The organism is Anaerosalibacter massiliensis (assembly GCF_024623155.1).
In the GTDB taxonomy this organism is placed as follows: Bacteria; Bacillota; Clostridia; order Tissierellales; family Sporanaerobacteraceae; genus Anaerosalibacter; species Anaerosalibacter massiliensis.
The window spans coordinates 1-115,343 of record NZ_JANJZL010000007.1 but is presented as its reverse complement, the minus strand read 5'-3'; the positions used below and the strand labels follow the sequence as shown (position 1 = coordinate 115,343).

At 29.1% G+C, this 115,343-nt stretch carries 106 protein-coding genes, 6 tRNA genes, 1 pseudogene and 1 riboswitch (1 of these 114 running past the window's edge); of the genes and pseudogenes, 17 read left to right on the top strand and 96 right to left on the bottom strand.

All coding sequences use genetic code 11. From position 1 onward, the window contains the following. Together NSA23_RS11055 and NSA23_RS11050 are read right to left on the bottom strand one after the other, a co-directional pair. A protein-coding gene (locus NSA23_RS11055; protein ID WP_042680959.1) for an efflux RND transporter periplasmic adaptor subunit crosses the window boundary here: on the bottom strand, positions 1-197 show its beginning. Its footprint begins 904 nt before the window's first position; 197 of the gene's 1,101 nt are visible here — the first part of the coding sequence; its start codon is at positions 195-197; its stop codon lies beyond the left edge, outside the window. Positions 198-208: 11 nt separating this feature from the next. Continuing rightward, complete coding sequence (locus NSA23_RS11050) at positions 209-715, bottom strand: hypothetical protein (protein WP_042680961.1); 507 nt, start codon at positions 713-715, stop codon at positions 209-211. Positions 716-1,173: 458 nt separating this feature from the next. Between NSA23_RS11050 and NSA23_RS11045 the strand changes: the two genes are divergently transcribed. Beyond that, on the top strand, positions 1,174-1,320 hold the full coding sequence (locus NSA23_RS11045) for a hypothetical protein (RefSeq protein WP_187116652.1): 147 nt from the start codon (positions 1,174-1,176) through the stop codon (positions 1,318-1,320). 207 nt (positions 1,321-1,527) lie between these two features. Then, positions 1,528-1,758, top strand: a complete 231-nt coding sequence (locus tag NSA23_RS11040; protein ID WP_042680963.1) for a hypothetical protein — start codon at positions 1,528-1,530, stop codon at positions 1,756-1,758. A 42-nt stretch (positions 1,759-1,800) separates the two neighbouring features. On the opposite strand, the gene NSA23_RS11035 is transcribed toward NSA23_RS11040, so the two are convergent. Continuing rightward, entirely contained in the window at positions 1,801-1,977 is a 177-nt protein-coding gene (locus NSA23_RS11035) for a hypothetical protein (protein WP_187116653.1), read from the bottom strand. A 139-nt stretch (positions 1,978-2,116) separates the two neighbouring features. Here NSA23_RS11035 and NSA23_RS11030 point away from each other — a divergent pair, with 139 nt between their 5' ends. Then, positions 2,117-2,245, top strand: coding sequence for a hypothetical protein (locus NSA23_RS11030; protein WP_257490549.1), 129 nt, complete (start codon positions 2,117-2,119; stop codon positions 2,243-2,245). Positions 2,246-2,433: 188 nt separating this feature from the next. Continuing rightward, a complete protein-coding gene (locus tag NSA23_RS11025) occupies positions 2,434-2,631 on the top strand; it encodes a hypothetical protein (RefSeq protein WP_042680965.1) in 198 nt (65 codons plus the stop codon). A gap of 567 nt (positions 2,632-3,198) precedes the next feature. Here the strand turns inward: NSA23_RS11025 and NSA23_RS11020 are convergent. From NSA23_RS11020 to NSA23_RS10925, 20 genes are all read right to left on the bottom strand, one after another. Next, positions 3,199-3,561 (bottom strand): hypothetical protein, encoded by a 363-nt coding sequence (locus tag NSA23_RS11020; protein ID WP_042680859.1) that lies wholly within the window; start codon positions 3,559-3,561, stop codon positions 3,199-3,201. Positions 3,562-3,799: 238 nt separating this feature from the next. Beyond that, positions 3,800-4,024, bottom strand: coding sequence for a helix-turn-helix domain-containing protein (locus tag NSA23_RS11015; RefSeq protein ID WP_042680857.1), 225 nt, complete (start codon positions 4,022-4,024; stop codon positions 3,800-3,802). 1 nt (position 4,025) lies between these two features. After that, positions 4,026-4,184: a hypothetical protein gene (locus tag NSA23_RS11010; RefSeq protein WP_257490548.1), complete on the bottom strand. Its 159-nt coding sequence runs from the start codon at positions 4,182-4,184 to the stop codon at positions 4,026-4,028. Between the two features lie 922 nt (positions 4,185-5,106). Beyond that, complete coding sequence (locus NSA23_RS11005; RefSeq protein ID WP_042680855.1) at positions 5,107-5,967, bottom strand: SDR family oxidoreductase; 861 nt, start codon at positions 5,965-5,967, stop codon at positions 5,107-5,109. Positions 5,968-6,283: 316 nt separating this feature from the next. Further along, positions 6,284-6,360, bottom strand: a tRNA-Arg gene (locus tag NSA23_RS11000). A 197-nt stretch (positions 6,361-6,557) separates the two neighbouring features. Further along, positions 6,558-6,848 carry a S8 family peptidase gene (locus tag NSA23_RS10995; protein ID WP_042680853.1) on the bottom strand — a complete coding sequence of 97 codons (291 nt, stop codon included), beginning with the start codon at positions 6,846-6,848 and terminating at the stop codon, positions 6,558-6,560. A gap of 361 nt (positions 6,849-7,209) precedes the next feature. Continuing rightward, entirely contained in the window at positions 7,210-8,394 is a 1,185-nt protein-coding gene (locus tag NSA23_RS10990) for an RNA-guided endonuclease InsQ/TnpB family protein (RefSeq protein ID WP_042680850.1), read from the bottom strand. A gap of 156 nt (positions 8,395-8,550) precedes the next feature. Further along, positions 8,551-9,351: a metallophosphoesterase gene (locus tag NSA23_RS10985; protein WP_042680848.1), complete on the bottom strand. Its 801-nt coding sequence runs from the start codon at positions 9,349-9,351 to the stop codon at positions 8,551-8,553. Between the two features lie 58 nt (positions 9,352-9,409). Next, positions 9,410-9,493, bottom strand: a tRNA-Leu gene (locus tag NSA23_RS10980). Between the two features lie 3 nt (positions 9,494-9,496). Further along, positions 9,497-9,572: transfer RNA gene (locus NSA23_RS10975), tRNA-Lys, on the bottom strand. A 2-nt stretch (positions 9,573-9,574) separates the two neighbouring features. Then, positions 9,575-9,651 (bottom strand) — tRNA-His (locus NSA23_RS10970). Between the two features lie 20 nt (positions 9,652-9,671). Continuing rightward, positions 9,672-9,748, bottom strand: a tRNA-Arg gene (locus NSA23_RS10965). Positions 9,749-9,760: 12 nt separating this feature from the next. Next, a tRNA-Gly gene (locus NSA23_RS10960) sits at positions 9,761-9,834 on the bottom strand. Between the two features lie 306 nt (positions 9,835-10,140). Continuing rightward, positions 10,141-10,629: a metallophosphoesterase gene (locus tag NSA23_RS10955; RefSeq protein ID WP_257490547.1), complete on the bottom strand. Its 489-nt coding sequence runs from the start codon at positions 10,627-10,629 to the stop codon at positions 10,141-10,143. Beyond that, a complete protein-coding gene (locus NSA23_RS10950) occupies positions 10,622-11,227 on the bottom strand; it encodes an XTP/dITP diphosphatase (RefSeq protein ID WP_042680842.1) in 606 nt (201 codons plus the stop codon). Before NSA23_RS10950 ends, NSA23_RS10955 begins: the two co-directional genes overlap by 8 nt. Positions 11,228-11,242: 15 nt before the next feature. After that, positions 11,243-11,992, bottom strand: a complete 750-nt coding sequence (gene rph, locus NSA23_RS10945) for a ribonuclease PH (RefSeq protein WP_042680840.1) — start codon at positions 11,990-11,992, stop codon at positions 11,243-11,245. 139 nt (positions 11,993-12,131) lie between these two features. Continuing rightward, positions 12,132-13,151, bottom strand: a complete 1,020-nt coding sequence (locus NSA23_RS10940; protein ID WP_042680838.1) for a GerMN domain-containing protein — start codon at positions 13,149-13,151, stop codon at positions 12,132-12,134. A 209-nt stretch (positions 13,152-13,360) separates the two neighbouring features. Then, positions 13,361-14,809: an N-acetylmuramoyl-L-alanine amidase family protein gene (locus NSA23_RS10935; RefSeq protein ID WP_050069764.1), complete on the bottom strand. Its 1,449-nt coding sequence runs from the start codon at positions 14,807-14,809 to the stop codon at positions 13,361-13,363. Between the two features lie 124 nt (positions 14,810-14,933). Further along, positions 14,934-15,140: a hypothetical protein gene (locus NSA23_RS10930; protein ID WP_042680836.1), complete on the bottom strand. Its 207-nt coding sequence runs from the start codon at positions 15,138-15,140 to the stop codon at positions 14,934-14,936. Next, the gene (locus NSA23_RS10925; protein ID WP_042680834.1) at positions 15,141-15,731 is read right to left on the bottom strand and encodes a hypothetical protein; all 591 of its coding nucleotides are present in this window, start codon (positions 15,729-15,731) and stop codon (positions 15,141-15,143) included. It abuts the gene before it with no gap. Positions 15,732-15,860: 129 nt separating this feature from the next. Here NSA23_RS10925 and NSA23_RS10920 point away from each other — a divergent pair, with 129 nt between their 5' ends. Continuing rightward, positions 15,861-16,007: a hydroxymyristoyl-ACP dehydratase gene (locus NSA23_RS10920; protein ID WP_097668027.1), complete on the top strand. Its 147-nt coding sequence runs from the start codon at positions 15,861-15,863 to the stop codon at positions 16,005-16,007. 36 nt (positions 16,008-16,043) lie between these two features. On the opposite strand, the gene NSA23_RS10915 is transcribed toward NSA23_RS10920, so the two are convergent. The 22 genes from NSA23_RS10915 to NSA23_RS10810 form a co-directional block, all read right to left on the bottom strand. Then, complete coding sequence (locus NSA23_RS10915) at positions 16,044-17,747, bottom strand: peptide ABC transporter substrate-binding protein (protein ID WP_042680832.1); 1,704 nt, start codon at positions 17,745-17,747, stop codon at positions 16,044-16,046. A 291-nt stretch (positions 17,748-18,038) separates the two neighbouring features. Further along, positions 18,039-19,004 (bottom strand): ABC transporter ATP-binding protein, encoded by a 966-nt coding sequence (locus tag NSA23_RS10910; protein WP_042680830.1) that lies wholly within the window; start codon positions 19,002-19,004, stop codon positions 18,039-18,041. A gap of 2 nt (positions 19,005-19,006) precedes the next feature. Then, entirely contained in the window at positions 19,007-20,041 is a 1,035-nt protein-coding gene (locus NSA23_RS10905) for an ABC transporter ATP-binding protein (RefSeq protein WP_042680828.1), read from the bottom strand. A gap of 12 nt (positions 20,042-20,053) precedes the next feature. Then, on the bottom strand, positions 20,054-21,001 hold the full coding sequence (locus tag NSA23_RS10900) for an ABC transporter permease (protein ID WP_042680826.1): 948 nt from the start codon (positions 20,999-21,001) through the stop codon (positions 20,054-20,056). A gap of 13 nt (positions 21,002-21,014) precedes the next feature. Then, positions 21,015-21,932, bottom strand: a complete 918-nt coding sequence (locus NSA23_RS10895) for an ABC transporter permease (RefSeq protein ID WP_042680823.1) — start codon at positions 21,930-21,932, stop codon at positions 21,015-21,017. A gap of 288 nt (positions 21,933-22,220) precedes the next feature. Further along, a complete protein-coding gene (gene gatB, locus NSA23_RS10890; RefSeq protein WP_257490546.1) occupies positions 22,221-23,651 on the bottom strand; it encodes an Asp-tRNA(Asn)/Glu-tRNA(Gln) amidotransferase subunit GatB in 1,431 nt (476 codons plus the stop codon). Then, the gene (gene gatA, locus NSA23_RS10885) at positions 23,641-25,119 is read right to left on the bottom strand and encodes an Asp-tRNA(Asn)/Glu-tRNA(Gln) amidotransferase subunit GatA (RefSeq protein ID WP_042680819.1); all 1,479 of its coding nucleotides are present in this window, start codon (positions 25,117-25,119) and stop codon (positions 23,641-23,643) included. Before gatA ends, gatB begins: the two co-directional genes overlap by 11 nt. Before the next feature lie 15 nt (positions 25,120-25,134). Further along, positions 25,135-25,419 carry an Asp-tRNA(Asn)/Glu-tRNA(Gln) amidotransferase subunit GatC gene (gatC, locus tag NSA23_RS10880; RefSeq protein ID WP_042680817.1) on the bottom strand — a complete coding sequence of 95 codons (285 nt, stop codon included), beginning with the start codon at positions 25,417-25,419 and terminating at the stop codon, positions 25,135-25,137. An 83-nt stretch (positions 25,420-25,502) separates the two neighbouring features. Further along, positions 25,503-26,903 carry an APC family permease gene (locus NSA23_RS10875; RefSeq protein ID WP_257490545.1) on the bottom strand — a complete coding sequence of 467 codons (1,401 nt, stop codon included), beginning with the start codon at positions 26,901-26,903 and terminating at the stop codon, positions 25,503-25,505. Between the two features lie 3 nt (positions 26,904-26,906). Then, the gene (gene ligA / locus NSA23_RS10870) at positions 26,907-28,892 is read right to left on the bottom strand and encodes an NAD-dependent DNA ligase LigA (RefSeq protein ID WP_042680813.1); all 1,986 of its coding nucleotides are present in this window, start codon (positions 28,890-28,892) and stop codon (positions 26,907-26,909) included. A 14-nt stretch (positions 28,893-28,906) separates the two neighbouring features. Continuing rightward, positions 28,907-32,131, bottom strand: coding sequence for a UvrD-helicase domain-containing protein (locus NSA23_RS10865; RefSeq protein ID WP_257490544.1), 3,225 nt, complete (start codon positions 32,129-32,131; stop codon positions 28,907-28,909). 576 nt (positions 32,132-32,707) lie between these two features. Then, entirely contained in the window at positions 32,708-33,142 is a 435-nt protein-coding gene (locus NSA23_RS10860; RefSeq protein WP_257490543.1) for an NUDIX hydrolase, read from the bottom strand. A gap of 337 nt (positions 33,143-33,479) precedes the next feature. Further along, positions 33,480-34,409, bottom strand: a complete 930-nt coding sequence (locus NSA23_RS10855; protein ID WP_042678580.1) for an SPFH domain-containing protein — start codon at positions 34,407-34,409, stop codon at positions 33,480-33,482. 17 nt (positions 34,410-34,426) lie between these two features. Then, positions 34,427-34,843, bottom strand: coding sequence for an NfeD family protein (locus NSA23_RS10850; protein ID WP_042678581.1), 417 nt, complete (start codon positions 34,841-34,843; stop codon positions 34,427-34,429). Between the two features lie 879 nt (positions 34,844-35,722). Continuing rightward, positions 35,723-35,935 carry a hypothetical protein gene (locus NSA23_RS10845; RefSeq protein ID WP_257490542.1) on the bottom strand — a complete coding sequence of 71 codons (213 nt, stop codon included), beginning with the start codon at positions 35,933-35,935 and terminating at the stop codon, positions 35,723-35,725. Between the two features lie 238 nt (positions 35,936-36,173). Further along, positions 36,174-36,647 carry a hypothetical protein gene (locus NSA23_RS10840; RefSeq protein ID WP_257490541.1) on the bottom strand — a complete coding sequence of 158 codons (474 nt, stop codon included), beginning with the start codon at positions 36,645-36,647 and terminating at the stop codon, positions 36,174-36,176. Positions 36,648-36,679: 32 nt separating this feature from the next. Next, the gene (locus NSA23_RS10835; RefSeq protein ID WP_257490540.1) at positions 36,680-37,153 is read right to left on the bottom strand and encodes a hypothetical protein; all 474 of its coding nucleotides are present in this window, start codon (positions 37,151-37,153) and stop codon (positions 36,680-36,682) included. A gap of 6 nt (positions 37,154-37,159) precedes the next feature. Then, entirely contained in the window at positions 37,160-37,294 is a 135-nt protein-coding gene (locus NSA23_RS10830) for a hypothetical protein (protein WP_257490539.1), read from the bottom strand. Between the two features lie 679 nt (positions 37,295-37,973). Further along, entirely contained in the window at positions 37,974-38,165 is a 192-nt protein-coding gene (locus tag NSA23_RS10825; RefSeq protein WP_042678586.1) for a hypothetical protein, read from the bottom strand. Positions 38,166-38,268: 103 nt separating this feature from the next. Further along, the gene (locus NSA23_RS16655; RefSeq protein WP_257490538.1) at positions 38,269-41,598 is read right to left on the bottom strand and encodes a DEAD/DEAH box helicase family protein; all 3,330 of its coding nucleotides are present in this window, start codon (positions 41,596-41,598) and stop codon (positions 38,269-38,271) included. Between the two features lie 15 nt (positions 41,599-41,613). Beyond that, entirely contained in the window at positions 41,614-42,780 is a 1,167-nt protein-coding gene (locus NSA23_RS10815) for a restriction endonuclease subunit S (protein WP_257490537.1), read from the bottom strand. Position 42,781: 1 nt separating this feature from the next. After that, positions 42,782-44,233: a type I restriction-modification system subunit M gene (locus NSA23_RS10810; protein ID WP_257490536.1), complete on the bottom strand. Its 1,452-nt coding sequence runs from the start codon at positions 44,231-44,233 to the stop codon at positions 42,782-42,784. 603 nt (positions 44,234-44,836) lie between these two features. Between NSA23_RS10810 and NSA23_RS10805 the strand changes: the two genes are divergently transcribed. Beyond that, on the top strand, positions 44,837-45,991 hold the full coding sequence (locus NSA23_RS10805; protein WP_042678591.1) for a site-2 protease family protein: 1,155 nt from the start codon (positions 44,837-44,839) through the stop codon (positions 45,989-45,991). A gap of 196 nt (positions 45,992-46,187) precedes the next feature. Here NSA23_RS10805 and NSA23_RS10800 read toward each other — a convergent pair whose 3' ends face one another. The 12 genes from NSA23_RS10800 to NSA23_RS10745 all read right to left on the bottom strand — a co-directional run bounded on the left by NSA23_RS10800 (position 46,188) and on the right by NSA23_RS10745 (position 57,242). Further along, positions 46,188-47,516, bottom strand: a complete 1,329-nt coding sequence (locus tag NSA23_RS10800; protein ID WP_050069668.1) for a S8 family serine peptidase — start codon at positions 47,514-47,516, stop codon at positions 46,188-46,190. Positions 47,517-48,405: 889 nt separating this feature from the next. After that, positions 48,406-49,107, bottom strand: a complete 702-nt coding sequence (locus NSA23_RS10795) for a hypothetical protein (protein WP_042678592.1) — start codon at positions 49,105-49,107, stop codon at positions 48,406-48,408. A 36-nt stretch (positions 49,108-49,143) separates the two neighbouring features. Next, positions 49,144-49,830: a hypothetical protein gene (locus NSA23_RS10790; RefSeq protein WP_257490535.1), complete on the bottom strand. Its 687-nt coding sequence runs from the start codon at positions 49,828-49,830 to the stop codon at positions 49,144-49,146. Then, entirely contained in the window at positions 49,823-50,704 is an 882-nt protein-coding gene (locus NSA23_RS10785; protein ID WP_075052090.1) for an ABC transporter ATP-binding protein, read from the bottom strand. Before NSA23_RS10785 ends, NSA23_RS10790 begins: the two co-directional genes overlap by 8 nt. A gap of 250 nt (positions 50,705-50,954) precedes the next feature. Continuing rightward, complete coding sequence (locus NSA23_RS10780) at positions 50,955-52,265, bottom strand: B12-binding domain-containing radical SAM protein (RefSeq protein ID WP_042678595.1); 1,311 nt, start codon at positions 52,263-52,265, stop codon at positions 50,955-50,957. A 55-nt stretch (positions 52,266-52,320) separates the two neighbouring features. Continuing rightward, the gene (locus NSA23_RS10775) at positions 52,321-53,280 is read right to left on the bottom strand and encodes a S8 family peptidase (protein WP_042678596.1); all 960 of its coding nucleotides are present in this window, start codon (positions 53,278-53,280) and stop codon (positions 52,321-52,323) included. Next, entirely contained in the window at positions 53,280-54,674 is a 1,395-nt protein-coding gene (locus NSA23_RS10770) for a radical SAM/SPASM domain-containing protein (RefSeq protein WP_042678598.1), read from the bottom strand. The genes NSA23_RS10775 and NSA23_RS10770 overlap by 1 nt, the downstream gene beginning before the upstream one ends. 22 nt (positions 54,675-54,696) lie before the next feature. Further along, positions 54,697-56,073: a B12-binding domain-containing radical SAM protein gene (locus tag NSA23_RS10765; protein WP_147524960.1), complete on the bottom strand. Its 1,377-nt coding sequence runs from the start codon at positions 56,071-56,073 to the stop codon at positions 54,697-54,699. Positions 56,074-56,100: 27 nt separating this feature from the next. Next, complete coding sequence (locus NSA23_RS10760; RefSeq protein WP_042678601.1) at positions 56,101-56,388, bottom strand: hypothetical protein; 288 nt, start codon at positions 56,386-56,388, stop codon at positions 56,101-56,103. A 155-nt stretch (positions 56,389-56,543) separates the two neighbouring features. Next, positions 56,544-56,714 (bottom strand): hypothetical protein, encoded by a 171-nt coding sequence (locus NSA23_RS10755; RefSeq protein WP_187116611.1) that lies wholly within the window; start codon positions 56,712-56,714, stop codon positions 56,544-56,546. A 28-nt stretch (positions 56,715-56,742) separates the two neighbouring features. Beyond that, positions 56,743-56,910, bottom strand: coding sequence for a hypothetical protein (locus NSA23_RS10750; RefSeq protein WP_187116612.1), 168 nt, complete (start codon positions 56,908-56,910; stop codon positions 56,743-56,745). Positions 56,911-57,110: 200 nt separating this feature from the next. After that, positions 57,111-57,242, bottom strand: coding sequence for a transposase (locus tag NSA23_RS10745; protein ID WP_147524961.1), 132 nt, complete (start codon positions 57,240-57,242; stop codon positions 57,111-57,113). A 512-nt stretch (positions 57,243-57,754) separates the two neighbouring features. Between NSA23_RS10745 and NSA23_RS16780 the strand changes: the two genes are divergently transcribed. Both NSA23_RS16780 and NSA23_RS10740 read left to right on the top strand, forming a co-directional pair. Next, positions 57,755-58,345, top strand: coding sequence for an accessory gene regulator ArgB-like protein (locus NSA23_RS16780; RefSeq protein ID WP_042678602.1), 591 nt, complete (start codon positions 57,755-57,757; stop codon positions 58,343-58,345). Beyond that, a complete protein-coding gene (locus NSA23_RS10740; protein ID WP_081915130.1) occupies positions 58,308-58,466 on the top strand; it encodes an AgrD family cyclic lactone autoinducer peptide in 159 nt (52 codons plus the stop codon). Before NSA23_RS16780 ends, NSA23_RS10740 begins: the two co-directional genes overlap by 38 nt. On the opposite strand, the gene NSA23_RS10735 is transcribed toward NSA23_RS10740, so the two are convergent. The 3 genes from NSA23_RS10735 to NSA23_RS10725 all read right to left on the bottom strand — a co-directional run bounded on the left by NSA23_RS10735 (position 58,440) and on the right by NSA23_RS10725 (position 62,230). Further along, on the bottom strand, positions 58,440-59,720 hold the full coding sequence (locus NSA23_RS10735) for a sensor histidine kinase (protein ID WP_042678603.1): 1,281 nt from the start codon (positions 59,718-59,720) through the stop codon (positions 58,440-58,442). The two genes, NSA23_RS10740 and NSA23_RS10735, sit on opposite strands and share 27 nt — an antisense overlap. Further along, positions 59,707-60,417: a LytR/AlgR family response regulator transcription factor gene (locus NSA23_RS10730; protein ID WP_042678604.1), complete on the bottom strand. Its 711-nt coding sequence runs from the start codon at positions 60,415-60,417 to the stop codon at positions 59,707-59,709. The genes NSA23_RS10735 and NSA23_RS10730 overlap by 14 nt, the downstream gene beginning before the upstream one ends. Positions 60,418-61,387: 970 nt before the next feature. Continuing rightward, positions 61,388-62,230, bottom strand: coding sequence for a hypothetical protein (locus NSA23_RS10725; protein ID WP_042678606.1), 843 nt, complete (start codon positions 62,228-62,230; stop codon positions 61,388-61,390). Between the two features lie 402 nt (positions 62,231-62,632). On the opposite strand from NSA23_RS10725, the gene NSA23_RS10720 reads away from it, so the two are divergent. Next, positions 62,633-64,246, top strand: a complete 1,614-nt coding sequence (locus NSA23_RS10720; protein ID WP_042678607.1) for a sigma-54 interaction domain-containing protein — start codon at positions 62,633-62,635, stop codon at positions 64,244-64,246. A 67-nt stretch (positions 64,247-64,313) separates the two neighbouring features. On the opposite strand, the gene NSA23_RS10715 is transcribed toward NSA23_RS10720, so the two are convergent. The 19 genes from NSA23_RS10715 to NSA23_RS10625 all read right to left on the bottom strand — a co-directional run bounded on the left by NSA23_RS10715 (position 64,314) and on the right by NSA23_RS10625 (position 88,316). Further along, complete coding sequence (locus NSA23_RS10715) at positions 64,314-65,297, bottom strand: MBL fold metallo-hydrolase (protein ID WP_042678608.1); 984 nt, start codon at positions 65,295-65,297, stop codon at positions 64,314-64,316. Positions 65,298-65,431: 134 nt separating this feature from the next. Beyond that, on the bottom strand, positions 65,432-65,848 hold the full coding sequence (locus NSA23_RS10710; RefSeq protein WP_042678609.1) for a hotdog fold domain-containing protein: 417 nt from the start codon (positions 65,846-65,848) through the stop codon (positions 65,432-65,434). Between the two features lie 55 nt (positions 65,849-65,903). Then, positions 65,904-67,043 (bottom strand): acyl-CoA dehydrogenase family protein, encoded by a 1,140-nt coding sequence (locus NSA23_RS10705; protein WP_042678610.1) that lies wholly within the window; start codon positions 67,041-67,043, stop codon positions 65,904-65,906. A gap of 305 nt (positions 67,044-67,348) precedes the next feature. Then, positions 67,349-68,695 carry a branched-chain amino acid transport system II carrier protein gene (locus NSA23_RS10700; protein ID WP_042678611.1) on the bottom strand — a complete coding sequence of 449 codons (1,347 nt, stop codon included), beginning with the start codon at positions 68,693-68,695 and terminating at the stop codon, positions 67,349-67,351. A gap of 208 nt (positions 68,696-68,903) precedes the next feature. Then, the gene (locus NSA23_RS10695; protein ID WP_042678612.1) at positions 68,904-70,085 is read right to left on the bottom strand and encodes a CaiB/BaiF CoA transferase family protein; all 1,182 of its coding nucleotides are present in this window, start codon (positions 70,083-70,085) and stop codon (positions 68,904-68,906) included. 281 nt (positions 70,086-70,366) lie between these two features. Further along, positions 70,367-70,735, bottom strand: a complete 369-nt coding sequence (locus tag NSA23_RS10690; RefSeq protein ID WP_042678613.1) for a DUF1667 domain-containing protein — start codon at positions 70,733-70,735, stop codon at positions 70,367-70,369. Between the two features lies 1 nt (position 70,736). After that, the gene (locus tag NSA23_RS10685) at positions 70,737-71,999 is read right to left on the bottom strand and encodes an NAD(P)/FAD-dependent oxidoreductase (RefSeq protein ID WP_042678614.1); all 1,263 of its coding nucleotides are present in this window, start codon (positions 71,997-71,999) and stop codon (positions 70,737-70,739) included. A gap of 12 nt (positions 72,000-72,011) precedes the next feature. Next, the gene (locus NSA23_RS10680; protein WP_042678615.1) at positions 72,012-73,463 is read right to left on the bottom strand and encodes an NAD(P)/FAD-dependent oxidoreductase; all 1,452 of its coding nucleotides are present in this window, start codon (positions 73,461-73,463) and stop codon (positions 72,012-72,014) included. Positions 73,464-73,480: 17 nt separating this feature from the next. Then, on the bottom strand, positions 73,481-74,047 hold the full coding sequence (locus tag NSA23_RS10675) for a glycerol-3-phosphate responsive antiterminator (protein WP_050069669.1): 567 nt from the start codon (positions 74,045-74,047) through the stop codon (positions 73,481-73,483). Between the two features lie 200 nt (positions 74,048-74,247). Continuing rightward, entirely contained in the window at positions 74,248-74,565 is a 318-nt protein-coding gene (locus NSA23_RS10670; protein ID WP_042678617.1) for a YerC/YecD family TrpR-related protein, read from the bottom strand. Between the two features lie 207 nt (positions 74,566-74,772). Then, on the bottom strand, positions 74,773-76,443 hold the full coding sequence (locus NSA23_RS10665; RefSeq protein ID WP_042678618.1) for a formate--tetrahydrofolate ligase: 1,671 nt from the start codon (positions 76,441-76,443) through the stop codon (positions 74,773-74,775). A gap of 412 nt (positions 76,444-76,855) precedes the next feature. After that, positions 76,856-78,148 (bottom strand): NCS2 family permease, encoded by a 1,293-nt coding sequence (locus NSA23_RS10660; protein ID WP_042678619.1) that lies wholly within the window; start codon positions 78,146-78,148, stop codon positions 76,856-76,858. Between the two features lie 15 nt (positions 78,149-78,163). Beyond that, positions 78,164-79,429 (bottom strand): phosphoribosylamine--glycine ligase, encoded by a 1,266-nt coding sequence (purD, locus tag NSA23_RS10655; protein ID WP_042678620.1) that lies wholly within the window; start codon positions 79,427-79,429, stop codon positions 78,164-78,166. 28 nt (positions 79,430-79,457) lie between these two features. Continuing rightward, a complete protein-coding gene (purH, locus tag NSA23_RS10650) occupies positions 79,458-80,990 on the bottom strand; it encodes a bifunctional phosphoribosylaminoimidazolecarboxamide formyltransferase/IMP cyclohydrolase (RefSeq protein WP_042678622.1) in 1,533 nt (510 codons plus the stop codon). Positions 80,991-80,994: 4 nt separating this feature from the next. After that, complete coding sequence (gene purN, locus NSA23_RS10645) at positions 80,995-81,621, bottom strand: phosphoribosylglycinamide formyltransferase (RefSeq protein ID WP_042678623.1); 627 nt, start codon at positions 81,619-81,621, stop codon at positions 80,995-80,997. Then, complete coding sequence (gene purM, locus NSA23_RS10640) at positions 81,609-82,643, bottom strand: phosphoribosylformylglycinamidine cyclo-ligase (protein ID WP_042678624.1); 1,035 nt, start codon at positions 82,641-82,643, stop codon at positions 81,609-81,611. Before purM ends, purN begins: the two co-directional genes overlap by 13 nt. A gap of 20 nt (positions 82,644-82,663) precedes the next feature. After that, a complete protein-coding gene (gene purF, locus NSA23_RS10635) occupies positions 82,664-84,019 on the bottom strand; it encodes an amidophosphoribosyltransferase (RefSeq protein WP_042678625.1) in 1,356 nt (451 codons plus the stop codon). Positions 84,020-84,030: 11 nt separating this feature from the next. Beyond that, positions 84,031-84,519, bottom strand: coding sequence for a 5-(carboxyamino)imidazole ribonucleotide mutase (gene purE, locus NSA23_RS10630; protein ID WP_042678626.1), 489 nt, complete (start codon positions 84,517-84,519; stop codon positions 84,031-84,033). Positions 84,520-84,575: 56 nt separating this feature from the next. Continuing rightward, positions 84,576-88,316 (bottom strand): phosphoribosylformylglycinamidine synthase, encoded by a 3,741-nt coding sequence (locus NSA23_RS10625; RefSeq protein WP_257490534.1) that lies wholly within the window; start codon positions 88,314-88,316, stop codon positions 84,576-84,578. Positions 88,317-88,457: 141 nt separating this feature from the next. Beyond that, positions 88,458-88,558: riboswitch (purine riboswitch) on the bottom strand. Between the two features lie 214 nt (positions 88,559-88,772). Here NSA23_RS10625 and NSA23_RS10620 point away from each other — a divergent pair. The 3 genes from NSA23_RS10620 to NSA23_RS10610 all read left to right on the top strand — a co-directional run bounded on the left by NSA23_RS10620 (position 88,773) and on the right by NSA23_RS10610 (position 92,069). Continuing rightward, positions 88,773-89,672, top strand: coding sequence for a DUF4349 domain-containing protein (locus NSA23_RS10620; protein ID WP_257490533.1), 900 nt, complete (start codon positions 88,773-88,775; stop codon positions 89,670-89,672). 204 nt (positions 89,673-89,876) lie between these two features. Then, positions 89,877-90,389 (top strand): DUF8052 family protein, encoded by a 513-nt coding sequence (locus NSA23_RS10615; protein WP_257490532.1) that lies wholly within the window; start codon positions 89,877-89,879, stop codon positions 90,387-90,389. Positions 90,390-90,452: 63 nt separating this feature from the next. Then, positions 90,453-92,069 carry a carbon starvation CstA family protein gene (locus NSA23_RS10610; protein WP_257490531.1) on the top strand — a complete coding sequence of 539 codons (1,617 nt, stop codon included), beginning with the start codon at positions 90,453-90,455 and terminating at the stop codon, positions 92,067-92,069. Between the two features lie 100 nt (positions 92,070-92,169). Here NSA23_RS10610 and NSA23_RS10605 read toward each other — a convergent pair whose 3' ends face one another. Further along, a complete protein-coding gene (locus NSA23_RS10605) occupies positions 92,170-93,123 on the bottom strand; it encodes a 4Fe-4S binding protein (RefSeq protein ID WP_042678629.1) in 954 nt (317 codons plus the stop codon). Positions 93,124-93,162: 39 nt separating this feature from the next. Continuing rightward, a complete protein-coding gene (locus NSA23_RS10600; RefSeq protein ID WP_257490530.1) occupies positions 93,163-94,794 on the bottom strand; it encodes an FAD-dependent oxidoreductase in 1,632 nt (543 codons plus the stop codon). A 181-nt stretch (positions 94,795-94,975) separates the two neighbouring features. On the opposite strand from NSA23_RS10600, the gene NSA23_RS10595 reads away from it, so the two are divergent. Further along, positions 94,976-95,902, top strand: a complete 927-nt coding sequence (locus NSA23_RS10595) for a LysR family transcriptional regulator (RefSeq protein WP_257490529.1) — start codon at positions 94,976-94,978, stop codon at positions 95,900-95,902. 103 nt (positions 95,903-96,005) lie between these two features. On the opposite strand, the gene NSA23_RS10590 is transcribed toward NSA23_RS10595, so the two are convergent. After that, entirely contained in the window at positions 96,006-97,259 is a 1,254-nt protein-coding gene (locus NSA23_RS10590) for a cation:proton antiporter (RefSeq protein WP_257490528.1), read from the bottom strand. 167 nt (positions 97,260-97,426) lie between these two features. Between NSA23_RS10590 and NSA23_RS10585 the strand changes: the two genes are divergently transcribed. Together NSA23_RS10585 and NSA23_RS10580 are read left to right on the top strand one after the other, a co-directional pair. Beyond that, positions 97,427-98,326 (top strand): LysR family transcriptional regulator, encoded by a 900-nt coding sequence (locus NSA23_RS10585; protein WP_042678633.1) that lies wholly within the window; start codon positions 97,427-97,429, stop codon positions 98,324-98,326. Between the two features lie 196 nt (positions 98,327-98,522). Beyond that, positions 98,523-98,669: pseudogene (locus NSA23_RS10580) on the top strand (transposase); the annotation flags it as partial. Between the two features lie 198 nt (positions 98,670-98,867). On the opposite strand, the gene NSA23_RS10575 reads toward NSA23_RS10580, so the two are convergent. The 4 genes from NSA23_RS10575 to NSA23_RS10560 form a co-directional block, all read right to left on the bottom strand. Further along, positions 98,868-100,895: a DUF262 domain-containing protein gene (locus NSA23_RS10575; protein ID WP_257490527.1), complete on the bottom strand. Its 2,028-nt coding sequence runs from the start codon at positions 100,893-100,895 to the stop codon at positions 98,868-98,870. A 196-nt stretch (positions 100,896-101,091) separates the two neighbouring features. Beyond that, positions 101,092-101,277, bottom strand: a complete 186-nt coding sequence (locus NSA23_RS10570; protein ID WP_257490526.1) for a glycine zipper domain-containing protein — start codon at positions 101,275-101,277, stop codon at positions 101,092-101,094. A 115-nt stretch (positions 101,278-101,392) separates the two neighbouring features. Next, positions 101,393-102,766: an MATE family efflux transporter gene (locus NSA23_RS10565; protein ID WP_257490525.1), complete on the bottom strand. Its 1,374-nt coding sequence runs from the start codon at positions 102,764-102,766 to the stop codon at positions 101,393-101,395. A 15-nt stretch (positions 102,767-102,781) separates the two neighbouring features. Continuing rightward, positions 102,782-103,231 (bottom strand): MarR family winged helix-turn-helix transcriptional regulator, encoded by a 450-nt coding sequence (locus NSA23_RS10560; RefSeq protein ID WP_257490524.1) that lies wholly within the window; start codon positions 103,229-103,231, stop codon positions 102,782-102,784. A gap of 653 nt (positions 103,232-103,884) precedes the next feature. Here NSA23_RS10560 and NSA23_RS10555 point away from each other — a divergent pair. Then, the gene (locus NSA23_RS10555; protein WP_257490523.1) at positions 103,885-104,283 is read left to right on the top strand and encodes a hypothetical protein; all 399 of its coding nucleotides are present in this window, start codon (positions 103,885-103,887) and stop codon (positions 104,281-104,283) included. Positions 104,284-104,500: 217 nt separating this feature from the next. On the opposite strand, the gene NSA23_RS10550 is transcribed toward NSA23_RS10555, so the two are convergent. Next, positions 104,501-104,956, bottom strand: a complete 456-nt coding sequence (locus NSA23_RS10550; protein WP_257490522.1) for a GNAT family N-acetyltransferase — start codon at positions 104,954-104,956, stop codon at positions 104,501-104,503. 309 nt (positions 104,957-105,265) lie between these two features. Between NSA23_RS10550 and NSA23_RS10545 the strand changes: the two genes are divergently transcribed. Further along, positions 105,266-106,459: a saccharopine dehydrogenase family protein gene (locus NSA23_RS10545; protein ID WP_257490521.1), complete on the top strand. Its 1,194-nt coding sequence runs from the start codon at positions 105,266-105,268 to the stop codon at positions 106,457-106,459. A 1,149-nt stretch (positions 106,460-107,608) separates the two neighbouring features. Here the strand turns inward: NSA23_RS10545 and NSA23_RS10540 are convergent. From NSA23_RS10540 to NSA23_RS10505, 9 genes are all read right to left on the bottom strand, one after another. Beyond that, the gene (locus tag NSA23_RS10540) at positions 107,609-108,025 is read right to left on the bottom strand and encodes a hypothetical protein (RefSeq protein WP_257490520.1); all 417 of its coding nucleotides are present in this window, start codon (positions 108,023-108,025) and stop codon (positions 107,609-107,611) included. Between the two features lie 156 nt (positions 108,026-108,181). Next, positions 108,182-108,316 carry a hypothetical protein gene (locus NSA23_RS10535; RefSeq protein WP_257490519.1) on the bottom strand — a complete coding sequence of 45 codons (135 nt, stop codon included), beginning with the start codon at positions 108,314-108,316 and terminating at the stop codon, positions 108,182-108,184. A gap of 76 nt (positions 108,317-108,392) precedes the next feature. Further along, positions 108,393-108,680, bottom strand: coding sequence for a phage integrase SAM-like domain-containing protein (locus NSA23_RS16775; RefSeq protein WP_420841089.1), 288 nt, complete (start codon positions 108,678-108,680; stop codon positions 108,393-108,395). A 201-nt stretch (positions 108,681-108,881) separates the two neighbouring features. Continuing rightward, positions 108,882-110,165, bottom strand: a complete 1,284-nt coding sequence (gene guaA / locus NSA23_RS10530; RefSeq protein ID WP_257490518.1) for a glutamine-hydrolyzing GMP synthase — start codon at positions 110,163-110,165, stop codon at positions 108,882-108,884. A gap of 18 nt (positions 110,166-110,183) precedes the next feature. Next, positions 110,184-111,635, bottom strand: a complete 1,452-nt coding sequence (gene guaB, locus NSA23_RS10525) for an IMP dehydrogenase (protein WP_257490517.1) — start codon at positions 111,633-111,635, stop codon at positions 110,184-110,186. Positions 111,636-112,388: 753 nt separating this feature from the next. After that, positions 112,389-113,315 (bottom strand): hypothetical protein, encoded by a 927-nt coding sequence (locus tag NSA23_RS10520; RefSeq protein WP_257490516.1) that lies wholly within the window; start codon positions 113,313-113,315, stop codon positions 112,389-112,391. Then, positions 113,312-114,106: a hypothetical protein gene (locus NSA23_RS10515; protein WP_257490515.1), complete on the bottom strand. Its 795-nt coding sequence runs from the start codon at positions 114,104-114,106 to the stop codon at positions 113,312-113,314. Before NSA23_RS10515 ends, NSA23_RS10520 begins: the two co-directional genes overlap by 4 nt. Then, on the bottom strand, positions 114,103-114,591 hold the full coding sequence (locus NSA23_RS10510) for a hypothetical protein (RefSeq protein WP_042678646.1): 489 nt from the start codon (positions 114,589-114,591) through the stop codon (positions 114,103-114,105). Before NSA23_RS10510 ends, NSA23_RS10515 begins: the two co-directional genes overlap by 4 nt. Continuing rightward, the gene (locus tag NSA23_RS10505) at positions 114,578-115,141 is read right to left on the bottom strand and encodes an RNA polymerase sigma factor (RefSeq protein ID WP_042678647.1); all 564 of its coding nucleotides are present in this window, start codon (positions 115,139-115,141) and stop codon (positions 114,578-114,580) included. Before NSA23_RS10505 ends, NSA23_RS10510 begins: the two co-directional genes overlap by 14 nt. Positions 115,142-115,343 lie beyond the last annotated feature (202 nt).

The following is a 115,343-nucleotide window of genomic DNA, read 5'->3' as shown; positions in this document are numbered from 1 at the left end:
AATATAGTTTGTTCCGTTCTTGGAGATATGCTACCATTTACAAATACATTTTCTCTAGAAGGAACTACATATCTCTCTATAGCTTTTTCTTCTGGCTTCTTATTTTTATTTTTCCTCCCAAAATATAACAATGTAAATACTAATGTTAAAATAGCAATCCCTATTATTAATAAAGCTATTTTCTTCCTCTTACTCATGTTTTCACTCCTTAAAATAAAAATACAACTGCAAATAATATAATATTTGGTACCATTCTAATTTCTGAATCCTCATCATTATCTAATAAAATCATATTAAATCCTATAGCAATTAAAATCCTTACTACCCCTATTATGGTAAACTTAATCCAAGCAACTTCTGGTAAATAATTATTAAATAAAGATATTATTATTGAAAATATGTATAGTACTGTCATATTAGAAAAATATATACCACTAAATCTTTCTAGCATCTTAGGGTTGTCCACATTTATATTTTTAAATATTGATTTACATATTATATATGTTAAAAATATAAATAAAGCTGTTGTCACAATAGAAGCCATTATAACAATAACCTTGCCACTTTGTCCCGCTGTCTTTAACTCTTCTTGAGCTCCAGGTATATCTTTAAAATTAGTACCTAAAGCATTAATGGACATATATATCTTATAAATAAGATATATAATAATAGTTACTATAAAGGTCTTTTTGGAGTTCTCTTCGAGTTTTTTCATTTAAATCCCCCCTCGTTAGTGTATTGAGTATACAATACACTAACACTATATTATTGTCAATTACTTTTAATGAAAAGAATAAAAAAATTAATTTATATAATACTAGCTTGAAATTTATTAAAAATAAAGTTCAAAGCCTATTTTAAATTAATTATTTTTAATATATATTTAAATTATTTAATATTAAACTTAAATATTATAATATTAATATTAACTTATATTTATATTCTACATATTAATTAAATATATTTCCTGATTTTAATTTATACTTAAAATATTCTTTATTTACCTAAATAGGACTATAAAACAGTAAATTATGCCATTTATGAATGCAATATCTAGCATAATAAAGCCAATTATTTGTATAGCTCCTGTATATTTTTAGCTAAATCTTTTTTTAAATCAATAGTAAAATCATTAATTTCAGTGAATAAATAGGAACTACAGATTATAATTATATGGCTTTCCTAGCCATAGAAAGTATAGTAACTAGTTTCGTATCTTCAGTACTATGGGGAATGGGCTTTGTATTAAAGGAAGAAATGGATATAGGTGTTACTAAGTTAATTGGATTACTCCAATCTCTTTACGGATACAACTTATAAGCATATTTATTTCTTCTTTAATTATTATAACTGCAAATTTTCTTACTACAGTATTTTTCATATGGCTATTATTCGGATTTAATATTGGAACTAGAATATTTTTTTAATATTTACACTTATTCCTTTTTTAATAGCTTTATATGGATTAGGTTTTGGAATTGCCTCATAGTATTCATTACCAACAATGATAATTATATAGTAGATATTATGAATTTTTTATTAAATATAATATGCGGTACAGAGTTTCTTGTAACTGTATTGCCTAAATTTATAATGATAATATATTTGGCAATTCCACTAACCTATGGCTTTGGTTCCATAAGAGGAATACTTATATGTATAAATACATTATTACCTATATCTTTAGAAAGAATAACTTTAATATGTGTTACATTTCTTAGAAATATTTTTAGGTTTTTATATACTGAAGAAAGTTAAAAAGCATTGTAAAACTATAGGAAATATAGGTTTTCATTGAATTTAACCATTTTCGTTTCTTTCTTCATAAGTTACTGTTGCATAAAAAATATTTCCACTATTTTCATATTCAATATCAATTATTTCAAGTATTTCTTCTTCATTTTCTGATATCCAATTATAGACTTTTTCTTTAAGATTGGAACCATCGCTATAATCCACTATAGTCATATGTTTCAAGACATCCCTCCTTACGAATATATTTATATAAATATATTCGTAAGGAAGAATTCATATTCTTATATTTTTTTGTAACACTTTTTAAAAATATACATAATCTATATTGTAATAATAAATATGAAAAATTGGAGGTGTTTTCATGACAGATAAAAAAAGTATGGGATTATTAGACGGATTGTTTAGTCAGGGTGATGATAGTATGCTAATAATATTATTCTTTATAGTAATAATTTTCTTTTCTGGCTCATTTGGCAGAGATAGGTATTAAACATCATAATTTACAGGAAAAGTACATAAAGATATCCTGTTTTCATTAAATATAATCTAATTAATAGCGAATAGATGGTTAAGATACTGTCTATTCGTTATTTTTTTAAATGCAAAATTATACAAAATATTATATATACTTCATAATATATTAACTCTTTGCTAACACTATCTAATGGAGGTGATATTTTGAAAGTTAAAAAATTTGTATCAGAAAGTTTTGGCAAGGTAGATGAAAATTATGTGAAAAATTCGCTCCATTCTATTGATGGAGTAAAAGCAGTCCGCTTAGATGATAGGGCTAATACAATAACTGTGGAATACGATGATTCTAAGGTTTCTTCTTCTACATTAGAAAATGAATTGAGAAAAAATAATTTCTTATAAAAAATGACAGAGTATACTCTGTCATTTTTATAAGATCTACTTTTACGTATTATACTTTCTCATCCTTACCTTCTGAACTACTTTCCGATTACTTTGTCAATAGTTTATCATTAAATACATTCCATTTCAATATAGTAACTAAATTTTCAGTTTTTATCTCTTCTTTTTTTATTATATTTTAAGTACATTAATTTTTAATTAAAATGGAAGTACCTTATCTATATGTAATACAAAATAATATATAACGTTCCCAAATCCCCTCAGTATTACATTATTAAACTAAATTTAAGTAAAACAAAAACCCTGTAACTATTTAAGTTACAAGACTTTAAGTTGGTGTACCTTGTAGTATTCGAATCCGCGACCAACTGATTCGAAGTCAGTAAATTAGCTACTTTTGCATCTTTTTATACCGTTGTAGTTGTCTATTTTTAGCCATTTATTTATTTCATTACTTCTATTTATAGTTTTTTATGTCCCCAAACTTTTAAAAATGTCCCCAAATTGTCCCCATAAAAAGACTAGTCAGTCATAATAGACTGACTAGTCTTTTTATGTTATTATGTTTTAATTATTAGTAGCTTTCTTATTATAATCCTCTTTATTTTTAATCAGATGTAATAAAATTAAGCCACCAAAAATTAAACTTAAAATAGACCAAATTTTTAAATCTGAATAAGACCCTACATTAGCTATACCTATTAACCCTCCTAATGCATAAAATACAATTGATGTAATAGTCATGCCCTTACTAGTTCTAGACATAATTGCTATTATACCTGCTATAAGCATAAATATTGCAAGCATAATCCCTGCACTACCGCTTACTTCTCCATTTGCGCTTATAGTGTTGCCTATTCCTGCTACGCAACTTTGAAGTGATACAATTAAAAATAAGACAATACTTATTACTCCTATTACCTTTTTCATGAAAATCCTCCCCTTTTTCTTATTTTTTATTCCCTGCATCCTTATATTCTACAAATAATATCAAAATCCTTTTTTATTTATGGTAAAAATACCTAATTAGTTTTAAGGCTTGTATCTAGTTTGTATTAAGTTTTACCTTCATTAGAATGAATTGCATTGATATAATTAAAATAACTTAGATATGAAGAGAATATAAGGTCGATTTTATGTAAGCTTTAGAAAAAAGTGACCAGGATTTTTAGTCCTGGTCACTTTTTCTATAATACTTCTCTCTTAGTTCTCCTTGTTCTTCTTTTCTTTTTTCTGCATCCTCCCTAAGATATATTCCTTTTCTAATAGGAACTAATATATCTTTTTTTATTAGATCGTATAGTCTTTGTCTAGATATACCTAAATACTTTGTTACTTCTTCTGTATCCATGATATTTTCATCAATGAATTTAAATAACTCATCTCTATTCATATTATTGCTCCTTCCTTGTCAATAACATATTTAGAATTAATGCTATAGCTAATAATATAAATTTTATATAATCTAAAGTAGATGGATTTTTAAAATTACCGTCTAATATATTTAATATAACTAGACCTACTAAAATAAATGTAATATGTTTTTGTTTCATAATTTCAAATGGTTGTGGTATAATGTATTTAGAAGGGGAACTAAATCCTTCAGTTGTTTAGGACTTCTTGGTATTATTGTTTTCTAGTTTCTGTATCAGTGTGATGACTGTCAAAACTAAAACTAATATTTCAAGTAAGTCCTTTATTATTTCAACCATTCTTTCCCACCTCCTTTAATTATATTAAATCATATATGCGTAAAAAGCCAATATACTTTTAACATATTTTCAATATTTTGCTAAAAACGAGAAATAAAAAAGATCCTAGAAATTAGTCTAAGACCTAAGATCAGTATCTAATAATCCTCAATTATATTTAGAATAAAACTAATTTACTTATCTGATTTCATGGATAAAATATTATTAAATATATTTAATAATAAAAGGTAATCTTCTTTTCTACTAAATGTACTACTTTAAATCCTATACAACTCTATGTTTTTTGGTATAATAGCTTCACACACCTTAAATTTTAATTCATCAATTAATTTTTAAACATTGTTTGCTGTACCCAATATACCTGATTGAACTCAATCCACTATCATCCAATTCTTATTTTTTATAACTTCTTCTCCTTTTTAAAAAATATTCTTACTAAGTGTTCCATCTATTATAAGTTCAATATACTATTTAGAATCTTATTGCAGCAGAAATAGCAGAAAAAACCAAAATAAAAATACAAAATTATTTAAGTTGTATACAAAATGTTCCTAAAGCTATATTATTTGAAGTTATTCCCCAAAAAAAAGAAACCTTGTAATTATTTAAACTACAAAGTTTCAACATGTATCAATAGCTCAAAATAGATACAATCAGCAATTAAATAAAATTCCCGCATTACTTAGAACTTATTTGCAAAATCAAAAAAGTCTATACTGTTCACTCAAATATTATCTATTATGCAATTCCTGTTTGATAGACCCTAGTTAATAATTGTACCGCTATTCACGTGGAAAATTTGGCCAGATATATTCGAGGAATCTTCGCATCCTAAAAAGACATAAGCAGGGGCTAATTCATAAGGTTGAGCTGCTCTTTGCATCGGAGTAGTTGAGCCAAAAGTTTGCACTACCTCTGGGGTGAAGCTTGATACAATCAACGGTGTCCAAACTGGTCCAGGCGCAACTGCGTTAACACGAATCCCCATTTTCATCAGTGAAAGAGCCATAGACCTTGTAAAAGCAACAATTGCACCTTTAGTTGAGGAATAATCAATCAGTGTTGGCTCACCTTCAAAAGCTGTAACAGATGTAGTGTTGATAATAGCACAGCCATTTGATAAATGTGGTAAAACTGCTTTTGTCATATAAAAATAGGAAAAAAAGTTGCTTTCAAACGTATTTAAAAGCTGCTCTTTTGTAATATCTAATATACTATTCTGCGGATACTGTACACCAGCATTATTGATAAGGATATCAAGTCCTCCAAGCTGTTCTACAGCTTGCTCCACAGAATTTATAATATTCTGCTCCATACGCAAATCGGATTGAATTTGAATGCATTTCCTACCAAGGGCTTCAACTGCTAAAACGGTATCTTGCGCATCTCTATTTTCACAAAGATGAACAATAGCAACATCTGCTCCTTCCTTAGCATAGGTAACTGCAACGGCACGCCCAATTCCGCTGTCACCGCCTGTTATCAGTGCCTTCTTTCCTGCCAGCTTACCTGACGCTTTATATGCTGGATTATCATACTGAGGAGGCGGGTCCATTTCCGCTTCTCTACCAGGCTGATGGTTTTGATGCTGGGGAGGAAATGTATTATGTGGTTGTGGATTCATAAGTATTTCTCCTTTCTAAAATTTCAAAATAATCTTTATACAATAATCAATTTTTCATCATAAATGAAATACACATATTGTAGTATATCCACATTAGATATATCTATTACATGAAAATATAATCCATAAATTTCCATCATAAAACATGGTGCTTCATCAAATAAAAGATTGATTATTCAAACCTGTAAATACTTGACATTATAAATACAAGGTGCATTTATGAAAAACGAGGGTTTTGAATTTTTTCATTCAAAACCCTCGTAAATTTGTATAAATACTAATTTTTAATTCATGTATCTATTTTGACCTAATCTTATGGTGCACCTGGCAGGATTCGAACCCGCGACCAACTGATTCGAAGTCAGCGACTCTATCCAGCTGAGCTACAGGTGCATATTCTTTATTCTTCTATTATAAATAAAAATAGATACTTAGTCAAATTTAATTTATTCCCATAGCTATAAAAACATAAGAAAATACATATACATTTAATATAATCTAGGTCAATCCTCTTTAAGTAAAATTACACTCATGGTAATATAGAAACAGATTTTTATTTATTACATTGTAATAAATACTCAAATCCTATATTATTTATTATTAATAGCATTAAATGCTTGAACCAAACCAGCACCATAATGGTTTTCATTTCCTAAATCCTTAGCAGTATCAACTAGTCTTTGACGAACTTGTTTATTTGTTAATTTTGGGTTCGATGACCAAACTAATGCTGCAACACCACATACATGAGGACAAGCCATAGAAGTTCCACTCATAGTAGTATATCTATTATTAGGATAGTCGCTATAAATACTTACCCCTGGAGCAGGAATTTCAATAACTGGTCCATGGGAAGATAACACAAAAAATAGAATTGTCAAAAGTTTATTTCCAGTTTTTTAAATATTTTTAATTTACTATATTTCATAATTATAAATCATTTAAAATAATATTCCCCTTAACAAAGTGAAAACCTTAACTCATAACTTAAGCCACAAATGTATAAACTTATTTGAGCAAAAATTGATTATAAAATATTAAAAAATAAATATAATTAAGAAAACCTTACAAACCGTTACTGAAAACTTATAAAACTTTATAAATAGCTTATAAAAGTTTATGTTTCATTCCTTGTTCATCCTATTCCATTTCGTATAAAACTACTTTGGTTAGTATAATAGTCCAAAGGCTTAAATTCCCCACTAACGTATGGGTACATGGAAATAGTATCTTTTAAGTGATTTAAACTATTTCCTGACCATAGTTTTTAAGGTTTAAACTAGCATTATAATCTCTGTCCAATATAGAACCACAATAACTACAAATATATTTTCTATCACTTAGTTTTAAATCTTTTTTGTATGAACCGCATTGGCTACAAGTTTTGCTACTAGGAAAGAATCTATCTGCTACTATAAATTTTATATTATTCCATTCTGATTTATATTGTAATTGTCTATAGAATTCATAAAATCTTTGTTCTTGTATTGCTTTAGATAGGTGTTTGTTTTTCATCATACCACTTACATTCAAATCTTCTACTACAATAAAGCTTGGTTTTCGCTTTATTATTTTAGTAGTTATTTGATGTAAATAATTATGACGAATATTTGTTAGCCTTTGACTTAACTTTTTAAGCTGATTTTCTAGTTTTATAATATTCTTTGTTTTCTTGTAACGGGCTTCACCTCCTTCTATTTTATTTTTATTCATTTCATATTTTCTTGATACTTTTCTTTGAAGTCTTTTTTTCTTCTTTTCTAATCTTTTTATTCTTTTATTCTTATTTATGTTTTTATATACAGTACCATCTGATACTACTGCTAATTTTTCTATACCTAAATCTATTCCTATCCCTTTATTTGTTGATATTTCTATATTATCCGGATATTCTATGCCGACTGAAATCCACCAATTAAGTCCATCAAAAGATACTCTTGGATTTATATATTTAACACCTTCACCATAAGGTATTCTTCTATGCTCATACAATCTTATCCAGTTAAATTGTTGCTTGTTTTTCTTTTTGCTGGTAGCTAGTTTTTCTAATTTTACATGGGTTCCAGTGAATTGTATTTTATCTGTATCTACATAAAAACTTGGTTTAGTCCTTCTTCTACTTTTAAACCTTGGAAAATTACTTTCACCTTTAAAAAATCTGATATAAGCATTACATGCATCTTTTATTGCTTGTTTTGTGATATTGTTAGAATAATTATTTAGCCAACTATATTCTTCTATTTGTTTTAGTTTAGTAAATTCTTTTCTAAGCTTTCCATTGAGTATAAACTTTCCACCATTTTTATAGTTTTCTATTTGCTTGTTTAATGTCCAATTGTAAGCAAATCTAGCTACTTCTGCTGATTGTAATAATTTTGTCTTTTGTTTGTTATTTGGTTTAAGCTGAACTCTTATACCTCTAATCATCCTCTTTCACCTCACTTTATAAATTCATTATATCATGAGGTATTAAAGCTATCAAACAAGTGTTCCAAAGGTTTTATAATTATTAAACTGAAACATTGATGAAAATTAGTATATTTTTATAAAAATTTATAATTTAACTTTAACAGCTAATCCCCTCTATAAGGTTTTCTTAATTATAATATTGGTAAATTGAACTCTATTTAAAAACCTAATAGGTAAAACACTATTTCCCAAACCACTATCTATATATAAAATAGAATTTTCTAATTTAAACAATCCTTTATCATATTTAGGAAAATATCCCTGACCCGGAGATACTATTGCTCCTATTATAGGTAATCTTACTTGACCACCGTGAGTATGACCTGATAAAATTAAATCTTCTTTTCCCTTTAAATATCTCAATGGTCTATTTGGAGAATGAGAAAGGAGTATAGTGAAATTTTTCTCATCTATACCTTCCATAACTTTTCTATAGCCTTTTTCATCTATAAAAAAGTCTAGACCTATAATATTTATTTTATTATTATTTACATTAACTTTTACATTTTTATTATCTAGTACAATAACTTCCCTATTTTTTAATTCTTCCATGAATCTTTCTCCTTGAGGATTTCTACGTTCATGGTTTCCCCATACAAAATATATTTTACTAGTAATGTCTGTTAAACTATCTATTAATTCTAAAGTATAACTGTAGTCTTTTGTTTTAAAGTCTATTATATCTCCTGTGAGAAAAATCAAATTTGGTTTTATATTCTTTATTTCTCTAATTAATTTCTTTTTATTTATAAGTTTATTATTATGAAAATCTGTGATTTGAACTATATTTAAATCATTAGATACTTTAGGACTATTTAATACTATTTTATTAACTTTAAAAAATCTAATTTGTATTAAATTATATATTACTAATATTGTTGAAATAAATAAAAATATATATATTTTTATTTTCATCCCATAGTTCCTCCTGATTTTAAGTAAATAAAAAAATTGGCTTTCGCCAATTTTTATCTGGTGCGGGAGAGAGGACTTGAACCCCCACGTCAATGACACTAGATCCTAAGTCTAGCGCGTCTGCCAATTCCGCCACTCCCGCAAGTGGTGACCCATCGGCGACTCGAACGCCGGACTCCTTGATTAAAAGTCAAGTGCTCTGCCAACTGAGCTAATGGGTCAATGGGGTGGGTAATGGGATTCGAACCCACGATCTCCAGAGCCACAATCTGGCGCCTTAACCAGCTAGGCCATACCCACCATATTATTTAATTTCTTCCTGGTGCACCTAGGAGGATTCGAACCCCCGGCACACGGATTAGAAGTCCGTTGCTCTATCCAACTGAGCTATAGGTGCATTATCTGCTTTTGGAGCGGGTGAAGGGAATCGAACCCTCGTAGCTGGCTTGGGAAGCCAGTGCTCTACCACTGAGCTACACCCGCAATTTATTTAGAATTGCAATAGCTCTCTCTATGATGATATATAAAGCTGTCCCACTAAGCGATGAACACCAAATCATAGATTTGGGTTCCCTGCTTATACCACTGAGCTACACCCGCAATTTATTTAGAATTGCAATAGCTCTCTCTATGGTGATATATAAAACTGTCCCACTAAGCGATGAACACCAAATCATAGATTTGGGTTCCCTGCTTATACCACTGAACTACACCCGCAACACTTCCCAAGCTTTTGTGCTGACAATTTAAGATTATAGCAGATAATAAATCTATTGTCAATAGAAAAAATTATTTTATTTCAATTATTTTTGTTTTTATATCTTCTTCGATATTTACTAAGCCAAAACTTTTGCCTACGAGCCCTCTAGGAAGAGAAGGACTACCAGGATTCATAAATAAAATTCCTTCTTCTTCAACAATTAATGGGTTATGAGTATGTCCAAATAAAACTAAATCTGCCCCTTCTTCTTTAGCTCTATAAAATAAATCCAATATATCCATTTTAACATTATATCTATGGCCATGGGTAATAAGAACCTTTTTACCATTTAAAGTCAATATTTCTTCGTTATTTATTCTTTTTTCCACCAAAAAATCGCAATTACCCTTTATTACAACTGTATCTACATTCATTGCTCTTTCTATTTCAAAACCGTCATCTGCATAATCTCCTAAATGAATTATAAGATCTGGCTTTTCTAATTTTTTTGCAAATTGGACAAAGTCTTCAATTCTCCCATGAGTATCACTTACGACAAATATTCTCAACTTAATCATCCTCTACTAGTTTTTCCAGTTCTATTTTTAGCTTTTCCAATGCTTTTGCTCTATGGCTTATTTTATTCTTTATTTCTTCTCCTAACTGAGCAAAAGTTTTTTCATATCCTTCTACTATAAACAATGGATCATAGCCAAATCCTTCTTTGCCTTTAAGTTCAAATCCAATTTTCCCTTTACATTCACCAGAGACAGTTTTTACTTGTTTATCTTCTGTAACTATGGCTATAATAGTTTTAAACTTGGCATCCCTTTCTGCTAAAGCTACTCCCTTTAATTCTTCCAATAGCTTTTTATTATTATCTTCATAAGAAGCTTCTTCACCTGCATATCTTGCAGAATATACCCCTGGAGCCCCATCTAATGCATCTACAAATAACCCAGTATCATCGGCTATTACTATTCCATTTACTTTTTCCGAAATAGCTAAAGCTTTCTTTATTGCATTTTCTTCCAAAGTCTCTCCATCTTCTTCTACTTCTAAATCTCCTAAACCTATCTCCTTTTTTGAATATATGGAAAAAGGCAACCCTTTTAAAATATCTTCTATTTCTTCTACTTTATTAATATTTCCTGTAGACAATATTATTTTATTCATTTTTATTTTCACCTTCTATTTTTCAGTTTTTCCTATTAGCTCTCCAATTTTTCCTAATGCTTCTTTTTGTTTTAAAATAATTTCCTCGTTTCCCTTTTTAGCTAAATTTATAAGGCTGTGTAATTCATCTATTGAAAAGGTACTTTCTTCTCCCGTTCCTTGTATTTCTACAAACTCATATTTATCAGTCATAACTATATTCATATCTACTTCTGCTTTATAATCTTCCTGATAACATAAATCTAAAACAGGTATATCTTTTATTATACCTACACTTACTGCAGACACAAACCCTGAAATAGGAATGTATGGAATTTCTTCCTCTATATATAATTTATTTAATGCATCTACCAAAGCCACAAAGGCTCCCGAAATAGATGCAGTTCTTGTGCCGCCATCAGCTTGTATAACATCACAATCAATCCATATAGTTCTTTCACCTATAACTTTTAAATCTACTACTGTTCTCAAAGCTCTACCTATAAGTCTTTGTATTTCTTGAGTCCTTCCCTCTATTCTTCCTTTAGATGAGTCTCTTATTTTCCTCTTTATCGTAGAACCTGGTAACATGGAATATTCTGCCGTTATCCAGCCAGTATCTGTCCCTTTTAAGAATGGCGGAACTTTATCTTCTACTGTAGCTGTACATATTATTTTTGTCTCTCCCATCTCCATTAAAACAGACCCTTGAGGATGTTTTAAATAGTTTCTACTAATTTTTATATTTCTCAACTCATCATATTTTCTTTTATCAATTCTTTCCATTTAATCCATCTCCTAATCTAATCTTCATTTTAATAATAACAAAAAAAGTTTTACTTTTCCATAAGTAAAACCATACTGATATATAATATTCACATATTCATTTTCTGTTATTAATAAATTAAGCTGCCATATGGCAGCTTTAGTACTCATTTGCAAAAGTTGGTATTGATTCATCATATTCAAAATTTATTCCGGCCTCTTCTAATGTTTTTCCATCTATTAATAATTCAAATTTCCCTATTTCCTCAAACTGACTTAAAGTAAGTCCTACAGCTTTATGCAATTCTTCCATTACTTCCTTTTGTTTTCCTTCTTCCATAGAATTAAAAGATAAATTTACATAAGCTATTCCTTCTTTTACTTCTACTCCTTGTAATTCTACTACTTCATGGATATTTGAGTTAAGTCCCATCCCTTCTGGTGGACCTTGAAATAATTCTTCTAGGGCTGTAAGTATATTAGGCATAGGTGCAAGTGTAGGAACTGTCACTGGTACAAAATATTCATAGTCTTTATCATTATCTCCTTTAAAATAAACTACTACTTTAGAACGAGCATCTTCTATTTTTTTTACAAAATTAATATTTTCCCTTCCCAATATTTCTCCTAATTGAGTTCCATGTTTCATACTTGATATAGCTTCACCTTCTACAAATATTTGTACCTCTCGAATAGCTGGAAACTCTGTTAATGTATATACTACCCCTTTAATTAAATTTTCCTCATCCTTTTCTGATTCACAATTTAAAAATTCATTAGTAAAATCCACTTTACAAATTCCCGTATTCTCATCAACGGTCATCCCTTTTATCTCTGTACCAGCTGGTATTATAGGAGCAAGTCCCGTGGAGCTTAAATCCTCTCTTAATGTAGGATTATCTACCATATTTTTAATTGCTATTTTAGCAATTCCTTCTTCCCAAGGTAATTTTCTCATTATTGGTACTAAAAAACCTTGCTTATTTTGAAAATATACAACAGTATTCCTCATTCCATCTTCTTCTGTTATATTTAATTCTTCCTCATCACTTCTTATTATTTCTACATCCTTGTCCTTTTTAGAAAACAATTTTTTAAAACCTTTTTTTCCTTTGCATCCACTCATATTTATACAAATAGCTAATATAAGTACTATAAGTAATATTCTTTTAACCTTCATCCTCTACCCCCTCTTTCTACCTTTGATACATTATATTAAATAATAGAGAATACTATGATTATTTCTTATTTATAGATACGAAAATTTAACCACTAATTCGTGAGTTCAGTCACAAATTAGTAGTTAACCTTTAAAATAAAAATAAGCGGTTATATACATCTCCGCTTATTTTTGTTCACTACCTATTTTTTTTATAATTTCCTTATCTGTCAATTTGAATCTAAAAATTTAAGTATCCCTTCTGCAATTGCTTCTGCAAGATAATCTTGCTTATTCTTAAGTATCTTATCATCTTGTGGATTATCAATAAAACCCATTTCAATTAAAGTAGCTGGCATTTTTGTTTCTCTTAGTACTGCAAAGTTTGCTGTTCTAGTTCCTCTATTAGTCGTATAAACTCCATTTTCAATTAAACTATCGTGTATGCATTTAGCTAATACAGCTCCTTTTGCACTACCTGGATAACTATAGGTTTCTATTCCTTTAAAATTCCCATTAAATGAATTGCAGTGGAACGCAAGAAAAGCATCTGCATTAGAATTATTTGCCATATTAGCTCTATCTGATAAAGATACATATATATCTGTAGTTCTAGAATACTTTACATCTATATTATGCTTTTTTAGTATTTCTCCCGTGTTAAGAGCTACTGCTAATGCAATATCTTTTTCTTTTATGCCATTTCCAAGAGCACCAGGATCTTTGCCTCCATGACCTGCATCTAGGAATATAGTATGGTTTATAGGATAACTTGATGGTGGAGTCTCTGGCTTTTTTTCTGAATAAGTACTTGGATAAATAATTATTTTATTTCCTTCATTAATAATATCTACTTTTGGATCAGAAACTCCTTCTTTCACATCTAAAACAACCCTTACTACTTTGTCATCTAAATTATAAAGACTTGATGGATTAAATTGAGAAGTCCTCACTCTTTTTATAACTCCTAAATTATAATCATATACAGCTTCCTGTCCATTTGATATAGTGGAATTTAATATATCTACTACAATTCTATTTGGATTTTTAAGTTTCATAATATTGGTACTAGGAGTTTTTGAATTATATATAACTATAGCATCTTTTCCATTTATCTTTTCCATTTTTATTTCATTAGCCTTATTTATACCTACTTGATTATTTTTTTCTTTGTTTTCTCCATTTTTAGTTGTAATATGAATAGCAACAATGTCCCTATCTGCCTCTACCCTATGTCCTAAAACCTCTGATACATATTTGAGAGGCGCTACTATCCTAAAATCATCTGCTAGCTTTAATGGCACTATATTGCTTGGTATTCTGCTTTTCTTTCCGTTAATGTATACGTCATGACTATCTATTATAAATACTATTTCCGCGTCTTCAGATTTCATTATTATGGTATTGTCTTTTTTATTCCATTTTACCTGAGCATTTAGTTCTTTTTCAATAAAATTTATAGATACCATAGTATTTTGTTTATAAAGAAATGCGGGACTAGCTAAATTAACAGCTTGTCCATTAATAATTATTGGTATTTTCCTAAGTGAATGTTCTTGTCCGTCAATTAGTACATTAGTATAATTATTCTCATTTTCAGCATAGCTATTAGTAAAGCTATAGGAAATAAGTAATGAAAGAACTAATAAAAGCGATATAATAATTTTTCTTCTCTCCATTCCAATCCCCCTTTCTCAATTTTCTTTTATAAAAAGTCTAATTATCTTATACTATTTTCTAGCCATTATGTCAAATAAATGTATTAGTTGTAATAATATAATATTTCTTATTTTTTCATTCCTCTTAATAAAGCAGTAATTCCCCATTTTCTACTCTCTCTTTTATAATTGATATCTTTTTATCTTCCACTACAATTGACATGTTGTCACTATATATCAGTCCATAAGGATTTATATCCAGTATTTTAGAAATAGCTACTATAGATTCCTTTATTGGCATATTTTCTTTCCATATTTTTATACCCTTTTTAAGAACTTTTCCCACTTCCATTTATGTCTGCTCCTTAAATATTTTCTTCCATTCGTCTATAGTAAGCATCTTATGATCAGATACTATATATAATGGCACTATATCTCTTACTTCAATAGGGTGAAATATTAAAACTTCCTCATCATAATCTTTCATCATATCCTTTCTTTTTGATAGATTATCTATAAAACTTAATGAAGTTTCCCAATATTCTCTCCCTTTTTCAACTCCTATATTTTCAATATATTTTTTTGCATCTACAAACTCCTCTATTTTCTGAAGAACTAAAGGCTCATATAAACAATTAGCAAGATTTTCATTTGCTATCCAACATTTTTCTATGTCAACTTTTAATCCTAAAACTACACTATGAGAATGAAAATAATGGTCTTTTTTAAAATTCATACTAGCAAAAATAGCTTTTTCTCTGATAACCCAATTTGGAATATAATCTGGTTTTAACAAATCAAAAAATTTATGAAATTCTAAGTATCTATTTAAATAAGTTGATTTATCATTATATCTAATTCCCTTTTCAAGTATTTCCTTTAAATCATTAATATCAGCTATATGATAAACTAATCCAGTAGATTCATAGTCTTCAAAGAGCAAATCTAATCTCCTCTCTTTTTTTATTAAAATATACATTATATGTTTTATCAAAACTTTAGGATTTATACACATTATAATTTAAAAGAAAAGTGGAAAGAATAATGTATACAAATTAATTAAGGAGGTTTCATGCCTTTGATTATTAATTGTTCAGAAAACTGTATCTACCAAGAAGAAGGAGTATGTAATTTAAAACATGCTACCTATTCATCTGGAACTCCACTAAAAGATTGTCCTTATTTTAAAGAAAAACCCAAAGATAAAAACAGGAGCTAAAATTTTAGCTCCTGTTTTTATCTTTACTCTTTATTATTAATGTTCTAATATACGTGTCCATTTATATTCTGTATCAGCTCCTACTGGGAATCTAGCTATACCTTTTACATATGGCTTTTCAACAAAGTTTCTTGCATTATAGTAAATAGGTATAATAGGCAATTCTTCAGCTAAAATTTTCTCAGCTTCAATCATAGCATCTATTCTTTCATCTCCATCAGCTTCAATAGCTTTCTTTATAGCTTCATCATAATCTTTGTTGCCCCATCCTGTGTCATTATTTCCTCCATCTGTTACCCATAAATCCATAAATGTTAGTGGATCATTATAATCTCCACCCCAACCTGCAAAAGTTGTAGTATAATCTTTACGATTATATCTATCTATACGTATTTTAAATGCAACAGCTTCAATTTCAACTTCTATACCAAGATTTTGTTTCCACATATTTTGTATAGCTGCAGCTTGTTTTTTCGCAACATCTGATTCGCCAGTTAAGAATGTTAAATGCTTTTCTAGTTCTTCTTTAGTAGTTCCTAATTCTTCTAAGGCTTTATCAAAATATTCTTTAGCTTTTTCAGCATCATATTCTGGCAATACATTTCCACGGTTTTCAGCAAATTCTTTTCCATCTTTTCCTGGTAATAATGTAGGAGTCAATCCTTCTGCTAATATGGAACCATTCTTAAGAACATTGTCTACAAAAGCCTTTTTGTCTATAGCTAAAGATAATGCATATCTTAAATTTTTGTTCTTCAAAAACTCATCTTCACAGTTGTATTGGATATACCAAGTAGTAGCTTCCGCTAAATTTTTAAATTCTTCAGAATCCTTATAGTTGTCTAAAAATTCCGGAGCTACTCCAGTTACATCTAATTCTCCTGTTTCATATAAGTTTATAGCCGTATTATTTTCTGTAATCATATCACCATGAATTTCTTCAAGTTTTACATTTTTAGCATCCCAATATTTCTCATTTTTCTTTAAATTTAGTTTTTGCTCATGTTCCCATTCACTTATTACAAATGGTCCACTATAAACCATTTTATCTGTTTCTGAAGCAAATTTGTCACCAAATTCTTCAATAGCTGCTTTTTGAGCTGGTATAAATGTTGGGAAGGATGTTAGACTTAAGAAAAACGGTACATCCCTTTCAAGTTCTACTTGGAAAGTCTTTTCATCTACTGCCTTGATTCCTACTTCTTTTTTATCTTTGATTTCACCTTCAAAATATTTACCAGCATTTTTTATTCCAGCAGTATCAGTTAATTGATAAGAATATTCAGCTGCAACATCTGGATCTATAGCTCTAAACCAAGAATATTCAAAATCTTCTGCTGTAACTGGTGTTCCATCAGACCACTGTGCATCTCTTAAATGGAATGTATATTTTACTCCACCATCTTCTGTTTCTTCTTCATCCCATTTTTCAGCCAATCCTGGCTGTACATTTCCATCTGGATCCAGCCTTACAAGTCCCTCATAGACAGCATTTATAATCCAAAAAGATACTTGGTCTGTAGTTGTTTGAGGATCTAAATCTGGTGGTTCTTGACTCCAGTTAATTCTAAGTACTTGCTCTTCAGCTAATTTTTCCTCACCACTGCCTTTAGCATCATCTTTACCTTCTTCCTCTTTTGCAGTTGGTTTAGGCTCTTCTTTCTTGCCACAACCAGTTAAAGCTAAGGACAATGTAAGGACTAATACTAGTAATAATAATAGCCACTTTTGCTTTCTCATGAAGCTTTCCCCCTTATCATTATTTTTTAATATTTAATTAGATATTAAAATAATAAAATTCTATTTTAATATTTTAATAATTTATATTTTCATAGTATTTAAATAGCTATATGCTGATTTAATTTATTCTTTATTTTCCTAGAAATTTAAAATAAAAATTATATTTTCGTAATTATTTGTCTCCATTATTTACATCTCGTTAACAAAAGTATAAAGAATATTTAATATATTGTCAAGGCAAAGTAACGATTCAATATATTTTATGTTATAAACTTTCACAAAATTACTTTTTTATTTAACCATATGACAAGCTACAAAATGATTTTCTCCTTCTTCTTCTAATTCTGGTGCCATTTCTTTACAAATCGATTTTACATATTTACATCTACCTTGAAATTTACAACCTGGTGGAGGATTAATTGGACTTGGTACATCTCCTTCTAACATTATTCTTTGTCTACTTTTTTCTATATCAGGGTCTGGTATAGGTACTGCTGAAAGTAATGCTTTAGTATATGGATGAAGAGGCTCTTTATATAAATCATGGCTGTCAGCCATTTCTACTATAGCCCCTAGATACATTACAGCAATTCTGTCTGATATATGTTTTACCATACTTAAATCATGAGCTATGAACAAATAAGTTAGACCTAATTCGTCTTGTAGATCCTCTAGAAGATTTACAACCTGAGCTTGAATAGATACATCTAACGCTGAAATAGGCTCGTCACATACAATAAATTTAGGTTCAATAGCAAGAGCTCTTGCTATACCTATACGCTGTCGTTGTCCGCCACTAAATTCATGGGGATATCTATTAGCATGCTCTCTACTTAGTCCAACTATTTCTAAAAGATCATATATTCTTTTTTGCCTTTCTTTACCTTCATAAAGTCCATGAATATCTATTCCTTCACCTACTATATCTGTAACTGTCATCCTTGGATTTAAAGATGCGTAAGGGTCTTGAAATATCATCTGTGCATTCCTTGTAAAATTTTTCTTCTCTTCTTTATCCAGTGCTCCTATATTCATACCATCAAATATTACCTCTCCATCTGTAGCTTCATAAAGGCCTATAATAGTCCTTCCAACAGTAGATTTTCCACAACCAGATTCTCCTACAAGACCTAAGGTCTCTCCTTCTTTTATAGAAAAATTTACACCATCAACTGCTTTAAGCTCAAGACCTCTTCCTACATTAAAATGCTTTTTTAAATCTCTTGTAAGTAATAAGGTTTTTTTCTCTTCAGCCATAATTAGTTAATCCCCCTTTCAGCTACAAATTCTTCAACTTTTGGTGCTATTTCATGCTGTAACCAACAGTGTACAAGATGAGTGTCTGTAATTTCAAATTTTTCTGGATAATATGATTTACATACTTCCATAGCATAATCACATCTTGCAGCAAACGGACAGCCTTCTGGTGGTGAAAATAAATCCGGGGGTGTGCCATATATTGGAATAAGCCTCTCTTTTTCTTCTACATTAAGTTTGGGTACAGACTTTAAAAGTCCCCAAGTATAAGGATGTTTAGGCTCATAAAATATCTCGTCACTAGTACCACTTTCAACTATTACTCCAGCATACATAACTGCTATCCTATCAGAAATCTTAGCAACTACTCCTAAATCATGGGTAATAAGTATAATTGCTGTATCTAATTTAATTTGTAAATCTTTCATTAATTCTATTATTTGTGCTTGAATAGTTACATCTAAAGCTGTTGTAGGTTCATCTGCTATTAAAAGTTTTGGGTTACAAGCTAAAGCTATAGCTATCATAGCCCTTTGCCTCATTCCTCCACTAAATTCATGAGGATATTGTTCTGCTCTTTTTTCTGGTGTAGGAAGTCCTACCATCTTTAGCATTTCAATTGCCCTTTGTTTTGCTTCTCCTTTGGACATTTTTTGATGTTTTATAAGACCTTCCATTATCTGTTTTCCTACTTTCATAGTAGGGTTTAAAGAAGTCATGGGATCTTGGAAAACCATACTTATTTCTTTTCCTCTAACAGATTCCATCTTTTTATCACTGTACTGTAGTAAATCATTGCCATCAAAAAATATACTACCTCTTTTTATTTTTCCCGGTGGCATAGGTATTAATTGCATTATGGTTTGAGCAGTAACTGATTTACCACATCCTGATTCTCCTACTATAGCTAGTGTTTCCCCTTTATTCACATGGAAATTCACACCTCTAACTGCTTTAACTTCTCCTGCATAAGTATCAAAAGCTACATGTAAGTCCCTTACTTTTAGCAGCAATTTGTTTTCATTTAAGTTTTCCACTATATTCCCTCCTTACTGTCTTAGCCTTGGATCTAGGGAATCCCTAAGGCCATCTCCTAAAATATTAAAAGCAAGCATGGTGATAGAAATTAAAAGCGCAGGATAAAATAGTTGATAAGGGTGAATTAAAAGCATCTTTGTTCCCTTTTGTGCTAATGTACCCCAGCTAGCTGTAGGTTCAGGAATTCCGAGGCCTATGTAACTTAGCATAGCTTCTGTGAAGATAGCTCCAGGTACCTGGAAAGTTAAATTTATAATAATAGGGCCCATAGTATTAGGAATTAAATGTTTCCAAATAATCCTAGAAGTATCTGCTCCTAATGTTTGAGCTGCTAGAACAAACTCCATTTGCTTCAACTGGAGTACTTGCCCTCTTACTAACCTAGCCATTCCACCCCATCCTGTAATGGATATAGCTATAATTATAGTACCTAGCCCTTGACCAAGTACTACCATCAATAAAATTACCCATAAAAGTGTTGGTATAGAATAAATAATCTCTATAATACGCATCATAATCATATCTGTCTTTCCACCTACAAAACCAGATATTCCACCATATATAATTCCTATGGTTACATTTATAACTGTAGAAACTAGTGCTACGAATAGGGAAATTCTTGCTCCATCCCAAGCCCTTACAAATAAATCTCTTCCTAAGTCATCAGTTCCAAACCAATGTTTACTATCTGGTGCTTTGTTAATAACAGAAAAATCTTGATCATCATAACTCCAGGGTCTCATAAGAGGCCCTATAAAAGCCATAGCCACAACAATTATCAATATAATCAAGCTTATAATTGCTAATTTATTTTCTTTAAGTCTTCTCCATGCATCTGCCCAATAAGTAAGGCTAGGCCTGACTATTTTGTCATAAGCTTTTTCATCCTTTTTTACTTTTTTAAACATATCCTGAGTAAGTTCTAACTCTCCAATTGGTTCTGACTTAACTTCAGCCATTTCTTTCCCTCCTTTATTCAAGTCTAATTCTTGGATCAACAATACCATAAACTACATCTATAATAAACATCATTATAACTAGTATAATAGCATAGAATATTGTTGTACCCATGATTAATGTATAGTCTAGATGAGTTATACTTTGAACAAAATGCTTACCAATACCAGGTATAGCAAATATATCTTCTATGACAAAGGATCCTACTACTATTCCTGCAATAGAAACACCTAGTATAGTTACAATCGGAAGAATTGCATTCCTTATAGTATGTCTCCAGGTTACTTGAATACTAGAAAGCCCCTTTGCTCTAGCAGTTCTTATATAATCTTGATTTAATACATCAAGCATACTAGTCCTCATCATTCTAGCTATATAAGCTACATAACCTATACCTAGGGCAAGAACTGGCATTACATAATGGGCTGGTGTACCCCATCTAGCCACAGGGAATAATTTTAATTTAACTCCAAAGGTATATTGAAATAAAGCTGCAAATACAAAACTAGGTACAGAAACTCCAATTACTGCAAGTATTATAACTACAAAGTCGAAAGCTTTACCCCGATTTAGTCCAGCTATAATTCCAAACCCTATTCCTACTACAGCTGCAAATACTATAGCTAACATTCCTATTTTAAAAGATACCGGAAATCCTTCCTCTAATATAGTATTTACTGACCTATTTTTATACTTCATAGAATCTCCTAAGTCCCATCTAAGTAAATTTTTCATATATTTTCCATATTGAACTGGAAGAGGCTCATCAAGCCCATATTTCTTCTTAAGTTTTTCCATGATCTCCTCTGGAATTTTCTTTTCATCTGTAAAAGGATCTCCAGGTATGGAGTTCATTAGAAAAAAAGTAATAGTTACTATAACCCATATAGTAAGAATTGCCATAAGACCCCTTTTCAAAGTGTACTTTAACATTTAAATCAACACCTCCATGTCAGAATTTTATGAATATTGCTCTTAGTGCAATACACTCCTCCTCTCTTTCGAATTTTTAGAAAATTATTGCTTAATTTAAAGGGTTTCCTCATTTCTTTCAAATAAAATGAGCAAACCCCAGTTGTGAGCTTTTTGAATTGTAGTTTTCTGAATTTTTTTGCTGTTGCCAATAGTCGTTATTATTAAATATATTAAATATATACTAAAAATACAATTACAATTCAGTTAAGTTTTAATTAATTTTTTGTAACATTAGAATACATAATATCATTTTTCGTTAATTATTTCAAGTATTAATTTATTTGCCAATTGAGGATTAGCTTTTCCTCTTGTCTCTTTCATTACCTGCCCTACTAAAAATCCTAATGCCCTATCCTTTCCATTTTTATAATCCATTATTGATTGTTCATTATTCTTTATAACTTTTTCGACTATTTCTTTTAAAGCTCCTTCATCACTTATTTGAATAAGCCCTTTTTCTTTGACTATTGTACTTGGAGATTTTCCAGTATCAAACATATCTCTCAATACTTTCTTACCAATATTATTGCTTATCTTTCCATCTTCAATAAGCTTTAATAGTTCTCCCAAATCTTTTGAAGTAAATTTTAAATCTTTAATTTCTATTTCCTCATCATTAATCCTTCTTAATACATCTCCCATTATCCAGTTACTTACTTGCTTTGGATCATCAGAGTATTTAACTGTTTCTTCATAAAAAGCTGCCAAATATTTTGATTGAGTAAGAACTCCTGCATCATATTCAGGTATATCGTATTCTTTCATAAATCTTTCTTTTTTATCATGAGGTAACTCTGGTAAATTCTTTTTTATACTTTCAATCCATTCTTCTTCTATTTCCATTTTTACTAAATCTGGCTCAGGAAAATATCTATAGTCAGCAGCTCCTTCTTTAATTCTCATAACTATGGTTTCATTATTTACCTCATCCCATCTTCTAGTTTCTTTTAAATTTTCTTTTCCTTCTTTCAATAGTTCTATATGTCTTTTTTCTTCATATTCTAAAGCTTTTACAACAGCTTTAAATGAATTCAAATTTTTCAATTCAGTAATACTAGTTTTTACACCAGTTTCTTCTTCGACTACATTTATATTTACATCACAGCGTAGGGAACCTTCTTCCATTTTTACATCAGATACTTCAATATACTCAAGAGTAGCTTTTAACTTTTCTAAAAACTCTTTAACTTCCTCTGGAGAATTCATATCTGGCTCTGTAACTATTTCTATTAGTGGTACTCCGCTTCTGTTATAATCTAGTAGACTTCCTCCATCTTCTGAATGGACAGATTTTCCTGTATCTTCTTCTATATGAATTCTCCTAATCCTTATTTCCTTAGGACCATCTTTCTTTTCAACTTCTATAAATCCTCCACTACATAATGGGATATTGTCTTGAGATATTTGATATCCTTTAACTAAATCAGGATAAAAATAATTTTTCCTATCCATTTTAGTTTCTCTAGCTATATCTGAGTGAAAAGCAATTCCAGCTCTTATACCATATTCTACTACTTTCTTATTTATGACTGGCAATGCTCCAGGAAGGCCTAAGCATACAGGACAACAGTGTGTATTTATATCTCCACCAAATTCTGTAGTACAATTACAAAATATTTTAGAATTTGTCATAAGCTCTGAATGTATTTCAAGACCTATGATAGTTTTATAAGCCATTTTCTTCACTCCTTAGACTTGGCATTTCTATATCAATGCCTCTGTTTTGTTCATAATTATATGCAAGCTTTAGTATTTTCTCTTCTTCAAAGCTATCACCTATAATTTGAAGTCCTACTGGTAATCCTTCTACATATCCACAAGGTACTGACAAAGCACAAACTCCTGCTAAATTTACTGATACTGTTAGAACATCAGACATATACATAGATAATGGGTCCTCTATCTTATCACCTATATTAAAAGGTAATATTGGTGAAGTTGGAGCCAATATTATATCGTATTTTTCAAAAGTCTTTTTAAAATCATTTTTAATTAAAGTTCTTACTTGTTGAGCTTTTTTATAGTATTCATCATAATATCCGCTACTTAGTACATAAGTACCTACCATTATTCTTCTCTTTACTTCTTCTCCGAATCCTTCTGATCTAGTATTGGTATATAATTCTTCTAAATTTGAATAGTCATCTGTTCTGTATCCGAAATTAACTCCATCAAATCTGGATAAATTAGAACTAGCCTCTCCATTCGCTACTATATAATAACAAGCCAAAGCGTATTCTGTATAAGGCAGTGAAATTTCTTCAACTTCTGCTCCTAAACCCTTTAAAACTTCTACTGCTTCTAATATTTTTCCCTTAACTTTTTCATCTACATTTTCACTAAAATATTCCTTTGGAAGTCCTATTTTCATTCCTTTAATATCTTCATCTAATGCTTTCAAATAGTCTACTTTATCCTTTTTTATAGATGTAGAATCTTTTTCATCATATCCTGTTATTGCATTTAATAGTAGGGCTATACCTTCCACATCTTTTGCAAGTGGCCCTACTTGGTCTAATGATGAAGCGTAGGATACAACTCCATATCTAGATACTAGTCCATATGTAGGCTTTAATCCTACAACACCACAAAAACTTGCTGGTTGTCTAACAGATCCACCAGTTTCTGAGCCTAAAGCTAGTGGTACTTCACATGCAGCTATAGCCGCTGCTGAACCTCCACTAGAACCTCCTGAAACTTTATTTAAATCATATGGATTCTTGGTAGTTTTAAAATAAGAAGTTTCAGTGGAAGAACCCATTGCAAATTCATCCATATTGGTCTTACCAATTATAATTCCATCTTCTTTCTTTATATTTTCTATGACTGTAGCATCATATGGAGGTATATAATTTTCAAGCATCTTAGAACCACAAGTAGTTTTAAGTCCACTAGTTGAAATATTATCCTTTATAGCTATAGGAATCCCTGCAAGAACTCCTACCTTATCTCCATTCTCTATTTTTCTATCTACTTCCTCTGCAGCTTTCAAGGCTTCTTCTCTATCTAAAGTAATAAAAGCTTCTATATTATCTTCTATCTTTTCAATTCTATCTAAATAGCTTTCTACTACTTCTTTGCTACTTATTTCGCCATTAAGTATCTTTCTTCTCAATTCAGTAGCTGAAAGATTTATTAAATCCATAATATTTCACCCTTTCTAGTCTAGTATTTTAGGCAATTTAAAATAACCATATTGTTTATCTGGTGCATTTGAAAGTGCTTCTTCATTTGAAAAGCTTTCTAATACATTATCCTCTCTCATAAATTGGGTATTAGGATTTACCTGATAAGTAGTTTCTACACCTTTTGTATCTACCTCTTGCAATTTTTCTACATAATTAATTATCTCCGAAAACTTTTCAGCAAAACCCTCTATTTCATCCTTATTGAATTTCAATTTTGAAAGATTAGCTATATGTTCTATTTCCTTTTTAGAAATCATTTTTTTCCTCCTCCTTCTGATCTAACTAAATGAGACTATATCTTTATTTTACCATTTATTTAAATAAAAAATCAAATAACATATTATCTATTATATTTACCAAGTATCTGATAATCCTGTTCTTCTTTACTCATCTTTCTATATTTGTTTGCAATGAAAAAATATATTCCCATTCCTATAGAAATCCATGCCCCTAAAAATATCCATTCTGTAGGCCAAGATAGTGAAGATGGAAAATAGGGTATAAGGATTATACTTAATATAAATAGACATACAAAAGTAGCTATCTTTTTTATAAATAAATTTTTCTTCCCTAATTTAATAGCTGAAAGACTTATAGATAGCCAAGTTATTACAAAAGCCAATGCCCCTATGTTTACAGCAGGTATAAGACCAGGCTTTCCAATGAAAGGCCCTAATATAGAAATAAAACCTGTAAATAATACTGCTAAATATGGAGTATTATATTTGGGATGAACCTTTCCGAGTTTGCCAGGAAGCAATCCTCCTCTTCCCATAGCAAATAGTATTCTTGTTCCTGCAAAAAAACAACCATTCCAAGTACTTAAAAGTCCTAAAATAGCACAGAACATAACTAGATTTTTAAACTTACTTCCAAAAGCATTAGTAAATGCATATAAGGTGGGCATAGAACTGTTTACAGTTTCCTGCCAAGGATTTATCAAAGAAGTGGCTAAAGTAGTTACACAATAAAATAAAACCCCAACAGCTATAGCTAGAATAATTATTGCTCTTATTTTTTTAATACTCCTATTATCTTTAGCTTCTTCTGCTGCCAATGGAATAGCATCAAAACCTGCTAAAAAAAATGGTGCCATACTTAAGACCTTAAATATAGAGATAAAATTATTTTCATCTAGTGCAAAATAAGGTCTTACATTATCCATATTTCCTTTGTGTATAGATAAAATTAAAAATACTATAACTAATACTATAATTGTAGTACTTACAACAGTTTGAAAAATCTTTCTAAACCTAACTCCCTTATAATTTAAATAAGTAAATAAAATGGAAAATGAAGTTCCAACTATTAAAGAAGGTAGATAAATAGTATATCCTTTTATTGTATATAATGGTAATACTTTAAAACTAGGAGACATATATTCAATAACTAAAGATACTGAAATAGCTTCATAAGGACATACTATAATATAAGCTAATGCTAAAAACCATCCCGTCATTGTCCCTATAAAAGGTCCAAAAGCTTTATAGGAAAAAGCAATTTCTCCTCCAGCTAAAGGCATCTTAGATGTAAGATCTCCATAGACAAGGCCTATAGGAATAAGTATTAGACCACAGATAACAAAACCTAATATTGAAGCTATAGGCCCATATTTAAGCCATCCTCCAAGAGTAGTTATCCAAGCTGCTCCTCCATATATACCAAAAGCTAAAAAGAAATAATCTTTAATTCCCATAGTTTTTTCTAGTTCTTTCCTATCCATCTTGTTCCTTCTTTCCATTTACTATATAATCGTTCTTAATTTTTCCTCATCTATTATTTCAATTTCTAAATCTAAAGCTTTTTCATATTTTGAACCTGGATTTTCTCCAACTATTACATAATCTGTGTTTTTACTTACACTTCCAGTTACTTTTCCACCCATACTTTCAACTATTTCCTTTAAATCTCTCCTTGAATATCCTTCTATAGTTCCTGTTATGACTACTGTTTTTTCATTAAAGAAAGAATTTTCAATAGTATTCTCTTCTTCATAAATAGGCTCTACCCCTTCACTTAGAAGTTTTTCTATTCCTTCTAATAATTTAGGATCATGGAAAAATTCTACAATACTTTCAGCTATTATATCCCCAATATCTGGAATAGTTATAAGTTCTTCATGTTTAGCATTCATTATATTCTCTAGAGATTTAAAATGATCTGCTAAATCTGATGCAGTCCTTCTTCCTACATTAGGTATTCCTAAAGCATATATAAAAGCATCTAATGTAGTTTTTTTGCTGTTTTCAATAGCATTTAGTAAATTATTAGTCTTTTTATCTCCAAATCGTTCTAATCCAATAAGATCCTCATATTTTAACTCATATATTTCTGGAATATCTACTAAATTTACTTCTTCAAATAGCTGTTCTGCAGTTTTCTCATTGAATCCTTCTATATTCATTGCATCCCTACTAGCAAAATGGACCATTCTAGACACAAGTTGTGGTTTACAGGTTAAAGAATTTAAACAAAACATATGAACTCCTTGGTGGACTAATTCACTGCCGCAAGCAGGACAGTATTCAGGCTTTCCTATTGGATAGGTTTCTTCTTCTGTATCCATAGTTCCCATTATTTCGGGAATAACATCATTGGACCTTCTAATTAAAACTCTGGAATTTAATCTTACCTTTTTTCTTAATATATCATCCCAGTTATTCAATGTAGCTCTTCTAACTGTTACTCCGCCAATTTCTACTGGCTCTAATATTGCTGTAGGTGTTACTTTACCAGTACGACCTACATTCCACTGGACTTTTAGCAATTTAGTAGTAGTTTCTTCTGCTTCGAATTTATAAGCAATTGCCCATCTTGGAAATTTCAAAGTATATCCTAAAACTTCTCTAGTTTTCATATCATTTATTTTAATAACTACACCATCAGTTAGTACATCTAGACTTTTCCTTTTTTCATTTACATATTCTATTTCTTTAATTACTTCATCAATAGAATTACAAATTTTTAAATAGTTATTCACAGGAAGCCTATTTTCTTTCAAAAAATCTATCATTTCTAAATGAGTTTCAAAACTTTTACCTTCTATATAACCAATATTATAAAAATAGGCTATAAGATTCCTTTCTTTTGTAACCTTAGGATCTAAATTTCTAAGAGCTCCAGCAGCAGCATTTCTAGCATTTTTTAGGGGTTCTTCATGAGTTTTATTGTATTCTTCTAATGCAGATAAAGGCATAAGGCCTTCACCTTGGATCTCCATTATTCCTTTAAATGGTATCTTAAGTGGTAAAGTTCTTATAGTCTTTACCTGAGGTAAGATAGCCTCTCCTATTATTCCATTTCCTCTAGTAGCTCCTTGAACAAGCTCACCATTTTCATAAGTAAGATTTATAGTTAGCCCATCAAACTTATATTCTGCAATATAAGTAGGTTGTGGAAGTTTATCTTCATTATCCCTATTATAATCATCGATCAATCTTCTGACTCTTTTATCCCAATTTTTTAGTTCTTCTATATTTTGACTTTTATCTAAACTCCATAGATTTCCTCTATGAATATATTTCTCAAATTTGTCAAGAGCCTCCCCACCTACTCTTTGAGTAGGTGAATAGGAATATACTATACCTGTATCTTTTTCAAGTTTTACTAATTCATCATAAAGCTTGTCGTATTCTTTATCGCTTACTTTTGGATCATCTAATGTGTAATAATAATAATTTAAATCATTTAATTTATCTATGAGTTCCTTCATTCTCTCTGTTTTTTTCATGAACACCACCTCTTTTAAAGTATTTCTACTGGAGCTATAGATAGAAGCAATTTCTTTATTCCCTTCTCTTTAAAGGCTACTACTATTTCTATATCTCCACTTCTTTCTTTAATTTGAACTACAGTGCCTATCCCCCATTTTTTATGCCTTACCTTAGAACCTATTTCTACTTCCTTTTTATTATCATTCATATTACTTAATCCATCTTTTTTATTTAACTTTTCTTCTTTATTTCCATCTTGAACAAGAGATTCAGGAATTTCCTTTAAAAATCTAGAAGATGCTGCATAAGTTGTATTTCCATATATAGTTCTTAAATTAGCATGAGTTATATACAATAGTTCTTCTGCCCTAGTTATAGCAACATAGCAAAGCCTTCTTTCTTCTTCTAGTTCAGATTCACTATCTAACGCTCTGCCCATAGGGAATAGTCCATCTTCCATGCCAACTAAAAATACTACTGGAAATTCTAACCCTTTAGCACTGTGAACAGTTAACATAGTTACAGATTCATCAGTTTCTTCCATATTGTCTACATCAGATAATAATGAGATACTAGATAAAAACTCTTCTAGACTACCTTCTTCTTCCATCATCTCAAAATCTACTGCTACAGAAATAAATTCTTTAAGGTTCTCTATTCTAGTTGTAGCTTCAATAGTATCTTCTTTTTCCAACTCACTTATATATCCTGTACTATTTACTACTTCTTCTATAAAGTCTTTTAAGCCTAAAATCTCTTTCATAGCCATAAATTTGTTTATCATATCAGTAAATTTAGTTAAATTATTTATTGCTCTTTTAGAAATTCCTGGTATATCTTCTACATCCAATATAGCACTATATAAGCTTTCTCCTGTTTTAGAAGCATAGTTTTCAATCTTTTCTATTGTGGCGGCACCTATACCTCTCTTAGGTACATTTATAATTCTTCTAAAAGAAATATCATCTACTGGGTTTTGTATAAGTCTTAAATAAGCGATTATATCCTTTATTTCTTTCCTATCATAGAACTTTAGTCCGCCAACTATTTTATAAGAAATATTTTTTCTCATAAATATTTCTTCAAAAGCACGAGATTGAGCATTAGTCCTATATAGTATAGCAAAATCTGATAATTTATATTTTCCTTCATTTACTAATTTTTCTATAGTGTCAGCTGCAAAGTTTGCTTCATCCTTTTCATCAAACCTTTTACTTAATATTACTGGACTTCCATTTGTATTGTCTGTCCAAAGTTTTTTATTTTTTCGCTCATTATTATTTTTAATAATGGAATTGGCAACAGTTAATATATTTTTTGTGGAACGATAATTTTGTTCCAGTTTAATTATTTTAGTATCTGGAAAATCCTTCTCAAAATCAAGAATATTCCTAATATCTGCTCCTCTCCATCCGTAGATAGAATTGTGTACTACTATTCCATTAGATATATATTGTCTAAAATGAGGTACTGAAATATCATAAACATTTCCTTCGTATTCCTCAATAGACACTTCTTTTACTACATCTTCAACTATTTCATTATTTTCAAATATGGCTATACTCATGGTTGGTTTAAGATGAGAAGCTGGCATATAATTAAAAAATTCATCCGCTGTCAATCTAGCTCTTTTAAACACTTCTAAATCATTAGATAATTTTTCAATATCTTTTATATATTCATTAGCTTCATCGTATTCTTTTCTTTCAGTTTCAATTCTCCAAGTATCACTCTTTCCATCTCTTACTGGAAAACCCGCCTCTATACACTTTTCCTCTAATTCATCTCCAGTTGTATTAAAATGAATTCTATGACTATGCCAACCTGAATCCTTTCCTGTTTTCCTACCTGCAAAAAAACTTAAATTAACAGTACGTCTTAATGTTCCACCTCTTATTACAGGATTGGGTCTATGATGAGGGTATTCTTCAAATATTAAAAGATCATCCATTAATTTTATAACATTTTTCTCTGTATCTATTTCACTAAATAATTTATCTATGCTTTCCTGAGTTAAAGATATACTCCTACCTTTTTCATGAAATACAGTAGTAGGTATTCCATACTTAAAAGAATAAAGTTGTTCATAAAAACAAGCTTTCTCCTTATTTGAACAGATTTCTAAAATCCAAGCCTTATCTCCATGTTCTTGATTTATTCTAACCATTAAGCCATTTACATATTTGTCTTTTCTTGTTTTGACACCTTGTGTTTGACCTACCCTATACCCCAATCCTTTTTTATACATTAAATAAACTATATAAATACCTGATTTGGGATTTAGTTTTCCAAACATAATATGGTTAGGAGTTGTCCTAATAGTTTTACCACTTTCTGTTTCAATTTTTATTACAGGCCCTTTATATTTCTTATTAATCACCTTATTTATACTACCTTCCATTACTTCTCCCCAACCAGAAGGTGAATATACTGCATCTCCCTCTTTTAGTTTTTCTATAGGTATATTTCCCTTTGGTGTATCAACTGTCATACCTTCTATAAGGCACTGATCATCATCTCCTACGACACATAAATTTTTATATCTTCCAGACAATAGTTTTATAAGTTCATACTGGGCCTTGTTTGTATCTTGATATTCATCTACAAATATATACCTAAACTTTCTTTGATAAAAATCTAATACATCTAAATTCTTCTCAAGCAATTCAATAGTCTTTAAAATTAAATCATCAAAATCCAATGCATTGTTTTGCTTTAATTTTTTTTCATATAAAGCATATATTCTTCCTACATTTTCATCATAATAGTTCCCAATATTTGCATTAATATAGGTATCCGGTTTCATCATTCTGTCTTTTAATGAACTAATAGCTCCCAATATAGATTTTTCCTTAAACATTTCCTTATCTACATTCTGTTCTTTTATACATTCTTTTATAAGAGTCCTTTGATCCGCACTATCATATATTGTAAAACTTCTATCGTATCCTATTTTATTAATATTCATTCTAAGAATTCTTACACATATAGAGTGGAAAGTTCCTATCCAAATATCATCTATTTTATCTCCTACAAGACTACCTACCCTCTCTTTCATCTCATTGGCAGCCTTGTTAGTAAAAGTAATAGCTAAAATATTGTTTGGGAAAACATCTCTTTCCTCTATCATATAAGCTATCCTATGGGTGAGCACTCTAGTCTTACCTGAGCCTGCCCCTGCTAATATAAGAAGAGGTCCTTCCGTATGTAATACAGCCTCCTTTTGTCTATCATTTAACCCTTCAACAAAACTCATCTCTTCACCTTCCTATAAAATAATCATATCCTATATTCTATTATAACTAAGGATAAATGGAAAGACCATGTATTAAAAATATACATGGTCTTAAATGAGATATTGGAAATAATTATTCTTTGAATTTATCATTCAGGTATATGATGAAAATAGTCTTTAATTGCCGTACCTCCATGTTTCACATGATTAGTTGAAATTTTAACCTTATATAAAAGACCACTAATTTTTTAAAATAGAATTGAGGTTAAGATATAATGGATTTAATGATAGATATTTTAAAATTTATTGTTATGATTGCTTTATTGCCCATGTTTTTTTACTTCTTATGTAAAATAATCAAATCAATACAGAAAAAAATATGATGAATTAATTGGGAAGTATTTATAATATTGAAAAATCAATTCTCAAAGAAAATATTTAAAATTATAGGCAGTGCACTTTTAGGAGCAGTTGACGATTTTGAATTTATGAATATGTAATCAGTACAGTATGTAAAAAATTTCATATTTAAGTTTTTCTTTTCGCAATATTCTCGAAATGAACTTATTTTATATAATTCATTTTCATTAGAACACATTAGACTTCACCCACAATATTCTCCCAATCCCAAGTACTTATATCCGAGAGTACACTTGGATGTATATTATATTTGCTTAAATCTTCCTTAGTAATCCATGCATATTTTTCATGTTCAAAGGAAAGTTTCACCTTATCTACATCTGTCTTACACAGGTACGTTATTCCAACAATTTCTGTATTTTTATTTTTCATGAAATTCCATATACTTAATGGACGTATTATATCAGCTGAAATAGATACTTCCTCTCGTAATTCTCTATTTAAGGTATCTAGGACAGATTCACCAAACTCTAACCTTCCTCCTGGAAACTCCCAGTAATAGTGATCTCCCCTCGCCATGTTTGATCGTTTAATAACTAAAAATTTCTCCTTATGAAATATTACCGCTTTCACTGCAATATAAAATCTATTATCTCTTATCATATACATCATCCTCTCTAGACATAAAACTCTTGACATCTCTTTTATTCTTAGAGCACCACCTCTACACTAAGAAATTTCTTTATTTTTGAAGATATCTTTCTTAATTCTATTCTTCTACAATCAAATGCTACAATATTCGGTATAATATAAATTATTGTTCATTGTAGTTATATAATATCATATTATATAACGGAAAAAGAGATGGTTATTATTATCCATCTCCTTTTTTTATTAAAAACAATGTAGATGAATTTACCACACTGTTTTTCTACTAGCTATCTATTTCCTGATAGCCCCTTTTTAATATTATTCATAGTATTAGTAAGTTCGAAAATTTGCCTTGTACTTATTCTGTTTTATTTTCTTCTTCTGCTCCAATTTCTTTTATAGATGTAACAAGTCCTGCCATATCCTGAATTTCAGAAGGTATTATTATCTTAGTTGCCTTACCATCTGCAACCTTTGCAAATGTGTCTAAACTTCTTAAAGATATAACCTTATCATCAATCTCTGCTTCTTTCAACATTTTAAGTCCTTCTGCAGTAGCTTCTTGAACTTTTAATATAGCTTTTGCTTGACCTTCTGCCCTTTTAATAGCTGCTTCCATTGCAGCTTCTGCTTCAAGAATTAAAGCTTCTTTTTCTGCTTGTGCATTTAATATAGCTGAGTCCTTATTTCCTTCTGCTATTAATACTGCTGATTTCTTTTCTCCTTCTGCTTTCAATATTTTTTCTCTTCTTTCTCTTTCAGCTTTCATTTGTTTTTCCATGGCATCTTGAATTTCAGCAGGAGGTATAATATTTTTAAGCTCTACCCTACTAATTCTAATTCCCCATGGATCAGTAGCTTCATCTAAGACAGATCTTAATTCTGTATTAATTACATCTCTTGAAGTTAATGTTTCATCTAATTCTAAATCTCCTATTATATTTCTTAATGTTGTAGCAGTTAAATTTTCTATAGCCATTAATGGATTATTTACTCCATAAGTATATAACTTAGGATCCGTAATACTAAAATATACTACTGTATCAATTTGCATTGTTACATTGTCTTTTGTAATAACTGGTTGTGGTGGAAAGTCTACTACTTGTTCTTTTAAACTGACCTTAGCAGCAATTCTATCAAGAAATGGTGTTTTTACATGTAATCCTACTTCCCAAGTATCTTTATAAGCTCCTAACCTCTCTACTACAAAAGCAGTTGCTTGTGGCACAATTCTAATATTTAACACTATTATAGCTATTATTATAAGAAGTACAATTAAACCAAACATAAATATACATGCCCCCTTTATTTTTTAGTAACTATTAGTCTAACTCCTTCAATACCTACAATGTTCACTATTGTTCCAGCCTTTAAATATTTATTATCTTTAGGAGTTGCTCCCCATATTTGTCCTTCAACTTTTACCTGTCCTCTAGATGTTTCATTAGTATCACTTATCATTTTACCTGTTTTTCCAATTAGCCTATCTGCATTAGTTCTAACCTTTGGTGATTTAATAAAGTTCATTAACATAGGTTTAAAAATAAAAAAGGTCATTAATGATGTTATTATAAATCCAATTACCTGATACATCAATGTTACTCCCAAATACTCCAAAAATATTGCCATTAAAGCTCCTGCTGAGAACCATATACTCACTAAAGAAAGAGTAATTAATTCAATAACTAAGCTAATTATAAATAATATTAACCACCAATTCAATAACTCACCCCCTCTAATAAATCTTGAGGCAATTATGTTAAAAGTTTCAGAAACTATAGTCAAATCTTATATTAATGTAGATACATCATATCTTAAAATTTAACTATTATCAACATTTTTTTATACATATTATAACAAAATATTACATATAAAAATCATTTTTATAATAGTAGGAAAAATTATGTTACTTACCTAAACTTATTGCTTCACCATTAAATATTGTCGTTTATAACTCTACGTTTTTTATTTAGTCTTCGAAAATTTGAAATATATTATCTGAAAATATTACCATATATGGAAAGATACCTTCTTCTATAGAACCTTTTGCATCATCTTCAAAATAAGCAAGTACCCTTACTTTAATAAATAAATAAACAACTTCACTTTATAATATGTATCTATAGCCAAGTAAATACATATGGCTACCACTAAATCCTAGTAATACTGATTTTCAATCTTGTATTAAATACCCTACATGTGTATATAAATATTTTAAAGAATTGCTTAATATAGGATATTGAAAAAGACAGTCTATACTAATTTATAGATAAATACAGACTGTCTAATAATTCATATTCTAGTAATTTGATTTATCAATTTTATAAATAGTTTCCAAGACTAATTTGATTTCTTTATTTTCCCCATTTTGAACCTTTTCTTCTTTTGCAACGTAATTTCCTATTTAGAGTTTCTCTGTTTTTTTTATATTTAAAACTCAGAAGTTTAGCTTTTAAAAATATAAATAGGCGATTACCTATATAATTAGACACTTAATGATATATTAACTAAAATTTATATACTCTAATTTTTGCTGAGAATTATAAGGCAAAACTTGCAGAATAAAATCATCCTTCAAAAACTCCAACATCTTAATTCTATTTATCCATTCATATATATATTGAAATGACGAGCATCAATAATCAATAAAATAAATATAATAATTAATATACTCACTCCTATTATCGCAATCTTTAAAGGTTCCTTAACAGACTTCCCTAAAATCAAGTTATTTAATGTCGCCGTCATACCTTTCACAAATATTAAAAAACTGATAAATGTAATTAAAATAAGGACCATTCCAATTATACCCATATTCTTCCTCCTTTGAAATCATTGTACCCATACTTTCTAAAAATTTAATTTTAAATTCTGAGGATTTTCACTATTAAATATGTCTCTTTTAGAATTCTAAAAAGTGTAGATCTCAGTTTTCACCAACTTCCATTTTTCATTGTAACCATACTAACTCTTTTTTCAAGAACATATCATTTTTATTCTATACTAAACACCTCAATGTAAAGTAGAATTCCACTTTACATTGAGGGATTGTTTAATAATTTTTTTCACTTTTTAATACTGTTCCTCTTTTCAATTTTGGCAAATATATTATCTTAAATCTATCTCCTACGTATACATCATCCCAAAAGAAGAATACTAATCTCTCCTCATTACCGTTATCATCTCTTATAGTTACTCGTATAGGCCTGTCTGTTCTTCCGCCATATGAATGTGTTACTGCTTTACCTTCTATAGTCTTATACTCATTATTTAATATATAAGGAACATCTTTAACTGCTGGTATAATTAAACCATTATATAACACAATAAAACCTATAACAGTTATCACTTTTAATACTATATCTAACTTTTTATTATGTTTTCTTATAAACTCTTGTACATAAACTTTACTTTTATCTGGCTTTATAAACAATTCTCTAAAAATCATTTTCTTTACAAATATTATTGATAATATTAATATTAATAAGGATGTTGCATATAAAATACATATATATGTTTTATTCATTTTTTATTCATTTTTTATTCATTTTTTCCTCCTTATTGTGGGGATTGAGTTATAGTTTTTCCAACTTTAGCTCTATTCTCTTGCTCTCTTATTGAAGATTTTATATTATCATAAGCACTTTTACCAACCATCTCAATCGACGTTTCTATGCCATCAGAATAGATTTCATACATAAAACCATTTATAATGGTATTTTTATAAATATTTTTTATTTGTTTCCTTTCCCATTTAGTAATCTGAGCTTTGTATGAAGCAAACTTTCTGTCAACTTTAGTTAAAACATCTCCTACTATTGGAGTTTTCTTATGTTTCTTTATTAGCTCCAAAGACTTAACCTTCTCTCCTGCATAAGCAAAAGCACCACCATAAATACCATCTATTATTGTAGCCTTAGCAACCTCTGCACCAGAATAAGATTTTCTTCCGAAAATATTTTCTATCACATTCTCCGTAAAGGTTGCAGAAGCATTTCCTGCTGCTCCACTAACAAATGGAGAGAAAATCAATCCCGTTCATACACCAACAGTTCCTCCTACTACACTACCTACATATCTTGCCCAAGACGAAATTTTAACTTCTTTATTTATAATATTTACAGCAAAGTCTGTTATTATTTGCTTTCCTACCCCTATTCCAGCTCCTATCAAAAGAGTTCCTGCAACTACAGGTATATTACCATCTTCATCTACATAGTCTTCTGGTTTATTGTAAACATAAGAGTATGGATTTAGTGAATAAAGTATACTTAAATATCTACTTTTGGATAATATATTTCTTTAGTATTATTGCAGTTATATATAAATTTTTATTTATAACAGTCTAGTATATTCAGAAAACAATATGGATGTAATGTTAAATTGTCACAATATCCACCGATAACTTAGAAAACAAAATAGTCCTTTGTTTTTATGTAATAAGTTTGTAGATAACCATAAAATATCCCACACCTTCAAAAAGTGTGGGATATTTTATGATTACCTTTATACTGATATTTGAACTGAATATTAATCTAATATCTTCTTCAATAAAATACATGATACTAAAGTTTTCCCATTATTTCATGAACCCCTTATGTTAATAAACTTTCAGGGATTACTTCCAACAAATAAATATGTGTGCTGAAAGTATCGAAAAGTAAAGGCTTTTAGAATTACTAAGTTTTCTTAGAATATTAGCAAGTTTTGATACATCAATTTAAGATAAAATTAATTATAATTTGGTTTCTTGTTGAAATTCTATAATTTCTTCAAAGGAAAACAGAGTTGTTTATAGAATATACATATTAAGTATTTTCACTATCTCTCGATAATCTTTTTGAGAATTGATTTACTCACTTTCATCATCTATATCTAAAGATTTCTTAAATAGTTTAATCAATGAATCCTTATATTGTTCTACATCTCCTGGTTTTAAATTAATTCGATATCTTCTACTTTTAGAAAAATAATCTAATAATTCAATCCCACTATTTTCAATATATTCTTCTATTTCTTGACTCTTATTAAGCCTTATTTCCATACGTGTGATTTTCTTTTGTGGTCTAAAAAGTACAAAATTATCTGCAATTCCTTTATTTGTTAAACCAATATAAAACTTATTATATTTTAATTCATAATTTGGATTAATTTATAGACTCCAACCTACCATTAACCTTATCAATAACAGCTACTATATCTTTAGCTACATCCATCCTATCTTTAAATAAATTTATCACTCCACCATTTTTATTGAATGGATATTGTTGTAGTACTGGTTTTTCTATGCTACCATTTTTAACTATATAATCTACTATGCTATTTACAAAATCTATCTGGTCTGAGTTTAGGTTTTCATCTTTTAAAAACTTAGAAAATTCTTTTTCTGCTGCTGCTCTTTCCATTCCTGTTATACTTGCAACTAATTTTAGTAAAGATTGATCTCCATAGGTTTGTACATATTCTTCTCTACTTCCTATCTCTTTCCAAAGTATTTTCTCAAAATATTTAATATCGCTTCTAGTCAATTTTTCATTGTTTTTTAATTTATATATTGGCAAATTATCTTCATATTCTTTTAAATAATGCTCTACTCTTTTTTTATAATTTCCTAAGTCATTGACATTATAAATGGCTTCTCCATCTTTTACTTCAACTATTTCATCTTTAAAATCAGTATAATATATTTTTCTATTTTCTTTATCAATCAACTTAATTAAATCTCTTAAAGCCTTTCTGACTAATTCATAGTCAAATATATTAGCTTCTTCCCAAAACTCTTCTGTTTGGATTTTATCTATTATTTCTTTATTATCCCTTACTTGAGAAATAGTTCCTTTAGTTTCTAATTTCTCTGCAGTACTTATTACCCTACCTTTAGGTCTATTCATTGGCCTTTTTTCTAAATATGCAAATTCAATGATATACATTAGATAATCAAAACTTTTTGCTAATTTATCTTCATCAGTAGAAATTATTAATGGAGATATCTCCTCTTTTAAATTTAAAACATCTTTTTCACTTAAAGTTTTGAAAGCTTCTTTATTAGAATACTTATTTATTAAATGAATTCTCATATTTGCATTAAATCTATTTTTATTTATATTAGATATATCTTTTAATACATTATCTATAAGTTCATTTCTATATTCTATCAAATCTGACTCTTGGTAATCCAAATGTTCTAAGGCCTTTATTATATCTATTTTTATATTGAATATATTTTCTGTTATGGATTTTTGAACGTTGCCTTCTACACCTTTTTTATTTATATCAAAGAATTCAAAGTTTCTATAATAGTCAAATATAAAAAATTTCTCTTTATGTAATCCCGGACCAAATAAGTCCTCACAAAGTCTAGTTCCTCTACCTATCATTTGCCAAAACTTTGCTTTAGATCTTACTTTCTTAAAGAATACTAAATTTACTAATTCTGGTACATCTATGCCTGTATCTAACATATCTACTGAAACTGCTATTTGTGGATAGGAATCTTTGTCTTTGAAATTATCTATTAGATTATCTACATAATTTATATTGTGATATATAGCTTGTGCAAAATGACCTTTATATTCTGGATATAATGCATCAAATCTTTCTACTATGAAATCTGCATGTCTTTGATTGGCTGCAAATATTATAGTCTTACCTAATTTGTCCCCACCTTCAACCTTAATACCTTTTTCCATAAGTTCCTGTATAACAATATCTACAGTATCTTTGTTGAATAAAGATCTATTTAATTCTTCACCAGATATATCTTCAAATTCATCAAAAGTCATTTCAAATTGTTCTCTTTCTTCTTCTGATAATTCACTATATTTAATTCCATCTCTCATGAGTTTCAAATCATAGACTTTAGGCTGTCCATAATCTACTAAATATCCATCCTCTATAGCCTCTTCTAATTCATAAGCAAAAGTAGGGTTGTTGTCCTCTAGTTCAAATACTCTATATGTATTTCTATCTATTTCATCTACAGGTGTTGCTGTAAGCCCTAATAGATTGGCATCAAAATAATCAAATATATCTTGATACTTTTTATAAATACTTCTATGGCTTTCATCTATGATTATTAAATCAAAATGCCCATTGGTAAACATTTTCTTTCCATCTTTACTCTTAACTACATCAATTGCATTCATCATCGTTGGATAGGTGGAAAATATCATTCTACTATTTATATCATCCTTATTATTAAGTAAATTGCAAAGAGATAAAGATGGCAGATACTCATTAAAGCTTTGTTTAGCTTGTTTTACTAAAGCAGTTCTATCAGCTAAAAATAATATATTTTTAACCCAATTTCTCCTTATTAGGATATCTACTATAGAAGCTGCCGTCCTAGTCTTTCCACTACCTGTAGCCATTACGAGTAAAGCTTTTCTATGTCCCTTTTCATAGGCTTCTAAAACTCTTGTTATTGCTTCTTTTTGATATGGTCTATTAGTTATTTCATCTTTTATATCAGGATTTTTTAATGATTTTTTATTTTTCTTTTTAAAATTAAGGGATTCTAAATCTTTCTTGCTATAAATCCCAGAGAGTTTCCTTTCTGGATAATCCGTATCATCCCAGATATAATAGTCTATTCCATTAGTGTAGAATATTATAGGTCTGATACCTGTTTCTATTTCTATAGCTTCTGCATACATCTTAGCTTGTACTTTTCCAATCCTTGGGCTAACACTAGTCTTTTTAACTTCAATTATTGCCAATGGATTTCCATCATCCCCATATAGTACATAGTCAACAAAGCCTATTCCAGAAGAATTGTCCATATGTTTAACTTCTACTTCTTCTAAACAATCAGAACCTATTTTCCAGCCATTTAACTCTAAATTAAGGTCTATATACATTTTTCTAGTTTCAAATTCTGATATTTCATCTACTTTATAAGTTCTATTCTTTTGATTTTCTCTTCTCTTAGATTCATTTTCTTTTCTAAGCCTTTTATTTTCTTCAACTACCTCTTCCAATTTCCTATCTTTCTGACTTAGTACTTCAAATAGCTCTTCTTTTTCCTGGGCAGTTTTTTTGAACCTATTGTTATCCCCCAATAAATTTTCATCAAATTCTATTTCCTGAAATTCTTCAGAATAACAATAGTCTATCCAAGATGTAAATGTAAATAAATTCCTTAGAGATAAAACTGCTTCTTCCCTTCTAACAGCCATAGTTGTATGAACTGCTTTGTTACCTAATTTGTGTATATAGGAAAGCAAGTCTATCATTTCTGGCTCTACTAAAGATTTAAATTCATAATTATATATTAATGAAGCTAAATTGTCTTGATAGGGAACTTTCAATTCCCCATCATTAGCATAAACCCATTTAACTGCCAATTCTAAGGCTCTTCTTGCAAATGTAGCAGTGGCAGAATAGGATACATTCATAAGTCTTTCAGCTTCAATACAAGCATCTACAAATTTGTCATATTTCTTTTCCCTTTTTAAATATTCAAAATTAGAAACCACAGTTTCACCTCCAGATTAAAATAACTCTCCTTTGAAAGCTCTTTGCATTAGGCTATTATAATTGTCTTCCATTAGTTTAAGTGATTCTTGAAGTAGTTCTTTTTGTGTTTCTATAGCTTGTACTTTTTCAGCAAATTGGTTTTGTAGTTGTAGTGGGGGGATAATTATATCTATTTTCTTTAATTCCGATGCCCTAATTCCCTTTGCTGAACTACCTGTAGCTTTTCTACTTATTTCATCTTGAAATATTCTATCGTATATAAAGTAATGTAGATATTCTTCCCTTAATGTTTCTTTACATACAAATGTTATAATTCTTTGACCTACAGAAAACTCCCTAATATTCCTAGGTACTCTACATACAAATCCCATTGTTGCTCCTTCAGTTACAAATAGAACATCATTGGCTTTTGGAAATCCCCTTGTCATTCTTTTCTTGTACAGTTCTTTAGAAATATATTCTACTGGCTCTTTTTTAAAATGCTTTTTTCCAATATTTTTTGCTGTTATTAATAATACTCCATTGTCTTGAGTTGGTGGTGTTTTACCCCTATAATCTATAAACCTTGTGACCTCCCCTAACTTCTTAACTTCCCATCCCTTATCATTCTTAACTGGATCTCCAAACATATCGTAGAATATAGATTCTATTAAGTCGTCTAAAAGCTCTATCTGCTTTTTTCTATTGTCTATTAGTTTTTGTGCTTCATCTAGTACTTCTACTATCTTTTTTTGTATTTCCATTGGTGGAACTGGGATTTTTATTTTTTCAAATGTTGATTTATTAATTATAGGAACTACTGCCTTATTTGCTACATGATTTAATGCTGGTTTAATATATAAAATAGAATATGCTACATATTTAGATAAAACTTTCTTTTTATCTACTTTAATACTATTAACCTGTTGATTAAAACAAACTTCTTTAGAAGCTATCCCAACGTTGCCTATATTTCCTATACAAGTTACTAATATATCTCCTATTTCTGCTACTCTTCCCTTAGATTTACCCTCTTTTGATAAATATTCTTCTCCTGATTCTATACTAACTATCATATTTTCAGTAAAGTTAGAGGGTTTTACCAATTCTATATACTTTTCATTATAATATTCTATTTTCTTTTTAGATGGTGTATTTCCTGTTGAAACTTTTCCTAATTCTCCTAACTCTATCCATTCCATCTTACTTCACCAACTTCTCTATCTTATCTAATCCAGCATATACTTCTTCTTCTAACTCTCTTACATATCCTATTATCTTTTCTGGTGCTTCATATTCTACTTCTTCATATACTATTTCTTTATATATATTTATAGATAAATCATAGTTATTTTCTGCTATTTCTTCTTTTGGTACTAAGAAAGATTTTTCTGTTCTTTCTCTTGTCTTTTCATTTTCTATATTATGGTATCTTTCTATGATATCTTCTATATCACTATCTTCTATCTTTTCTCTCTTATCATCTAAGCTATAGCCATCTGATTCCATGTCATAGAACCATACATTATCTGTTCCACCTATACCTGTCTTTGTAAATATGAGTATGGCTGTACTTACTCCGGCATAGGGTTTAAATACTCCACTTGGCATGGATATAACTGCTTCTAATTTATTCTTTTCCACTATTTCTTCTCTTATAGATTTGTGTGCTTTTGTACTTCCGAACAGTACTCCATCTGGAACTATAACTGCACATCTTCCACCATTTTTAAGTATTCTAAGCATCAATGATAAGAATAATATCTCTGTTCTTTTAGTATTAGATATTCTAAGTAAATCATCTGCCACTGATTCTTCATCTAACGAGCCTTTAAATGGTGGATTAGCTAATACTAATGTATATTTTTCCCTATCTGTATTCCTTTTAGAAAGGGAATCTCTATATTCAATTTGTGGATTTTCCACATCATGTAAAAGCATATTCATAGTACCAATTCTCAACATTGTACTATCCATATCATTACCATTGAACATAGTATTATTGTAGTGGTATTTTAATTCTTCTGAATTAAATAGATCCCCATGATTAGCTTTTAGATATTCACTAGCCCCTATTAAAAATCCTGATGTACCACAGGCAGGGTCTATTATTATATCTGATGGTGTCGGTTTCACTAGATCTACCATCATTTTGATTATATGTCTAGGTGTTCTAAACTGACCATTGGTTCCTGATGTAGAAAGTTTAGATAATAGATATTCATAAAGATCTCCCTTTATATCTCCTTCTAGTTCCAATTCATCTATTCCATTTACTATCTTTTGTAGCATTAAAGGCGTTGGAATTTGAAACATAGCATCCCCCATATATTTTGAAAAGGATGAACTAGAATCTCCATTTAATTTTTTTATAAATGGAAAAACTTTATTTGCTACAGTATCATACATTCTTTCAGCGTCAAATTCCTTGAAATTATGCCATCTTAAATCTTCATGTTCCTTATCAAATATATTTTTTGGTTCTACCCCTAATAAATTTGCTTCTTTTTCACTTTGCACTTGCTTATCATCTAATGATTTTATAAATATTAAATATGTAAATTGTTCTATTACTGTTAATGGATTGGTAACCCCTCCTGTCCAGAAAGTTTCCCAAATCCTATCTACTTTATTTTTAATTTCTCCTGTTAGCATTTTTACCTCCTATAGTACACTAAAATAATATATTAAGCCATTTTATCTTATATTATATCAAATTGCCATGTATTTAGAAAATAAAAAATGACTAACTATTATAATAGCTAATCATTTTTTATTTTCTATTTTTTTAGATTAACACATAGATTTCAAATGTGTACTATATGAAAAATCCTAAAACTACAAAGTTCCATGATATTTATGCATTTATATGGCTGATGTTTATAACCCACAATCTAATAATCTGATTTTAAAAAAAGGAATTAAAGCAATAAAGTATAAAATCATTATAATAGTAAAAATGAAATTCCCAGTTGATTCTTTTATATAAATCATCTCCTTTAGATATTTTTATTCCTAACTCAACTAACCCTTCTTAAGTATAATTAACTTTATATTGTCAGAAATAAAAGTAAAGTGCAGATATCTTTCAAATTTTCTAAGACAAGACTGTATCTCATCTCATTTAATTATCCTATTTTTAGTATATCGCAATATTATAAATATATTGTTTTAACTTCTGCTAATATTTTTTTAAACATTTATGATATAATTCTTATTAGAAAATTTAGTACATAATCATAGGAGGTATTTATAATATTGAAAAATCAATCGACAAAGAAAATATTGAAAATTATAGGTAGTGCATTTTTAGGAGCAGTTGGTGGTTTTGGATTTATGATGCTTATTGATAATATTTCCAAGGATATGAACTTAAATGTATTTCCTATACTAGCAATAATAATATTAACTTTTTATATCTCTATTGCATTACATGAATTAGGACATTTTTTTGCTTTTATTTTTAATAAAATACAGATGAGAATGCTTAACATATCTATATTCTCTTTTATATTTGACGGAGAAAAATGGAGATTGAAATTAAATCGTAATAATATTGGAGTTGGCGGCATAGCAATTCCAAATTTAACTGTAGTTTCTAATGAAAAAGAATTTAAAGAAACACAAGAAGGTTATGCAAATGCCATACTTGCTGCTCCAATAGTTACCTTATTTCTTGCATTAGTAGGCATTTTGGTGATTTTCATTGGATTTTTAAAATATAATAAAAATCATCCATATTTATTAATAACAGGTGGGACTTTATTGTTAATCAATATATTATTATTTTTCAGTTGTTTTATAAAATCTGAAAATGCATATGGAGATTTAAGAGCTTATTCCTTTTATAAAAATGATGATTTTTTTGCTGCATTAATGATATATCAATATTCCATGTTCTCAATAGATTATAAAAATACACGTGTAAATAATAGATGTTTGAGAGAAATTCTTTTAAAGAGCTTTGAAAAAAGAGCAAATGATAAAAAGACAGATTTATTTACAATTTCCTGTGCTACTACATTTATTGATGAATATCTTATTGGTATAATGGATGAATTGCCAAAATCAATAATAGATTATATACATTATTATTATGAAAACAAAAATCAGATTATAAAAGAACAAAAAACAGAGCAACATAGATTATTATTATTACATATAGCCTATTATTTTGAAAAAGAAGGAGAACATAAGAAAGCGGTAGATATCTATGATAATTACATTAAAACATTATCCAAATCTCCTGTATTTGATTATTGGAAAATTCAAGGGGAACAGATTATTTTTAAAAAAGATCGTTCTAAATATTTACTAAATAAAAAGAATATTAAACCGAATTCAACCTATAGTCTATTTAAACAATTTGATGGTTTTTATCATGATGAATTGATATTGAATCAGAGATTATAGAAAATAAAGGTAAGGTCATTATTTCAATACAATGATATGAAAAAATACTTGGATATGTCCTATAAAATAAATATTGAAAGCTTAAGACAATAAGTGAAATCTGATGATAGTAAAGAATAAAAAAACCCTAGCTACTATAAGTTACCTAGTAGCTAGGGTTTTTTTATTTAAAAAGTATTTAAAATTAACATTAATTTTAATGGCCTGATACAGCTTCTAATGCTTTGTATGCATCTACAATACCTGATCCATATTCATATTGATCACCTGCATAATTAGCAGTATTCTTTATAATTTCCTTAGCTTTGCTTGCAGATATATTTCTATTTACAGACTTAATCAAACCTGCAACTCCTGCTACATGTGGAGTCGCCATTGAAGTTCCAGACATATACATATATTTATTATTTAAAAAAGTACTATATATATCTACTCCAGGTGCCATTACTCCTACACCGCCTTCTCCATAATTAGAAAAACTGGCTCTTCTACCACTAGAATCAACTGCTCCTACTGAAAGAACACTGTCATATCTAGCTGGATAGCCAATTTGACTCATAGAATCATTTCCTGTTGCAGCTACAACAATTACTCCTCTTGACTCTGCAGTTCTACAAGCATTGTCCATCCCTTCACTATAGTTCCATCCTCTTATAGACATATTAACAACATCTACGTCTTCATTTGTAGCATGTATTAATCCCTGCATTATATTATAAGTAGATCCTGAACCATTATCTCCTAAAACTTTTACTGGTACCAAAGTTGCTTCTTGCATTACACCTGATATTTCACCATAGCTTGCTATAGTACCTGCTACATGTGTTCCATGACCTTGTCTATCCATAAAATCAGAGGTATCATTTGAAGTAAAGTTTTTACCTAGGGATTTATTTACATAATTTTTTAAGTTTTTATGATTATAGTCTATTCCTGTGTCAAGAACTGCCATTTTTACATTCCTATTACCTGATGAAATTTCCCAAGCTTTAGGAATATTAATCATTTCATAATGCCAAGCTTGATCTTCATGTATTTTTTCGGTTCTTATACTTCTAAAATCTTGCAAGCTGTCTATTTGTCCATCCATTTTGACTACATAATTAGGTTCAATTAATTTAACTTTCAATCCTTTTTCTGTAAGTTTGTCTTCTAATCTCTGTATTACCTTTTCAATACTTTCCCCAGTATCTTCATATTTAACTAAATATATATACCCTACTTCCTCTATTACTTCAGATATAAAATCATTATTTTTACTACTAATCGTAACTTCTCCATCAAATACAGACGACAATAAAGAATCTTTAACTTCGAAACCTGTTTCATTTAAGGTATCTGTGTGTTTTTCTACCTGATTATCAAAGCTTTGTATTGAATATTTACCAACAGGTTTTTCTATAGACACAATCAGTTCACCTTCTACTACTTTTGAATCCTTCATTGAAAATTTGTCAGCTGATACTGATGTAGATAAAGTCGTCAATACAACTACAATCATAAACAAACTTAAAAATTTTTTCATTTTATTATCCCCCCATTTTTTTACTATTGTTAATTTTAAAAACAAATCTCTATCCCTTAAGATTTAAAATCTAATATATTTCATACAAGCATTATATAGTTTTAAAAATTAATAAAACAACGGTATCACCCCTCTCATATTAAAATAATACTTCTTTAAATATTATATATGTTGTATTATACTATTTATTCTATTAAATTCCATATATTTTTAAATCTTTTTTATAAAAATTAATTTTTTATAAACCTTCAATACTAATCTATAATCTTTAAAATAGCATAGTCCCTAAAAAAACAAATAATAGATATAACCAAAAATAAATAAAAATGTCTATTTATTTTTGTATATAGAGCAGTAGATTGTTTATAAAATATTTTATATTGATAATATCTTCGACTTCTGCAGATAATGGCATCTTAATAGAATTTTCAGAAATGTATCTTTTCCCATCTGCAAAGTATTCAAAAGTAGCTAGTTATAAAGTTTGCTCATTTGTTTTTATTTATATAAAATGAAATACAAAAAGATATAGTAAATACTATAAGTGAAATCATTACAGAAGATAATATGAAAAAAGATAATTTGTCTGTATTTTTTTAAATATCTACTATAATAAATTTATATATTGAACTTATTTCTTTATAAATATGGCCATTGCTTTTTTTAATATTTCATTTTCCTCCTCTATCCTAGCTATCTTTTTTAACAAAGTTTTCTTTCTTCTTCAGTCATTAGAGATAATCTCCCTAAATATCTAGTGCTTAAAGGTATTATTTTATAGAAGTTATTAGTTTAAAATGTGAGATGAATTTGGTGCTTACATTTAAATAGCCTTTAGAATTATTGATTTTATTGTTATTATACTATCTTCCTTGTCTCTTTTAGAACTTTATATTGCCTTTAGAAACAATGTATGGGTATCTATCTTTTTTAACAGATATAAATAACAAAAAACATTAATTAATAATAGTAGTATTAAAGTAATAATTGATAAAAGAAAATCATTACCCTTTCTATATAGTATAAGACTATATGGAATTCCAAATAGAAATGTTAGCATAGAAGTTATAAACAAGCCATTTCTTGGTACTTTCATCAACAAAGTGGTTACTCCAGTAATAAATATTATGAGAGTCACAATTAATAATCCATTGCCAAAAATTATAAGTAATTCTGTCGAGTTAAACAAAGTAAAGGTATATCCCACAAACGCATATTTAGCATATAAGTTTGTCATAATTAAAGTTATTAAAGAAGAAAAAATAAACATCATCAACGAAATTCCAATCGGCAAAATAGATTTTCCTATAAATAACGCCTTAATTGGAATAGGTGTTGAAAGTATAGATTCAAAAGTATGATATACTTTCTCTCCCGCAATAGAATATCCTGTTAACGACATTGGAATTCGAGGTATTCCAATTATCATGATGATAACTGCAATTCTTAAATCAATAGTTTTATAAAAGTAAGCATTCAGTAAAGCAAAAATTGCAGGAGCTAAACATTGGATAAAAATACTTCTTTTCATCTGCTTCAAGGTTAAAAAATAACGCAACTCATGATTAAATACTATTATAGATTCTCTCATTATTACACCTCCATTTCATTTAGTTGCAGAACCGTATTAAAACAATACATCTTCAAAATAAATCTTGTTAAGTTTTGAATTCGTATACTTTATTAGAATAAGATTTATTAATAACATAATGAAAACTAAACACACATATATACTAGTTAGATATGATATGGTTTTTGTATTTAATGTAACTACGATAGATATTAAGAAAATAGCTATATATAAATGTTTAGATGCTCTACTGTTCGCTATTCTTACATCTTTTGAAGTTAATGAAATAGATGTTACTACTATAGCAATAGAAACCTTCAAATTAAATAGTAATAAAATTAATAATAACGCTTCATATATACTTAGTATTAGTTGAACGTTTATAATATGATTTGTTATACTGAATATTATAACGAGCATGTACTCTACTAAAGACACTAGTAACAAATTGAATAACAATTCAATCCAATAGAGTTTTTTCAAATCTACTGATGTAGATAAAATTGATTCAAGAGTATTATTTTCTTTTTCTGAGGCGAAACTTTCTGCCGACCATTGTTTTAATAGGGTAATGGTGAAAATAGCTACAATTGTCATCTGAATTCTTTCTGATAAATTATGGGAAAGAACTGGCATTGGAAGCCCAGAAATAGTTCCAATTATCATAATTAAAAATAGCGTATTTTTCTTCTCATATAAAAATTCATAGTATTGTTTTCGTACAATTGCTTTTATTTCATTCATAGGAATCGCTCTCAACTTTCATGTATAAATCTAATAAACCTGTGGATTTTGTAATAACATTTTCAATGTTAATATTTTTAATAGATAATTTCTTTATTACTTCAGATGTTACGTTTTTCTCCGTTGTAATCAAAATTTCATTTTTACTAAGTTCATAATTGATAATTGACTTAATACTTTTCATTGTCTGTTCTATTTCATTGCTTAAATTTTCTAAGTTTTGGGTTGACTGTATTATTACGTTTAATTGACTTTCCATTTCTAATTCTTGAATCGTTTTTGTAACAATGTCTTTTCCGTGCTTTAAAATAGAAATTTTATCACACGTTCTAACTACTTCATCTAGATTATGAGTAGTAATAATAAAGGTAGTTCCATATTTTTCAGACAGATCTAAAATTGTTTCTCTTAATTTTTCTATACTTACAGGATCTAGTCCATTTGTAGGCTCATCCAATAAAACAATAGGGGGATTATGCAATATTGCACGAATTAAAGCAACTTTCTTTTTCATGCCTGTTGAGAAACCTTTGATTGGTGAGTGTTTTTTGTCTGAAATCTCAAATAATTCTAAAAGCTCATCCATTCGTTTGTCATATTCATTTTTTGTAATTCCATATATTTCCGAATAGTATTTTAAATTTTCATAAACTGTTAGAGGTTCATAAAGGCCAACATGCTCTGATAATACTCCACACTTGGCCCTTATTTGCCTTCCTTTTTCAATTGGATTTAAGCCGAAAACAGAAATCTCACCAGAAGTTGTTGCCATTAATCCAAGCATAAGTCTCAAAGCAGTTGTCTTCCCAGCCCCATTATGTCCTAATAATCCATATATTTCACCTGTATTGATAATAAGATTTAAATCATTCAATGCTTTTGTTGTTTCGAAATGTTTGCAAACATTTTTGAAAATAATTTTGTTGATTTTTCTCCCCTCACTTTCTAAATGATATTATGCCAATAGGATATATTGAGTATATTGTCATCTAAAATTAATGTTGCTTTTTCTTTCTAATATATTTTATTATAAATACAGTCATACTACTAAATATAAAGCCTAAAACCCCTGCAATAATCATATTATCTGTCACCAAAAATCCTCCTTTTCGTCTGGCTATTAATCATACACTTTTTCTAATTCCCAAAACGCTATTGTAGTAGTAACGTAAATCATCAGCAGTTAAATATTTAGTATTAATAATTGCATTATCTGTTGAATAAAAATCATAATTGTCAGTTAAGACCTCTATTCCATACTCAACAGCATTTTGGTGCAAATCTGTTCCTGGATAAGGTGTATTGATACTGAATTGCATATTTGCATTGTATTTTTCTTTTAATAGTCGAGATTTTTCTAAAGTATACTCTATGGTTTCTTTCGTGTCCTCTGCATGTCCAATAATTACTGAAATGTTAATATCAAATCCAATATCATGTGCTAATTTAGTTGCATTTTCCACTTGCTTAAATGTAATATTCTTATTTATTGAACGTAGTACCTTATCATGAGCACTTTCTAAACCAAATTGAATTTTTCTACAACCAGCTAAATACATAGACCAAAGCAAATCTTTATCAACGATATCAGCCCTTGATTCACAGCCCCATATAAAAAAAGTTTCTAATTCTAGTAATAAATCACAAAATTTTTTTGTCCTTTTTGGCATCATTGTGAATGTATCATCAACTATAAAGAACTCTTTTGCTTTAAAATTTAAAACCATATATTTAATCTCCTCAATAATATTCTCTACAGTCCTAAAATAAACTTTCTTCCCCCAAAATGAATACGAAGAACAAAAAACACATCTACCAGGACATCCACGAGCTGTTGATATGGTAAATGGATAAACATACTTTTCTAGATTTAATAAACTTCTATCTGGAAAAGGTAAGCTATCTAAATCAGTAATTCTAATAGGCCTTTTTCTTACTATCTCCCCATTTTGCTTTCTATAACTAATTCCTTCACATTCATATAAGTTTCCGTTTCTCAATAGCGAATTGCATAATTGTAAAAAAGAGTTTTCACCTTCTCCTAGACTTATATAGTCAAATCGTAGTTCTTCGATCATTTGGTAGTTGCAAAAATTTGCACACACACCTCCACCTACCACTATTATATTATTATTATAAGATTTAATAACTCTAACTAATGATTTTATTGCTGACCATGATTCATAATAAGTAGAAATTCCAATAATCTTTGGATTTGCTTTCATCAAAATGTTAGTAAAATCTTGCATACTGATGCTTTCAATAGCTAAATCTACGAAACTAACAATGTAATCAGTTTTTGATAAAGAAGATGCGATATATAATAATCCCAACGGTGGCATTGATAGCATTCTTGCAGAAACTTTATTTATTTTTGCAGACCTACTTGTAGGAACGTTAATGAGTAATACATCAGAATTTTCTATGATTTTCATTAGACCACCCCCATTCTAAAAGATTTTTTTGCCAATATAATCAAATAACAAAGCCTTAGCAGACTATTAATTCAACTTGCTCAATAGCCTTCTCTGTATTAACGATATTTATATGTGATTTGTTAGTCTCAAGTGTTGAGCTTGTCTCAATCAAAATTTTATGAATTTGTCTAGAATTTAAACGATTATTCATCGCTTTCAAATATCCTACAATGCCTGTTATATGTGCAGCAGACATCGAGCTTCCGGAATCATAGCCATATGAATTACCTTTAATGGTTGTTAAAATATGTTCTCCTGGAGCAAAGATTGTCTTACTATCATAATTGCTATTTAGTTGAGATGGATAGAATTTTATTGGATTCGTATTAAAAACACCATAAGATGCTACTGGTATCACTCCTTCATAACACGCAGGAACCTGACTTGCTATTCCAGGAACATTTCCAACTGCTCCAACTATTACTATCCCTAACTCAATAGCTTCCCTTATTATCTTACGTTCTTCTAATATGAGCCTTTTAAAAGTGTCACCCTCGCTGTCTATATCGGCTGGATGTCCTATACTCATGTTGATAATATCCATTTTATTCTCAATTGACCATCTAAAGGCTTCTATAATATTTCTAACCCTTCCTGTTCCAGAATGATTAATCACTTTTAAATTAAAAATATTTGCTTCACTTGCAATTCCGCAAATCCCCTCTCCATTTCTAGACCCTGCAATTATCCCATTAATTTTAGTTCCATGACCAAAATCATCTCTTAAATCTAAACTGTTATCAATAAAGTTAAATCCTTGTCGCTCAATATTCTTTAAGTCATTGTGTGAATGATCTATTCCTGAATCTATGATAGCTATTTTGATTTGTTTTAATTTATCTTCGACTCCTTTATTCCAAAGACTTTCTACATTAATCAGTCTTAAGTTCCACAGATAATCCTTATATTTAGCATCTACCATTTCATAGAAATTGCTATGCTTATTAATCAATTGATTCAACAAGATATTCATTACAGCTCCTCTGATTTTGGTTGAAGAGGACTAATGAGAAAATTATAATACTCTTGTTTTAGTTTATTGCAATCTGGACTTTTAAAATTGATGTTTTCATTATAAAATAAGGCTCTTGCTTTACACCCACCTAAACAAAATATCCAATAAAAACACTCCTTGCATTCTTCTAAGGTTCTTAGTTCGTTCTTTTCATATTCATTTCTTATCTTATAATAATTGCCTATATCGCCCAATTTAAATCTGTTGAAATGTAAATTATGACATGGATGTACAATACCTTCTACATTAATACTAATTTCATTTAAACATACACCACATGATTTTTTCTTGTCTAATCGAATTGGATTGTTAAAGCATTTTTGAATGTCTTTAAAATAAATAGTTCCATCTTCATTTGAATTATGTCGCTTCAATTGATTATTCTTCCAAGATCTAACAAGTATAGATTGTTTAACTAAACCTTCGTCAACTTTATTAAACAAAGATACATCCTTAATGAAGAATTCAGAGATATCTTTTCCATCTTCCTTAATAAATACAGGTTCATTAAGGAAAAATCCCCTTGCTCCTAAATTATATGCTAATGAATAGATTTTAGTTAAGTCATCTATATTTTTCTTATTAGGTGTAGAAGACAATAAAAAAGGTACTTTATTATCCTCAAGGATTTTACATGTTTGTATTATTTTATCGAAAGTACCACTTCCACGAATTGCATCATTTATTAAAGAGTTGCTACCATCTATTGAAACTATAATTGAATTACAATACTCTTTCAATTGATCTATATTTTCTTCTGTAATCATAGTTCCATTAGTCCACAAGAAAATTTCAAAGCCCTTAAAATGTGCATAATCTAACATCTCTATAATATTTGGATGTAGAAGAGGCTCACCACCGGTAATATAAAGTATAGGAAGATTATCACTAGTTTTGGATGATATTGTGTCTAAAATTTTTTTGTAATTTGTCATACTCATAAAACTTGCATTGCTCTCATTTTTTTCTATAGTCTTATTGCAATAATAACACTTTAAATTACATACATTAGTAACATCAATATAAACCGTCCTTAATGTCGTGTTAATTTCTTCAACTACGTTTTTAACATTCGTCTCTATCAATTTCTCTGTAAGCAAATGTGAACAAAAATTAATTATGTCATTTTCAATTATTTTACAATCTAATTCATAGTCGGAAGAAATTTTTTGGATAACTTCCTTGATTGTATTCTTAGAATCTAAATTCATTAAGATATCATATCCCGTTCTACTTGTTTTAAACCATTTAAACCTTTTTCTAGACGTAAAAATAAATTCTTCTTCATGTTCTATCATTTGAAAATCACTGTTATTGAAAAACAACTTATCTTCTTGTTTAACTTTTCTCAAAGTATCATCTCCTTATTAACTATCAATTTCTATTCCAACTCATTACGTCGGTGATAATATTATGATACTTGCGTAACTCATTACGATTAATATTTCGTGTACTAATTATAGGATTACTAAGAATATATTGATTCCAATCATTTTCATATATCTTAATTCCTAGCTCATCTCTCTTTTCATATTGTTCAGTTCCAGGGAAAGGTGTATTAACACTTCCAACTACATGAGCTCCATACTCTCTTTGTATTTTCTTAGCAAAATTGATGGTCTTATTTATCGTTTCGTGAGTGTCGTATGCGTGACCAACAATATAAGACGCAGTAATATGCAAGCCATACTTGTTTGCTAATTGAACGCCATTTTCAATTTGCTCTATTGATACATTCTTTTTAATTTTTCTTAAAATGTCATTATCTGCACTTTCTAACCCTATTTGTAATTTTTTACACCCAGCCTCTGTCATTATTTTCATTAAATTCTCATTCATAACGTCAGCCCTTGACTCACAACCCCATACAAACTTTATTTCCGTTTCCTTAATCATCTCGCAAAATTGGACTGCACGTTTATAGGAAGCAGTAAAAGTATCGTCAGTAATATAAAATATTAATGTATCAAATTTGTTATGCAAGTGCATTACTTCATCAAAAATACTTTTAGCAGATCTCATATAAACTTTCTTTCCCCAAAAAGACTTTGATGAGCAAAATATGCATTCCCCCGGACAACCTCTAGCTGTGCTAATCGTATAAGGCATGATATAGTTAGAAAGATTCACTAGTGTTCTGTCAGGTATAATACCAAGTTCATCTAAATTTTTAATCCTATTTGCAATACCATTATTGATAATTTGACCTTTGGAATCTTTATAACATATGCCTTTTATATACCTAACATCATTATGTGATTTACCAAAAATATAATCACATAATTCTAATGTAATAATCTCACCTTCACCTCTAATAACATAGTCCGTTTCAGATTCACTCAAAACATCTTCATAGCAAAAGGTTGCAAATGCTCCACCTGCAAAAACTATTGATTGTGGTAATATACTTTTTATTATTTTACACATAACTTTTTGAGCATTCCACGTTTCATTGTATGTACTTAATCCAATTATTTTAGGTTTATCTCGTTCTAATAAATTAATAAATTCTTCTTGCGACATGGTTTCTACAGCAAAATCAATAACTTTAACTTTATACCCTTGATTTTGTGCATAAGTTGCAACATATAAGAGACCTAAAGGTGGCATACTATTAGACTTTGCAATTTTATCCTTATACCAATTGTTAGTAGGCAGATTAATAAATAATATATCTATACCACTACTATTATTCATACTCCTATCCCCCCATTTTTTATTTACATAAATTCCATTAAAAGGCCTAAGCAACTATCTAACTTTGCTATTGATTCAGAATTATCCGAAAATAGTACCGAAAATACTATCTTCATCTAATATTGATATTAATTTATTCTTTTCAAATAATTTCAATACTTTTTCCAATTCCTTTTTGTCTATTTTGATTTGTATTGATATAGATTTGAATAAATCTTCAAAGTATGTTTGATAATTTATATTATCCCATATTAAAGATTGCTTTTTATTGAGCAATATTCTATTTCCTGATTGGTTAATAATTTGGACTAATTCTTCCTCAGTCTTGTACCAATTATTACATTCCCATTTTATTCGACTATTCTTCATTTTTTCACCTACCTCTATAACTTTAATTTATGACATAGGAATTGCCAACTAATCTTATTGTCTTACTCTCTCAATGGCCATTAAATAATAAATATAACTTAAAAGACCATTGGACTAAACTCTTGTATACTTTCTATTGTTACTTAGTAATCCAATTATCCTGGGATAACTGGACCTGGAATCATATCTACAACAATGGCGCCGGCGATAGATCCCGCTATACTACCTGCTACTCCACCAACAACTGCTTCAGCTATGGAAGAAGTTGTATAGATTTCATCATTTAAATAATTACTGATTAGCATTGGTGTGGTGTAAATTTTCATATCACTACCTCCTTTACTATATTCACTTCTATCCTGGTATGACAGGGCCTGGAATCATGTCAACAACTATTGCACCAACTACTCCACCAACTACTCCACTAGCTACCCCCTCTACAACTGCTGATCCCATGGAAGAAGTTGAATATAAATCATCATCAGTAACTGTCGTAACCGTAGGAACGGTATAAACTTTCATATATTCACCTCATTCTATTGGCAATTCCACGTCATATATAAAACATATTTCCAACAAAGTTGGATAATATGTTCTCTATCTTTTAAAATCAAATAAAAGTTTTCTAATTATTTATTTATAAGTGTCAAATCTAATCCTCATTACCGCTGAATAACTTTGGACTTATGTAAATAAAGTAGGCACATTTTTTCAAGCAAATTTTAAGATATCCTCCTAGCATTATCTTGCCATTGATGAAGAGTAATATATTCTAGAGAGCTATGTATTCTTTCTTTGTTGTAATATTCAAATCCTGCTAATCTAGCAGCAGCAAGGTCAAAATATTTAACCAATTAACTTCTTCTTTCTTTAATACTGAATAGAAGGATTCTGTAGAAGCATTACACCTAAAGGTAGGTTTCGCACTCATAAGGGTTAACCTTATCACTAAAAGAATAAGATATCTTAAGATATTTAATATATTCTTCAAATTAAAAGCTTGTATACTAACTTCCTAAATCAATTGGAAAATCGTGTCTACAAATTATATTAACATCACTTAATATTCTTTATATTAAATAATTTCTACACTAGTTCTAAATCAAAAATTATAAATATTTTTAATCATAAGTTTAAAATGTAACTATTCCTTTAAATACTTTAAATAATTTCAATCCTGTTTATTAAAAATATTATCACCATATATTTACCATTTCAATAAATTTGGACAAACAGCACTTTAATCGGTATAAATAACTGTTTATGTTATTTATACCGATTAAAGTGTCGTTCATCCATTTGGTATTTATTAATTCATAATTTATGATAAAATTATGTCAATATAGATTATTTTTAGGTGATTAAAATGTTCTTAATTGATAAATTACATAGGTATTTTGAAAAGGAATTTAATTTATCTGAGCTTGATAGTATTAAATTGAAGTATTCCTTAGAAATTATTTTCAGTGAACTTTCAAAACTTTTTATTTTATTTGCTTTGTTTTCAATATTAAGGAAGAGGACTGATTTTATTTATTCATTTTTGGCTTTGTTCTTGATTAGAACATTTACAGGAGGTTTACACTTTAAAACATATGGCAAATGTCTAATATTTAGTGGATTATTTTTCTATATATCTATATTTTTAAAAGATTTCATTTCACTTAATTTTACAATTATATCAATTCTATTTATATTCTCTCTATTTACAATTATTATATTTGATCCTATTACTCATGAATCTAGACCTAGCTATTCTTATAAAAAGAAAAAACAATTTAAAATTATTAGTATAATATTATTATCTTCTCATTTTTTAATTTGTTTTTTTGCAGATAAAAGCCCATACTTTATTAACTCTATATGGGTCATAACATTGCAATCTATTCAATTACTAATAGCGAAGGAGGTTAATATTTATGAAAAAAAGAAAATCCATTTTCAGAAAACCATTTAACATCTTGTGTAACTTACTAATTTTATTAGCACCTTTAGCGATTTCCAATACTGCTTCTATTTTATTTTGGGGTGAACCAGAATGTCCTAATTCTTTAAAAGAGTCCATTTCTAACAAATAGCACTCTAAATACTATATAATTTTCTTCATTCATCTTATCATTAAAAATTTCTATTTTACCATTATATTTTTTAACAAGATCTTTAATATTATAGAGTCCATAACCTCTTCCACTATTTGACTTAGTAGAACTTCCTAATTTGAACATTTTATTTATACTTTTAATGTCTAAATATGGATGTTTATTTTTTAATTCCATAACATCCATATTTTTCTCTTTTTTAAGTTTAAGTATAATGATATTATCTGCCACTTTTGTTTCAAATCCATTGTTTATTAGATTTCCTACAATCTCTATTAATTCATAATCTTTCAATTTTGTTTTAAATCCATAATCTTCTATTATTATATTAAAATTTATGCCCAACTTCTCTGCACTTTTTATTTTGCTATATAAAAAACCAGCCAACACTTTATTATCAAGCTTAATTAAATCTATTAAATTATTATCCATTTTCAGATCATCCATATAATTATTCATGGAATTAACAATACTTTCATAATCCGTACTTGTAATTGTAAGCATCCTTAAAGCTTGAACATGGTTATCAAATTCATGTTGTCTTCTCCTTATTTCATCTATTAATTCATCAATAATAGGAAGATAATCCTCATATTTTCTTAATTGCTTTTCATCCTGCTCATTTTTTAGTCCTTCTTTTATAAAAACTAAATTAACATATATAATCCCTGCAGAAAAAACTGCCATAATAATTATATTTTTTAAAAATCCACTAATATCCATATGCCAATATAACAATATAGCTACTAACAATACTAATATATTTAATATTATTGTCTTAAATACCTTATTATTTTCCATAACAAATTTAAACATTAAATTTATTGGAATATGGTTAACTATAAAAATAACCATAATTAATGATATAATCTCTGAAATCATCGCATAAACAAATTCATAATTTATATTTCCTAGGAAAACTTTTAACAAAACTATACTAAAAAGCTGTATAGATATGATTATAATTGTACTTAGTACATATACATATATAGTTTCTATAATCTTTATATCATATAGTAGACAAATTATACAACAAATTAAAAATCCTCCAATTAAAAAATTACAACGCATTGATATATATCTTCCACTTATTCCTGTAATTATTGATGCTCCTAAAATATAGATTGTAGCTAAAAACTTATCTATTTTATTATAATTTATTAATTTATTTGATATAATAACATACTCTACTATATCAAACACAGATATTATAATTAGTTCAACTAAATTCATAAATTCTGCTCCCTATATAATTCCTATATTTTCTTCCAATTGGAATAGGTAATTCAATACCACAAAGATAAATATCATCATTAGTCCTATCAATTTTTTCAATATAGTTAAGATTAATTATATATCCTCTATGGCACTGTACGAAATTAGTAGTTAACTCGTCCAATAGTTGCTTTAAAGTATAAGTAGATAAATCTATAGTTTCATTTATTGTTATAATAAATATCTTTTTATTTCTAGCCTCAATATAAATTATTTCATCTTGCTCTATGATATAGAAATAGTCTTTCTGCTTTAATTTAAGATATATATTCTCTTTAGTCATTATTCCATGATTGATTATAGTTTTTAAAGTATCTCTTACTTCTTCCTCTTGAAAAGGTTTTACTATATAATCATAACAATGTATTTCTTTAAACGCCATTAACTCTCTTGTAGGTATTGCAGTGATAAATACAATAGGGGTTAATTTATAATGATCTATACCCCTTATTTCTTTAGCTAGTTCAAATCCTGAGTAATCTTTAAGTTGAATATCCAATAAAAACATGTCATAATTAGCATTTTTTATATAATTCAAGGCTTTTTTTGCATAACCAGTTATATTTATTTCTATCTTATTATTTATAGAGTTTATTATGGCTTTCAATCCCTTTCCAATTAATAAATCATCTTCAACTATCAATATTCTAGCCATATAATCACTCCTATACCAATAATAACTGTCCATGTTATCTAATATTCTATATATAACTTTGTTTTCCTTCTTTTTTACTTCATCATTAAATATATTTTATATTCTTCTAGAAAAAAATAATATTAAAGAAAATATGCAAAGTTTGAAAAATATTAGTATATTAACTAAGTAAAAGACAAATTATTTCAATGGTACAAAAGAGAATCCTCATATTAATAAAAGAAAACTGGCAAATATTTAAAAAAGAAATATAAATATTTGCCAGTAACAAAAATTAAAACTTCATCTTTATTTTCAACTTTTAATTTCGGAAATTTCTCTAAAAACTCGAGATAGTATTATAGGTGAATTATAGCATAATTTAGTATTATTATCTATTTTAGGTTATCATAATCTCTCAAAATGGAAATAACTAAAAATATATTAATTATTAAAATAGTAAAGTAGATTGAAATCTGTTTATGTTATAATGAAAAAATTATAATAAATATAATTGATGCTATTAATATATTTTTAAACTTTCATATTTGGGACGATACAGCTATATATTTCTTTTCCAGAAAATAAAGAAATATATTTTAATAATAGAAACATCTGTTATTTCGACTAAATATGAATACATAATTATAGAAAATAAAATTAATTCCACTATGTTTTTAATTAAATAATGTTTTTCTTTAATTTTAAATTCATAGATATCAATCCGTATATATATGAGATTAGTAGCCTAATATTTTTATAATTTATACCTAATATTTATTTCTATTATAATATCCTATAATTTTTTTGCATATAAATGCCAAAATAATAGATTCTAGTGCCATAAGTAAGAAAATAGGAATATAACCTAGTATATTTACATAGTGATTAAAAAAAGGACTTAAAGCAATAAAGTTTAAAATCATTATAATAGTAAAAATAAAATTCTCAGTTGATTCTTTTATATGAATCATCTCCTTTAGTCAAAATCTTAATATGGTCTAGAATACCAGAAATACCAAGTATAACTTTTCCCATAAAACCTATGCCCTTGTATACTTGCAAATGGTAATCTTCTCTCACGAGCAGCTGGTTTAGTTGAATGCATAGATTGATATTTTTTATAATATTGATTACCATGAATAGTTTCTGTTATCGATGCTATTAAACCAGCTGATACCGCTGATTTTAATGTACTTCTAACAAATTGTTCAGTTATTTTTACATTTCCCTTAAATGCAAAAGCAGCAATTATTGTCAAAGCTGCAGCTGTTAAGCCGTATAAAACCCCTGATTTTTTATACTCTCCAACATATCTTTCCTTTAAATATCCTGTTTTAGGAGGAATACTTGATGTGGATATATTATCCGTTTTTGACAATAAAATATTTTCGCCCATATCTACTGTATCTACTGTTTTATAATTAGATAATATATCAATTATATTTGTTGTTGATGCAACTACTGTAGCCACTTTCCCAGCTTTTACTTCATTACTAATAGTTAAAGCTTGTTCTTCTGCAGCTGATTGAAAACTTTGTAAAGTATATGTTTTATCATTTACTGTTACTTTTTTATTTACCAAATCATATAAGAGAGTATATTCAATACCATTTTCTTCAACTAAATATTTAGCCATAAAGTCATTAGTAAATTCTGTTATAACTTTAGCGTTATAATTCTCTTCACAGATATTCACAACATTACTGTTTTCCTTAGGTAAAATATGCTTATATTCATCATTTGCTCTAACCATACCTGGATGCAATACACAAATAGATAAACATAACAAACAGGCAATACCTTTAATAAACCAACTTCTTCTCATTTGCATTATATACCTCCTTATATTAGATTTATTTAAATCTAGAAATTAGGGTATAACTCCTTATTAAGAATCCTAAACTTAAATTAAACCCTATTTACTCAAAAAATATCATCATACATTTATCATTTCAATAGATTTGGACAAACGACACTCTAATCGGGATGAACGACATATTTTAATATAACTTCTGTATTTCTCTATACGACAACTTTCCTGGTACATAAAACCCCTTAGCATTAATATTTTATAATTTATTAATAAAACAAGTTTCTATTTAATAGAATAAAATAATTAACTTTATTATGAAAGGGTGATTGCTCTTAAAATTCATAATAATTCAACATTAGATTATGCTGAAAATTACAAGGATAAGATTTATATCTTATCTAAAAAAAGGGGTAGATAAAAATGGCTAGTATCTATTCTTCAGGGATTATTATTACAGACAATGATGGAAATATTATCGACTATAATTCAGTTATGAAAAGTATTTTAAGTGAAAAGGAAATACTAAATACTAATATTTCTTCTCATCTTAAAGAATTAAAAAATTATCAAGTTTTTATCTCAAAATGTGAAAAATATAACATTATTATTATTAGAATAGAAAAAGAAATGAATGCTTTTTTAGAATATGTATTAGATAATTCTTATGATGAGATTTTTGTAACTGATGGCAAAGGAATTGTCTTATATTGTAATCAAGCCTTTGAAAAACATTATGGATTAAGTAAACAAGAGGTTTTAGGAAAGGATGTCCAGTTTTTAGAAGAACAAGGAATTGTTGACCGTATATTGGTCCATCGTGTCATTGAATCAAAGCAAACTATTACATTTGAACAACATACTGCAACTGGTAAAACTATTATGAATACAATAAAACCTATTTTAGATGATAAAGATGAAGTTATATATGTGGTGGAAAATTGCCGAGATATTAGTAAACAGACTCAGTTAAAAAGAGCATTAGAACAAAAAAATCAAGAAATTAAAGATTATGAAACAAAATTAAAATATTTTAACACTTTAGATGACAAGGATTTTATAGAATTTCAAAGTAAATCTATGAAAAAATTAAATGCTACAATCAGAAAATTATCCTTTCGAGATGTAAATTTACTTTTATTAGGTGAATCAGGAACAGGAAAAACCTATTTAGCTAATAAAATACATGATTTAAGTTTAAGAGCTAATAAACCTTTTGTTACTATTAATTGTACAACCATTCCAGAAAAATTGATTGAATCTGAATTGTTTGGATATGAAAAAGGAAGCTTTACAGGTGCTTCTACAAGAGGGAAAGAAGGCCTTGTACAACAAGCTCACACTGGAACACTATTCTTAGATGAAATTGGAGAACTACCTATTACAACCCAATCTAAACTATTACAATTGGTACAGGAAAAAACTTACATACCTATTGGAAGTGTTTATCCAAAAACTATTGATGTTCGTATTATTGCAGCAACAAACAAAAATTTGAAGAAATTAATTAAAGAAGGAAAATTTAGAGAAGATCTCTATTATCGATTAGCACTTGGTGTTATTTATATTCCCTCTTTAAGGGAAAGACCAGAAGACATTATCCAACTAATAGATTATTATTTGGAATTATTCAACAAAAAATATGATATGGAAGTTCAACTATCTAAAGAAGTCTTAGATATATTTAAAAAACATTCCTGGCCTGGAAATATTCGAGAACTAGAACATTTGTTAGAGTTTTTAGTGGTAGATGCTTCATCACCAAATGAAATCATTCACAAACATTCACTTCCCAACAATATTATTAAGGAAACGAAGAAAATAGTTAATCAAAATAATTATATTTTTTACGAAAGTATACCAGAATATAATGAGGCAACAAGTCTAAATGAAAAGATAAATTCCTTTGAAGGTAAAATTATTAGATATGCATATGATAAGCTACAAAGCTCATATAAAGTAGCAGACTATCTACAAATTTCACAAAGCACAGCACATAGATTAATTAACAAGCATTGTAAAAAAGAAAGAGCCTAAATTAATGGAAAAAATCAGATATGAAAAATTTTCAAAATAAGGGAAACTAGTTAATTTCCCTTATTTTTTATTCTTTTATCGAATAGTAAAGAACACCATCTTCCTCTTCCATAGTTACTTCTCCTAAAGCTCTAAGATGTTCTAAATGAGCATGGGCCTCTCCCGCTGCAAACCATTTCTGTGCTTTTGGAAACTCATCCCAGTTTTTACTTTTAATATCCCACTGTAATTGCTTTGTTACTGTTCTCACAGTAGATCTTCCAGATTTTCTTAAAGCTTTTCTTGCTTCGTCTAATCTTTTATCATGGTGATCATAAAGCTCTTCAATTCTTTCACGATGATCGTCTACTAAAAAACGATGGGAAGAAAACAAATAATCAATATCCATATTATAAACATGATCTAAACTTTCTAAATAAGTTCCTAATATATCACCATATTGGAAACCCCAAAATGTAATATTTGGAGTTATTTTTCCTAGTATATGGTCTCCACAAAATAGTATCTTGTGTTCTTTTTCATAAAGACCTACTATTCCTGGTGTATGACCTTTTAAATCTATAATTTCAAAATTATATTCTCCAATTTGAATATATTCACCTGGAATTGCAGGAATAAAATTTATATGAGCTGTCGGACGAAATTTAAATCCTGGATGATCTTCAATATCCAATTGATCTTCCTCTAATCCTTGCCAAACTCCCTGTTGAATTGTATCTTGCCACATTGAATCTAATTTTTCTACACTATTATTTAATAAATCACCATCTATCTTACTTGCATATATAGTTAAACCCATTTCTTCTAAATAAGTAGCTAACCCTGTATGATCTGAATGTAAGTGGGTTAGAAAAAGAATAGTGTTTTCTGGTTTCAAATTTAATTCTTTAAAAATTTTCATTATATCTTCTTTTGTATCTTCACGGTTAAAGCCCGTATCAATAATCATAGACTTTCCTTGATCTTTAATAATATAAAAATTTAGGTATTTTAAAGGATTATTTGGCAATGGAAGTTCTGCCAAATAAATATTTTTGTATACTTCTCTCATAGACTACTCCTCTCAAAGTTTTATTCTTTGCATTATGATAGCATGTTATTTATATAAAATCAAGGATTTCGCCCTTGCTATATCTTATTTATAGTAAGGGCGAGCCCCTTTACATTTTCAATAAATTTAAATACTTATTTGAAAGCCTCGTCTTGAGCTCCTCTTTGAAGAGGTTTTCTAACAACTAATGTTCCTGTTGCTCTTCCACAGAGAACTGGCTCTTCTAATACATTTGCTGCAGATAATGCAAGATTATCATCTTTAGCTAATTCAATAACTTTATAAGCTTCAAATTTACAAACTCTAGAAGAACCACCACGTTCCTCAATCCATCCATGATATTCCATAAAGTCTCCAGAATAAACTGGGGCCAAGAACTCTACATCTTTATAGCTAATAAATAAACTCTCATCTCCATCATTACGAATCATTAATTCAGTTCCTACATCACCCCAAAAGTCTAAAATACGAGACCCATTTACTAATTCTCCAGCATAATGTGCATCCCTAGCTGACATCCTCACTCTTAAAACAACTTTTTTACCAATCATTTTTCTTCCCCCTTTAATTTTTTTATTTAAGTACTCCTATGAAGAACAATCTTTATTATCTAAATAAAGAACCTCCAACAATCATCTTTTGAATTTCGTTGGTTCCTTCATAGATTTGAGTAATTTTAGCATCTCTCATCATTCTTTCTACATGATATTCTTTCATATATCCATTTCCGCCCAACATTTGAACTGCTTCTGTAGTAACTTCCATTGCTATATTTGTACATGCATATTTTGCCATAGCCGCTGGAATACCAAAAGGCCTACCTTTATCTTTTTCAATTGCTGCTTTATACAATAATAATCTTGCCTGTTCAATCTTTATTTTTAGTTCTGCCATTTTAAATGATAAGTATTGATTTTTATAAATTGGTTTTCCAAATTGTTCTCTTTCCATCATATATTTTCTTGCAATTTCAAAAGCTCCCTCTGCAATTCCTAGACCTTGAGCTGCTACTCCAATTCTCCCTCCATCAAGAGTACTCATAGCAATCTTAAATCCTTCACCTTCTTTTCCTAATAGATTTTCTGCTGGAACTTTTACATTTTCAAAAAATACTTCAGATACTTGTGCAGATTTAATCCCCATTTTATTTTCTATTTTCCCAACAGTAATTCCTGGTGTATTCATGTCTACTACAAAAGCAGAAAGTCCTCTTGTCTTTGCCTCTGGATTAGTACTTGCTACAACAAAATAGTACCCAGCTAAAGGTCCATTTGTAGTAAAACATTTTGATCCATTTAAAATATAGTAATTGCCTTTTTTCTTAGCGGTTGTAACTACCCCTGCAGCATCAGAGCCTGCATTTGGTTCCGTTAATCCAAAAGCTCCTAATGTCTTACCAGATAAGACAGGCGGTAGAAATCTTTTCTTCTGCTCTTCTGTTCCAAAATTATTAAGTGGCCCACCATAAAGGGATGTTGTAACGGAATAAGAGATTCCCATACTTGCATCTACTTTAGAAATTTCTTCTACTGCTAAAACATATTCCATGTATCCTGCATCAGAGCCACCGTATTCAGAAGAATAAGGAATACCAATTAGCCCTAGCTCACCCATTTTGGTATAAGCATCCATTGGATACTCACTTTTTTCGTCTCTTTCAATTACACCTGGTAATAAATATTCTTCTGCGAACATTCTTACCGTCTTAACTAACTGCTGTTGTTCTTCACTTAAATCAAAATTCATTTTTTATCCCCCTTATTTAAACTATTTTTCTTTTCTTTTTTACGAAAAGAATCATTCTTTTTATAAACATTCCTACAACAATTTTAAGATACGGTTTTTCCTTAATATAATCTCAAATAATTGCCCCTTAGATTTATAGGTCATATTAATTTTTTTCATATTATATAACTTGCAATATCAATGCCAATTATTCTTAAAATAATTAAATGGCTATTTATTAATATCTATACTGTTTTATTGTTTTAGATGGTTTAAATACCTCTGTTCTTTAACCCTTTTTTGAATTGTATTTTATAATAAATAATTCAATTAGTACTTGCCTCTTCTTTATTTCGATATAATAACATAGTAATAACTGCTGATATAATAACTATAGTAAGCCAACTTAGATTTAAACTTGCCCCTGGTACCTTTTCTATAAACTTTTCTAACCAATCTACTTTGAAATTAAAAATATGTCCGTATGTAACAATTCCTTCAACTATTCCCCATGTCAATGCAATAAATGTAGCTACTCGATAACTTGATAAAATCCTTGGTTTATTATCTAAATTTGGCACTAAGGCATAATATAGCACCATTACAATTGCTGCTGGATAAACAATATCTAACAATGGCCCTATTATTTCTACAATTGTAGTCAAACCTGTGGTAGATATTATGGCACTTACAATTAAAATAAAGATTGCAGATTTCTTATATGGAACCTTATTTTTTGAAATCTCACTGAGCAATTCTGCTGATCCAGCAGACATTCCTACAGCTGTTGTTAATGCGGCAAATACTAATGCAATATTAAAAATGATTCCACCTACTTGACCCCAAAGTTTTAAAACTACTTCAGTATAGAGAGCAGAATATTTTAAATCTCCTAAACTATCTGCAAAAGAACCTAATAACATATGTCCAAAATGTGTAAAAGTTAATAATGCAATTCCTATTACACAGACAATTTTAAGATTTTTATTTAAATACTCTTTTCCAATGCCTTTGGATTTTAAACCATTTATAATAATATCTCCAAATATTAAGGCACATAAAATTTCTGCCGTTGCATATCCACTTTTGAAACCATAGGCAAAAGGATTTATATCATATTCAGGAGCCATCTGTGGTCCAATGGGATTAACAATGCCTTTAATAATAATGACTGTAACAGATACTATTAATACAGGTAATAAAATCTTACCTAATTTATCTACAATTCCAGTTTTCTCTGAAATAAACCAATAAGTAATAAGATAATAGACAGCTGAAAAAATTAAAGCAGGCCATATATTTGCTGGTTTAAATTTAGAAACTTGCAATATTGCATCCCATGCTGCTGCACTCATCCTTGGTACGCCAAATAATGGTCCTAGTACTAACATAACCATCATACCTAAGATAATTGCAAATTTATTTGAAACCTGCCTTGCCATAGAAAGCATTGAACGATTTGATTTTACTAAAGACAAATAGCCCATGAATACTAAAAATAATGATGTAATAAAAATACCAAGAAAAGCAAGAAACATTTGATTTCCACTTTCTTTCCCCCAGGTCATTGGCCACACCATACTAGATCCTCCAAAATGCATTGCAAATACTGAACCCCCAACTAAAAAATACTGTAGCCACGAAGACAATTCTTTCTTATCATTGTCATCCATAAGATTCTCCCCTTTTCATATCTCCATTTAATATGTAACCAACTCTGAGATCTTATAAGTCCAAAGTTGGTTACATATATTTTTTTAAAATGCTTTTCTACCCCAACTTTCACCTACTATAGGCTCCTGATTAAACTTTTTAAAACAGAGAATAACTATTTTCATTTTAATTATCTCTATAATTAATTTGTTCCTTATTCTAAATTTCCTAGAAAAAACCTTTCTCACTAAGCTCTTTAAATTCTTCATCACTTAAATTAAATATTTCTTGGGTATGCTGCCCTAAAAGTGGAGATGGAGATTCTACTGCTCCTGGTGTTTCTGACAACTTAACAGTTACACCTTGGAAACTTGTTTTGCCCATAGTTGGATGATCCACTTCTACCATCATATCCCTTGCTTTAATTTGAGGATGCTCTATAGCTTCTTTCATATTTAATACTACACCACATGGAATTCCTACCTTACCAAATAAATCATCTATATCTTGTTTATTTCTTTTACCTACCCAATCTCGGATTGTATCTTGCAAATCTCCTATATAGTTTTGACATCGAAGGTCATTAGTTTTGAACTTTGGATTTTCAAGAAGCTCCTCATGTCCAATTGTCTTACAGAAGATTTCAAATAAATTATCATTTCCTACTCCTATGGCAACATACCCATCTTTTGCTTTAAAAATATCAAACGGAGCAATGGATGGATCAATATTTCCCTGCCTATCTGGTATATATCCGCCTACAGTATATTTTACAATGGAGTTTTCTAGTAAGCTAAATATTGTATCTAGCATAGCAACATCAACATGTTGACCTTTACCTGTTTTTTCTCTAGAATAAAGAGCTAAAAGTATGCCTACACAAAGAAATGTACCTGTAACATTGTCTGCAATAGATGCTCCTACTTTAGTAGGTATTCCTTCTGGAAAACCTGTTATATTTACAAGTCCACCCATAGATTGAGCAACAATATCATAACAAGGCCTATTTGACCATGGTCCTGTTTGACCAAATCCAGAGCTAGAACCATATATTAACCTAGGATTTATCTTGCTAAGAGTTTCATAATCAACTTTTAATCTTTTTGCTACTCCTGCCCTATAGTTTTCAATAACCACATCTGCCTCTTTTACTAGTTCATAGAACATTTCTCTTGCTTGTTCGTTTTTTAAATTTAAAGTAATACCTTTTTTATTCCTATTTAAAAATGCAAAAAAGCCACTTTCCCCACTTTTTTTATCAAAAGGTCCCCATGTTCTCAATTGATCCCCATTTGGTGGTTCAATCTTCAATACTTCTGCACCATGATCTGCTAACAACATTCCACAAAATGGACCATTGTAAGCATGGCATAGTTCTATAACCTTCACCCCATCTAATGCTTTTGCCATTTCTTTTCTTTCCCCCTTTTTAATAAAAATGAAATTTTCCTTAATGTTTTATCTCTACCTATATAACTTGCAATATCAATGCCAATTGTTTTAGATTTGTCAAATGGCTATTTATTAATATCTGTACTGTTTTATTTTTTAGGGAAAAGAATGTTTCTATATTTTTTTAACTCTTTTTTGAATTATATTTTATATATAAGTCATTTTTGCGTCATTTTTATTATCTTCTTAAAAAAATAAAAGCTATGTGCAAATTTAATTTGCACATAGCTTTTATTTTTTTATTGCTCTACAGTTCTAGAGGATACTAAATCTATTCCTGTATCTAGTATATTTTCGATTATTATTTCTCCTTCTTTTACTGGTGCCTTCACTTCTATGTTATTTATAACCTTCATTGATTCCATCATTTTGCCTTTAGGTATTCCACCTTTAGTTACTACTGGAAGTCTATTTAAATGGTCACTTTTTAATTTGACAGTACTTGTTATAACTCTTGTTGGATTGGTTACTTCTTTTATTCCATATTCTGCTCCTCTTTTACAAGTATTGCCTTCTACACTGTAACCTTTTAAGCTGGTTTCATCTTTTCTTATAGTCAATCTACATCCTCTAGGGCAAACTATACAAACCTTTTCATATACATCCATTTTATTTACCTCCCTTTTGGACAGATACTCTTAAACTTTCTATGTCTTCTTTCAAGTCAGATGCATTTATTTTTATTTCTTCCATTTCTCCTGGAGTAAATTGTATCTTTTTTATTTCCTTTATAGATTTATCTCCATTTTCAAGTACTAGTTTGGCATCTTTAAATATATCTGTAACTCTCATAAATAAAGTTATATCATCTTCTACATTTTCCACTCTTATTTGCTGTGGTACTATATATCTAACACCTTCTCCTGCTATAGTTTCTACAATATGAGAATCTTCTTTTAGTTCATCTTTAACAAATTTTGCTGCATATTTACCAGCTTTTCTACTTTCTCTAGTTACATTGTCAACTAAATCATGGACATGTACTACATTCCCACAGGCAAATATACCTTTTACACTAGTTTCCATAGATTCATTAACTATTGGTCCATTAGTAATAGGATCTATTTCTATATTAGCTTGATTAGATAATTCATTTTCTGGAATAAGACCTACTGAAAGAAGTAATGTATCACATTCATATTCTACTTCACTTCCTGGTATAGGTTTTCTATTTTCATCTACTTTTGCTACTACTACTCCTTCCAATCTATCTTTCCCTTTTATATCCACTATTGTATGGCTTAAAAGTAATGGTATATTAAAGTCATCTAAACATTGAACTATGTTCCTTGTAAGTCCACCTGAATAAGGCATCAATTCAACTACTGCTTCTACTTTTGCTCCTTCTAAAGTCATTCTTCTAGCCATTATAAGGCCAATATCACCTGAACCTAATATAACTACTTTTTTACCAACTTGATAACCTTCCATATTTACAAATCTTTGAGCTGTACCTGCTGTAAATATTCCTGATGGCCTTGTTCCTGGAATAGTTATGGCTCCCCTAGGTCTTTCTCTACAGCCCATAGCTAATACAATAGCTTCAGCTTTTATTTCTATAAATCCATCCTCTTTATTAATTGCTTCTATATTTTTATTTTCGTCTATATGAAGTACCATAGTATCTAATTTATATTCGATTCCCATTCCCTTAAGTTCACGGATAAATCTTTCTGAATACTGTGGACCTGTCAATTCTTCTTTAAATACATGAAGTCCAAATCCATTATGAATACATTGTTGGAGTATTCCACCAAGCTCTTTATCTCTTTCTATAACTAATATATTTTCCACACCATTTTTTCTAGCTTCAATTGCTGCTGCTAAACCAGCTGGGCCTCCACCAATGACTACAATTTCATAGCTCTTCATTTTTCTGCCCCCTTACTTTTCTTCATTTTCGATTTCTTTTGTTTCTCCTGTGAGTATATAAGAACCTGTCTTATCTTTAACTATATCTGTCATATCTTTATTTAACTCTCTAGCTAATATTTCCATTACTCTAGGCATGCAAAAACCACCTTGACATCTTCCGAATCCAGCCTTGGTTCTTCTTTTAACTCCATCGACAGTAGTAGCACCTGCATTTCTATTTATACAGTCAATTATTTCACCTTCTGTTACAGTTTCACATCTACAAATTATCTTCCCATAGCTTGGGTCTTTCTTTATTAGTTCAGCTTTTTCTTCATTTGATAATTCTGCAAATCTTATTACCTTTCTTCTTCTAGGATTAAAGTCTTTTTTCTCTTCTAAACCAGCCGATATATTCTTAACTATTTCAACTACATATTCTGCTATTGCTGGAGAAGATGTAAGACCTGGAGATTTAATTCCTCCAACATTTATAAATCCTTTTGCTACTTTAGATTCTTCTATAATAAAATCTCCTGTATCTGGTTCTGCCCTTATGCCTGTAAAATTAGTTATATTCTTATTGAAAGGTATTCCATCTATACTCTTTTGTGCTGTTTGTTTAATCATTTCCAATCTATAACCAGTAGTTTCAGTAGCATCCTTATTTGGTGATATTTCATTGTCTGGACCTACTATTATATTTCCATGAGCTGTAGGAGATATTACTACTCCTTTTCCAAACTTTCTAGGACATTGGAATACTACAGTATTCATTATTCTCCCTGCATTTTTATCAAGTAAATAATATTGACCGCTTCTTGGTGTTATTTTAAAACTATTGTCTCCTACCATTCTGCTTATTTCATCCGCATATACACCAGCACAGTTTATAATGTACTTTGCTTCTATTTCTTTTTCATTAGTTTTTATTTTATATCCATTATCCATACTTTCTATATCTTTTACTTCAGTATTTAACATAAGTTCTGCACCATTATCCATGGCATTTTCAGCTAATCCTATAGCTAATTCCCAAGGACTTATAATTCCTGCTGTAGGGGCATAAAGAGCTCTAACTACATCTTTCCCTATATTTGGTTCTAATTCTTCTATTCTCTCTCTATCTATTATTTCTAGATTAGGTACTTTATTTTTCTTTCCTCTTTCATAAAGTTCTTCAATAGTTTCCATATCTTCTTCGTTGAAACCTAATACTAGAGAACCTTTTCTTTTAAAAGTTACATCTAATTCTTCACATACTTTATCAAACATAGGATTTCCTTTTACATTAAAATAGGCCATTTTTGTATCAGGCTTTGCATCATAGCCTGCATGAACTATACCTGTATTAGCTTTAGTTGCACCACTAGATATGTCATTGTCTTTTTCTAAAATAACAATGTCTAAATTATATCTTGATAATTCCCTTGCTATAAATGTACCTATTATACCTGCACCTATTATGGCTATATCATACATTTATATCTCTCCTTTCTTTACATATACCAAACTTTTTCATCACTCGTTGATATGGCTACTGCTCCAGAATTTAAGCTTCCAATTACATCTTCCTTATCCTTTATTAAACCACCTGTTATAATTGGTCTTCTAGTTTCTAAAACTACTTTTTTTACAATCTTAGGCATTATCCCTGGAAGTATTTCAACAGCATTAGGCTCTGTGTTTTTTATATTCCTTATGCCTGTGTCTAAGGATAGAGAATCTAGTACAAAAAGTCTTTGAATAGCAAAAATATCTAGATCCTGTGAATATTTAATGAGATTGCTTTTAGTAGTAATTATTCCATGAGGATTTATATTTTTAGCTACATATTCTAATCCCCAATGATCCTTAGATACTCCATCTATTAAATCTAGATGTATATATATTGCCTTATTATTTTCTCTTACTTTATTAACTATATCTCTTAAATTTACAATGTTTCCCGCAAGTAAGAAAATGTTTTCACATGGAGAACTAATAGCTTTATCTAAATTATTTAAATCATTAACAGCTGCTATAATAGGATTCGATTCTAATCGCTTGAAAAAACTAGTATCCAAAATAATACCTCCTCAAGGAATTTACTTTTTTTTACTATAGTAAAAAACAAAAAAGTGTACCAAAAATCTGTCTCCAGATTTCCAGATACACTCTCATTTTCTCACCACAATATTTATTTTAATTACATTATATCATCTTTATACATATTTGTAAATAAAACATTTTTTTAGTCGAATATACCGACTATACATTATACCTTTTAGCTATTTTTATTATCTAATTTAGGATAGCCTAGCCTATCTAATACTAAATTATAACCATTTACTCCATAATTCAATGATCTACTTATTCTACTTATAGTAGCAGTACTTGCACCTGTTTTTTCTTCAATTTCATTATAAGTTTTATTCATTCTAAGTAGTTTAGCCACTTCAAGTCTTTGTGCAATGGCTTGTATTTCCTTTACAGTACATATATCTTCAAAGAAGCGATAACATTCCTCCACATTTTCAAGTTCTAATACAGCTTCGAATAATCCATCTACTTGTTCATTTTTTATCCTTGATTCATAGTCCATAAAAATCCCTCCTTTATTTCTTTACATCCATTATTCTATTTTTTTCTTCAAATACCTTCTCTATGACAAAAATTTAAATTCTTTTAAATATTTTTGAAAAAAGAGCTATCGCAAAATTATCCCCCTATGATATTCAGATTTTCATTGTTTAATCTTTCTACCATAAGAGGAGCATATCATTTTACGATAGCTCTTTTTATTTTTCAGCTAAAATAATCCTTTTATTTTTCCATCTTCAGTTATATCCATATTATTTGCTGCTGGTACTTTTGGTAAACCTGGCATAGTCATTACATCTCCTGTTAAAGCCACTAGGAATTTAGCTCCAGCAGATATTTTAATTTCTCTTACTGTAATTTTAAATCCTTCTGGTCTTCCTAATAATTGAGGGTTATCAGATAGAGAATACTGAGTTTTTGCCATACATATTGGCATTTTATCAAGATTAAGCTTTTCAATTTGTTCAATATCCTTTCTTGCTTTTTGAGTAAAGTCTACTTCGTCAGCACCATATATATCTTTTGATATTTTCTCTATTTTATCTACTATAGTAGCATTTTCATCATACAACATCTTGAATTTCGATGGAGTATTTTCAACAACTTCAACTACTTTTTTAGCTAATTCTATTCCACCTTCTCCACCTTTTGCCCAAACTTCTGAATGCACTACTTCTACACCTAATTCTTCACATTTATTAAATACAAGTTCTAGTTCTTTTTCTGTGTCCGTTGGAAAATGATTTATAGCTACTACTGCTGGAACACCATAGCTTTTTACATTTTCTATATGTTTTTCTAAATTTTCAAATCCTGCTTTTAATGCTTCTAAATTTTCTTCGTTTAATTCTGTTTTTGAAACTCCACCATGTAATTTTAATGCCCTTACAGTTGCTACTATCACTGCTGCATCAGGTTTCAAATCTGCAAATCTACATTTTATATCAAAGAATTTTTCCGCACCTAGATCTGCACCAAATCCTGCTTCTGTAACAGTATATTCTGCTAACTTTAAAGACATCTTTGTTGCTAATACACTATTGCAACCATGTGCAATATTAGCAAAAGGTCCACAATGGATAAATGCTGGAGTATTTTCCAATGTTTGAACTAAATTTGGTTCAATAGCATCCTTAAGAAGTAATGTAAGAGAACCTTCTGCTTTTAAATCCCTTGCATATACTGGTTCCCCATCATAATTATAAGCTACTAAAATATTCCCTAATCTCTTCTTTAAATCTTCTAAATCATTTGCCAAAGCCAAAATGGCCATTATTTCAGAGGCTACTGTTATATCAAATCCATCTTCTCTTGGTACACCATGGGCTTTTCCCCCTAATCCAACAACTATATTTCTAAGAGCCCTATCATTTAAGTCTACTACCCTTTTCCAAACAATCCTTCTTGGGTCTATTCCAAGTTCATTGCCTTGATGAAGGTGATTGTCTAAAAGTGCTGAAAGTAAATTGTGAGCTGTAGTTATAGCATGAATATCCCCTGTAAAATGCAAGTTTATATCTTCCATAGGTACTACTTGAGCATATCCTCCTCCTGCAGCCCCTCCTTTGATTCCAAAACTAGGTCCTAAAGAAGGTTCTCTAAGAGCAGATATGGCAGTTTTTCCTATCTTGTTTAATGCCATACTAAGTCCTATATTCATTGTAGTTTTTCCTTCTCCAGCAGGAGTTGGGTTTATAGCTGTAACTAATATTAATTTTCCATCTGGGTTATTTTCCTTTTCTTTTAATACATCTAGAGAAACCTTAGCTTTATAATCCCCATACAACTCCAAATCTTCTTTTCCCAGCCCTAATCCTTCAGCAATTTCTTTAATAGGCTTCATATTTGACTCTTGAGCAATTTGAACATCAGTTTTCATAATATACCCCCTCATTAATCTTAAAAATTAAGATCATTTAATTTATATAATTATAAGCCTTGAACTTTCCCCACTTTTACTTCGCTTAAAAATAGGGAACTCTTACGTTTAAACGTATTATATTGTCCAAGAACTTATTATCCTTTGCTTATTAAACAAGTATAGTAGTAAATTTATTAATTTTACAACTTAAATAATTTAGATAATTATATTTTCTAATAATTCTATAATTTCTTTCTACAAATTTTATAATAACCTTTTCCTTCATTCATATTTAATACCCTATAACTTTATGTTTACTCTCAAATAAATCATATATTCTTAACTATTATAATTTAGTATACCAGATTTCTTCTGTTTTGAAAATATATAGGCCTGCTACAAACTAAATATAGCAAGCCTATTTTTTTATCTATATTAAAAATCTTATTATAAATAATACACTTAAAACATACATTACAGGAGATACTTCTTTGCCTTTACCTGTAAGTAATTTTAAAATTACATAGGCTAACATTCCAAATACTATTCCTTCAGCAATACTATATGCTAAAGGCATCATAATAATAGTTAGAAATGCTGGTATAGCTTCTGTAAAATCATCTAAATCTATTTCTTTTATTGGGCTCATCATAAAAAGTCCTACTAATATAAGTGCTGGACCTGTAGCCGATGCTGGTACCATTGTAAAAAGTGGTGCAAATAATAGTGAAAGAGCAAACATACCTGCAGTAGATAAAGCCGTAAGACCAGTTCTTCCTCCTTCAGCTACTCCTGATGCACTTTCAACAAAAGTTGTTACTGTACTAGTTCCTAAACATGAACCTGCTACTGTACCTACAGCATCAGCAAATAGTGCTTTGCTAACTCTCGGAAGTTTTCCTTCTTCATCTAACATATTTGCTTTTGAAGAAACTCCTGTCAATGTTCCAATAGTATCAAATATATCTACAAATAAGAAAGTAAATACTACTAAAATCATATCTTTGCTCAACACATTTTCCCATTCAAACTGGAATGCAACTTCTCTTAAAGATGGTGGCAAACTTATTATCTTTCCACCTTCTGGAAGCAAAGTAACACCCATAGGTATACCTATAACAGTAGTAGCTATAATTCCTATAAGTAATGCTCCTTTTACATCTTTAGCTAATAAAACACCCATTATTATAAGTCCAATCAATCCTAACAATGCTTCAGGTTTGGTTATAGCACCTAACGCTAGCGGTACTCCTTCTCCTTGAACTACTATCCCTGCTGAATTAAGTCCTATAAAAGCTATAAATAATCCAATTCCAACTGAAACTGCTTTTTTTAAATTCATAGGAATAGCATCAAAAATAGCTTCTCTTGCTTTTACAAATGACAATAGTATAAATACAATACCTTCTATAAATACTGCTGTTAATGCAAACTGCCAAGAATATCCCATTTTCAAAACAACTGTATAAGCAAAAAAAGCATTAAGACCCATTCCTGGGGCTAAAGCAAAAGGATATTTAGCATAGAGAGCCATTATTAATGTAGCTATAACAGCTGACAAAGCTGTAGCCGTAAATACTCCACCTTTATCCATTCCTGTTTCTGAAAGAATTAAAGGATTTACAGCTAAAATATAGGCCATAGTCATAAAAGTTGTAATTCCTGAAAGTATTTCTGTTTTTACATCAGTATTATGTTCTTTAAGCTCAAAAAAATTCTCCACTTACTAATCCTCCAATCAAATATTATTTTCAATAATTCCAATATCTTTTCTATAACACATACCATCAAATTTTATTTTATCTATATTTCTATAAACTGTCTTTTTAGCCTCTTCTAGAGTATTTCCTAAACAGGTTATAGACATAACTCTTCCTCCATTAGTTACTAACTTTCCATCTTCCACTTTAGTTCCATTATGAAAAACTATTATATCTTTATCCAAATTTTCTAATCCATTTATTTCTTTTCCTTTTTTATATTCCTCTGGATATCCTTCAGATGTTATTACTACTGTAATACATTCCTTATTTGTCCATTTTAAATCTTCACTTTTTAAACTACCATCCATAGTTTTCTCAAGTATATCCAGAATATCACTTTCTAATCTAGGAAGTACTACTTCTGTTTCTGGGTCTCCAAATCTTACATTAAATTCTAATACTTGAGGACCTTTTTTAGTCAACATAAGACCTATGAATAAAATACCTTTAAAATTCATTCCTTCATTTTTTAATCCTATTTTTATATTTTTAAGTATAGTATTTTCTATTTCTTTTTTTAATTTATAAGTCATTATTGGATTAGGTGAAAAACAGCCTACTCCTCCAGTATTTGGTCCTTTATCACCTTCAAATATTTTTTTATAATCTCTAGCACTTTCCATAGGAAATATATTGTTCTGGGATACAAAACAAAGTAAAGAAGTTTCTTCCCCTTCTAAAAATTCTTCAATTATAATTTGCTCTCCTGAAGAGCCAAATTTTTTGTCTATCATTATCTTTTCAATAGCTTTAATTCCTTCATCTTTATTCTTACATATAATCACCCCTTTACCTGCACAAAGGCCATCTGCTTTTACAACTATTGGGTAGCTTATTTCATCTAAGAAATTAATTGCATCATTTACATCCTTAAATACTCTATATTTTCCTGTTGGAATATTGTATTTTTCCATAAACTCTTTTGATATTATTTTACTGCCTTCTAAAACAGCTGATTTCTTTTCTGGTCCAAATATTTTAAGTCCATTTTCATTAAATCTATCTACTATTCCATTAACTAAAGGATCTTCTGGTCCTACAATAGTTAAATCTATAGATTTACTTAATGCAAAATCCAATAATAAATCTGTATCTTTTGGATTTATATTCACATTTTCAGCTACCTGAAGAGTTCCGCCATTACCTGGAGCACAATATATTTTTGATACTCTACTACTTTTGGAAAGTTTATAACAAAGTGCATGCTCTCTTCCCCCACTGCCTATAACTAAAACTTTCATTTTTATCCCTTCCTTTATAATAGAATAATCAATGTTTAAAATGTCTCATATGAGTGAAAACCATAGCTATATTATTTTCATCTGCTGCTTTTATGGATTCCTCATCTCTAATAGAACCACCTGGCTGAATAACTGCTGTAACTCCTGCTTTAGCTAAAGCTTTTATAGAATCTCCAAATGGGAAAAATCCATCAGATGCTAGTACACTACCCCTTACTTTCTCTCCACCATGTTCTATAGCTTGTTCTACAGCCCATATTCTGTTTGTTTGACCCATCCCAATTCCTATTGTTCCTTTATCTTTCACAAGAACTACTGAATTACTTTTTACATTTTTAACTGCTTTCCAAGCAAATAATAATTCTTCCATTTCACTTTCTGTAGGCTTCCTCTCAGTTACAACTTTTATATCTTCTTTTAAAAGGGATGTATCTCTTTCTTGTATTAATAAACCACCTAGGACTTTTTTCATATCATAAGATTTATAATCATTTTTCATAATATCTTTCAATTCCAAAATTCTAATATTTTTCTTGGAGCTAAGTACTTTTACTGCTTCTTCTGTATAGGAAGGAGCTATTATTACTTCAATAAAAATGCTATTAACCAATTTAGCCATTTCTTCATCTACTTGTTTATTTGCAGCTATTATTCCGCCAAAGATAGATACCTTATCAGACTCATAAGCTTTCTTATAAGCTTCTAAAATATTCTTTCCGCTACCTATACCGCAAGGATTAGCATGCTTTACTGCTACTACTGTAGGTTCTTCAAATTCCTTAAGTATTTCCAATGCTCCATTTGCATCATTTATATTGTTAAAAGAAAGTTCTTTTCCATGTAATTGTTTAACTCCTGTAATGGTTCCACTATTATCTCCTACTTCGCTATAAAATGCTGCTTTCTGATGTGGGTTTTCTCCATATCTTAAATTCCTCTTATTTTCAAAAGTTAATGTAATAGTTTCTGGAAAATCTATATTATTTATTTGATTGAAATAATTAGATATCAAGCTATCATAGTTACTTGTATATTCAAATACCTTACTTGCAAGACTTTTTCTAGTTTCTAAGCTAACTTCTCCTTTTCTTTCCAATTCATCTATTATAATTTCATAGTCCATTGGATCTACTACAACAGTTACATATTTATAGTTTTTTGCCGCAGCCCTAATCATTGAAGGGCCTCCAATATCTATGTTTTCAATTATTTCTTCATGGGTTACATTTTCTTTTGAAATAGTTTCTTTAAATGGATATAAATTATTCACTACTAAATCTATAGGTTTTATATCTAATTCTTCTAAGGTCTTTACATGCTCTTTATTGTCCCTTATATGGAGTAATCCTCCATGAATATTAGGGTGGAGGGTTTTTACTCTTCCATCAAAAGCCTCTGGAAATCCTGTTACTTCTGAAATATCTATTACATCTATATCTGCATCTTCTAAAATCTTTTTAGTTCCACCTGTAGAAATTATTTCCCAACCTAATTCTTTTAATTTCTTTGAAAATTCCACAATACCAGTCTTATCCCAAACACTAATAAGAGCCCTTTTCATATTATCACCTCAATATAATTACTTTTCCATCCTTTAATTTTATTCTTCCATCGCAAAATAATTTTACAGCCTCAGGTAAAATCTCATGTTCTGCTTTTAAAACCCTTTCCTTCAATTGCTCCACTGTGTCATTATCTTTTACCTCTACCACTTTTTGAAGTATTATAGGTCCTGTATCCGTTCCCTCGTCAACAAAATGTACTGTTGCTCCTGTTACTTTTACTCCATATCTTAGCACTTCCCTGTGGACTTTTTCTCCGTAGTAGCCTTTTCCACAAAAACTAGGTATTAATGATGGATGAATATTTATTATTCTACCTTTATAAGCCTTTACAAATTCCTTAGACAAAACTCTTAAATATCCAGCCAATACTACTAATTCTATATTCCTATCTTTAAATTCCTCAATTATTTTCTCATTATATTCATCTTCTGAATTGAAACTTTTTCTATCTATATATAGTGTTTCAATTCCCTCTTTTTTTGCTCTTTCTAATCCATAAGCCTCTTTTTTATTGGATATAACTAATTTTATTTCTCCATTTATATATTTATTTTTTATATTGTCTATTAGAGATTGAAGATTAGTTCCACCACCAGATATTAAAATTCCAATTTTTATTGGTGACATAATAATATCCTTTCCTCTCCTTTTTTTATCTCTCCAAGAAGTACTACCTTCTCATCTTTTGCTTTTAAAAATGAAAATACATCATCTATTTCATCTTTTTTTACAACAAAAACTATTCCTATACCCATATTGAAAGTACTATACATTTCATCTCTATCTATCTTTCCATACTCTTGAATTAGTTTAAATATATATGGTATCTCAATTTCACTAGTATTTACAACTGCTGTAAGTCCTTCTGGAAGCATTCTTGGAATATTTTCGTAAAATCCACCACCAGTAATATGGCTAATTCCTTTAATATTAAACTTTTCTATTAATTCATATAGTGGATTTGTATATATTCTTGTAGGTTTTAAAAGTTCCTCTCCTAAAGTAGTTTTAAGTTCAGGTATATAATTATCTATATCTAATTTAGCATTTTCAAAAAATATTTTTCTAACTAAGGAATAGCCATTGCTATGAACTCCAGATGAAGGAAGCCCTACTATTAAATCCCCCTCTTCAATAGTTGAACCATCAATTATTTTTTTCCTATCAACTATTCCTACACCAAATCCTGCTATATCATATTCTCCTTCTTTATAGAAACCTGGCATTTCTGCTGTTTCTCCTCCTATAAGAGCAGACCCAGCTTTTACACAGCCATTAGCTACACCTTCAACTATTTTTGCCATTTTTTCTGGTACAAGTTTTCCTGTAGCTATATAATCAAGAAAAAATAATGGTTTTGCTCCTTGACATAAAATATCATTTACACACATGGCAACACAATCTTCTCCAATAGTATTATGTTTGTCCAGCATAAAGGCAATTTTAAGTTTGGTACCTACTCCATCTGTTCCAGATACTAATACTGGCTCATTATATTTTTCATTGTCTATAGCAAATAGTCCACTGAAGCCGCCTATGTTTGAAAGCACTCCTTCTGTATGGGTTTTATTTATAATTTTTTTTATAAGTTGTACTTCTTTGTATCCAGCTTCTTTATTAACCCCTGCTTCCTTATAAGTTAATTTCATACCTTTCTCCTTTCTGAACCCTATTTAATATCCATAGGATAGTTTCCATCAAAACAACCTGTGCAAAATAAATTTTCTCCTCCTGCACCATCTATAAGTCCTTCTAATGATAGATATTTAAGGGAATCTGCTCCTATTATTTCTCTTATTTCTTCAACTGATCTATCATCAGCAATTAAGCTCTTCTTTTTAGTAGTATCTAATCCAAAATAGCAAGGAAAAATTACAGGAGGTGAGCTAATCCTTAAATGAACTTCCTTTGCTCCTGCCTTCTTAAGCATTCCTACTATAGATTTCATTGTAGTGCCTCTTACTATAGAATCATCTACAAGTATTACTCTCTTTCCTTCTACATTTTCCTCTAGTACATTTAGTTTTATCTTTACTCCTTGTTCTCTTAATTCCTCACTTGGCTGTATAAAAGTTCTCCCTACATATCTATTTTTAATTAATCCTTCATCATAAGGTATCCCTGAAGCTTCTGCATATCCTATAGCTGCAACTGTTCCTGAATCTGGTGCTGAAATAACTATATCTCCATCTGCTGGACATTCTTTGGCAAGTATTTGTCCTGCCTTTCTTCTAGCTAGATAAATAGTTTTTCCGTCTATTTTACTATCTGGTCTAGCCATATATATAAGCTCAAATAAACAAAGTTTTTTATTATATTTTCTATTACTTTTTATGCATTTCAATTCTCCATCCTTTATAACTACCATTTCACCCGGTTCTACATCTCTTACATAACTAGCTCCTATAGTGTCGAAGGCACAAGTTTCTGAAGATATAATATAATCATTACCAAGCTTTCCTATAGATAATGGTTTGATTCCATAAGGATCTCTTACTCCAATAAGTCTATCTAAGGTCATAAGTACTAATGAATAAGAACCCTTGATCATTTTTAAAGATTTTTGTATGGCTATTTCTATATCGTCTTTGTGAAATCTAGCTATTAAATTAGCAATTACTTCTGTATCTGTATTAGTTGAAAATATAACTCCATTGTCCTCTAATTCTTCTCTTAATTCATTAGAATTTATTAAATTTCCATCATTTGCAAGAGCTAATGCTCCTTTTTTATATCCAACTACCAAAGGTTGAGCATTTATTGAGCTTTTCTCCTCGCCACTTGTTCCAGATTTTACATGTCCTATTCCTATATTTCCTCTTAATCTGTTTAATTTCTCCTTTGGAAACACCTCATGGACTAATCCTATATCCTTAAAATGGTCTATAAATCCATTGTTATTTACTGCAATACCTGCACTTTCCTGTCCTCTATGTTGTAGAGCATAAAGTCCATAGTATAGTATTTTAGAAATATCTTTATTTTCCCTATCGTATATTCCAATAACTCCGCACAAACTCCTCACCCTTTCAGGTCTTAGTCAAGTTTATTCACTACTTCTTCATCCATTTCTTTAACTTCTCTAGCCATTTTCTTTTTATAATCTTTAAGTTTTTCTTTTAAATCTTCATATTTTATTGACAGCATTTGTACTGCTAAAATACCTGCATTTTCTGCTCCATTAATGGCTACTGTAGCTACTGGAACTCCTTTTGGCATCTGCACTACAGAAAGTAAAGAATCTAAACCATCCATAGTAGATGACTTAATAGGTAAACCTATTACAGGTAGAATACTAACTCCTGCTAAAACCCCTGCTAAATGAGCTGCTTTTCCTGCAGCTGCAATTATTATTTCTGTTCCATTTTCTTCAGCCGTCTTTGCAAATTCTATAGCTTCAAAAGGAGTTCTATGAGCAGAAATAACTTTTACTTCACACTCTACTCCAAACTCTTCTAACACTTTAACTGTTTTTTTCACTATATCTACATCAGATATACTTCCCATTAAAACAGCAACCTTCAAAATCATCCCTCCTATATTATTTAATTTAGAATACTTTAGATAATTGGCTAGGCCAATTATCTAAAATAACCTACTCCTGCTTCAAATATTCTCTGGTTCTTTTCTCCAGGAATATTCTTACAAATATCTCTACCAATTCTTTCTGAATGTCCCATTTTACCTAATATTCTTCCATCTGGACTAGTTATAGCTTCTACATTTAATACAGAGCCGTTTGGATTATAATCTACATATTGGCTAGCTATTTGTCCATTACTTATAAGCTTTTCTAATTCATCTTTATTAGCTACAAATTTCCCTTCACCATGAGAAATAGGCAATGTATATATTTCTCCCACCTTTGTATTGCTGAACCAAGGTGAAAGATTTGAAACTATTTTTGTATCTACCATTGTAGAAACATGACCTCCTATATTATTAAGAGTAAGGACTGGTGAATTTTCATCTATATCCCTTATTTCTCCATAAGGTAAAAGTCCTAGTTTTATCAAAGCTTGAAATCCATTACCTATTCCTAGAATAAGTCCATTCCTATTTTTTAGGAGATTCATTGTAGCTTCCTTCATATATGGATTCTTAAAAACTGTAGCTATAAACTTGCCAGAGCCATCTGGTTCATCCCCTACAACAGAACCACCAGGAATAGCAATTATTTGAGAACTATTTATAAGTTTTACCATTTTTTCTATTGAATATCTAATATCTTCTTCATTCAAATTTTTAAATACAAATGTTTCTACTACTGCTCCAGCTTCTTCAAAGGCTATTTGCATATCCCATTCAGAATTTGTACCTGGAAATACTGGAATAAACACCCTTGGTTTTGCATTCTTACCTTCAAAGTGAACCTTTGGTCCTTTAATATAATTAGCATCTATATCTATTTTTTTAATATTATTATTCCTTATTGGAAATACTTTTTCTAATGGTTCTTCCCATTCTCTAATTAATTTATCTAAGTATATCTTTTCCTGGGAAATTTCAATATACTCTTTAGCGTGAGTAGCACCAAGTATTTTAAAATCTATTCCTTCAAATAATTTCTTTATATTTTCTAGTTTATCTATTTCAAGTATTATAGAACCATATCTAGGAGTAAATATTTCTTTTCTATCTATATTTTCATTGAATCTAAATCCTATTTTATTACCAAAACACATTTCACTTATACTTCTTCCAATACCACCTGCTTTAATTGTAGAAGCAGAAAGTACTTTCTTATCTTCTATTAGTTCATATATTCTAGTATAGTTTCTGTCCAACTGTTCAAAATTTGGCATACCTTTTTCATCTATTTCTAATGGCACTAATACTACAAAACTTCCACTTTTCTTAAACTCTGGAGAAATAACCTTATCTGCTTTTCCTGTATTTACTGCAAAAGATACAAGAGTAGGAGGTACATCTAAATCATTGAAAGTGCCTGACATACTATCCTTTCCACCAATACTAGGAACTTCAATTTTCTTTTGAGCTAAAAAAGCACCTAACACTGAACTAAAGGGTTTCCCCCATCTTTCTTCATCTTCTCCTAATTTTTCAAAGTACTCTTGGAAAGTTAGTCTAGTCTTTTTATAATCTCCACCTATTGCTACAATTTTTGCTATAGACTCAATTACTGCATAAAGTCCACCATGGAAAGGACTCCATTTTGAAAGTTTTGGATCAAATCCATAAGTCATTATAGAACAGGTATTAGTATGTCCTTCCAATACAGGTATTTTAGCCACCATTCCTTCTATTGGAGTTTGTCTGTATTTCCCACCAAGAGGCATGTGAACTGTTCCTCTACCTACAGTATGGTCAAACTTTTCTACTAATCCTTTTTGGCTTGCTGTATTTAAATCTTTCATATTTAAAGTCCAAGCTTTTTTAATATCTTCTAAATTGTCCTCTAATTTTTCTGGTACAATTTTAAAATAATATTTCTCTATTGGTTGATTAATAAATACATTAGTTGTTTTTATTGTTCCATTTGTATCTAAAAATTTTCTTGAAATATCAACTATAGTTTCTCCACACCATTCCATTACAAGTCTATCTGTATCTGTTACATAAGCTACTACTGTAACCTCCAAGTTTTCTTCCTCTGTATATTTTTTAAATTCATCTAAACTTTCTTCATCTATAACTACTGCCATTCTCTCTTGAGATTCAGAAATAGCTATTTCTGTACCATCCAATCCTTCATATTTAGTTGGTACAGTATCTAAATCTATATAAAGCCCATCTGCTAGCTCTCCAATAGCTACTGAAACTCCTCCTGCACCAAAGTCATTACATCTTTTAATCATTTTGCTAACTTCTGGTTTTCTAAAAAGCCTTAGTATTTTTCTTTCTATAGGAGGGTTTCCTTTTTGAACCTCTGCACCACAAGTATATAAAGATTCCTCATCATGTTCTTTTGAAGAACCTACTGCACCTCCTAGTCCATCTCTTCCAGTCCTTCCACCTACCAGTAGCACTAAATCTCCGTTCTTTGGTTTTTCTCTTACAACATTTTCCTTAGGACTTGCTCCTACTACTGCACCTAATTCCATCCTCTTTGCAATATATCCGTCATCATAAATCTCCTTTATATATCCTGAAGGAACCCCTATTTGATTCCCATAAGAACTATAACCTTTCATAGCATTTATAGTTATTTTTCTTTGAGGCAATTTACCATCTAAAGTATCTTCAATATTCTGCGTTGGATCTCCACTTCCTGTTATTCGCATAGCTTGGTATATATAACTTCTTCCTGAAAGAGGATCTCTAATACATCCACCAAGACAAGTTGCTGCACCACCAAAAGGTTCAATTTCTGTTGGATGGTTATGGGTCTCATTTTTAAACATTAACAACCATTTCTCATTTCTTCCATCAACATCTACATCTATTTCAATACTTGAGGCATTTATTTCTTCTGATTTTTCTAAATCCTTAAGTAAGCCTTTTTTTGATAATTCTTTTTGCATAATAGTTCCTATATCCATCAGAGATATTGATTTTTCTCTATCTACATATACATCTTTTCTAGTATTTATATACTCTTTTAATGTTTCTTCAAATATAGACTTATAAAATCCCTCTTCAATATTTATTTCTTCAATAGCAGTATTGAAAGTTGTATGCCTACAATGATCCGACCAGTAAGTATCTATTACCTTTAGTTCTGTAATAGTAGGATCTCTTTTTTCAGTGTTCTTGAAATACTCTTGACAAAATAATAAATCTTCAACATCCATAGCAAATCCTAGATCTTCTATTAGTTTTTCTATATCTTCTCTATTTTTATTTATAAATCCATTAACTATTTCTACTTTTTCTGGAGTATTCCATTCTATGTCAATAGTTTCTAAATCTAAAGGAACCTCCCTGGATTCTACACCATTTATATAATAATTTTTAATTTTTTCTATTTCCTTTGTTTCTATATCGCCACATAATATTATTATTTTAGAACTACCAACCTTACACCCTTTATGTTCTGTTAATACTTCTAAACATTGTTCTGCTGAATCTGATTTTTGATCATATTGACCTGGAAGGTATTCTACTCTAAAATATATTTCATTTTTATTTATAGGAAAATTGTCTTTATAAACTATATCCGTATTTGGTTGTGAAAAAATGCTGTGTATTGCTTCTTCATACTCTTCCTTGGAGATATTCTTGATTTGATAATAATTAAGTATCCTAACTTTTTCTAAATCTTTAATATTCAAATTTTCTTTTAAGTCCTTATAAAGTTGCTTTGCTTCTATATCAAACCCTATTCTTTTCTCTACAAACAATTTTTCAATACTTTCCACTGAAAACCCTCCTTTTAAAATTGAAAGCCCAGACAGGCAGGTGTAGCGAAACCTACCCGTCTGGGCTTTTCTCCCTTCGGTGTAATATTGTTAGTCCAATATTTGTACCGCTTGGTCCAGACAAGAATTATTCTTCGGAACCCTAGGTACACTTTCACTCATAGCTAAATGATTTACGGTCATTAGTAGAAACTTTCTAGCCATATTCTAGAAATTATACGAGTAACGATTAAATTATCTATGATTATAATATCAATATTTTTTACGTATGTCAATGGATTTAATAAAAGTATTTTTAATGTTTACTATATAGTAAATTATTATATTCATTTCTTAAACAATTGTTTACTATATAGTATGTGATAGTAGCTGAAGCCAGATCTAAAAAGGAGTATTAATCTATACCTACCATGTAAAATATGGTAAAATATAAATAATGAAATAGGAGGTGAAAAAATGTGGGAGAAAAAACGTATTATAGTAATTTCTTTAATTGTCCTTATTGTTATATCTGTTTCTTTAACTTTAATCCCAAAAAACACAAACAAATCTACTAGAGATAATATTGTAAATCATGAAATGGCCTCAAATACAAAATCTGTTGAAAACAGTACTGAGGATGATGAAATAGCTTTAGACAATGGAGCTACTGAAAATAAGGTAGATAATAAAAGTAGCTCCCAAAAAATAATTACAAATTTATTTATATCAATGGAAACAAAAGAGTTTGACAATAGTATTAATCATCTAAACAATATAGTCAATAAATACAAAGGTTATATTGAAAACTCAGATATTTCATATAACAACCATGTAAATAACAATATATATAAGTATGCTCAATATACTATTAGAATGCCTAAAAATAGTGTTGATAAATTTACAAATGAAATTAATAAGATTGGAAATATCATATCTCAAAGTACCTCAAAAGAAGATATTACAAAAGAATATTATGATACAGAAAGCAAGTTAAATGTCCTAAAAATAAAAGAAGAAAGGATTCTTAAAATACTTGAAAGCGCAGAAAAAATAGAGGACATTCTAAAATTAGAAGATGAGTTAAATAAGGTTATATATGAAAAAGAAAGTATTACAAATGAAATGAAAGATATGGACAATAAAATTTCCTATAGCACTTTAATAATAAATATAACTGAAGTTGATAAATTTTCAAATATTGAAACTACTAAAACAAGTTTCGGTGAAAAAATAATAAATACTTTCAATAATTCTCTTTACTTTTTAAAATTAACAATGGAAAATATTATCATTATAGTCATTTATATATTACCTTTTGCATTAATCATAGGCCTAGTATATCTAATCATAAACAAATTCATAAGAAAAAAATAATAAACTTTATTTATATAAGTTTACCATTTTAGTAAAGTATATTATTGACATTTGCAGAATTAATGATAGTATATAAATAAAATATATATTATTATCCAAAATAGTATAAACATACCATAAAATATCTATATATTAAATCTTTTCGTAACATTCCTAATTATATTCCAAAAAATTTATTATAAGTTTATTATAAAGGAGATTTTCATGAATAGCTCAGAATACATATTTAAACTAAAAAATGCTCTAAATAGTTATTTTGATATAACTGAAAATTATGAAATTAATAATGAATGCCTTCCTATATATGCAAAATCTGTAATTAGAAATGAAAGATATATTGGAAGTAAGAATATAGTTATTGATGCCTATGAAAGCCATGAACATTGTTTAGTAAAAGCTAAAAAAGCTTTTGTAAATGAAAAAGATATAAAAGAATTTTTAGAACTATTGAAATATACATCTGATAAATTTATTCATCCTCATAAAGAACATATGTCAACAATTATTAGTGGAGTGTATATAACTGAAATAGGATTTACTGATAAGGCTATTCAGCTAGGGAAAAAATTTAAATTTCGTAAAAACTATGCTTTTGGATTTAGAGGCTGGTCTAATATCCATGCTATATTAATAGATTTAAATAGTATGAATATATATGTAAATAAAGATGGTAAAAAATCTAAAAATTTTTATAAATCATTATTTCAATCCCTTTAATACTGAAATATAGAGAATATTCTCTATATATAAATAATCTAAAACTAGAAGGGGGAATGCATTATGAATTCAATTTGGCTTGTAATTCTTGGTGTAATCTTAATGATTATAGCCTACAAAACTTATGGTAGTTATCTTACAAAAGAATGGGGCGTTGATAATAAAAAAGCTACTCCAGCCCATTCTAAAAAAGATGGAATAGACTATATGCCTGCTAAAGCACCTGTATTATTAGGGCATCATTTTTCATCTATTGCTGGAGCAGGACCTATAGTAGGCCCTATTCAAGCAGCTATTTTTGGATGGGTTCCAGTTATGTTATGGATTCTTATTGGAGGGATTTTCTTTGGTGGCGTCCATGATTATGGTTCTATATTTGCATCTATAAGACATGGTGGAAAATCCATAGGACAAATTATTGGAGATAATATGGGCAAAAAAGGCAAAAAATTGTTTTCAATTTTCGCATGGCTTACATTATTACTTATAATTGCTGCATTTACTAATATAACTGCAAACACTTTTGTAAGTGTGCCATCTGCAGCCACTGCATCTTTATTATTTATACTTTTAGCTATTTGTTTTGGTTTTTTCGTATATAGAAAAAATGTTTCCTTAGGTCTTAGTACTGTAATTGGAGTTATATTGTTATTCGTATCTGTATGGTTAGGAATGAAATTTCCTCTTGCACTTTCTAAAACAGCTTGGAACTTTATACTTTTAGGATATATTTTTGTAGCTAGTATTGCTCCCGTATGGATATTATTACAACCTAGAGATTATTTAAGCTCATTTTTATTATATGCTTTAGTAATTGGAGCAATCTTAGGAATATTTGTTACTCGTCCAAAATTACAACTTGAACCATTTGTAGGTTTCAATGTAGATAATACGCCTCTATTTCCAATATTGTTTGTAACAGTTGCCTGTGGTGCTATATCTGGTTTCCACTCTTTAGTAGGTTCTGGTACAACTTCTAAACAATTGGATAAGGAAAAGGATGCAAAACTTATTGGATATGGAGGAATGCTTATAGAATGTATTATTGCTATAGTTGCTATTATAACAGCAGGATATATAAGTAAGGGTGAACTTTCACAATTACTTGGAGATGGTGGTCCTGTAAATGTATTTTCAAATGGTGTAGGTAACTTTATGGCTAGTATTGGAATACCTGATCATGTAGGGACTAGTTTTGCTGCATTAGCTGTATCGGCATTTGCTATGACAAGCTTAGATACTTCTACAAGACTTGGAAGATTTGTCTTCCAAGAATATTTTGAGGATTTCTCAAAGGATGGGAAAAAATCAACTTTAGCAAATCCATTTGTAGCAACAGGTATAACAGTTTTACTTTCAGGAATTTTAGCATTTAAAGGTTGGGATGCTGTATGGCCACTATTTGGTTCTGCAAATCAACTATTAGCCGCACTATCACTTATGGCTTTAGCAGTTTGGTTAGGCAATTTAGGAAAAAACAATAAAATGTTCACTATTCCTATGGGATTTATGTTTGCTGTAACTTTAGCAGCATTGATAATACTTATTAAAGATAATATTGCAAGTGGCCAAATTGTACTTGTAGTATTTGGTGTATTACTATTTATACTTTCTATAGTTCTATTGATTGAAGCAATAAATAAACTTTCTAAAAATAAAAAAACAAGTTCAAAAGCATAAAAAAGTGGAGATTACCTCCACTTTTTTATGCTTACTCGATTTTCTATAATTTATTTAAATTAATCTCCTTATACTATCTTTACTTATAAATCTTCCTTTCTTAACAGGTTGCTCCACCTTTAACGTGTAATTGAGCTTCTAATATTTCTTCTTTTCTTTCTAATATTTCATCATTATATAATTGTTCTTCAAATTTTTCAAAACCCATTCTCTCTAAAGTATCTGCTAAACGTTCACCTGTTTGACCTTGCTCTCTATATATTAACATAGTTTTCTCAATTACATCCATTACTTCTTCCTTAGTTCTTAACATTTTGCTTATTGGTTTACCTTGATTTTTTCTCTTACCCCACATACCACCTAAAGTAACCTGATATCCAGTTTCTCCATCTGGTATAGCATCAAAATGACATTTTTCTACACATAGGCCACAGTTATTACACAATTCTTTATCTATTTCTAATTTTCCGCTTACAACCTTTGCTGCTCCCATAGGACAAACATCTTCAACACCACATCTAGCACAACCCATGCACATTTCTGGATCATAATTAGGTTCTAATTGTCCATATATACCTAAATCATTTAGATCTGGTTTTATACAGCTATTTGGACATCCTCCCATACCAATCTTAAATTTATGAGGCGTTAAAACGTCATGCCAATTTAAGTAAAATTCATTATGTATATCTTCTGTTAAATCAAATGTATCTACTAAACCATATTGACATGTAGTCCCTTTACATGAAACAACAGGTCTTATCTTTGAACCTGTCCCTCCTGTTAAAAGACCTTCTTTAGCTATATACTCTCTAAAGTCTTCAATTTTATCAAATGGAACCCCTGGACACTCTATAGTTAATCTTGATGTAAATGTTATAGTACCATCACCATATTTCTCTGCTGCTTCAGATATACATTTTAATTGCTTTGAACTGATTTTTCCATTAACTGTTATTATTCTAGCTGAAAAGTTATCTGTTCCTTTATTAGCTAAAAAACCTAATGCTTTTACTCTCTTTTGTTCTTCTGGACTAATTGTTAAACTTGCCACTATGATTCCCCCTTTAATTTAATAAATTTAAATAAAAACCTACTTTATTTTATTTACTATGCTTCCACCTTCAAGTACTACAGTATTTTCATATCCATAATGTTTTAATCTATTTTGCACTAAATATGACCTTTTTCCTTTATTACAGGAAATTAGTATCTTGTCTTCTTTATCAAAGCCCTTTACCTCTCTATCTAATTTATTTAAATCTACATGAGGTACATTTGGTAATTCAGGAATTATTGCTGCATCCATAATCTTGTAATCATCAAAATTACCTTCTGCATACTCTTGTGGTGTAATACTTACTAAATCACCAGATATTTTATTTAACAATATATTCACAGTATGTGCAAATGGATGTATAGCCGTTGAAAATGGTGGTGCATAAGCTAAATCTAAATCTTTTATTTCTTCTAAATCACCATCTAAGGATATAGCTGTAACTGCTATATCTATAATTTTATCTACTGCTGAACCATCTAAGCCTAGGGCTTGGACCCCTAGAATTTTCTTTGTATCTTTATCAGCTGTCATCTTTATTATAAATAATGATGAACCAGGGAAATAATGTGCCTTATCATCCACTACTGTTACTACACTAATAGCTTCATAACCCGCTTTTTTAGCTTCATCTTCTGTTAATCCAGTTCTGCCAATATTTAATCCTGGTAATTGAGCTACTGCCGTTCCTAAAGCTCCATTATACTTATTTTGCTCTCCATTTATATTCATAGCTGCAATTCTACCAGAAATATTAGCTGTTGAACCCATAGGTGACCAAGCTGGTTTATTCGTAATTCTATTAGATACTGTTGCACAGTCTCCAACTGCATATATATTTGGAATATTAGTCTCTAAATATTCATTAACTTTTACTGTTCCATTTGGCATTAACTCTACGCCAGAACCATCTAAGAACTGAGTATTTGCCCTTATACCAATAGATAAAACAACTATATCTGTATTCATCTTATGTTTATCAGTTTTCACTTGTTTAACTCGACCATTTTCACCAATAATAGAATCTAATTTAGTACCTGTAAATACCATTATTCGATGTTCAGCTAAATGATTTAATATATAATCTGTCATTTCTTTATCAAAGCCTGGCGGAATAGTTTCTGCCATATCGATTACAGTGGTAATCATCCCTTGTGCTGCTAGGTTCTCTGCAACTTCTAACCCTATAAATCCTCCACCTACTACTGTAGCTCTCCTAGGCTTTAATTCCTCTATTTCATCTCTTAATCTTATAGCGTCTTCTGGAGTCCTCATGAAAAATACTCCGTCTAGATCCATACCTTCTAATGGTGGTTTAATTGGACTTGCTCCCGTTGCTATTACTAATTTATCATATATATATTCTTTGTTTTCATTGCTATTTAAATCTAAAGCTTCCACAGTTTTATCATCTGGATTAATCTTAGTAACCTTGGTCTCTGTAATCACTTCTACTCCAGTCAATTCTGAAAAGCTTTTTGGAGTATTTACTATTAACTCTTCCCTGTCCTTAATTACTTTTCCTACATAGTAAGGTAATCCACAACCTGCATAAGAAATATCTTTACTATCTGTAAGTATTTTCACTTCATGATTCCTATTCTCTCTTTTAAGTTTTGCAGCAACTTTTGTTCCTGCTGCTACTCCTCCTAGTATGAGAACTTTCATTTGACCACCTCGCCTTTTTTTGAGAAAACTAATTAATATTATAAAAAACTCTGTTAATTATTCTACTAACTCAAGTATAGCACTTGTTAATTTCTTAGTAAAATGGTATTATCTTATCATATCAATAGGTAAAACCTATCATAAAAGTTCATTGTTTCCCATATTGAAAGGGGGCGATTTTTTGACCATTCGACACTTGAGGATATTTGTTGCAGTCGCTACTACAGGTAAAATGTGTGATGCAGCTGATCAACTATTCTTATCTCAACCAACTGTTAGCCAAGCAATAAGAGAATTGGAAGATCATTATGAAGTTCTATTATTTGAACGATTAGGAAAAAAGCTATACATAACAGAAGCAGGTGAAAAACTATTACTTTATTCTAAAAATATTCTTACTGAATTTGACAATGTTGAAAAAAGAATGTTAGAAATGTCTTCAAAAAAGAACCTAAATATAGGAGCTACTATTACAATAGGTAATTGTATACTACCAGATGCTATAAATGATATTAAAAAAATATACCCAGATATACAAACCTCATCTTGCATTAGTAACACTAGAACAATTGAAAAGAAACTACTAACCTCTGAATTGGATATAGCTATGATTGAAGGAAATGTTAATGATCCTAATTTAATAAGCATACCTTTTTTAACAGATTCTTTAGTACTTGCATGTAATTCAAAACATGAATTAGCCCAGAAAGATGAACTTACAATTGGAGATCTTAAGAATACAAATTTTATCTTTAGAGAAAAAGGAAGTGGAACTAGAGAATTATTTGAAGATTATATACAGAAAAGTAAAATCCCTATTAATGTAGTCTTACAAAGTAATTGTCCTGGTTCTATAAAAAATGCTATCTTAATAAATAATTTTGCATCTGTTATATCCATTCGATTAATTGAACAAGAAATATTAAATGGGGATATTACCATATTCCGCTGTTCAAAACATTTGTTAGATAGAACCTTTAAAATTGTATACCATAAAGATAAATTCATAGATTCAGCAATGAATGATTTTATAAATATACTAAAAAATTATGAAGATAATTCTAGATTCGACCATTTGCCATCAAAAAAGCTATTAGGTTTTAAATAATAAAAATATCCCTATAAGCCTTGATTGTTCAAAGCTTATGGGGCTTATTAATTCTACTTTATGGATTCTCTATGATTTATTTAGTTTTTTGAAATCACTTTCTTCATATTCTCTTATATACTTGGAGATATCTTTCTTTTTCTTTTGAAGTTTTAATCTTATCTTCCTCAATCGCCCCAGATAATGCTAGTGCTACCTTAGCAGATGCTGGCCCAATCAATTCATATAGAACTGAAGATGCTAAGATAATTGTCATCATTTGATTCCCTATATCTACAGGAAGTATTCGCTGTCCTAGGAATGCAAGGCCAATAGAAACACCAGCCTGTGGAATAAGTGCAAGTCCCAAATAATTACTAATTGTCTCATCCATATTTGTCACATAACAACCTAAAAATGCTCCTATATATTTTCCAATGATTCTAATTAAAAAATAGGATACACCAACAATCCCTAATGTTGAAAGAGCACCTATATCTAACCTTACCCCCGAAATTATAAAAAACAGTGATAATATTGGAGGAGTAAAGTTATTTATTTGTTTATATAACCTCTTATCTTGTGTTGTATTAATATACGTTGCTCCAAATACCATACATGATAAAAGTGGGGATATATCAAAAGCTGAACATAGCCCCGAAATACCAAAAAGCAGTGCAATGGTTAATATTAATCGATTGTCATCGCTCCTATTTGGTATAAGAAGCCTATCTAAAATCATACCAGATAAAAAACCAATACCCAATGCCGCTATATTTAACATAATAGGTAATATAACCGTATCAAATAAAATTACACCAGTTTCATTTGCATTAATAATAGCAATAATTACACTAAATACAATTAGACAGACAACATCATCTAAAGCTATAACTTGTAATAACGTATTTACAAATTTCCCATGTGCCTTATATTGGTTAATAGTCATCATTGTACTAGCTGGAGCTGTAGCAGTACTAATTGCACCTAATAATAGGGAGAAATTCCAATCTAATTTAAATACAAAGTGCATAGATATAGTAACTACAAAACCTGTAAATAAGGATTCAAACAAAGTAATGACAATGACTTTTGTACCAGTTGATTGAAAAATTTCCTTCCTCAAAAATTTTCCTACATCAAAAGCAATAAAAGCTAAAGCTATATCTCCTACAAATCCCATGTTTTCTGCTGCTATTGCAGGAATAATATTAAGAACATAAGGACCTATTAAAATACCTGCAACAATATACCCTGTTACATTAGGGAGTTTTAGCATCTTTGTAATACGGGTTACTAAGAAACCAGAAAACAACATTATAGATAAACAAATAAGGATTATTGTTACATCATTAAGATTATTAAATTGAATATTCATATATTATCACCCCTTTTATGAAAACCGACTTTTTTATAAAATAACAAAATTAAGAATATACTTTATAATCATTTAAGACTTTGATATTATGTTATGTCTAATTAAATCTAAAGTAAAATTATAGTTATTTTGATGGTGATAAAAAAATGGAATGGAAGTGATTTTTTATGTTAGATCCTAAATTAAAGACCCTACTTATGGTGGCTAAGACATTTAACTTTACCCATGCTGCTGAACAACTCGCATTAACTCAGCCTGCAGTTAGCCACCACATTAATAAATTAGAAGAAGAATTAGGTGTTAAAATATTTAACCGTAATAAAGGTAAACTAAAACTAACATCCGATGGAGAGATCGTTGTTATGTATGCAAAGCGAATGAAATCCTTGTATAACAAACTACAACAAAATCTAATAGATGAAAAACGTCATATAACAAGCCTAACTGTTGGAATTACACATACTGCCGAAAGTAATTTTGTAGCAGAGGTTTTGGCTAAATGTTGCAATTTAAACAAGGGATTAAGTATAAAGATAATTACTGAGTCCATAAATAATCTTTATAATATGCTAATAAATTATGAGATAGATTTGGCTATTGTAGAGGGAAAAATAAACGATACAGATATAAATTCCTTGCTACTTGATACAGATTATCTAGTCCTTGTAGTTGCAAATAATAATCCCCTTTCAAAGAAAAATATGGTGACAATTAACGATATAAAAAAAGAAAAGATGATACTCCGTCTTCCAAATTCCGGTACAAGAAACTTATTTATTGCACATCTTGAAAGTCTAAATATATCCATTAAAGAATTCAACGTAATATTAGAAGTTGATAATATTGCTACAATAAAAGATTTGGTACGTCAAGGCTTCGGTATATCCATACTTGCACGAAGTGTCTGTCTTGATGAACTAAAAAATGGTGAGATTACAGTTTTGCCTATTGAGAACTTAAGTATGGTCAGAGAAACCAGTATCTTATACCATAAAGACTTTAATAATAAAGAAATTCTACAAGCTATTACTAAAATTTATAATGAAACAGCCAAGGTATATAAATAATTAATATTAATAGGTAGTGTAAATAAAAGCTCTTTTCTGGAAGAATCAAAACAAGAATAAAAAACCAGAAAAGAGCTTTTTTATGAGTACATTATCAAAAAATTCCTAAGAGAAATGATTAATAATGAAAATTCGAAAAAGCCGGAAATCTTTATTTATATTTAAAAGAAGTTTTTAAGGATACTTTGCAGGAGATGAAAGAAATATATCTGGAATAGAACAAAAAGTAATTTCTTTTTATTCTAGAAGAATGTCAACAAAAGACATACACGATCAAATTAAAGATATTTATGGAATTGAAATATCTGCTGAAATAGTTATCAAAATAACCGATAGGAGTATTGATTCTTACTTATTAAGCCCACTTATCCATTATAAGAATTATTGCCAAAGCTATAAGATTTTATGTACATCACCCTAAAACTTTGGCAAACTAAAATAAAAATACAAGTTTAACATTTATATATGATTCAATATTTCTTGTCAGAATAGAGCTACGGCTCTTATACTAAAAGCACAAACTATTTTACAAACTCTTAATTTAACTAACTTCAAAGTAAACTAGTTCTGATATACCAAATTCTTCTGTAAATATTATTATATAATTTAATATGTCCTTTGAACTGTAATTTGTTTGAATATATATCCCTTGCTTTATCTCTTCAGGTGATCTTAATTTATCTTTGTTATATGATAAAATATTTTTAAAATTATTCTTTTTCAATAGCGATCTAAAGAGTTCAGAATCTAAATCATATAAATATTTACATGTTTGTACAAACATAGCTTTCCATGTATTTACACTAACTTTTTCCCCATCAAAAATTATAGATTTAGGAGTGTACCCTGTTACTATTACATTATCTTTTATAGAATACTCTTCATTAGCTATTAGTCGCTCTTTCCCTATATTTTGATAATCATCTTTTGGTAGTTTCCAAACTTCTTTAGCTATGTTAAATAATTTTTCACCTCTATCTAAAATATCTTTTTCCGTCCATGTCTCATATTTAGCTATATTCCTTGTAGTCATGATATTAGATTTTTCATAATAATATTTCTTCTGTTGAAAACTTTTATTTGACATTTCTGAATTATAATTTGTTAGTGTTAAATTTCCAATAGTATCTTTATATATTCTATGTATATCAAAAGCTTGATTGCCTAATTCTATATTCCATTCAGCTGCCAATTTTTGTGGCAGTATATGTTCTATTGATAAATCATCTATATTTACAATTTCTTTGTGTCTATATTCTTCTATTTTATATAAAACTAATTTAGACATTCCATGTGACTTACTATACATATTTCCTGTCAAAAAATTGTTTTTAAATTCATCATCTCTTGGAAATATTCCACTTCCTGTTCTACTCATTAAAAAATCCACAATAGCATCAATATAATCCAAGCCTTTTGATCTTAATTTTTTAGTTTCTCTTGGCATTACAGCAAATATTTTATTTAAAACATTTGTAGGTATATTACATATATTTCTTCTATATATATAAGATACTATAATTTTTAATGCATCTTCAAATTCACTCTCTGATATTAATCTATCTCTATAAAAATCATCGAAAATTTCCAACAAATATGGATATGTTACTGTTGATCTTATGCTATTTATACTTTCTAAATGTATATTCACTTCTGGAAAATCAGTATTACTATTTCTTATGTTATAGTAATATCGTGCATATATTAATAGTTCTTTAAGAATATCTTCTGAGTTATAGTTATACTCAAAATAATAATTTTTAAAAGCATCGTATACCTTACTCTTATTAGGAGCATGTCCTTCTTTCATAGTTAAAAAATCTCTAACATAGTCAGATATTATATTATTAGGTAAAATTTCTTCAATCTTTATCCAATATTTTTTGTAGAGTTTTGTTTGTTCTTCATAATTTAATCCCATTAAAATAAAATTTCTTATAAGATCTGCCTGAGTAAGGGACAATCCTGTAGAATTTAAACTTTCAAATATAACCTGTGGATTTTCCTCTCTATCTAAAGATATATACACTATATTTATATTCATCATAGCTTTATATATATTTTCTACAGAATGATCTGATTTATTTAATAGTTCTTTTAATATATTATAATTTTCATAAATTTTAGATTCTGTTCTATTGTCATCCATAAGTTCAATATAAGCATACATATCTTTCTCTACTGGATTAAGTTTTAATCTAGATTTTTCTGAAGCATGTTTATTTATAAGATATTTTTCATATATAGATTCATAATTCAATTCTATTGTTTCATCTTCTTTTATGTAATCTACTATAGCTTTTAATAATAGTATAGAGGTAGTTATTCTTTGTTGTCCATCTATAAGTATTCTTTCTGTCATGAGATTTTCTATTTCTTTTTGAACATATACTATAGTTCCCATGAAATGTGTCTTCTCAAATTTACTTTCTGCGATCTTTTCTATATCATAAAAAAATTGTTTTACCTGTTCTTTATTCCACTCATAATTTCTTTGATATACAGGAATTTTAAAAACCGTATCATTGTCTCCTAATAATCTTAAAAGTTTTATAGGATTTGCTTGCACTGTAATTCCCTCCAATATTATTATGTTTTATTTATAATAAATGGATAGTTTTATCCCACTTCAATTCTATTTATCTTATAATACTATATTATCATATATTTAAAGTTATATCATTTTATTAATAAAAGTCCCAACCCCCTACTTTCAAAGGTTCTAGGACTTTTCATTATTGCTCTTACTCGATCATTTATATTTATTATTTCTTCTTACTTGAACCAATACCTATAGCTATACCAATGGCTAATCCAATACTTATTCCCATACCAATATTATCCATTAGAAGACCAAAAGCTGACCCTAAAGCTAATCCTATACCTATTCCCATAGCTAGATTTGCATCTTCCTTTTCTTCCTCTTTATTTATATCTTCTTCATCTTTCATAATAAGATCCTCCAATTATGTCTTATTTCTTTTGATTATTATAGCATAAATATGTTTTAAATAACAAAAATCCTTAACTCCTTATTTAATAAAGGATATAAACTAGTTTATACTTCTAATTATAAGATGGCGTATTTGGCATATTTCTCAAGGTTGACTTAAAATCTCTATAAAACAATATTCCCGTTACTGTTGCTGCTATTATATCTGATATTGGTTCTGCTAAAAATACTGCAAAAACCTTATTTGATAAAATATTAGGCAGTATGAGTACAAGAGGTATAAGTAAAAATACCTTTCTAAGTAATGCTAGGAATAGCGAAGTTCTAGCATTTCCTAAAGCAATAAATGTTTGTTGACAAGCTATTTGTATTCCTAATGCAAAGGCTCCTGCCATATATATTCTAAGCCCTTGTGTAGCCATATCTATTATAGCTTTATCATTTGTAAATATTTTTGAAAATAATTGTGGTGTTATCATAATAAATAGCCAAAACACTATACTATAAGTTACTGTTGAAATACATAAATATTTAAAGGTATCTTTCATTCTTTCTTTATTCTTAGCACCATAATTATAGCTCATTATTGGCTGTGCTCCCTGAGTCAATCCTGATAGTGGTAAAAATGTAAATTGCATAGCTGCTGACAATATTGTCATTGCACCTACTGCCACATCTCCACCAAATTTTTGTAAGTTAGAGTTAAATGCTATAATAATAAAACTTTCTGTTATCTGCATTACGAAAGGGGATAACCCTAATAGCAATACTGGGCCCATTATATGTCTATTTATTTTAAAATTTTCTCTTTTTAATTTTAGATTGGTTTTATCTCCTCTTAAAAAGCCGATTACCCAAATAGCTGATACTGCCTGAGATATAACTGTTGCCAATGCCGCCCCTTTTACATTCATTTTAAATCCATATATAAAAATAGGATCTAGTACTATATTTATAATAGCCCCAATTGACACTGTGATCATACTGATTTTTGCAAAACCTTGAGAACTTATAAAGGGATTCATTCCAATTGCTAATTGAACAAAAATTGTTCCTAAAGTATATATTTTCATGTATTCTAGTGCATAGGGTAATGTCTTTTCGCTTGCTCCAAACATAATTAATAATTTCTCATTAAATATTAAAAATAAGACCGTTAATATAATTGATATTCCAATTAAAGCAACAAAACAATTTCCCATAATTTCTTCTGCACCTTCATTGTTTTTCCCCCCCATTTTAATAGAAGCTCTTGGTGCTCCTCCCATACCTACCAATACAGAAAATGCTGATATTATAATTAAAAGTGGTGCCGTAACTCCTACACCAGTTAAAGCATCTCCCCCTATTTCTGGAATATGCCCTATATACATTCTGTCTATCATATTATAGAGTAAACTTATTAACTGACCTATAATAGCTGGTATTGCTAATGAAAATAATAAGCTTTTCACATTCTCTGTCCCTAATGGATTTTTCTTCACCATTTCTAAAATCTCTCCTTATTCTATTTCTATATCCTTTATATTGTTTAACATTTTATTATTTACTTTTAAAAATAAATCAAAATCCTTAATATCCATATCTTTAATCAATTGTGTTTTAAATCTTTCATTTATCTCTTTTACTTTTTTAACTATGCTATCTTCTTCATTTGTGATTTTTAAGTATACTGACCTGCCATCTTTTAAATTTTCCTTTGTCTCAATTAACTTTTTATCTTTAAGTAAATTGACAGCACGGGATACCAATCCCTTGGATATTCCTCTATTCATACTAATTTCACTTGCTGTAATATCTTTATCCATATTATTAATTAAAAATGTTAACACATCTATTTCTGCTGGTGTCAATTCAAATTCTTGTAGTGATTTTTCCATATATTTTTTATATTTTTTTATTATTTGAAAGTAAATATAAAAAATATTGGCTTCTTCTTTGTGAAATGACATTTTATTAAACTCCTTTCAATATAGTTTATTTTTAAACTATATTTAGTATATAATAGATTTAGTTCAAAAGTCAACTAAAATAAAATGTTTTTAGTGTTTTTAGCAAATAAAAAGTCTTGAACTCTTTATTTCTAAGGTTTCAAGACTTTTGTTAATCACTCCCACTCGACTTTTATACATTTATTCTAATTTATAATGTGTATTTTTCATAGGTGGTATAAATCTGAAGATATAAAACAAACTTTAGAAAAAGTTGAAAGTATTCTATATTCAGATGATGAAGTTATTTTATGAGTTCAGACAAATATAAATTTAAGTATAAATTATTATTTCTTTTAATTTCAATTACTTTAATCAATTACTTTAATTAGATCAACGACTACTGTACATAGTCAAAATATAATAAAAGAACATAATCATAAACAAAGTTTCAAGTTTATTCTGAAGATTTAATAGAAAATAATTCTGAAAATATAACTAATTATCAAAATAATAATGCTAATAACAATAAACTTTACTATCTTTTTATAGAAGCTTTTTTAAGTCTTCTCGGAAGTATTGTTTTTGCTTTACTAAATAAATTATCTAACAAGATTGGTGATTTTAAAAGCTATACAAAGGTTGTCTATAGTAAAATAGATAACTCCACTGCAATGCAAGTAAAAAACAATTCGCTCCACATACCTATTTGGGTTGAATTTATAAATACAAAAAACGAAACAATTATTATAAGGGACTTTAATATTGCAATATATAATAACAATGAATTTATTAATAAAATGACACAAATAAATTTTATTAATAAAGATTCAGAAAAGATAGTTCTTGCAAATAATGGCAATTATACTTTTATTATACCACCAAGATCCGCTGTAAAATATGATTTATATTTCACTTTAAAATATAATGCTAGTTCTAGGGATTTCAATAATTTAAAAATTATATATCATAACAATAAAGATAAAATACATACTATTAATTTCAAAAATTTTGCTGCTGGATGGAATTCTAATATTATAATTAAAGATAAGGATTGGAATAGATTAATGTAAAAAAACCTTGGAAAAATAAAATAGAACCTATGTCAAGGGCAAGCATAACGAGTTTATTTACCCTTGACTCGGCCAAATAAATAATTTTATAATTACAAATAAATTCATAGGAATTAATATAAATTATTTGGTAAATATGTCCAAAAAGTGTTGACATATCATATAAAATAAACTTTTTATTCGATATTAAATTTACACGCTTTTATTTCAATAAAATCTATTGTTTTTTGTACTCTAGTATATATCCTGTTACTTCAAAACTTTCATTTCCTACCATTTTCCCAGTTTTTTTCTCTACAACTGTAAAACCCATTTTTTTATAAAGGTTAATAGCTTCTATATTATTTTCTAGAACTTCAATAAATATATGATTTCCTGCTTTTTCAATTGATTCGCTTAATAATTTCGTAGCAATTCCTTTTCTATGATATTTTGGATCAACATATAACCAAGCTATTTCTTCTTCATAAAATGCTACAAACCCTACTACTAGACCTGTTTTATCCTCCGCTACTAATAATTCATAATCAAACAAACCTTCATTTTCATAAGTTTCTTCTAAAGATAGATAAGCATCTGGAATACCTGCATTATTAAGCTCTATTTTTCTCGCTTCATCGTGAATTTCATTTAATCTTTTCCAATCCTTTTTTTCATAGTTTCGTATTATCATAGTATTGCTCCTTCCCCGTACAATATGTTTAAAACCAATTTTTAAGCTATTATATCATATAGGAATAAAACTAAAAAGTTTTTTATGTACAGTAAAAGAAGGAAGCATAAATTAATTGAAAAATAATGTCAGATGGTATTCCAAATACACGCAAATTTAAGAGTTGGGATGGAAAATTGATGTTAATTAAAATTTTTATAAATAAATGAAAATTACTTTCAATTTATTAGACTTTTACAAATGTTGGTGATATAATACTAACAATTAGATGATGGTAAAACACATCAAAACAATATAAGGGGGATTATTATGAAACTAGTTGTATTAGGTGGAGCAGGTTCTCAAGCGCTTTATGGAATTAAAGATTTAATCAATCATAGCAGTGTTTTCGATGAGGTAATAATTTCATCTCGTAACCTTGAAAAAAATAAGAAAATTGTAGAAAATCTTAATTCACCAATAGTTAAAGCTGCACAAGTTGATGTTTCTGACGAAGAAGCATTATATGAACTTATAAAGGATTGTGACGTAGTTGCTAACTGTACAGGTCCTTACCATATTCTTGCATATAAGATTATGGAAACTACAATAAAAGCCGGCAAACACTATATTGACTTCTGCGATGATATAGAAGCATTCAATAAAATATTTGAATCAGACTTACCAAAGAAAGCTAAAGAAAAAGGCCTTAGCATGATAATGGGTCTTGGCGCAAGCCCAGGATTTTTATCAGTACTAGCATGTAGTGCAGAACAACGCTATTTCGATTCACTAGATGAAGCTATATTCTACTTTGCATGTGATGAGAAAGAACCCGGTGGTCCTGCAGTGCTTGGACATATGTTAGAATGTGTACACAATGCTCCATATATTAAAGATGGAGAAATATTAAACGAACCTTCATTCCGTGAAGAATGGGATTTCGACTTTGGAGAACCTTATGGTGTTCGTAAAGTTACTAGAATAGGCCATCCTGAAGTATTTACATTTCCTAGATACTCACCAGGAATTCAAAACGTATCTGTAAGATTCAGCCTTGAGCCATTCTCGGCATACGAAGGCTTTAGGGATCTTAGCTTAGCAGGTCTTACATCTAATTACCCACTTGATATCAATGGCAATCCTGTATCACCTCGTGACTTTGCACTAGCTGTATTATTAGCACAAAAGGCGAACCAACCAGTAATGACAGAAGAAGAACTTAAGGAATTCTTAAAGGGAGTTACTGCATGTGCAGCCACAGAACTGCACGGCAAAAAAGATGGTAAAGACATGTATTATGTAGGAAGAGTAGCAGGAAACATGGCTCCACTTACAGCAATCCCACTAATCTTAGGTGCTGAAATGTTAGGTAAAGGAGAAATAACTAAAAAAGGTATTATGGTAGCTGAAGAAGCTATAGAAGATGCAGATAAATTCGTAAAAGAAACAGTAAAGAGAATCCGTGAAGATGGATTTGGATTTACAGTTAGCGAAGAACTTACTGTTAGAGAAGAGTATTAAAAAAACTTAAAAATTTATACTTTATTCATTTTTATTTACTCTCATAAAGAAACAACCTAAGGAGACTTAGATTGTTTCTTTTTTGGGAAGGTTTTATCCTTTTAGTAAAAACATATCTAAAAAGGTATTAATATATCATTTATAAAGCAAACTAGAGGAGATGATAACATCATCTCCTTAAATTATGCAACTCATCTATTATTAATCGTTTACGGCTTAAAGACTTTTCTATTCTTAGTTCTCAATTGGTACTACTCCCACTCGACTTTTATACTTTTGGCTTGACTTATAAGCTGTATTTTTCAATGGTTGTAGTATTATGGTTATTTAAATTATTGTGGTTTATTATAGTTTTTAAAATTTATAGAACCATTTTAGTACTATGGATACTAATTAGAATAAAGTTACGTATCAACATAAGATATAATTATTGATAAAAGGAGGATTTTTATGAATACTTTATTTATCACTGCTTATGTCCTTCTTTAACATATAATTAGATTAAGTTTCATCTAAAAACATGTCAAAAGCATTTTTGAGTTTTTTGAGTTTTTAGATTTTTGACACTACATTTTTGATACTATCTAAGGTTAATTTGACAATAGCAAGCATAGTGCTTGCTCTCCATAAGTTTAATCTTAGTTCTTTAATTAGAAAATTTATTATTGTATATACTAGACATAAAATTGACTAACTCAAACATGCCTAATAACGCAACTCCTGAGCTTATTGAATTTAATTTATTAATAGTTTCATAAAATGCAAAGTATATAGCACCTATTCCCGAAGCTAAAATACCTAATATAGACAAGGTATTATAATTTTATATTTCTTTGGTAAATCACTAGCAAATGCTATATATTTGATTCTATATATAGTTAGTGTAGGTAATATTATAAAATTTAAAATTCTAATTATATTACACATATCTATTTTGGAACTATTTCTAAAAATTAAAAAGGCAAGTATAGGTATATAGCCCTACAATCCAATATTTTTGTTATAAAAGTATTTATCAGTGAATATAGTTAAATACTTCATGTCTCTTTGTCGCTATATCTTATGTAAATAAAACTAAGAATCAATGTAACGAAAATTATTAATCTTAATTTATGGTTGAATCTTTATTAAGAATTGTAATAGTAATAGTTATTCTTTTATTTTAACATTCCATTTTCTTCTTGTAAAAATATATATTTTAGTTATAACGATTGAATAAATTAAAGAAAATATTATGAGAACTATTATCCTTTGAAAACTCATAGTTTTACCTCTATCTATATAATTTAAATATATAGATGGGGTAAACCATAGGAAAAATGAAGAAATAAATGTATAAATCTTAATCTTATTAAATTCTTCTTTATCCATATTTTTTAGTACTTTATAAATTATCATTGTAATTAAAGGGACTAAAAATAATACACCTATTGTTTTAACTGAATCCATGTAGTCCATCTTGAATGCAAATATATACATTACACTTAATAAAATTGATATGAATAAATCTATAATAATATCTTTGCGGAAAATTTTGTTTAAATTTTCCGTATTATTAGTTTTCATATTAATTCCTCCAATTATTGCAAGGTATTATCAAAAACATTAGCTCAATTTTTGATAATACCTTTTTATTTAAAACAATTTTATTAAAACAACTTGCTTCCTCTTAAACTTCAAGTTTTTAATAATACCTATGGCAAATTATCAAATATCATAGATTCAACGGTTTGAGATGTCTGTTAATTCTGCTGCATATGTAGTTGTTACTGATGTTGCTAAACTTGATAATATTATTACCTCTGTTAAAATTTTTGTTATTTTTCTCATTATCCTTAATCTCCCTATATATTTCATACTTTTCCTCCAATGTCTCTATTATACCGTTACATTAGGCTTAAGTCCACTGATACTAATTTTTATAGGAATAGATTTAACTATCTCTATATTTCTTTATTTTATAGTTAATTTCTTCCCCATATTTTATTACAGGTGAAATCTTAAATATATAAGAATTCACTGTTTGAGGTTTAAGATTATCTTTTAGGTGTAGAATATATTCACTAATTAAATCCTGAGTTATATCTTCACACTTTAGATTATTACCTGCAAAATCTTTAAATTTCTTATGTGCAAACTCATATCCTTTGATTGTAATAGGTGATATGTTTCTTAACTTACAGTCATTTTCATATAGAAAATATAAGTCATCATAATTAATATTTGATACCTTACTGATTAATAGATTTTTTCATCTTTTGATTATAGGCTCCTTTTTCACTTTTTCCATCTTAAATAACACCTTCAAAAATAAAAATAGATGGCTGTCTTTTGCCATATTTAGTGTCAAAAATCAAAGCCATCTATCTTAATTTAACCTACAATTTAAATTCTACAAGCCTTTAAAAATACAGCTTTATACCTATTCCCACTCAATAGTAGATGGTGGTTTGCTAGTTATATCGTAGACTACTCTGTTTACATGGTCTACTTCATTTACTATTCTATTAGATATTTTTTCAAGGACTTCTAGTGGTATTTTTGCCCATTGTGCAGTCATACCATCTATACTATATACTGCTCTTAAACCTATAGTATAGTTATAAGTTCTCTTTCCTTCATATACTCCTACACTCTTTATATTTGGGAGAATAGCAAAGTATTGCCATATTTCCTTATGAAGACCTGCTTTTTTAATTTCATCTCTAAAAACATAATCTGCTTCTCTTACAATTTCAAGTTTTTCTTCTGTTATTTCGCCTAGAACTCTGACACCTAGTCCAGGTCCAGGGAAAGGCTGTCTATTTACAGCTTCTTCCGGAATACCTAATATAGTGCCTACTTCCCTCACTTCATCTTTAAATAATTGCCTTAAAGGCTCTACTAATTCAAAGTTTACATCCTCTGGAAGTCCTCCAACATTGTGATGACTTTTAACAACTGCATTTTCATCGCCACCACTTTCTATTACATCTGGATATATTGTACCTTGAACTAAATAATCTATATCATTTAGTTTGCTTTGTTCTTCTTCAAATACTCTTATAAATTCTTCTCCAATTATTTTTCTTTTCTTCTCCGGATCTGTTACTCCTTTAAGTTTATTTAAAAATCTATCTTTTGCATCTACAGTTATTAAATTCATATTATATTTCTCTCTAAAAAAACTTTCTACTTCTTCAAACTCATTTTTTCTGAGAAGACCATGATCTACAAAAACACATGTTAGATTATCTCCTATAGCCTCATGAACTAATACAGCTGCTACAGAAGAGTCAACTCCTCCTGACAAGGCACATATAGCTTTTCCATTTCCTATTTGTTCTTTTATTCCTTTTATAGATTTATCAACAAAATCTTTCATATCCCAATAAGGTTTTACCTTACATTCTTCAAATAGAAAATCCTTTATTATTTTTTTAGTATCATCATTATAAGATTCATTTTCATAGGTTTTTATATTATATTTTTCACTTAAAAGATTATTTTCAGAGTCTAATCCTATTATACCTATGCCTAGATTAAAAATTTCTTTATTAACCTCTTCTTTTGCATTTCCTGTAAAAATTATTCCTTGAGGATTTTTTTCCTTTATTTTTTCCATTGAAATATCATAAGGATATATTTCACAATATACTTTAGATTCTCTAACAATTCTACCTGCAATTCTGCTACATTTTCCACCAAAGTCTAATATCAGTATCAAATTTAAGCCTCCTTTTAACTAGCCTCTACTATAGTTTGGAGCTTCTTTAGTTATTAGAATATCATGAGGATGATTTTCTATAAGTCCTGCTCCAGTTATTTTTACAAATTTAGATTTTTTCTGTAGATCTTTAATATTAGCTGCACCTACATATCCCATACCTGCTCTTAATCCTCCCATTAGTTGATAAGCTACATCTCCTAATGGTCCTCTATAGGGTACTCTTCCTTCTACACCTTCTGGAACTAGCTTTTTAGCTCCTTCTTGGAAGTATCTATCTTTACTTCCTGCATTCATAGCTGCCATAGAACCCATTCCTCTGTAAACTTTAAATCTTCTTCCTTCATAAAGCTCTTCTTCTCCTGGACTTTCATCAGTTCCAGCAAATAGTGAACCAACCATTACAACATTTGCTCCACAAGCAATAGCTTTAGTAATATCTCCTGAATATTTTATTCCACCATCAGCAATAATAGGTATTTCATACTCTTTAGCAACTTCTGCACAATTCATAACAGCAGTTATCTGAGGTACTCCTATTCCTGTAACTACCCTTGTAGTACAGATAGAACCAGGTCCAATACCTACTTTTATTGCATCAGCTCCTGCTTTGATTAAATCTAATGTCGCTTCTCCTGTGGCTACATTTCCAGCTATTACTTGAACATCTGGAAACTCTGTTTTTATCTTCTTAACTGCTTCTATTACACCACTAGAATGGCCATGAGCTGTATCTACAACAATTACATCTACTTTTGCTTTAATTAGTGCACTTACTCTATCCATCATATCTTGTGTAACTCCAACTGCTGCTGCTGCTAGAAGTCTCCCTGTTTCATCTTTTGCAGAGTTTGGATGTTCAATGGATTTTTCAATATCTTTAATAGTTATAAGTCCAGAAAGTATAAAATCTTCATCAACTAATGGTAGCTTCTCAATTTTATATTGTTTCATAACTTCTAATGCTTCATCCATGGAAATATCTGTAGTAGCTGTAACTAAATTTTCCTTAGTCATTACATCGTCTATTTTCTTAGTAGTATCTCTTTCAAATCTAATATCCCTGTTAGTTATTATTCCTACTAACTTTCCTATATCATCTGTAATAGGAACTCCTGATATATGATATCTTTCCATAAGTTCTAACGCATCTGACACGCTATGAGTAGGTGAAAGATAGAAAGGATCAGTAATTATACCGTGTTCAGATCTTTTAACTCTATCTACTTCTAAGGCTTGCTTTTCAATAGACATGTTTTTATGTATAACTCCAAGCCCACCTTCTCTTGCCATAGCAATAGCCATTCTTGCCTCTGTCACCGTATCCATTCCTGCACTCATTAGAGGAATATTCAATTTTATTTTCTTAGTTAATTGAGTACCTATATTTACCTCTTTTGGTAAAACATCAGATTTCCCAGGAAGTAATAAAACATCATCAAAAGTCAAACCTTCTCCAACAATTTCCATTTAAACTCCTCCTCTTTTTTTATTATTTACAGTATACCACAACAGTTTTAAATTTCCCCATATGAAACTAATATATTAATGTTTTTCTTTATAAATTAACAAAGATTAGGGCATATGTCAAGAAGTTTATTATTGAAATAAATACAAAAAAGAAGATGATTTATCATCTTCTTAAAGAAACAAATTGCTCCTTTGAACTCTTCCTACACTTAATTTTTAACAAAAACTCGAAGTAAGGGGCTTAAATAAGTATTATATAATAGATTTCAGCCTTATTATCTCATTCCAATTATGAGCAGTTGCTGCCTCTACTATACTAATAACTTTCTCTATTTCTTCAACTTTACCTAATAATTTATTTATATCATGCTTTCCATTTTCCTGTTCAGCCTTAACTACATCTAATTTATGTTCTAATGCTCTTAATATCTGTCCTTGTTTATTTAATGTTAACTTTATTCCACTACATCATCTTTTACTCTCGTCATGTCTGCTTTCAAATCTGATACATTATCTTTCAGCCCAGCCATATCTTTTTTCACTGGTTCTAGTTCTTATCTTACAATTTCCCTCATTACCATAAGTAGTTCTTTATTATCCATTTTAAATCTCTCCAGAATTTCTTTATATTAATTATATATCATTAACTCGCCACTAGCAAGAAAAGATAATTTAAAAGAAGGTATATTCATATATGAATATACCTTCTTTTTATATAGGCTTTCTGGAAGGAGGCCTATTAATTTAGGGCTTCTATTCTAATACATTTACTTCTACTTCTCCACCACTTAAAATATATATATTATTTTTTCCATCTCCATAATTCAGTTCTCCTTTAACCTTTTCCGTATCTTCTATTTCATTTTTTGTTTCTGTAGTTTTCCATTGAGCATTTCCAATTAAACTATGACTATCATGTACTAAAGCTTCTATCCTTGCATTTATACTTTTTTTCAATCTGATTTTAACGCTACCAATATCATCTATAATCCAATCATTACTCACATTATCTAATGCTAAATCTAAGCTCTCTCCTTGACCTTTAATCTCAACTTTTTTATCCTCTGGTATTGAAAGATTAAAATCATAAGGTGAGAAATTATTATATCTATTATTATGAATAGATGTATCTGGAAATGAAATATATAAAGTATTTCCTGATTCCTTTGCATTAATATATTTATCATTCAAAAGCTTTTTAGCTTTTTCTTTATTTTCAGTTATTATATCTGCTGAACCTGAAAAAACTATTTTATTATTTTTTTCAGAACTCATATTTAAATTACAATGTTTAGGTGTATTTATAATTATTTTTTCAATGTTTTTATTAATCTCAATTTCTTCATAAGGTATTTCAAATGTAAAAGTTTCGGCAGAAATCATTGAACTTACTTTAGATATTATACCTGTTTCCATTAAACCATATATTCCTAAATTTATGATTACTATTAATAATACAATGAATATACTAAAAACATCATACTTTATATTTATGTCTTCTTCCTTATATTTATAACTATACCAAAGAATTTCACCACCTATTAAGAATAATATTATAGGCCAAAACTTAATTGATAAGTTTATAGCTGATACTTTGTTTATCTGAGCTATAAATATGAGAACTCCAAAGGCAACTAGAACAATTCCCATAGAAATTGTTCCTACTCTTCTCTTTTTCATTCCTCCTCCTCCTCACTATCACTATTTTCTGCATCTTCATTATTAGATTCTTTTTGTATTTTCTTGTTTTTAGCTAATAGTTTAATTCCTCCAACAATAAATATTATAGATACAATAGAAGTTTGAATATAGTTGCGTATTTTATAGTCTATGAAAGGATATATAATACGTTCAATAATAACTATAATCCCTATAACAATAAGTCCCCAGCCTATCCACTCTGATTTTATATTTGGCAAAGTAAATGAATTGTCTTCGCTTTCCAGACCATTGTCGTCAACTAAATGGAAGGCATCAAAAAAACTATAAAACCAAATTATAGGTAGTACAAATAAGAATAAACTTACTCCTAACCACCCCATAAAAAATACAGTGAAGAAAAAACTTCCCATGATCAATAATCCTTTTTTCTGATATCCTAGATACATATGACCTGCACCAGGTATTATAGATAGTGCTAAAGCAATTGCTTTTTTATTTGACTCTTTTATTTGATCTGGATTTTTATATTCCATTTCTTCTACCCCATTATTATATTCCATAGAAATATGTTTTTTCCTTAAAGAAAAAGCATCTATCAATCCAATAAGCCATAATATCGGCAATATAAAAACTAAAATACTAAAAAAATCACCATTACTTGTTAAAAACACTAATCCTGCCGTTCCTAAAATTACTCCAAAGAAGGTCATAAGAAATACTACTGCTCTATCGCTAAACCCTAGATAAAAATGGGATAATCCTGGAACAAAGGACAACACGAAAGTTATAAACTTACTTTTTTCTTTCATTTTAATTCCTCCTTACCATTTAAAAATTGGAATTCATTTATAAAATTTGATGTCTTATTTACTATTTTCTCAGACATATTAAAAACTATATTTGGTACATTTAATTTTTCTTTATTAACAGCTGAATTAGCAACTTGAGGCAATGTATCAACTAAATTGCTAAAAAAACCTCCCCAAGTTAAAATAATAGCTACTGCAGCTACCGCTACATAATATCCAAATATATTTTTAAATGTCATATTAGATTTTTGCTTATTAGTCATTATCTTATATTTAGTTCTTTGTACATTATCCACTACAGAGCTAGTAAAGTTTAATGGAATAATTTCTTCTGCTCCATTTATTTCTTTATTATCTATGAGAGAAAGAAAAGTGTCCATACAGTCATCACATTCATAAAGATGTTCCTCCATTTTTTCGAGTTTTTGTTCTGGAAGAATCTTTTCCTTATAAAAAATCCATTCTAATTCATCATAATGTTTCACTTTCATCCCTCCATTTCTCTCTTAGCATATTACGCCCTCTGTAAAGTCTGGAAGCTATAGTCTTTACAGTAGTACCTTCTTCTCTAGCAATTTCTTCATAAGACTTATCTTCAAAATAAAATTTTATAATTGCATTTTCATATATAGTAGGCATGGATTTACACAATCTATTTATTTTTGCCTGATTCTCTTTCTGAATCAATATATCTTCTGGAGTTTCATAATTATTAAATTTTTCTCTATACATTACATCTTCCGTATTTTCTACTATCTCTTCTTTATATTTACTTCTCTTTTTTCTTTTCCAATCAATAGATTTATTTGCAGCAATTTTGCCAATCCATCCTTTTAAATTATCCATTTTAAAATTTGGAAGAGAAATATAGACTTGTAAAAAAACTTCTTGAGCTATGTTTTCTGCTTCATTATGATCTTTAATAAAATTTAAAATAATAGCAAATACATAACCTTTATAAATATCTACTATTTTAGCAAATGCATCATCATTACCTAGTAAAGTTTGTTCTACCAAATTTTTCTCCCAATCCATACCTCCCCTCCTCTCCTCTATTAATTATAACGAAAGAAAAAATAAAAATCCTGCAAAAAATAAAAATAATTTAAAATGGGGCTGTTTCATAACTGATTTATCAGTTATGAAACGCCTCTTTTTTTATGTTCAAGTTGACAACTGAAGTACCTAAGTTTCCATAAATTTAAATATATTTTTCTTAGTCTAATTTTAGGTATAG

What these genes read in the sequence shown, in the direction of transcription:
- NSA23_RS10935 (WP_050069764.1), bottom strand. Translation starts at nt 14,809, where the DNA reads ATGGAGAGAAGAAAAATTATTATATCGCTTTTATTAGTTCTTTCATTA.
- NSA23_RS10620 (WP_257490533.1), top strand. Translation starts at nt 88,773, where the DNA reads ATGTGGGAGAAAAAACGTATTATAGTAATTTCTTTAATTGTCCTTATT.
- NSA23_RS11015 (WP_042680857.1), bottom strand. Translation starts at nt 4,024, where the DNA reads ATGAATAGAGATGAGTTATTTAAATTCATTGATGAAAATATCATGGAT.
- NSA23_RS10985 (WP_042680848.1), bottom strand. Translation starts at nt 9,351, where the DNA reads ATGAAAATAAAAATATATATATTTTTATTTATTTCAACAATATTAGTA.
- NSA23_RS10845 (WP_257490542.1), bottom strand. Translation starts at nt 35,935, where the DNA reads ATGGGTATAATTGGAATGGTCCTTATTTTAATTACATTTATCAGTTTT.
- NSA23_RS10690 (WP_042678613.1), bottom strand. Translation starts at nt 70,735, where the DNA reads ATGGATGTATATGAAAAGGTTTGTATAGTTTGCCCTAGAGGATGTAGA.
- NSA23_RS10775 (WP_042678596.1), bottom strand. Translation starts at nt 53,280, where the DNA reads ATGAATATCTTGTTGAATCAATTGATTAATAAGCATAGCAATTTCTAT.
- NSA23_RS10920 (WP_097668027.1), top strand. Translation starts at nt 15,861, where the DNA reads ATGCCTTTGATTATTAATTGTTCAGAAAACTGTATCTACCAAGAAGAA.
- NSA23_RS10730 (WP_042678604.1), bottom strand. Translation starts at nt 60,417, where the DNA reads ATGGCTAGAATATTGATAGTTGAAGATGATTTATTAATTGGAAAGGGA.
- NSA23_RS10665 (WP_042678618.1), bottom strand. Translation starts at nt 76,443, where the DNA reads ATGAAAACTGATGTTCAAATTGCTCAAGAGTCAAATATGAAGCCTATT.
- NSA23_RS10515 (WP_257490515.1), bottom strand. Translation starts at nt 114,106, where the DNA reads ATGAAAGAAAAAAGTAAGTTTATAACTTTCGTGTTGTCCTTTGTTCCA.
- NSA23_RS10915 (WP_042680832.1), bottom strand. Translation starts at nt 17,747, where the DNA reads ATGAGAAAGCAAAAGTGGCTATTATTATTACTAGTATTAGTCCTTACA.
- NSA23_RS10940 (WP_042680838.1), bottom strand. Translation starts at nt 13,151, where the DNA reads ATGAAGGTTAAAAGAATATTACTTATAGTACTTATATTAGCTATTTGT.
- NSA23_RS10895 (WP_042680823.1), bottom strand. Translation starts at nt 21,932, where the DNA reads ATGTTAAAGTACACTTTGAAAAGGGGTCTTATGGCAATTCTTACTATA.
- NSA23_RS10545 (WP_257490521.1), top strand. Translation starts at nt 105,266, where the DNA reads ATGAAACTAGTTGTATTAGGTGGAGCAGGTTCTCAAGCGCTTTATGGA.
- NSA23_RS11040 (WP_042680963.1), top strand. Translation starts at nt 1,528, where the DNA reads ATGAATTTTTTATTAAATATAATATGCGGTACAGAGTTTCTTGTAACT.
- NSA23_RS10855 (WP_042678580.1), bottom strand. Translation starts at nt 34,409, where the DNA reads ATGTTTGGTTTAATTGTACTTCTTATAATAATAGCTATAATAGTGTTA.
- NSA23_RS10610 (WP_257490531.1), top strand. Translation starts at nt 90,453, where the DNA reads ATGAATTCAATTTGGCTTGTAATTCTTGGTGTAATCTTAATGATTATA.
- NSA23_RS11045 (WP_187116652.1), top strand. Translation starts at nt 1,174, where the DNA reads ATGGCTTTCCTAGCCATAGAAAGTATAGTAACTAGTTTCGTATCTTCA.
- gatA (WP_042680819.1), bottom strand. Translation starts at nt 25,119, where the DNA reads ATGGATTTAATAAATCTTTCAGCTACTGAATTGAGAAGAAAGATACTT.
- NSA23_RS10755 (WP_187116611.1), bottom strand. Translation starts at nt 56,714, where the DNA reads ATGAAAATTTACACCACACCAATGCTAATCAGTAATTATTTAAATGAT.
- NSA23_RS10565 (WP_257490525.1), bottom strand. Translation starts at nt 102,766, where the DNA reads ATGGTGAAGAAAAATCCATTAGGGACAGAGAATGTGAAAAGCTTATTA.
- NSA23_RS10555 (WP_257490523.1), top strand. Translation starts at nt 103,885, where the DNA reads ATGCAAGTAAAAAACAATTCGCTCCACATACCTATTTGGGTTGAATTT.
- NSA23_RS10900 (WP_042680826.1), bottom strand. Translation starts at nt 21,001, where the DNA reads ATGGCTGAAGTTAAGTCAGAACCAATTGGAGAGTTAGAACTTACTCAG.
- NSA23_RS10955 (WP_257490547.1), bottom strand. Translation starts at nt 10,629, where the DNA reads ATGATTAAGTTGAGAATATTTGTCGTAAGTGATACTCATGGGAGAATT.
- NSA23_RS11050 (WP_042680961.1), bottom strand. Translation starts at nt 715, where the DNA reads ATGAAAAAACTCGAAGAGAACTCCAAAAAGACCTTTATAGTAACTATT.
- guaB (WP_257490517.1), bottom strand. Translation starts at nt 111,635, where the DNA reads ATGGAAATTGTTGGAGAAGGTTTGACTTTTGATGATGTTTTATTACTT.
- NSA23_RS10680 (WP_042678615.1), bottom strand. Translation starts at nt 73,463, where the DNA reads ATGTATGATATAGCCATAATAGGTGCAGGTATAATAGGTACATTTATA.
- purN (WP_042678623.1), bottom strand. Translation starts at nt 81,621, where the DNA reads ATGTCACCAATAAAAATTGGAATTTTAATATCTGGTGGTGGAACTAAT.
- NSA23_RS10825 (WP_042678586.1), bottom strand. Translation starts at nt 38,165, where the DNA reads ATGGAAATAAGGCTTAATAAGAGTCAAGAAATAGAAGAATATATTGAA.
- NSA23_RS10685 (WP_042678614.1), bottom strand. Translation starts at nt 71,999, where the DNA reads ATGAAGAGCTATGAAATTGTAGTCATTGGTGGAGGCCCAGCTGGTTTA.
- NSA23_RS10505 (WP_042678647.1), bottom strand. Translation starts at nt 115,141, where the DNA reads ATGGATTGGGAGAAAAATTTGGTAGAACAAACTTTACTAGGTAATGAT.
- NSA23_RS10840 (WP_257490541.1), bottom strand. Translation starts at nt 36,647, where the DNA reads ATGAATAAAACATATATATGTATTTTATATGCAACATCCTTATTAATA.
- purH (WP_042678622.1), bottom strand. Translation starts at nt 80,990, where the DNA reads ATGAAAAGGGCTCTTATTAGTGTTTGGGATAAGACTGGTATTGTGGAA.
- NSA23_RS10750 (WP_187116612.1), bottom strand. Translation starts at nt 56,910, where the DNA reads ATGAAAGTTTATACCGTTCCTACGGTTACGACAGTTACTGATGATGAT.
- NSA23_RS10705 (WP_042678610.1), bottom strand. Translation starts at nt 67,043, where the DNA reads ATGAATTTTGATTTAAGTGAAGAACAACAGCAGTTAGTTAAGACGGTA.
- NSA23_RS10780 (WP_042678595.1), bottom strand. Translation starts at nt 52,265, where the DNA reads ATGAAAATCATAGAAAATTCTGATGTATTACTCATTAACGTTCCTACA.
- NSA23_RS10700 (WP_042678611.1), bottom strand. Translation starts at nt 68,695, where the DNA reads ATGGATGACAATGATAAGAAAGAATTGTCTTCGTGGCTACAGTATTTT.
- NSA23_RS10670 (WP_042678617.1), bottom strand. Translation starts at nt 74,565, where the DNA reads ATGGACTATGAATCAAGGATAAAAAATGAACAAGTAGATGGATTATTC.
- NSA23_RS10615 (WP_257490532.1), top strand. Translation starts at nt 89,877, where the DNA reads ATGAATAGCTCAGAATACATATTTAAACTAAAAAATGCTCTAAATAGT.
- NSA23_RS10810 (WP_257490536.1), bottom strand. Translation starts at nt 44,233, where the DNA reads ATGCTAACAGGAGAAATTAAAAATAAAGTAGATAGGATTTGGGAAACT.
- NSA23_RS10715 (WP_042678608.1), bottom strand. Translation starts at nt 65,297, where the DNA reads ATGAGAGAAGTATACAAAAATATTTATTTGGCAGAACTTCCATTGCCA.
- NSA23_RS10910 (WP_042680830.1), bottom strand. Translation starts at nt 19,004, where the DNA reads ATGGCTGAAGAGAAAAAAACCTTATTACTTACAAGAGATTTAAAAAAG.
- NSA23_RS10815 (WP_257490537.1), bottom strand. Translation starts at nt 42,780, where the DNA reads ATGGAATGGATAGAGTTAGGAGAATTAGGAAAAGTTTCAACAGGAAAT.
- ligA (WP_042680813.1), bottom strand. Translation starts at nt 28,892, where the DNA reads ATGAAAAAAACAGAGAGAATGAAGGAACTCATAGATAAATTAAATGAT.
- gatC (WP_042680817.1), bottom strand. Translation starts at nt 25,419, where the DNA reads ATGATTTCTAAAAAGGAAATAGAACATATAGCTAATCTTTCAAAATTG.
- NSA23_RS10560 (WP_257490524.1), bottom strand. Translation starts at nt 103,231, where the DNA reads ATGTCATTTCACAAAGAAGAAGCCAATATTTTTTATATTTACTTTCAA.
- NSA23_RS10725 (WP_042678606.1), bottom strand. Translation starts at nt 62,230, where the DNA reads ATGCAAATGAGAAGAAGTTGGTTTATTAAAGGTATTGCCTGTTTGTTA.
- NSA23_RS10720 (WP_042678607.1), top strand. Translation starts at nt 62,633, where the DNA reads ATGGCTAGTATCTATTCTTCAGGGATTATTATTACAGACAATGATGGA.
- rph (WP_042680840.1), bottom strand. Translation starts at nt 11,992, where the DNA reads ATGGAAAGAATTGATAAAAGAAAATATGATGAGTTGAGAAATATAAAA.
- NSA23_RS10930 (WP_042680836.1), bottom strand. Translation starts at nt 15,140, where the DNA reads ATGGAAGTGGGAAAAGTTCTTAAAAAGGGTATAAAAATATGGAAAGAA.
- NSA23_RS10550 (WP_257490522.1), bottom strand. Translation starts at nt 104,956, where the DNA reads ATGATAATACGAAACTATGAAAAAAAGGATTGGAAAAGATTAAATGAA.
- NSA23_RS10950 (WP_042680842.1), bottom strand. Translation starts at nt 11,227, where the DNA reads ATGAATAAAATAATATTGTCTACAGGAAATATTAATAAAGTAGAAGAA.
- NSA23_RS16780 (WP_042678602.1), top strand. Translation starts at nt 57,755, where the DNA reads ATGTTCTTAATTGATAAATTACATAGGTATTTTGAAAAGGAATTTAAT.
- NSA23_RS10735 (WP_042678603.1), bottom strand. Translation starts at nt 59,720, where the DNA reads ATGAATTTAGTTGAACTAATTATAATATCTGTGTTTGATATAGTAGAG.
- NSA23_RS11010 (WP_257490548.1), bottom strand. Translation starts at nt 4,184, where the DNA reads ATGAAACAAAAACATATTACATTTATTTTAGTAGGTCTAGTTATATTA.
- NSA23_RS10875 (WP_257490545.1), bottom strand. Translation starts at nt 26,903, where the DNA reads ATGGAAAGAAGGAACAAGATGGATAGGAAAGAACTAGAAAAAACTATG.
- NSA23_RS10535 (WP_257490519.1), bottom strand. Translation starts at nt 108,316, where the DNA reads ATGAAATATATAGGGAGATTAAGGATAATGAGAAAAATAACAAAAATT.
- NSA23_RS10590 (WP_257490528.1), bottom strand. Translation starts at nt 97,259, where the DNA reads ATGAATATTCAATTTAATAATCTTAATGATGTAACAATAATCCTTATT.
- NSA23_RS10740 (WP_081915130.1), top strand. Translation starts at nt 58,308, where the DNA reads ATGAAAAAAAGAAAATCCATTTTCAGAAAACCATTTAACATCTTGTGT.
- NSA23_RS10860 (WP_257490543.1), bottom strand. Translation starts at nt 33,142, where the DNA reads ATGATGTATATGATAAGAGATAATAGATTTTATATTGCAGTGAAAGCG.
- NSA23_RS10790 (WP_257490535.1), bottom strand. Translation starts at nt 49,830, where the DNA reads ATGAATGAAATAAAAGCAATTGTACGAAAACAATACTATGAATTTTTA.
- NSA23_RS10795 (WP_042678592.1), bottom strand. Translation starts at nt 49,107, where the DNA reads ATGAGAGAATCTATAATAGTATTTAATCATGAGTTGCGTTATTTTTTA.
- NSA23_RS10540 (WP_257490520.1), bottom strand. Translation starts at nt 108,025, where the DNA reads ATGAAAACTAATAATACGGAAAATTTAAACAAAATTTTCCGCAAAGAT.
- purD (WP_042678620.1), bottom strand. Translation starts at nt 79,429, where the DNA reads ATGAAAGTTTTAGTTATAGGCAGTGGGGGAAGAGAGCATGCACTTTGT.
- NSA23_RS11020 (WP_042680859.1), bottom strand. Translation starts at nt 3,561, where the DNA reads ATGAAAAAGGTAATAGGAGTAATAAGTATTGTCTTATTTTTAATTGTA.
- NSA23_RS10710 (WP_042678609.1), bottom strand. Translation starts at nt 65,848, where the DNA reads ATGATTGGTAAAAAAGTTGTTTTAAGAGTGAGGATGTCAGCTAGGGAT.
- NSA23_RS11005 (WP_042680855.1), bottom strand. Translation starts at nt 5,967, where the DNA reads ATGAATCCACAACCACATAATACATTTCCTCCCCAGCATCAAAACCAT.
- purM (WP_042678624.1), bottom strand. Translation starts at nt 82,643, where the DNA reads ATGAAATTAACTTATAAGGAAGCAGGGGTTAATAAAGAAGCTGGATAC.
- NSA23_RS10695 (WP_042678612.1), bottom strand. Translation starts at nt 70,085, where the DNA reads ATGGCAAAAGCATTAGATGGGGTGAAGGTTATAGAACTATGCCATGCT.
- NSA23_RS10865 (WP_257490544.1), bottom strand. Translation starts at nt 32,131, where the DNA reads ATGAGTTTTGTTGAAGGGTTAAATGATAGACAAAAGGAGGCTGTATTA.
- NSA23_RS10570 (WP_257490526.1), bottom strand. Translation starts at nt 101,277, where the DNA reads ATGAAAGATGAAGAAGATATAAATAAAGAGGAAGAAAAGGAAGATGCA.
- NSA23_RS11030 (WP_257490549.1), top strand. Translation starts at nt 2,117, where the DNA reads ATGACAGATAAAAAAAGTATGGGATTATTAGACGGATTGTTTAGTCAG.
- NSA23_RS10600 (WP_257490530.1), bottom strand. Translation starts at nt 94,794, where the DNA reads ATGAAAGTTCTCATACTAGGAGGAGTAGCAGCAGGAACAAAAGTTGCT.
- gatB (WP_257490546.1), bottom strand. Translation starts at nt 23,651, where the DNA reads ATGGCTTATAAAACTATCATAGGTCTTGAAATACATTCAGAGCTTATG.
- NSA23_RS10760 (WP_042678601.1), bottom strand. Translation starts at nt 56,388, where the DNA reads ATGAAGAATAGTCGAATAAAATGGGAATGTAATAATTGGTACAAGACT.
- NSA23_RS10585 (WP_042678633.1), top strand. Translation starts at nt 97,427, where the DNA reads ATGTTAGATCCTAAATTAAAGACCCTACTTATGGTGGCTAAGACATTT.
- NSA23_RS10520 (WP_257490516.1), bottom strand. Translation starts at nt 113,315, where the DNA reads ATGAAAAAGAGAAGAGTAGGAACAATTTCTATGGGAATTGTTCTAGTT.
- NSA23_RS10990 (WP_042680850.1), bottom strand. Translation starts at nt 8,394, where the DNA reads ATGATTAGAGGTATAAGAGTTCAGCTTAAACCAAATAACAAACAAAAG.
- NSA23_RS10800 (WP_050069668.1), bottom strand. Translation starts at nt 47,516, where the DNA reads ATGAAAAAATTTTTAAGTTTGTTTATGATTGTAGTTGTATTGACGACT.